At 73.3% G+C, this 112206-nt stretch carries 100 protein-coding genes and 2 pseudogenes (1 of these 102 only partly in view); 45 read left to right on the forward strand and 57 right to left on the reverse strand.

Annotated features, from left to right (window positions below; all coding sequences use genetic code 11):
• Positions 1-176 (reverse strand): annotated as a pseudogene (locus tag ACH4N1_RS21595) (RNA polymerase sigma factor SigF); the annotation flags it as partial.
• Positions 177-373: 197 nt separating this feature from the next.
• On the opposite strand from ACH4N1_RS21595, the gene ACH4N1_RS21600 reads away from it, so the two are divergent.
• A complete protein-coding gene (locus ACH4N1_RS21600; protein WP_398099197.1) occupies positions 374-913 on the forward strand; it encodes an MOSC domain-containing protein in 540 nt (179 codons plus the stop codon).
• 178 nt (positions 914-1091) lie between these two features.
• Positions 1092-2210 carry a PP2C family protein-serine/threonine phosphatase gene (locus ACH4N1_RS21605; protein WP_398099199.1) on the forward strand — a complete coding sequence of 373 codons (1119 nt, stop codon included), beginning with the start codon at positions 1092-1094 and terminating at the stop codon, positions 2208-2210.
• 91 nt (positions 2211-2301) lie between these two features.
• On the opposite strand, the gene ACH4N1_RS21610 is transcribed toward ACH4N1_RS21605, so the two are convergent.
• The gene (locus ACH4N1_RS21610) at positions 2302-2871 is read right to left on the reverse strand and encodes a TIGR03086 family metal-binding protein (protein ID WP_398099201.1); all 570 of its coding nucleotides are present in this window, start codon (positions 2869-2871) and stop codon (positions 2302-2304) included.
• 277 nt (positions 2872-3148) lie between these two features.
• Between ACH4N1_RS21610 and ACH4N1_RS21615 the strand changes: the two genes are divergently transcribed.
• Positions 3149-4537, forward strand: a complete 1389-nt coding sequence (locus tag ACH4N1_RS21615; RefSeq protein ID WP_398099203.1) for a glycoside hydrolase family 43 protein — start codon at positions 3149-3151, stop codon at positions 4535-4537.
• Between the two features lie 116 nt (positions 4538-4653).
• Here the strand turns inward: ACH4N1_RS21615 and ACH4N1_RS21620 are convergent, their stop codons facing one another.
• A complete protein-coding gene (locus tag ACH4N1_RS21620) occupies positions 4654-5409 on the reverse strand; it encodes an esterase/lipase family protein (RefSeq protein WP_398099205.1) in 756 nt (251 codons plus the stop codon).
• 339 nt (positions 5410-5748) lie between these two features.
• Between ACH4N1_RS21620 and ACH4N1_RS21625 the strand changes: the two genes are divergently transcribed.
• The gene (locus ACH4N1_RS21625; protein WP_398099207.1) at positions 5749-6981 is read left to right on the forward strand and encodes an aminotransferase class V-fold PLP-dependent enzyme; all 1233 of its coding nucleotides are present in this window, start codon (positions 5749-5751) and stop codon (positions 6979-6981) included.
• 80 nt (positions 6982-7061) lie between these two features.
• On the opposite strand, the gene ACH4N1_RS21630 is transcribed toward ACH4N1_RS21625, so the two are convergent.
• The 3 genes from ACH4N1_RS21630 to ACH4N1_RS21640 all read right to left on the reverse strand — a co-directional run bounded on the left by ACH4N1_RS21630 (position 7062) and on the right by ACH4N1_RS21640 (position 11964).
• Positions 7062-7520 carry a hypothetical protein gene (locus ACH4N1_RS21630; RefSeq protein WP_398099209.1) on the reverse strand — a complete coding sequence of 153 codons (459 nt, stop codon included), beginning with the start codon at positions 7518-7520 and terminating at the stop codon, positions 7062-7064.
• Between the two features lie 364 nt (positions 7521-7884).
• A complete protein-coding gene (locus ACH4N1_RS21635) occupies positions 7885-10893 on the reverse strand; it encodes a family 16 glycoside hydrolase (protein ID WP_398099211.1) in 3009 nt (1002 codons plus the stop codon).
• Between the two features lie 267 nt (positions 10894-11160).
• Positions 11161-11964, reverse strand: coding sequence for an MBL fold metallo-hydrolase (locus ACH4N1_RS21640; RefSeq protein ID WP_398099213.1), 804 nt, complete (start codon positions 11962-11964; stop codon positions 11161-11163).
• A 48-nt stretch (positions 11965-12012) separates the two neighbouring features.
• Between ACH4N1_RS21640 and ACH4N1_RS21645 the strand changes: the two genes are divergently transcribed.
• Positions 12013-12414, forward strand: coding sequence for a MerR family transcriptional regulator (locus ACH4N1_RS21645; RefSeq protein WP_398099214.1), 402 nt, complete (start codon positions 12013-12015; stop codon positions 12412-12414).
• Here the strand turns inward: ACH4N1_RS21645 and ACH4N1_RS21650 are convergent, their stop codons facing one another.
• On the reverse strand, positions 12415-12753 hold the full coding sequence (locus ACH4N1_RS21650; RefSeq protein ID WP_398099216.1) for a trypco2 family protein: 339 nt from the start codon (positions 12751-12753) through the stop codon (positions 12415-12417). It lies immediately after the preceding gene.
• Between the two features lie 76 nt (positions 12754-12829).
• On the opposite strand from ACH4N1_RS21650, the gene ACH4N1_RS21655 reads away from it, so the two are divergent.
• From ACH4N1_RS21655 to ACH4N1_RS21680, 6 genes are all read left to right on the forward strand, one after another.
• A complete protein-coding gene (locus tag ACH4N1_RS21655; RefSeq protein ID WP_398099218.1) occupies positions 12830-14554 on the forward strand; it encodes a trypsin-like serine peptidase in 1725 nt (574 codons plus the stop codon).
• Positions 14551-16833, forward strand: coding sequence for a tetratricopeptide repeat protein (locus ACH4N1_RS21660; RefSeq protein ID WP_398099220.1), 2283 nt, complete (start codon positions 14551-14553; stop codon positions 16831-16833). Before ACH4N1_RS21655 ends, ACH4N1_RS21660 begins: the two co-directional genes overlap by 4 nt.
• Before the next feature lie 82 nt (positions 16834-16915).
• Positions 16916-18409, forward strand: coding sequence for a VWA domain-containing protein (locus ACH4N1_RS21665; RefSeq protein ID WP_398099222.1), 1494 nt, complete (start codon positions 16916-16918; stop codon positions 18407-18409).
• Positions 18406-19308: a hypothetical protein gene (locus tag ACH4N1_RS21670; RefSeq protein WP_398099224.1), complete on the forward strand. Its 903-nt coding sequence runs from the start codon at positions 18406-18408 to the stop codon at positions 19306-19308. Before ACH4N1_RS21665 ends, ACH4N1_RS21670 begins: the two co-directional genes overlap by 4 nt.
• A complete protein-coding gene (locus tag ACH4N1_RS21675) occupies positions 19305-20537 on the forward strand; it encodes an ABC transporter substrate-binding protein (protein WP_398099225.1) in 1233 nt (410 codons plus the stop codon). The genes ACH4N1_RS21670 and ACH4N1_RS21675 overlap by 4 nt, the downstream gene beginning before the upstream one ends.
• Before the next feature lie 59 nt (positions 20538-20596).
• Positions 20597-21043 carry a hypothetical protein gene (locus tag ACH4N1_RS21680; protein ID WP_398099227.1) on the forward strand — a complete coding sequence of 149 codons (447 nt, stop codon included), beginning with the start codon at positions 20597-20599 and terminating at the stop codon, positions 21041-21043.
• Between the two features lie 74 nt (positions 21044-21117).
• On the opposite strand, the gene ACH4N1_RS21685 is transcribed toward ACH4N1_RS21680, so the two are convergent.
• The 4 genes from ACH4N1_RS21685 to ACH4N1_RS21700 all read right to left on the reverse strand — a co-directional run bounded on the left by ACH4N1_RS21685 (position 21118) and on the right by ACH4N1_RS21700 (position 26042).
• On the reverse strand, positions 21118-22560 hold the full coding sequence (locus ACH4N1_RS21685; protein ID WP_398099229.1) for a GH1 family beta-glucosidase: 1443 nt from the start codon (positions 22558-22560) through the stop codon (positions 21118-21120).
• Between the two features lie 148 nt (positions 22561-22708).
• Positions 22709-23632, reverse strand: a complete 924-nt coding sequence (locus tag ACH4N1_RS21690) for a carbohydrate ABC transporter permease (protein ID WP_398099231.1) — start codon at positions 23630-23632, stop codon at positions 22709-22711.
• 12 nt (positions 23633-23644) lie between these two features.
• Complete coding sequence (locus ACH4N1_RS21695; RefSeq protein WP_398099233.1) at positions 23645-24637, reverse strand: carbohydrate ABC transporter permease; 993 nt, start codon at positions 24635-24637, stop codon at positions 23645-23647.
• A 94-nt stretch (positions 24638-24731) separates the two neighbouring features.
• A complete protein-coding gene (locus ACH4N1_RS21700; RefSeq protein WP_398099235.1) occupies positions 24732-26042 on the reverse strand; it encodes an ABC transporter substrate-binding protein in 1311 nt (436 codons plus the stop codon).
• 310 nt (positions 26043-26352) lie between these two features.
• Here ACH4N1_RS21700 and ACH4N1_RS21705 point away from each other — a divergent pair, with 310 nt between their 5' ends.
• A complete protein-coding gene (locus tag ACH4N1_RS21705; RefSeq protein ID WP_398099237.1) occupies positions 26353-27366 on the forward strand; it encodes a LacI family DNA-binding transcriptional regulator in 1014 nt (337 codons plus the stop codon).
• Between the two features lie 180 nt (positions 27367-27546).
• On the forward strand, positions 27547-27717 hold the full coding sequence (locus tag ACH4N1_RS21710) for a DUF5670 family protein (RefSeq protein WP_030933194.1): 171 nt from the start codon (positions 27547-27549) through the stop codon (positions 27715-27717).
• A 153-nt stretch (positions 27718-27870) separates the two neighbouring features.
• Here ACH4N1_RS21710 and ACH4N1_RS21715 read toward each other — a convergent pair whose 3' ends face one another.
• Entirely contained in the window at positions 27871-28356 is a 486-nt protein-coding gene (locus tag ACH4N1_RS21715; protein WP_398099239.1) for an ATP-binding protein, read from the reverse strand.
• Positions 28357-28523: 167 nt separating this feature from the next.
• Here ACH4N1_RS21715 and ACH4N1_RS21720 point away from each other — a divergent pair, with 167 nt between their 5' ends.
• Positions 28524-28895 carry an STAS domain-containing protein gene (locus ACH4N1_RS21720; protein WP_398099240.1) on the forward strand — a complete coding sequence of 124 codons (372 nt, stop codon included), beginning with the start codon at positions 28524-28526 and terminating at the stop codon, positions 28893-28895.
• Between the two features lie 334 nt (positions 28896-29229).
• Here ACH4N1_RS21720 and ACH4N1_RS21725 read toward each other — a convergent pair whose 3' ends face one another.
• The gene (locus ACH4N1_RS21725; protein ID WP_398099242.1) at positions 29230-29979 is read right to left on the reverse strand and encodes an SDR family NAD(P)-dependent oxidoreductase; all 750 of its coding nucleotides are present in this window, start codon (positions 29977-29979) and stop codon (positions 29230-29232) included.
• Between the two features lie 439 nt (positions 29980-30418).
• Between ACH4N1_RS21725 and msrA the strand changes: the two genes are divergently transcribed.
• The 3 genes from msrA to ACH4N1_RS21740 all read left to right on the forward strand — a co-directional run bounded on the left by msrA (position 30419) and on the right by ACH4N1_RS21740 (position 33524).
• The gene (gene msrA, locus ACH4N1_RS21730; protein WP_398099243.1) at positions 30419-30931 is read left to right on the forward strand and encodes a peptide-methionine (S)-S-oxide reductase MsrA; all 513 of its coding nucleotides are present in this window, start codon (positions 30419-30421) and stop codon (positions 30929-30931) included.
• Positions 30932-31127: 196 nt separating this feature from the next.
• On the forward strand, positions 31128-31889 hold the full coding sequence (locus ACH4N1_RS21735; protein ID WP_398099244.1) for a ZIP family metal transporter: 762 nt from the start codon (positions 31128-31130) through the stop codon (positions 31887-31889).
• Positions 31890-32636: 747 nt separating this feature from the next.
• Positions 32637-33524 (forward strand): SDR family oxidoreductase, encoded by an 888-nt coding sequence (locus ACH4N1_RS21740; RefSeq protein WP_398099246.1) that lies wholly within the window; start codon positions 32637-32639, stop codon positions 33522-33524.
• 156 nt (positions 33525-33680) lie between these two features.
• Here ACH4N1_RS21740 and ACH4N1_RS21745 read toward each other — a convergent pair whose 3' ends face one another.
• From ACH4N1_RS21745 to ACH4N1_RS21765, 5 genes are all read right to left on the reverse strand, one after another.
• Positions 33681-34340 (reverse strand): fasciclin domain-containing protein, encoded by a 660-nt coding sequence (locus ACH4N1_RS21745; protein WP_398099563.1) that lies wholly within the window; start codon positions 34338-34340, stop codon positions 33681-33683.
• 79 nt (positions 34341-34419) lie between these two features.
• Positions 34420-36000, reverse strand: a complete 1581-nt coding sequence (locus ACH4N1_RS21750; protein WP_398099565.1) for a sulfite oxidase — start codon at positions 35998-36000, stop codon at positions 34420-34422.
• Positions 36001-36268: 268 nt separating this feature from the next.
• Positions 36269-37483 (reverse strand): MFS transporter, encoded by a 1215-nt coding sequence (locus tag ACH4N1_RS21755; protein ID WP_398099247.1) that lies wholly within the window; start codon positions 37481-37483, stop codon positions 36269-36271.
• 234 nt (positions 37484-37717) lie between these two features.
• Positions 37718-38440: a VOC family protein gene (locus ACH4N1_RS21760; RefSeq protein ID WP_398099249.1), complete on the reverse strand. Its 723-nt coding sequence runs from the start codon at positions 38438-38440 to the stop codon at positions 37718-37720.
• Between the two features lie 212 nt (positions 38441-38652).
• Entirely contained in the window at positions 38653-39270 is a 618-nt protein-coding gene (locus ACH4N1_RS21765) for a TOPRIM nucleotidyl transferase/hydrolase domain-containing protein (RefSeq protein WP_398099251.1), read from the reverse strand.
• Positions 39271-39690: 420 nt separating this feature from the next.
• Between ACH4N1_RS21765 and ACH4N1_RS21770 the strand changes: the two genes are divergently transcribed.
• The gene (locus ACH4N1_RS21770; protein ID WP_398099252.1) at positions 39691-40107 is read left to right on the forward strand and encodes an SseB family protein; all 417 of its coding nucleotides are present in this window, start codon (positions 39691-39693) and stop codon (positions 40105-40107) included.
• 120 nt (positions 40108-40227) lie between these two features.
• Here ACH4N1_RS21770 and ACH4N1_RS21775 read toward each other — a convergent pair whose 3' ends face one another.
• Positions 40228-41247, reverse strand: a complete 1020-nt coding sequence (locus ACH4N1_RS21775) for an aldo/keto reductase (protein ID WP_398099254.1) — start codon at positions 41245-41247, stop codon at positions 40228-40230.
• Positions 41248-41416: 169 nt separating this feature from the next.
• On the opposite strand from ACH4N1_RS21775, the gene ACH4N1_RS21780 reads away from it, so the two are divergent.
• Complete coding sequence (locus ACH4N1_RS21780) at positions 41417-42007, forward strand: TetR/AcrR family transcriptional regulator (protein WP_398099256.1); 591 nt, start codon at positions 41417-41419, stop codon at positions 42005-42007.
• Positions 42008-42280: 273 nt separating this feature from the next.
• Here ACH4N1_RS21780 and ACH4N1_RS21785 read toward each other — a convergent pair whose 3' ends face one another.
• Both ACH4N1_RS21785 and ACH4N1_RS21790 read right to left on the reverse strand, forming a co-directional pair.
• Positions 42281-43327, reverse strand: coding sequence for an SPFH domain-containing protein (locus ACH4N1_RS21785; RefSeq protein WP_366058592.1), 1047 nt, complete (start codon positions 43325-43327; stop codon positions 42281-42283).
• A gap of 3 nt (positions 43328-43330) precedes the next feature.
• A complete protein-coding gene (locus ACH4N1_RS21790; RefSeq protein ID WP_398099258.1) occupies positions 43331-43762 on the reverse strand; it encodes an NfeD family protein in 432 nt (143 codons plus the stop codon).
• Between the two features lie 225 nt (positions 43763-43987).
• On the opposite strand from ACH4N1_RS21790, the gene ACH4N1_RS21795 reads away from it, so the two are divergent.
• The gene (locus ACH4N1_RS21795; protein WP_398099260.1) at positions 43988-47116 is read left to right on the forward strand and encodes an ATP-binding protein; all 3129 of its coding nucleotides are present in this window, start codon (positions 43988-43990) and stop codon (positions 47114-47116) included.
• On the opposite strand, the gene ACH4N1_RS21800 is transcribed toward ACH4N1_RS21795, so the two are convergent.
• From ACH4N1_RS21800 to ACH4N1_RS21810, 3 genes are all read right to left on the reverse strand, one after another.
• The gene (locus ACH4N1_RS21800) at positions 47097-47924 is read right to left on the reverse strand and encodes an ABC transporter permease (RefSeq protein ID WP_398099262.1); all 828 of its coding nucleotides are present in this window, start codon (positions 47922-47924) and stop codon (positions 47097-47099) included. The genes ACH4N1_RS21795 and ACH4N1_RS21800 overlap by 20 nt on opposite strands.
• The gene (locus ACH4N1_RS21805; RefSeq protein WP_398099263.1) at positions 47921-48916 is read right to left on the reverse strand and encodes an ATP-binding cassette domain-containing protein; all 996 of its coding nucleotides are present in this window, start codon (positions 48914-48916) and stop codon (positions 47921-47923) included. Before ACH4N1_RS21805 ends, ACH4N1_RS21800 begins: the two co-directional genes overlap by 4 nt.
• A 338-nt stretch (positions 48917-49254) precedes the next feature.
• Positions 49255-49731 (reverse strand): SRPBCC family protein, encoded by a 477-nt coding sequence (locus ACH4N1_RS21810; RefSeq protein WP_398099265.1) that lies wholly within the window; start codon positions 49729-49731, stop codon positions 49255-49257.
• A 268-nt stretch (positions 49732-49999) separates the two neighbouring features.
• Between ACH4N1_RS21810 and ACH4N1_RS21815 the strand changes: the two genes are divergently transcribed.
• Positions 50000-50536: a GNAT family N-acetyltransferase gene (locus ACH4N1_RS21815; protein WP_398099267.1), complete on the forward strand. Its 537-nt coding sequence runs from the start codon at positions 50000-50002 to the stop codon at positions 50534-50536.
• Positions 50537-50839: 303 nt separating this feature from the next.
• Positions 50840-51607: a hypothetical protein gene (locus ACH4N1_RS21820; protein WP_398099269.1), complete on the forward strand. Its 768-nt coding sequence runs from the start codon at positions 50840-50842 to the stop codon at positions 51605-51607.
• Positions 51608-51883: 276 nt separating this feature from the next.
• Here ACH4N1_RS21820 and ACH4N1_RS21825 read toward each other — a convergent pair whose 3' ends face one another.
• Positions 51884-52108 (reverse strand): cold-shock protein, encoded by a 225-nt coding sequence (locus ACH4N1_RS21825; protein WP_398099271.1) that lies wholly within the window; start codon positions 52106-52108, stop codon positions 51884-51886.
• 604 nt (positions 52109-52712) lie between these two features.
• The gene (locus ACH4N1_RS21830) at positions 52713-53114 is read right to left on the reverse strand and encodes a hypothetical protein (protein WP_398099273.1); all 402 of its coding nucleotides are present in this window, start codon (positions 53112-53114) and stop codon (positions 52713-52715) included.
• Positions 53115-53335: 221 nt separating this feature from the next.
• Between ACH4N1_RS21830 and ACH4N1_RS21835 the strand changes: the two genes are divergently transcribed.
• Positions 53336-53863, forward strand: a complete 528-nt coding sequence (locus ACH4N1_RS21835) for a DUF5959 family protein (RefSeq protein WP_398099275.1) — start codon at positions 53336-53338, stop codon at positions 53861-53863.
• A gap of 207 nt (positions 53864-54070) precedes the next feature.
• Here ACH4N1_RS21835 and ACH4N1_RS21840 read toward each other — a convergent pair whose 3' ends face one another.
• Complete coding sequence (locus tag ACH4N1_RS21840) at positions 54071-54721, reverse strand: hypothetical protein (protein WP_398099277.1); 651 nt, start codon at positions 54719-54721, stop codon at positions 54071-54073.
• 89 nt (positions 54722-54810) lie between these two features.
• Between ACH4N1_RS21840 and ACH4N1_RS21845 the strand changes: the two genes are divergently transcribed.
• Both ACH4N1_RS21845 and ACH4N1_RS21850 read left to right on the forward strand, forming a co-directional pair.
• Positions 54811-55005 (forward strand): hypothetical protein, encoded by a 195-nt coding sequence (locus tag ACH4N1_RS21845; protein ID WP_398099279.1) that lies wholly within the window; start codon positions 54811-54813, stop codon positions 55003-55005.
• Positions 55006-55259: 254 nt separating this feature from the next.
• A complete protein-coding gene (locus ACH4N1_RS21850) occupies positions 55260-55682 on the forward strand; it encodes a hypothetical protein (RefSeq protein WP_398099280.1) in 423 nt (140 codons plus the stop codon).
• 141 nt (positions 55683-55823) lie between these two features.
• On the opposite strand, the gene ACH4N1_RS21855 is transcribed toward ACH4N1_RS21850, so the two are convergent.
• The 8 genes from ACH4N1_RS21855 to ACH4N1_RS21890 form a co-directional block, all read right to left on the reverse strand.
• Entirely contained in the window at positions 55824-56135 is a 312-nt protein-coding gene (locus ACH4N1_RS21855; RefSeq protein ID WP_366058607.1) for an NIPSNAP family protein, read from the reverse strand.
• 18 nt (positions 56136-56153) lie between these two features.
• The gene (locus ACH4N1_RS21860) at positions 56154-56948 is read right to left on the reverse strand and encodes a hypothetical protein (RefSeq protein WP_398099282.1); all 795 of its coding nucleotides are present in this window, start codon (positions 56946-56948) and stop codon (positions 56154-56156) included.
• A 55-nt stretch (positions 56949-57003) separates the two neighbouring features.
• A complete protein-coding gene (locus tag ACH4N1_RS21865; protein WP_398099283.1) occupies positions 57004-57414 on the reverse strand; it encodes a hypothetical protein in 411 nt (136 codons plus the stop codon).
• An 89-nt stretch (positions 57415-57503) separates the two neighbouring features.
• The gene (locus ACH4N1_RS21870; protein ID WP_398099285.1) at positions 57504-59330 is read right to left on the reverse strand and encodes a hypothetical protein; all 1827 of its coding nucleotides are present in this window, start codon (positions 59328-59330) and stop codon (positions 57504-57506) included.
• 404 nt (positions 59331-59734) lie between these two features.
• Entirely contained in the window at positions 59735-60832 is a 1098-nt protein-coding gene (locus ACH4N1_RS21875; RefSeq protein ID WP_398099286.1) for a glutamate--cysteine ligase, read from the reverse strand.
• Positions 60833-61248: 416 nt separating this feature from the next.
• Entirely contained in the window at positions 61249-63780 is a 2532-nt protein-coding gene (locus ACH4N1_RS21880) for an alpha/beta fold hydrolase (RefSeq protein ID WP_398099288.1), read from the reverse strand.
• Positions 63777-65561: an N-acetylglutaminylglutamine amidotransferase gene (locus ACH4N1_RS21885; protein WP_398099290.1), complete on the reverse strand. Its 1785-nt coding sequence runs from the start codon at positions 65559-65561 to the stop codon at positions 63777-63779. The genes ACH4N1_RS21880 and ACH4N1_RS21885 overlap by 4 nt, the downstream gene beginning before the upstream one ends.
• A gap of 229 nt (positions 65562-65790) precedes the next feature.
• Positions 65791-66984 carry a glutamate--cysteine ligase gene (locus tag ACH4N1_RS21890; RefSeq protein WP_398099292.1) on the reverse strand — a complete coding sequence of 398 codons (1194 nt, stop codon included), beginning with the start codon at positions 66982-66984 and terminating at the stop codon, positions 65791-65793.
• Positions 66985-67138: 154 nt separating this feature from the next.
• On the opposite strand from ACH4N1_RS21890, the pseudogene ACH4N1_RS21895 reads away from it, so the two are divergent.
• Positions 67139-67252: pseudogene (locus tag ACH4N1_RS21895) on the forward strand (IS5/IS1182 family transposase); the annotation flags it as partial.
• A gap of 121 nt (positions 67253-67373) precedes the next feature.
• Here the strand turns inward: ACH4N1_RS21895 and ACH4N1_RS21900 are convergent.
• A complete protein-coding gene (locus tag ACH4N1_RS21900) occupies positions 67374-68315 on the reverse strand; it encodes a PhzF family phenazine biosynthesis isomerase (RefSeq protein ID WP_398099294.1) in 942 nt (313 codons plus the stop codon).
• An 85-nt stretch (positions 68316-68400) separates the two neighbouring features.
• Between ACH4N1_RS21900 and ACH4N1_RS21905 the strand changes: the two genes are divergently transcribed.
• A complete protein-coding gene (locus ACH4N1_RS21905; RefSeq protein WP_398099296.1) occupies positions 68401-69288 on the forward strand; it encodes a LysR family transcriptional regulator in 888 nt (295 codons plus the stop codon).
• Between the two features lie 177 nt (positions 69289-69465).
• Here the strand turns inward: ACH4N1_RS21905 and ACH4N1_RS21910 are convergent, their stop codons facing one another.
• Entirely contained in the window at positions 69466-70011 is a 546-nt protein-coding gene (locus tag ACH4N1_RS21910; protein WP_398099298.1) for a DUF1360 domain-containing protein, read from the reverse strand.
• Positions 70012-70544: 533 nt separating this feature from the next.
• Here ACH4N1_RS21910 and ACH4N1_RS21915 point away from each other — a divergent pair.
• On the forward strand, positions 70545-70805 hold the full coding sequence (locus ACH4N1_RS21915) for a hypothetical protein (protein WP_398099300.1): 261 nt from the start codon (positions 70545-70547) through the stop codon (positions 70803-70805).
• A gap of 2 nt (positions 70806-70807) precedes the next feature.
• Positions 70808-70987, forward strand: a complete 180-nt coding sequence (locus ACH4N1_RS21920) for a DUF6480 family protein (protein WP_366058630.1) — start codon at positions 70808-70810, stop codon at positions 70985-70987.
• 216 nt (positions 70988-71203) lie between these two features.
• Here ACH4N1_RS21920 and ACH4N1_RS21925 read toward each other — a convergent pair whose 3' ends face one another.
• Complete coding sequence (locus ACH4N1_RS21925; protein ID WP_398099302.1) at positions 71204-73261, reverse strand: glycosyltransferase family 4 protein; 2058 nt, start codon at positions 73259-73261, stop codon at positions 71204-71206.
• A 407-nt stretch (positions 73262-73668) separates the two neighbouring features.
• Here ACH4N1_RS21925 and ACH4N1_RS21930 point away from each other — a divergent pair, with 407 nt between their 5' ends.
• Positions 73669-75006 (forward strand): glycosyltransferase, encoded by a 1338-nt coding sequence (locus ACH4N1_RS21930; protein WP_398099303.1) that lies wholly within the window; start codon positions 73669-73671, stop codon positions 75004-75006.
• A 15-nt stretch (positions 75007-75021) separates the two neighbouring features.
• Here ACH4N1_RS21930 and ACH4N1_RS21935 read toward each other — a convergent pair whose 3' ends face one another.
• The 5 genes from ACH4N1_RS21935 to ACH4N1_RS21955 all read right to left on the reverse strand — a co-directional run bounded on the left by ACH4N1_RS21935 (position 75022) and on the right by ACH4N1_RS21955 (position 79729).
• Positions 75022-75795 (reverse strand): YqjF family protein, encoded by a 774-nt coding sequence (locus tag ACH4N1_RS21935; RefSeq protein ID WP_398099305.1) that lies wholly within the window; start codon positions 75793-75795, stop codon positions 75022-75024.
• 291 nt (positions 75796-76086) lie between these two features.
• On the reverse strand, positions 76087-76752 hold the full coding sequence (locus ACH4N1_RS21940) for an SDR family NAD(P)-dependent oxidoreductase (RefSeq protein ID WP_398099307.1): 666 nt from the start codon (positions 76750-76752) through the stop codon (positions 76087-76089).
• 465 nt (positions 76753-77217) lie between these two features.
• A complete protein-coding gene (locus ACH4N1_RS21945; RefSeq protein WP_398099309.1) occupies positions 77218-78459 on the reverse strand; it encodes an NAD(P)/FAD-dependent oxidoreductase in 1242 nt (413 codons plus the stop codon).
• 370 nt (positions 78460-78829) lie between these two features.
• Entirely contained in the window at positions 78830-79093 is a 264-nt protein-coding gene (locus ACH4N1_RS21950) for a hypothetical protein (protein WP_398099311.1), read from the reverse strand.
• 138 nt (positions 79094-79231) lie between these two features.
• Positions 79232-79729 (reverse strand): PaaI family thioesterase, encoded by a 498-nt coding sequence (locus tag ACH4N1_RS21955; protein WP_398099312.1) that lies wholly within the window; start codon positions 79727-79729, stop codon positions 79232-79234.
• Positions 79730-79822: 93 nt separating this feature from the next.
• Between ACH4N1_RS21955 and ACH4N1_RS21960 the strand changes: the two genes are divergently transcribed.
• On the forward strand, positions 79823-80290 hold the full coding sequence (locus ACH4N1_RS21960; RefSeq protein WP_398099314.1) for a winged helix-turn-helix transcriptional regulator: 468 nt from the start codon (positions 79823-79825) through the stop codon (positions 80288-80290).
• Between the two features lie 270 nt (positions 80291-80560).
• Here ACH4N1_RS21960 and ACH4N1_RS21965 read toward each other — a convergent pair whose 3' ends face one another.
• Both ACH4N1_RS21965 and ACH4N1_RS21970 read right to left on the reverse strand, forming a co-directional pair.
• Positions 80561-80824, reverse strand: a complete 264-nt coding sequence (locus ACH4N1_RS21965; RefSeq protein ID WP_398099316.1) for a hypothetical protein — start codon at positions 80822-80824, stop codon at positions 80561-80563.
• A gap of 147 nt (positions 80825-80971) precedes the next feature.
• A complete protein-coding gene (locus tag ACH4N1_RS21970; protein WP_398099318.1) occupies positions 80972-81559 on the reverse strand; it encodes a rhomboid family intramembrane serine protease in 588 nt (195 codons plus the stop codon).
• A 332-nt stretch (positions 81560-81891) separates the two neighbouring features.
• Here ACH4N1_RS21970 and ACH4N1_RS21975 point away from each other — a divergent pair, with 332 nt between their 5' ends.
• The gene (locus tag ACH4N1_RS21975; RefSeq protein ID WP_398099320.1) at positions 81892-83310 is read left to right on the forward strand and encodes a DEAD/DEAH box helicase; all 1419 of its coding nucleotides are present in this window, start codon (positions 81892-81894) and stop codon (positions 83308-83310) included.
• A 55-nt stretch (positions 83311-83365) separates the two neighbouring features.
• Here ACH4N1_RS21975 and ACH4N1_RS21980 read toward each other — a convergent pair whose 3' ends face one another.
• Positions 83366-83704, reverse strand: coding sequence for a MerR family transcriptional regulator (locus ACH4N1_RS21980; RefSeq protein ID WP_366058641.1), 339 nt, complete (start codon positions 83702-83704; stop codon positions 83366-83368).
• A gap of 560 nt (positions 83705-84264) precedes the next feature.
• Between ACH4N1_RS21980 and ACH4N1_RS21985 the strand changes: the two genes are divergently transcribed.
• Positions 84265-85218 carry a Rieske 2Fe-2S domain-containing protein gene (locus ACH4N1_RS21985; RefSeq protein WP_398099322.1) on the forward strand — a complete coding sequence of 318 codons (954 nt, stop codon included), beginning with the start codon at positions 84265-84267 and terminating at the stop codon, positions 85216-85218.
• 119 nt (positions 85219-85337) lie between these two features.
• Here ACH4N1_RS21985 and ACH4N1_RS21990 read toward each other — a convergent pair whose 3' ends face one another.
• Positions 85338-85709: a hypothetical protein gene (locus tag ACH4N1_RS21990; protein ID WP_398099323.1), complete on the reverse strand. Its 372-nt coding sequence runs from the start codon at positions 85707-85709 to the stop codon at positions 85338-85340.
• The gene (gene ctaD / locus ACH4N1_RS21995) at positions 85706-87418 is read right to left on the reverse strand and encodes a cytochrome c oxidase subunit I (protein ID WP_398099325.1); all 1713 of its coding nucleotides are present in this window, start codon (positions 87416-87418) and stop codon (positions 85706-85708) included. Before ctaD ends, ACH4N1_RS21990 begins: the two co-directional genes overlap by 4 nt.
• A gap of 364 nt (positions 87419-87782) precedes the next feature.
• Here ctaD and ACH4N1_RS22000 point away from each other — a divergent pair, with 364 nt between their 5' ends.
• Positions 87783-88847, forward strand: a complete 1065-nt coding sequence (locus ACH4N1_RS22000; RefSeq protein WP_398099326.1) for an ABC transporter permease — start codon at positions 87783-87785, stop codon at positions 88845-88847.
• Between the two features lie 56 nt (positions 88848-88903).
• Here the strand turns inward: ACH4N1_RS22000 and ACH4N1_RS22005 are convergent, their stop codons facing one another.
• From ACH4N1_RS22005 to ACH4N1_RS22020, 4 genes are all read right to left on the reverse strand, one after another.
• Positions 88904-89344: an OsmC family protein gene (locus ACH4N1_RS22005; RefSeq protein WP_398099327.1), complete on the reverse strand. Its 441-nt coding sequence runs from the start codon at positions 89342-89344 to the stop codon at positions 88904-88906.
• Positions 89345-89570: 226 nt separating this feature from the next.
• Complete coding sequence (locus ACH4N1_RS22010; protein ID WP_398099328.1) at positions 89571-90194, reverse strand: hypothetical protein; 624 nt, start codon at positions 90192-90194, stop codon at positions 89571-89573.
• A 224-nt stretch (positions 90195-90418) separates the two neighbouring features.
• Positions 90419-91300 (reverse strand): YegS/Rv2252/BmrU family lipid kinase, encoded by an 882-nt coding sequence (locus ACH4N1_RS22015; protein ID WP_398099330.1) that lies wholly within the window; start codon positions 91298-91300, stop codon positions 90419-90421.
• A gap of 91 nt (positions 91301-91391) precedes the next feature.
• On the reverse strand, positions 91392-92990 hold the full coding sequence (locus tag ACH4N1_RS22020; protein WP_398099331.1) for an FAD-binding oxidoreductase: 1599 nt from the start codon (positions 92988-92990) through the stop codon (positions 91392-91394).
• Between the two features lie 74 nt (positions 92991-93064).
• Between ACH4N1_RS22020 and ACH4N1_RS22025 the strand changes: the two genes are divergently transcribed.
• Together ACH4N1_RS22025 and ACH4N1_RS22030 are read left to right on the forward strand one after the other, a co-directional pair.
• A complete protein-coding gene (locus tag ACH4N1_RS22025) occupies positions 93065-93664 on the forward strand; it encodes a TetR/AcrR family transcriptional regulator (protein ID WP_398099332.1) in 600 nt (199 codons plus the stop codon).
• Positions 93661-95247 (forward strand): glycerol-3-phosphate dehydrogenase/oxidase, encoded by a 1587-nt coding sequence (locus tag ACH4N1_RS22030; protein WP_398099334.1) that lies wholly within the window; start codon positions 93661-93663, stop codon positions 95245-95247. Before ACH4N1_RS22025 ends, ACH4N1_RS22030 begins: the two co-directional genes overlap by 4 nt.
• Before the next feature lie 82 nt (positions 95248-95329).
• Here ACH4N1_RS22030 and ACH4N1_RS22035 read toward each other — a convergent pair whose 3' ends face one another.
• Positions 95330-98158: an ATP-binding protein gene (locus tag ACH4N1_RS22035; RefSeq protein ID WP_398099335.1), complete on the reverse strand. Its 2829-nt coding sequence runs from the start codon at positions 98156-98158 to the stop codon at positions 95330-95332.
• Positions 98159-98294: 136 nt separating this feature from the next.
• On the opposite strand from ACH4N1_RS22035, the gene ACH4N1_RS22040 reads away from it, so the two are divergent.
• The 3 genes from ACH4N1_RS22040 to ACH4N1_RS22050 all read left to right on the forward strand — a co-directional run bounded on the left by ACH4N1_RS22040 (position 98295) and on the right by ACH4N1_RS22050 (position 100058).
• Entirely contained in the window at positions 98295-98867 is a 573-nt protein-coding gene (locus ACH4N1_RS22040) for a pyridoxamine 5'-phosphate oxidase family protein (protein WP_398099337.1), read from the forward strand.
• A gap of 124 nt (positions 98868-98991) precedes the next feature.
• Positions 98992-99468: an iron chaperone gene (locus ACH4N1_RS22045; RefSeq protein WP_398099339.1), complete on the forward strand. Its 477-nt coding sequence runs from the start codon at positions 98992-98994 to the stop codon at positions 99466-99468.
• Positions 99469-99524: 56 nt separating this feature from the next.
• On the forward strand, positions 99525-100058 hold the full coding sequence (locus ACH4N1_RS22050) for a GNAT family N-acetyltransferase (protein ID WP_398099341.1): 534 nt from the start codon (positions 99525-99527) through the stop codon (positions 100056-100058).
• Between the two features lie 33 nt (positions 100059-100091).
• Here ACH4N1_RS22050 and ACH4N1_RS22055 read toward each other — a convergent pair whose 3' ends face one another.
• Positions 100092-102077 carry a SpoIIE family protein phosphatase gene (locus ACH4N1_RS22055; protein WP_398099567.1) on the reverse strand — a complete coding sequence of 662 codons (1986 nt, stop codon included), beginning with the start codon at positions 102075-102077 and terminating at the stop codon, positions 100092-100094.
• A gap of 339 nt (positions 102078-102416) precedes the next feature.
• On the opposite strand from ACH4N1_RS22055, the gene ACH4N1_RS22060 reads away from it, so the two are divergent.
• The 4 genes from ACH4N1_RS22060 (at position 102417) to ACH4N1_RS22075 (ending at position 109146) form a co-directional block, all read left to right on the forward strand.
• A complete protein-coding gene (locus ACH4N1_RS22060; RefSeq protein ID WP_398099343.1) occupies positions 102417-103271 on the forward strand; it encodes an MIP/aquaporin family protein in 855 nt (284 codons plus the stop codon).
• A 24-nt stretch (positions 103272-103295) separates the two neighbouring features.
• A complete protein-coding gene (gene glpK, locus ACH4N1_RS22065) occupies positions 103296-104813 on the forward strand; it encodes a glycerol kinase GlpK (protein WP_366058663.1) in 1518 nt (505 codons plus the stop codon).
• 344 nt (positions 104814-105157) lie between these two features.
• Positions 105158-108427 (forward strand): LamG-like jellyroll fold domain-containing protein, encoded by a 3270-nt coding sequence (locus tag ACH4N1_RS22070; RefSeq protein WP_398099344.1) that lies wholly within the window; start codon positions 105158-105160, stop codon positions 108425-108427.
• A gap of 245 nt (positions 108428-108672) precedes the next feature.
• Positions 108673-109146, forward strand: coding sequence for an NUDIX hydrolase (locus tag ACH4N1_RS22075; protein WP_398099346.1), 474 nt, complete (start codon positions 108673-108675; stop codon positions 109144-109146).
• A gap of 82 nt (positions 109147-109228) precedes the next feature.
• On the opposite strand, the gene ACH4N1_RS22080 is transcribed toward ACH4N1_RS22075, so the two are convergent.
• Positions 109229-109963 carry a D-Ala-D-Ala carboxypeptidase family metallohydrolase gene (locus ACH4N1_RS22080; RefSeq protein ID WP_398099348.1) on the reverse strand — a complete coding sequence of 245 codons (735 nt, stop codon included), beginning with the start codon at positions 109961-109963 and terminating at the stop codon, positions 109229-109231.
• A gap of 68 nt (positions 109964-110031) precedes the next feature.
• Between ACH4N1_RS22080 and ACH4N1_RS22085 the strand changes: the two genes are divergently transcribed.
• Positions 110032-110259, forward strand: coding sequence for a hypothetical protein (locus ACH4N1_RS22085; protein WP_398099349.1), 228 nt, complete (start codon positions 110032-110034; stop codon positions 110257-110259).
• A 38-nt stretch (positions 110260-110297) separates the two neighbouring features.
• Here the strand turns inward: ACH4N1_RS22085 and ACH4N1_RS22090 are convergent, their stop codons facing one another.
• Positions 110298-110807 carry an SRPBCC family protein gene (locus ACH4N1_RS22090; protein ID WP_398099351.1) on the reverse strand — a complete coding sequence of 170 codons (510 nt, stop codon included), beginning with the start codon at positions 110805-110807 and terminating at the stop codon, positions 110298-110300.
• A gap of 101 nt (positions 110808-110908) precedes the next feature.
• On the opposite strand from ACH4N1_RS22090, the gene ACH4N1_RS22095 reads away from it, so the two are divergent.
• Positions 110909-111667, forward strand: coding sequence for a hypothetical protein (locus tag ACH4N1_RS22095; protein WP_398099352.1), 759 nt, complete (start codon positions 110909-110911; stop codon positions 111665-111667).
• A gap of 36 nt (positions 111668-111703) precedes the next feature.
• On the opposite strand, the gene ACH4N1_RS22100 is transcribed toward ACH4N1_RS22095, so the two are convergent.
• Positions 111704-112206: the 3' portion of an expansin EXLX1 family cellulose-binding protein gene (locus ACH4N1_RS22100; protein ID WP_398099354.1), read on the reverse strand. Its footprint extends 460 nt past the window's final position; 503 of the gene's 963 nt are visible here — the last part of the coding sequence; its start codon lies beyond the right edge, outside the window; its stop codon occupies positions 111704-111706.

The raw sequence follows: 112206 nt of genomic DNA on the forward strand, positions 1-112206 counted from the left end.
GCGTACTGGTACTCGGGCGTGCCCTCCTCCAGCACCGCCAGCCGCCCGAAGAACACCTTCGACAACTCCCGCGCGTCCCGCGGCGCCACCTTGGAAGGATCGGCGATCTCCGGAACGTCCACCGTCCCAGCGGCCTGCACGGTCGTCGTCATCATGTGCCCCTCCCAATCGGTCAACCAAGACACCACCGGTCCGTCGTCGCCGGCCCGTCTTCCCCGCAAGCACCCGCCTACCCCCGACTCCCACGACCATTCCCCGAAATTTTCACGGGACGGTCCACGGAGCCTGCCGCGACGGACCGGGCCACTGCGCCCCGGGCGTCCGACGGTTAGGGTCGTAGCCGGTCACGGTCGTCGAGGAGGGGGCTCCGGGGATGTACGGAACGGTCACGGCGGTCAGCAGCAACGGCGAGTACGCGTTCACCAAGCCGAACCGGGACAGCGTCACCCTGCTCGCCGGGCTCGGCGTGGAGGGTGACGTGCACGCGGGCGTGACCGTCAAGCATCGGTCGCGGATCGCGCAGGACCCCACGCAGCCCAACCTGCGCCAGGTCCACCTCCTCCACGAGGAGCTCTTCGCCGAGGTGGGCGCGGCGGGTTTCACGGTGGCACCCGGTGACCTCGGCGAGAACATCACCACCCGTGGCATCGATCTGCTCGGCCTGCCGGTCGGCACGCTGCTGCGCATCGGCGAGGCCGTGCTGGAGGTGACGGGGCTGCGCAATCCCTGCCTGCAGATCGACACCTTCGAGGAAGGGCTGCTCAAGCAGGTCGTCGGCCGTGACGAAGCCGGGAGGGTCGTGCGCAAGGCAGGCATCATGAGCGTCGTGAGGGAGGGCGGCGTGGTGCGTCCGGGCGACGTGATCACGGTGGAGCTCCCCGCCGGGCCGCACCGGCCCCTGGAGCGGGTCTGACCGGAGGTCTGCGCGACGACGGGCCGTGAGGTGCCCCGGCCACCTCGCATCGGCCGCACGCGACGACCAGTCCTCGACCGCGGTCAGCGTGTGCGGCCGGGTGCGCGGGAACGGCGGACGAGCGGCGGGCGGGCGACGAACCGACACCTGCCCGTTTTGTACCGATATGATCGAATTCATGATCAGATCAGTACGGTCCAGACGCCGTCACCGTCCTCCCCGCGGCGCGCAACGCCAGGCCGTACTGCTGTCCCCGGTCCTCGTCACCGTCCTGATCACCGCCCTGGCGTTCTCCACCCCCCGGGAGATCGCCTTCAGCCGTCTCCTGCCCGCGGCACCCGCGCTCGCGGCCGCGGTGTGGCCGGTTCTCCCGACGGTCCTGCTGGGGACGGCGTGCCTGCTGATCATGATCGGCCTCAGCTTCGTCCACTCCGACCTGGGGACGCCGTACACGGTTGCCGCGATCGCCGCCGTCACCCTCGCCGCCGCCTACGCGAGTCATCTGCGACTCCAGCGGGAGGAGACGCTCTTCCAGGTCCGGCTCGTCGCCGACGCGGCGCAGAAAGTGCTGCTGCGCCCGCTGCCGCACCGCCTCCACGACATCGAGATCGAGTCGCTGTACCGGGCGGCCCAGGAGCAGGCCCGGATCGGGGGCGACTTCTACGAGGTCGCCGACACTCCGTACGGGGTCCGCCTGCTCATCGGCGACGTGCGCGGCAAGGGCCTGTCGGCGGTGGGGGCGGCCGCGGCGGTGATCAACTGCTTCCGGGAGAACGCGCACGACCAGCCCGACCTGAGGGGCCTGGTCCGCCGCCTGCAGATCACCATGTCCCGCTACAGCGCCGCGATCCCCGCCGATGACGAGCCGGAGCACTTCGCCACCGCCCTGATCGCCGAGATCCCGGACGGCGGCGGGCGCGTCAGGATCCTCAACTGCGGGCATCCACCGCCGGTGTTCGTGCGCAGCGGACGGATCGACGTCCTCGATCCCACCCGTCCCTCCACGCCCCTCAATCTCTCGGGGCTCCTCGGGGACCACTATCACGTCGACACCGTGGCCTTCTCCCCCGGCGATCAGATGCTGCTCTACACCGACGGCGTCACGGAAACCCGCGACCGCGCCGGCGAGTTCTTCCCGCTGCCGGACTGGGTGCGCCGGCACGACGCGGCCCCGCCCCGTGAGCTGCTGGACGAACTGCACGCGGACCTGCTCCGCTACGCCGGCGGCAGACTCGACGACGACGTGGCGGCCCTCGCCGTACGCTGTCGCCCGCACGCCGCGCCCCCCGCGCGCTGACACGCGGTCCGGGCACGGGGCGCGCCCACCGGGCGGGTGAACGACCCGGACGCGGGCGGGACGTGAGCCGCAGACCGACCGGATGCCGCTCTCACGGCCGCCAGGGCACCGGCCGGCCCAGGAACGCGGCGAGCCGGTCGACGGCCGGAGCCGTCTGCGCGACGGGCTGCGGCTCGGCGAAGCGACCCGTCCGCGACGGGGAGGGGAGCCGGTCCCGAGCGAACGCCAGGGACTCCTCCGCCAGGTCGTCGGGCAGCCGGGCCGGGATCCCGGTGGCCCGGGCGAGGTCCCATCCGTGAGCGAGCAGGTCGTACAGGCGGATCTGCAGGCGCTCCGCGCCCGTGGCGCTCCCCAGGGGACCGCGGAAATCGCGCTCGAGCACTCCGGTCCCGGCGAAGGCGGCCCGCAGGGCGGCACTGGAGGCCCGGTAGGCCGCCACGGGGTCGTCACCGAGAGGGTCCGCCGCCGGCTCGGGCATCGGGCCGCCCTCGATCATGGCGGCGAACACCAGGTCCATGCCGACGAGGTGGCGGACCACATCGCGCACGTTCCATTCGGTGCACGGCGTCGGCGCCTCCCACTGCTCGGGGCGGATCCCGGCGATCAGGTCGCCGACGGAGACGCACGCACGCGCAAGGCGGTCCACGGAAACGGTGGTCATCCGCGCAGACTACGGCGTCGACGGCCCGTCCACCCACGGGTTTCGCCCGTTTCCGCCCAGGGGCTTCGTGGCGCTCCTCGGAGGCTTCCGCGTGGGGCGCGAGCGCACGGGAAGCACCGATGACGACCGAGGTGATTGACGCGCGAGGAGTGACGCCCTACCTTCTGACCGGCTTCCCGAACTACGTTCGACATATCGGCCAGATCTTCCGCCCCGCTCCACCCCTCCGCCTCCCTTGACGTCGTCCTGAGGGCCCCGCACACCCCTTGGAGAACGCATGACCCCCCACCCCCACCCCTCCCGCCGTCATGTCCTCGGCATGGCCGCCGCGACGCCCCTCGCCGTGACCGGCGCGCTGGCCCTCGGAGCCGGCACCGCCCGCGCGGCCGACTCGGCGTACGTCATGTCCTACTTCACCGAGTCGACCACCCTGGGCGAGGGCACCGACTACGGCCTCCATCTCGCCGTCAGCACGGACGCCCTGAACTGGATGCCGCTCAACCAGAACAACCCGGTGGTCACGCCCACCGAGGGCGCGCTCGGGCTGCGCGACCCGTTCGTCCTGCGCAAGCAGGACGGCACCTTCGTGGTCCTCGCCACCGATCTGAAGGGCACGGACTGGAACTACGTCAGCCAGTACATCCACGTCTGGTACTCCACCGACCTGCGCACCTTCACCGGCTACCACCGGCTGAGGCTGCACGACATGAACACGCACTCCTGGGCGCCCGAGGCCTTCTGGGACGCGGGACGCGGCCAGTACGCGGTGATCTACTCCGCGGTCGACTCCAGCGGCCACAACGTCATCATGGTCAACCACACGACCGACTTCCTCACCGCCTCCGCCCCGCAGGTCTTCTTCGACCCCGGCTACGACGTCATCGACGGTGACATGGCCGTCGGCGTGAACGGGGTCAACCACCTCTACTTCAAGAAGAACCAGACGCTCGTCGGAGCGCGGTCCACCTCCCTCGCCCCGGGCAGCTTCACGGAGTTCACCACCGGCGTCGCTCACGGCGGCACCGAGGCCCCGACCCTCGTCAAGTCCCTGACGTCGAACACCTGGTTCCTGTACGGAGACACCTACACCCCCAACGGGGTCTTCTACGTCTGGCAGTCCACCGACCTCTCGTCGGGCACCTGGACGGCGCTCGACCAGCGGACCTACACGCAGCCGCTCAACTCAAAGCACTGCGGCATCACGGCGATCACGGCCGCCCAGTACGACAACCTCGTCGCCACGTGGGGCGCGCCCACCTGGAACCGCCTCAAGTCCTACAACCACCCGGCTCGTTACGTCCGCCACGCGAACTACGTGGGCCGCATCGACGAGTACCCCGTCGACCCACCCGCCGACTCCCAGTGGAGACTCGTCCCCGGCCTCGCCGACAGCGCGGGGGTCTCCTTCCAGTCGGTCAACCACCCGACCCGCTACCTGCGCCACTACGCCTACCAGCTCCGACTGGACGTCCCCGACGGCACGTCGGCGTTCGCGGCGGACGCCACCTTCTACCGCACGGCGGGCCTGGCGGACGCGAGTTGGGCGTCGTTCCGGTCGTACAACCACCCGACCCGCTACATCCGCCACGCGAACTACGTGCTGCGCATCGACCCGCCCGCCACGGCCACGGACCGGCAGGACGCGACCTTCCGGGTCGGTCACTGACCCGCAAGGACACCCGCGAACGCCTCGTCCCCGGCGGGTGCCGGGGACGAGGCGCGTCGAGCGCGGTCCGCTTCACGGGCGGCCGTCGACGGCCGGGGTCCCGATCGCGCGACGCGTCAGGACGCGACGAAGCGGGCGATCTGACCGAGCACGACCGTGTCCGCGAGGAACCCGATGTGGGTCTGGCAGAGCACGTTGTTGTTGGTCGCACCGTCCAGCCGGGTGCTGGTGTACGGCAGGATGATGCCGTCGCACGCCGAGTACCAGGTGGCGTACCTGGTGGTGCCCGGCGTCTCGTCGCCCGAGCTGATCTGGGAGATGAACGAGGAGCCCGGGTACATCTGCTGGCACGTCGTGTAGATCAGGCAGGCACCGGCGTACGTGGTCCCGTGGTTGGCGCCGGCGATCGAGGCGAGGTGGCTGACGCTGGTGTTGCCGCCCAGCACCTTCAGGTAGTACTGGCTGACCAGGCCGCCCATCGAGTGGTTGACGATCGCGACCTTGCTCGCTCCGGTCCGCGCCTTCACGTTGTCGACGAAGGTGGCGAGGCCCTGGGCGTTGGTGATGTTGTTGCCGTAGGAGTTGTACTCGTAGGCGAACAGGTCGGAGCTGTCCCAGCCGTTGAGCCGGAAGACGCTCATGGCCGTGACCCAGTTGGACGCGTCGCCGGTGTATCCGTGCACGAAGACGACGGGCGTGCTGGTCGACAGCACTCCGGCGGCCGTGTCCGGCGACTGCGCCGCGGCGGCGGTGCGGGCCGTCGTGGTCGCGGAGTCGGCGGCGCCGGCCGTCGACGCCGAGGAGAACAGGGTGAGTGCGGCCGTGGCGGCGGCGAGAACGCCGAGAAGCCGACGTGGGGAACGACGACGCATGAGGGTCTCCTGACAGGGGTGCGGGGTTGCGGGTGCCTGACCCGACCAGAGTCATGGGGCGGGACGCGGGCGCCATCGGCTGAATCACCAGTGGCCCGGTGAGCGCCCGCGAGGTCGCCGACCGGCCTCGGGGCTCAGGGCTCAGGGCTCAGGGCTCAGGGCTCAGGGCTCAGCAATGACAACGGCAACATCGCCGACACGGAGATCCCGCCGGCCGTCGCCCTCCTGCGCGAAACCCTGCGATCACCTTCTCCCCCACCGCCGGACGACAGCGAGGCGTGGGTATCGTGACGCGCGTCCCGGCCGTACGGCCGTCCGGCCGCCGACGTCAGGATTCACATGACCGAGACCCGCGCACCCGCCCCGCCCCGTCCCCTGCTGCTGGCCGACGGCCGGGACGCCGCATCGGCCTGGACCCTCGACCCCGGGATGCGGCACCTCAACCACGGCTCGTTCGGGGCGGTCCCCCGCGTGGCGCAGGAGCGGCAGAGCGCGCTGCGGGACGAGATGGAGCGGGCCCCGGTCGTCTGGTTCCCGCGGCTGCCCGGCCGGATCGCCGCCGCCCGGACCGCGCTCGCCGACCACCTGCGGGTATCGGCGCGGGACCTGGCGGTCGTACCCAACGCGAGCGCCGGCGCGAGCGTCGTGTACGCCGCCCTCGCCGCGCGTCCGGGCGGCGACATCGTGGTCACCGACCACGGCTACGGCGCCGTCACCATGGGCGCCGCGCGGCTCGCCCGGCGCTGGGGCGGACGCGTGCGCACCGCCCGCGTACCGCTCGACGCCGACGCCGGGCAGGCGTGCGCGGCGGTGCTGTCCGAGGTGGACGAACGGGTCGCGCTCATCGTCCTGGACCAGATCACCTCCGCCACGGCACGGCTGTTGCCGGCCGGCCGTGTCGGCGAGGAGGCGGCCCGGCGCGGCATCCCGCTGCTCGTGGACGGCGCGCACGCCCCCGGCCTGCTCGCCGCGCCCCTGGAGGACCTGGTCTGCGACGCCTGGGTCGGCAACCTCCACAAGTGGGGGTGCGCGCCGCGGGGCACCGCCGCTCTCGTGGCCCGCGGTCCGCTGCGCGAGGAACTGCGTCCGCTGATCGACTCCTGGAGCGCCGCCGAACCCTTCCCGGACCGTTTCGACCAGCAGGGCACGCTCGACGCGACCGGCTGCCTCGCGGCTCCGGCGGCACTGGACTTCATCGAGGGCACCTGGGGCTGGGACGCCGCCCGCGGGTACATGGACGAACTGGCGGAGTACGGCGCCCGGGTGGTGGCGGACGCGTTCGAGGCGTCGGGCGGCCCGGCGGGGCCGGTCGACGTCGGGATGCCCGTCCCGGGGATGCGTCTGGTACGGCTGCCGGAGGGGTTGGGAACCAGCCGGGTCGAGGCCGACGCCCTGCGCGACCGGGCGACCGCGGAGCTGGGCGTCGAGGCCGCCTTCACCAGCTTCGGGGGAACCGGTTACCTGCGCCTGTCCGCCCATGTCTACAACACGCCGGGCGACTACGAGTACTTCGCCGACGCCTGTGTGCCCGTCGTCGAGAAGTGGGCGCAGGAGGCCCGCGGCCGACGCTGACTCCCGCCGTCGGACGGACGGCGAGGCGGCGGGGGCGGGAGGCCGGTGGGCGCCGGATGCGGCGGGGGCGGGCCGGGCGGTCAGGGGCGGCCGCGACGCCCTCGCGGGGTCTCACCGGTCCGCTCCGGCGTGTCGTCCTCGCCCGGCTCTCGCAGTCCGTCGGCGTCGACCGCGCTCCGCGGGGTTTCCCGCAACGCCGCGTCGCGGGCGGTCGGGGATGCGGCTCCGGCGGCGAGTTCCGCCTGGACGACGTCGTCGAGGTCCGGGCCGTAGACGGCGTTCGGAGCGGCGGCGGCGAGCAGCCGTTCGAGGCGTTCCCACTCCGCCAGCTCCGCCCGGCCGCGCCCGTCGTCGGTCACCGGCTCGTGCCGGGCCTCCTGGCGTGCGAGGAACCGGGCGTCCTCGAGGGCCTGCGCGACGTCCGCCGCGGTCATCCCCTCCGCACGCCGGCGTACCGAGCGCCGCCCGATGCGGGCCCGGTCGGTCATCTCGCGGAACGCGGCCGCGCGAGCGGCGAGGGGACGGCGGGGAGCGGTCATCGGGGCCTCGTATTCGTGGAGCGGGAGGAAGGCGGCCACCGCCGGGCCGCGGTACGACGGCCCGCCTTGCGGCAGGCCTGCATTCTCGCGTGGCCGGAGCCGGGAATCCACCGACCGGACGAGGCGGCCGAAGTCCCCTGCGGTGACGGCGCGGCCCGAGCGTCGGCTTCCGCGGCCGGAGCAGATCACGATGCCCCGCGCGCGGCCGGCACCGGGCGGCCCGGACGGCGTCGCACCGACCGGCGCACCCGGTGCGACCGCGTGTTCTCCCTCCCCCCGGTCCCGCGGTCGGCGGCGGTTCCCGCCGCCGACTACGGTGCGCCGGGGGCCGGCGTCGGACCGGGCCAAGTCGAACCAGGCCAGGTCAGGTCAGGGGCTGGATGTGGATGTTGCGGAACCGGACCTTGTTTCCGTGGTCCTGCAAGCGGATCGCCCCTGCCGCGGCGGTCTCCGGCCGGCCCGAGGCGGTGGGGCCGTCGAGGGTGATGTCGTCGTGGACCTTCGTGCCGTTCCACACCACCGTCACCCGGGCGTCGGCGGTCTTGCGGCCTTCGGCGTCGTGGCGGGCGGCGCGGAAGACGATGTCGTACGTCTGCCAGGTCTCCGGCGCGGTCGCCGCGTTGACGTCGGGTGGTTTCCTCAGGTAGATCGCCCCGGCCTCGTCGGTGTCCGGGGAGGTGTCACCGAAGGAGTCGAGGATCTGCAGTTCGTACCGGTCCTGGAGGAAGACGCCGCTGTTGCCGCGGTCCTGCCCGGTCACGTCCGGGGGCAGGAGCGGGACGCGGAACTCGAGGTGCAGGGCGAAGTCCTGGTAGGCGTCCTTGGTCCGGAGGTCGCCGCAGCACACCTCCATCGACGCCTCCCCGGCGAGCGGCCAGGCGGTCGGCCGCCCGTCCGTGTGCTGCCATCGGTCCTGCGAGGCGGCGGTGCCGTCGAAGAGGGTGACGGTGGCGCCCTGGGGGTGCACGGTGATGAGGTCGAGGTTGACGTGTCCGGTGTCGCCGGGGTCGTACCGGTAGGAGACGGTGTTGGGTCCGGCTCTCAGGGTCAGGCGTTCGGTCCGGGTGGACCAGGTGTCCCAGTCCCCGGTGGGGGCGAGCGGCGTCTGCCGCACCTTCTCCCCGTTGGCGTACAGCGAGAGGGACTTGGTGCCCTGGAAGGGGTTCGGGCCGTTGGAGTAGCGCAGGTTCACGTCGTAGGTGCCGGCCTTCGGGACCGTGACGTCGAACGTCGTGGCCGCCTTGCCCTCGGTGGCGTAGCGGTCGACGAAGCCGCTGCCGGAGTAGCCGGCGTGGTCGGTGTTGATCCCCGCCCGGCCGGTGAGCCGGGCCTCCTCGGCCTCGTAGAGGGTGGCGGGCGGCGGCTGCGCGCCGGGCATCGCGTTGAGCGTGTACCAGGCCTCGGTGCTCCACAGCGTCTCGCCGGAGGCGGAGGCGAAGGGACGCGGGGAGCGCACGTGCACCACGTGACCGGGCTTCAGACCGTCCAGCAGCAGCCGGACGGTGCGGCCGTCGCGTGAGAGCGTCGCCGAGCGTACGGCGAGCCGCCGTTCGGCGATCTTCGGTCCGCCGTAGTCGGCCGTCGGCGTGTAGCGCCACTGTTCGGCCCGGTAGTGGCCGGCGAGGTTCTCGGCGGTCTCGGCGGACAGCGGCTGGGTGTACGTCAGGTCGAATCCGCCCGGTACGGCCCGCATGGTCCGGATGTCGAAGGTGTTGCCGCCGTTGGGGGTCAGTTTCTGCAGGCCGAACCTGAGCTTGCCCTCCTGGCCCCAGTTGCCGTCGGCGCCCAGGCCGCCGGCGTAGACCGCTCCGTCGGGGCCCGTGGTGATGCGGTTGACCCCGGCCTCCAGGCCCTGCGTGTAGCGGAAGACGGCTCCCTGGTAGGCGCCCTTGACCTTCTCCAGGTAGGCCCGCTGCAGGCCTCCGTAGGTGACGTCGCCGATGAGCATCTGCCCGGCGAACGGTCCCTTCGTCAGGTACAGCGGAGTGGAAGGGGAGTTGGCGATCTCGTTCTGCGGCAGCCACAGCACCGGCTGGGTGACGGGGGCGTCCTCGAAGGGGCCGGAGGGCTCGGTGTAGTGGTTGAAGAAGCGGTCCTGCCTGATCTGGACCAGCTTCGACGAGGGCAGCCATCCGCCCTGGTTGTCGGTGGCGAACAGACCGCCGTCCGGGCCCCATCCGATCCCGTTGGGGGTGCGCAGACCGCCCGCGACGGGGCTGATCCGGCCCGTCCTCGCGTTCACCTCGTACGTGGTTCCGCGGCCGGGCGCCGGCTGCGGTGTGGTGGTCGCGCCGCCGAGGTCGATGGCGACGGAGAGGTTCACGTAGAAGTGGCCGTCGCGGTACAGCAGGCCGAACGCGAACTCGTGGAAGTTGCCCCCGTACGGCCAGGTGGCGACCGTACGGTACTCGTCGGTCACCTCGTCGCCGTCGCGGTCGACCAGCCGGGTCAGTTCGTGCTTCTGCGAGACGTACAGCGCGCCCTCGGCGTACTTGATGCCCATGGGTTCGCGCAGTCCGCTCGCCACCTTCTTCACGGTGACCTTGTCGCGGCTGGTCGCGCCGGTGACGTGGTCGAGCAGGTACACCTCTCCGGCGGTGTTGCCGCTGCCGCCCCACGTGCTGATGGCGAGACGCCCGTCGGGCAGCCAGTCCATGCCGCTGACCTGCGGCTGGAAACCCTCGGGGCGCAGGTCGGTGAGCGTGAGGTCCGGCCGTACGGAGGTGAGCGGCAGGCCGTCGCCCGGGGAGTCGCCGCTCGCCTCGCACTCCTTGCGTCCCGGTGCCGTCACGCGGACGACACCGGCGTCGGTGCTCAGCGCCTCGGGCGGGACGACGGTGAAGTCGTCGGCGCCCGGCGGTTTCCAGGCGAGCCGCAGCTCCTGCCCGCCGTCCCGCTCGAAGTGGTCGATCCGCAGGGGGTGCGGCCCCGCGGTGAGGTGGACGGTGCCGTCCTCGGGTTCGGCGCCGTGGAGTCCGTCGTGGTCGATCACGGTGGCGTCGTCGAGGGCCAGCCGTGAGCCGTCGTCGCTGGTGAGGCGGAACGTGTACGACCCCTCGCGCGGGGCGACCAGGTAGCCGGTGGCCTCCGTGACGAAGTGGTCGTCGAACCCGCCGAAGTCGGCGGTCGTGGACCAGTCGATCGTCGGCATGAGCTTGTCGTGGTTGGGGGTCTGCCCCGGTTTGAGGGTGCAGATCTTGTCCAGCGGGGTCTGCACGTCGTACACGCGGAGCGTGACTCCGGGCTCCTGTTGCGGGATGTCGGCGGGTGCGGCGGCGGCGGTCGGGGCGCCCAGGGCGCCGCCGGCGAGGACGGTCGACGTCAGCAGCGGAACGAGGAGTCTTCGGGCCCGGGGGAACAGGCGTTGGCGCATTGGTCCTCCTGAACTGGGGACCGGACCGTGCCGGATGTCGCTCCGGTCTACCGCGGTAGGGGCTGCGGGTTCCGCCGCAAAGCTAAGGGACTTCTGCTTGTCATGTCCATACTTTGTCATCGATGCGGTCAAAGTCCTCCGCTCCGGCGGCACCGCGCCCGGCGTCCGCCCGCAGGGCGGCCGGACGAGTGCGGCTCCGCGGGTGCGGAGCCGCACAACTCGCCCTGCGAGGAGGCTGATTGATTGGCCATCAGATCAGCTTCGGCGTCACCCGCTCTGGTAGCGGGCCAGCTCCCAGGGGTCGTGGGCGGAGAAGACCTCGACCCGGTCTCCGTGGTCACGGACCAGTTCGCGCAGTCGGGCCTGGGTCCCGAGTCGCAGGTCCCGGTGCACCTGCGAGCCCGTCTGGACGAGGTCCAGCAGCGGGTGGGATTCCTTCAGGTCCTCCATCTCTCGGTGGTAGTAGTAGGCGTCGCCGCAGTGCAGGAGCCATCGGTCGCCGTCGAGGACGGCTACTCCCGTGTGTCCGGCGGTGTGACCGCCGAGGGGCACGAGCCGGATCTGCGGCGGCAGCCCCCTCGGCCGCAGTGCGGTGAAGCCGAACCACTGCTCGCCGGGCTCGTCGTCGTAGGTGACCCAGCGCGGCCCGTGGGCCCAGTGGGCGGGCCGGTAGCGGAAGCTGGGCGCCTCGGCGCGCGCCGCGGCGAGTTCACCGGCGAGCACGTGGACCTGGGCGTGGGGGAAGTCGGGAAGGCCGCCGCTGTGGTCCACGTCCAGGTGGGTCACGACGATGTGGCGCACGTCGGACGGTGCGTGGCCCAGCCGGGCGACCTGCCGGACGGCCGTCTCCTCCGCGTCGAGGAGGGGCCGGGCCATCTCGACCCAGTCGGCCCCGAGGGTGCCGTCCGGGTCACGGACGTCATCGAGTCCCAGTCCCGTCTCCACCAGGACCAGGCCGTCGGCGTCGGTCTCCAGCAGCAGGCAGTGGTTCACGGCGGGGGCGGGCGGGGGGCCGTCGTAGGTGGCCTCGACGGTGCGCACGGAACCGCAGTTGAGGTGATGGATCTTCATGAGGACTAGGCTGCGACTTGAACCGCGATTCAAGTCAAGGAGGAGCCGGTGACCGATTCGCTGCTGGACATCGCCGAGGTCGCGGGGCGGACCGGGCTGGCGCCCTCGGCGTTGCGGTTCTACGAGAAGAAGGGCCTGATCGCCGCCGCGGGACGCAACGGCCTGCGCCGCACCTACCATCCGGACGTGCTGGAGCACCTGGCGCTGATCATGTGTGCGCGCGGCGCCGGCTTCTCGGTGGCCGAGATCGGCCGGTTCCTCGTGGCCCGGCCGTCCGACGCGGATCTGCGCACGGGCATGGCGGCCAGGGCCAGCGACCTCGACGAGCAGATCGGCCGGCTCACGCGACTGCGTGACAGCCTGCGGCACGCGGCCGTCTGCGACCACGAACCGATCGTCGACTGCCCCGAATTCAAGCGGGCCGTCGGCGACGTGCCCCCGCCGAGGTAGTCAGCGGGCGCTTCCGTCGTTCCGCTCCGGGGCGGCCCGGCCCCCGTCGCGGCTGACCGAGACCCGTCCTCCCGTGCTGGTCTCGGGCTTCAGCTCGACCTGCACCTGATGGGTCGTCTGACGGTCCACCGAGCCCCCGAGTTCGGCCGTCACCACACCGATGCGCACTCCGCCGCGACCCGTTCCGGACTGGTGGACCTGCACGGTGAACGTCAGGCTCACCTTCTCCACGGTGAACCCCAGGGCCCGCCCCTGTGCCTCGTCGCGGGCCCGCTCCAGTTCGCCCCGGATCTGGCGGATCACCTCGGTCAGCCCCACGAATCCCGGCCCGTCCGTCAACTCGCCACCCCCATAAGCTCGTTGATCTCACGTCGCCCCAGTATGCGACAGGACCAAGCGCTCGTATAGTCGTGGTATGACGGCCGACGGGGGTGTCGATGATGGTTCGTCACTCGAAACGCCTTGCTGGGCGGTGCGCATCCGGCGGGCGGACGGGAGGATCGCGGGCGCCGGCATCCTGCTGAGCCCGGACCGGGTCCTCACCTGTGCGCACGTGGTCGAGGACAGGAGTGCGCGGTACACCGCGGAGTTCGTCGGAGCGGCGCCCGGCCGCGCCGTGCCCTCGGTGACGGCGTGGGTCGACGGGGACGCGTACGTGCCGAACACCCGGGACGCCGACGGGGATCCCAGCGGTGACGTGGCACTGCTGCGGCTCGAGCGTCCGCGGCCCGCCGGCGAGACGACACCGCTGTACCGGCTCTCCGCGCCCGACCGCGCGGTGCAGATGTACGGCTTCCCCCACGACCACAACGGCGGCATCTGGTTCCGGGCCAGCATCGTCGGTGGTTGCGGCCGCGACGGGCAGGTCCAGCTGAGTCCGACGAGCCCCGGCGAGTTCGCCAGTCCGGGATGCAGCGGCTCGGGCGTGATGGACACCCTGACCGGAAAGGTCATCGGGATGCTCCTCAGCGGGATCGGCGACCGGCACGGGAACCTGTTCTCCTTCATGAGCCCGGCCGAGACCATCGTCCGGCACCTGCCCCAGACCGACCGGTGGACCCGGGGAAGGACGGCCGTCGACGACCGGCTCAGGTCCACGCGCGAGGACGCGGCGGAGGCCCTGCTCGACGAGCCGTTCGCCCAGCGCCTCGCCGACTGGCTCCAGAACGACGGACAGCAGGTGAAGATCAGCCTCGTGCCGGCCGACGACGCGGTGCGGTCCGCCACCCTGCGCCGCGCCATCACCCTGGCCGACCGGGAGTTGCGCACCGCCGCCTCCGTGAACCGGGCCTCCCTCGACCCGCCCGGCACCGTCCCCTCGGCCGGCGGTCACGACCTGGCGGTGGACGCGGCGGGGCTCACCTCGGACCGGATCGGGGAGCGGATCGCCGAGCGCATGGGGCTCTGGCAGCATCCGGCCGATCCGGTGGCCGAGCGCATCAGGGCCGCGGACGTCACCCTCACCCTGGTCGTCGTCGGAGTCGACGAGGCAGCCGACCCGCCGGCCCTCCTGGACCTCCTGGAGACCCTGCGGGCCAAGGGCAGCCGTCTGCTGCTGGTCTTCCGCACCGCCGACGCGACCTACCACCGGGCCCGGCACGAACTGGTCGTCGAGCCGCGACGGGAACGCCTCGCGCGTCTCGTCGAGCGGCTGGAACAGATCACCGGCCCCCTGGCGCGGACCCTGCGCCGGCGCACGGCGGCCGTACGGGGCGAGGGCGTCCGGCCCGCCGACGCGGACCTGGTGAGAGCCCACGCCGCACTGGCGGCGCTCAGGCGCGCGCGGGACGGCGACGCCGGGCCGCACCAGGACCTGGCCCGCTACGAGCGGCTCGCCGACCGGGTGGCCGCACGGATGACCACGGCCATCGGCACCCTCGACCGGCTCCGCGAGCGACGGGCGGAACTGGACGGCAGGCTGCGCGGCTACCACGTCCTGCACCTGGACTCCGTACGGGGCGAGGAGGAGGACCTGGCCCTGGACGCCCTCCGGCTCCGCGCGCACGAGCTGCTGCAGGCCAGGCCGTGCGACGTGCGGGCCGCCGAGGCCGCCGTGGAGGCCTACACCCGCCACGTCGACCGCGGGGCGTCCGGCGGACCGGAGCGGCGACAGGGACAGGGAGGTGCCTCCGCGTCATGACGTCCCCACCGGCGCCGTGCCCGAGACCCGACTGCGCGGGCGGCGTCATCATGGTGACCGGCTTCTGCGACACCTGCCACCGCCGGTCGCCCGGCCGGGCCCGGGTGGCCCCGGCGCGGCCCGCCGCCCCCGAGGCGCCCGCGCGCCGGCCGGCCGGTCCGGCCGCCGACGCGCTCGACAACGACGGCCTGCTGATCCTGCCGTACGTCCCCTCCCCGGACCCGTCCGAGGCCGCGCCCACCACCGCCAGCCCGCCCACCGGGGGCCGGCGCTGCGGCGTCGACAACTGCGCCGGCACCATCGGCGTCACCTACGCCGGCGGCCCCGCCCTCACCCGCGGCTACTGCCCCCAGTGCGGACGGGAGTACTCCTTCGAACCGAGGCTGAAGCCCGGCGACCGGGTCGGCGGCCACTACCGGGTGCTCGGCTATCTCGACGTGGGCGGCATCGGCTGGGTCTACCTGGCGGAGGACACCAGGGTGCCGGACCTGCACGTCGTCCTCAAGGGGCTGATCAACACCGGGGACGCCGTCGCCCGGCGGTCGGCCGTCGAGGAGCGCCGCTCGCTCACCACGCTCCACCACCGGGACATCGTGCGCATCGTGACGTACGTGCAGCACCAGGAGCCCGGCGAGACGGAGCCCACCGGTTACCTCGTGATGGAGTACGTGGGCGGCCGCTCGCTCGACTGGATCCGGCGCGCCCCCGAGGAGGAACTGGCGCACCTGTTCGGCGGCTCCTTCGGCATCGGCCACGTCATCACCTACGGCTGCAAGATCCTCGGCGCCCTGGAGTACCTGCACGCCCAAGGGCTGCTGTACTGCGACATGAAGCCCGACAACGTCATCCACTACGGGCGCGACATCAAGGTCATCGACCTCGGCGCGATCCGGCGGACCGACGACCGCACCTCCAGCCTCGTCTACACGTCGGGGTACGCGCCGGCGAAGCCGGAGCGCGACGAGCGCGGCTTCCACATCGACACCGACCTGTACACCGTCGGCAAGACGCTGGAGACCCTCGCCGCCCGCGCCGAGCCGGCCGCCGGGCTGGCCGCCCGTTCGTTCGACGCGCTGATCAGACGCGCCACCCACGCCGAGTGGGCGGCCCGGTTCGGCTCCGCCGCCGAGATGTCCCGCCAGTTGTGGGAGGTGCTGCGCGAGCACCAGGCGCTCAGCGGGCACGAGCCGTACCCGGAGCGCTCCACCCGGTTCGAGCCGACGGCGGCGGTCTTCGGCGCGGCGCTCGGCACGGTCCCCGCACTGGACCACTGGACCGGGCGCTCCGGCCCCGGGGTGCCGCAACTGCCGTTCGGCGCGCCGGATCCCGCGGACACCGCGCGGGCCCTGCCCGTGCCGATCCCCGATCCGCACGACGCGGCCGCGGTGCTGCTCGGCGGTCTGGTGTCCGGCAGCCCGGAGCGCATCGCGGAACGGGCCGAACGGGACCCGGCGCTCGACACGGTGGAGACCTCGCTGTGGCTGTGCCGCGCCTATCTCGACGCCGGGGACACGGGCCGGGCGGGGCAGTGGCTCGACAGGGCCGACCGGCAGAGCGGCGCCTACGACTGGCGGATCTACTGGCACCGGGGCCTGCGCTGGCTGACGGGTGGTCAGGTCCAGCGGGCGGAGGGCGAGTTCGCCGCCGTCTACGCCTCGCTGCCCGGCGAGTCGGCGCCGAAACTGGCCCTCGGTTTCTGCGCGGAGCACCTCTCGGCCGCGGAAGGGCAGACCGAGGCCTACTACGAGGCCGTGTGGCGCCGGGACCGTACGCAGGGCAGCGCGGCGTTCGGGCTCGCCCGGCTCCATCTGCGCCGCGGGGACCGGGCCCGGGCCGTCGCGGTCCTCGACGAGGTGCCGACCACCTCACGGCACTACGACGCCGCGCGCGTCGCCGCGATCCGGGTGCTCACCGGCCGGCTGGACTCCTCCGGGCCCACGGTGGAGCAGTTGGGCGACGCGGACCGGCGGCTGGCCCGGCTCGAGGAGCACCTGTCCGGCAGCGGGACATGGGACCGGCTGCTCGCCGAGATCCGCGGCAGCGCCTTCGCCTGCCGGCCGCCCGACGGCTGGGGGCCACGCTTCCCGGCCGGTGACCGGTTCGGTCCGGTGGACACGCCGCGGGCGCTGAGCGCGCTGTTCTCCCGTTCGCTGAGGAGACTCGCGGACCAGGCGGGTGACGCCGCCGAGCGCGGCGACCTGCTCGACCGGGCGTACGCGGTCCTGCCGCCGGCCGTCGGCCTGCGGGAAGTGCTGCGCGGATGGCGGCGGACGCCGTGAAGGGACAAGACCCGCGGGCGGCACGCCGACGGGTCCGGAGCGGGCCGACGGCCCGCCGACGAGGGCGAGGAGCACGGACACCGTGAACACAGGGGCATCCGCGAACAGAGACCCGGCCGGCGCGGGGGCGGCCGGCGCGGGGGCGGCGAGGAGCACCTCGGCCGGCCTCGACATCAGTCAGTGGAAGTACCTGTCCGGCCAAGCGCGCGAACCGCAGATGCACGCCATCGTGACCGTCCGGGCGGACGGCACCGGGAACGGCGGCGCCGCGGGTCCCGTGCTGGCACAGGTGCTGGCCGTGGACTGCTCCGGTTCGATGGCCTACCCGCAGGAGAAGCTGCGCGCGGCCCACCAGGCCGCCGTGGCGGCGCTGCGGCTGCTCCCCGACGGCACCCCCTTCGCCGTGGTCCGGGGCACCCAGTCGGCGAGCATGGTGTACCCGCCGACGGAGACCATGGCACGGGCGGACGCCCGGCACCGTGCGGAGGCGGAGCGGGCCGTGCACCGCCTGGTCGCGGGCGGCGGCACCTGCATCGGCAGCTGGCTCGACCTGTCGCGCCGGCTGCTGACGGAGGCGGACGCGCCCATCGGGCACGTCCTGCTGCTGACCGACGGCAAGAACCAGCACGACGACCTGATGCCGCTGGCGGACGTCCTGGAGGCCTGCGCGGGGCGCTTCGTGTGCGACGCCTGGGGCATCGGCGACGGCTGGGACGGCCGGGAGCTGCTGCGCATCACCAGCCGTCTGCACGGCCGGGCCTCCTCCGTGCAGGACGAGGCGGCGCTCGCGCGCGAGTACGAGCAGGTGATGCACCGGCTGCTCGCCAAGCGGCTTCCCGAGCTGGTGATCTCGGTGACCCCCATGGCCGGGGCCGGGGTGCGCTACCTCAAGCAGGTCTTCCCCACCGAGGTCGAACTCGATCCCGTCGGCACGGACGGCGACGGGACGCGGCGGTTCGTCACGCGGGCGTGGGGCGACGAGACCCGCCGCTACCAGCTGTGCCTGTCCGCCGACCCCACCGGGCGGCCCCGCGGGGAGGACCTCCAGCTCGCGGTGGTGTCCCTCGACGTTCCCGGTGGTGAGGGGGTGGAACTGACGCCGCCCCGGCCGTGCCTGGTGCACTGGACCGACGACGCGGCGCTGTCCGGGCACAGCGACATCCACGTCGAGCACTTCGAGCAGCACCAGCGGCTCGGCGAGGCCGTCGCGGCCGCCACCGACGCCCACCGCGACGGTGAGCGCGACGCGGCACAGCACCACCTGGGCAGGGCCGTGCAGCTCGCCCACGCCATCGGCGCCGACCAGTCGCTCGGCCGGCTGGAACGGCTCGTGGAGATCGACGACCCCGCGGCGGGGCGGGTCCGGCTGCGTCCCGGCGTGGCGGCCGTCGACTTCGAGCACCTGATCACCGCCAGCAGTCACAGCACGTACGGCCCCGCGTCGGGCACCGCCGACCCGGTGGTCGCCGGCGGGCCGGGAGCGGCGACGCTGCGGTGCCCGGCCTGCGAGGGGGAGGTGCCCGCGGCGGCACGTTTCTGCCCGCTGTGCGGGCACGGCCTCCGGGGGCGGCCGTGAGCACCACCGGGCGGGACCTGACCCGCAGGCTCCGGTTGCTGCTGGCCCTCGGGGCCGTCACCACCGTCGCCCTGTTCGCCGCCTACCGGGGCGTGCACGACGACACGGTGCCGCTGGCGTCGTCGAGCACCCCGGGGATCCTGGCCGTGGACACCGCGAGGACCGCGCTGCAACGGGCGCACGCGGCCGTCGACGGGCGCGCGGCGGGTGACACGACCGGTGAGTTCCACACGCAGATGTCGGTCGCCCATCAGAGCATCGCCGTCGCGGCCTCGGAGAACGTCACCGGCCCGGCGGACCGGCACACCCTGCAGACCGTCACCGGACTGATCACCGTCTACTCGGCCTGGGTGGAGCGGGCCGGCAAGGAGACGGACCCGTCGCTGCGGGCGGCCTACCTGCACTACGCCGAACAAGGGCGGAACGACATCGTCGACCGCCTCGACGAACTGCGCGCCGAACAGGTGCGGGTCGCCCGGGAACAGGCCTCCTTCCCCTGGCCGTTGCGGCTGGGCTGGGGGGCGGTCCTGGTGCTGTGCCTCGTCCTGTGCGCGGCTCTGGTGGAGGCGCAGCGGTTCGCGCGGCTCCGCTTCCGCAGCGCGGTGCACCCGCCCCTGCTCGCCGCCACGGTGCTGTGCGCGAGCGGGGTGGCGGTCCTCGGCTGGTTCACCGTACGGGCGCACGCGGCGATGCGCGACTCCCTCGCGGAGCTGGACACGACCCGGTCCGCGGACGAGATCCCCGAGGCCGGTGCGGACGTGGGGCGGTACCTGGCGGATGCCGGTCTCTGGGCGTCCCTGTCCGCATGGATCCTGGTGGGAGGGGCGTTGCTGATGGCGCTGATATGGGTGGGGCTGTGGCCGCGCGTCGCCGAGTACCGGTTCAGGGTGCCGCGATGAGACGCCTCCGGCCCCGGACGCTCGGCATCGTCTGCGTCTGTCTGGTCCTGCTCGCGGCCGGGGTGGTCACGGGGGTGCGGTGGGCACGCGGCTGGACGGGGTCGGTGACCGTGCTCGCCAACTGGAGCGGCGACGAGAAGGACCAGTTCGAGCGCGCCATGCGGCGGTTCGAGGACGAGTACCGCATCGACGTCGTCTACCAGGGCAGTTCCGCGCTGAGCCAGGTGCTGGCCGCCGACCTGGCTGCCGGGACCCAGCCCGACGTGGCCGTGCTGCCCGGTCCGGGCGAGCTGATGGCCTACGCGGCCGAGGGCCGGCTGGAGCCGCTGGACGGCCTGTTCGAGGCCGGTTCCTACGACCGTGTGTGGATGCCGAAGGTGGCGGGCGAGGACGGCCGGGAACGCACCTACTGGCTGCCGGTCAAGACCGGCCTCAAGAGCATGGTCTGGCACGCGGGCGGCCTGTCGGCGGACCGGATCGCCCGGATCGCCGCCGACCCGGGCGGCTGGTGCCTCGCCATGGGGTCCGGCGCGACCTCCGGCTGGCCGGGCACCGACTGGGTGGAGGACGTCCTGCTCCAGCAGTCCGGCCCGCGGGTCTACGAGCAGTGGGCGACCGGCGGCATCGCCTGGACGGACCCCCGGGTGCGCAGGGCCTGGCGGACGTGGGGCGACATGGTGGGCGCGGGCGACAGGACCCGCGTCGACCGGGTGCTCCAGGACGACTTCGCCCAGGACTGCCCGCGGCAGCGCCTGGAGCACCAGGGGTCGTTCCGGGACACCCACTGGAAGCGTGTCGAGGGCGACTTCGTCCACTCCGCCGAGGTGATCCCCGGCGCGGGCGGTGACGCGGGCCGGTGGGAGGTCTCCGGCGACCTCGCGGCCATGCTGAACGCGACCGACGAGGCCCGGCAGCTGATCCGCTTCCTGGCCGACCCCGGCACCGCGCTGCCCGACTTCTCGGCCAACCGGAAGGCCGCGGCGCCGGACGGCCGGCAGGATCCCCTGAAGCGGAAGGTCGGCTCGATCCTGCGCGGCTCCGACCGCCGTCTGTGCTGGGACGCCTCCGACACCATGCCCCCCGCCCTGCGCGACGCCTTCCACCAGGCGGTCCTGCGCTTCCTCGCCGCACCCGACCGGCTGGAGGACCAGCTGCGGGCCCTGCAGGCCCTGAACGGCGGACCACGCCCGACACTGCCGGTGTGCGGCACCGACCCGGCGACGACCTGACCGACCTGACGGCGCTGTGGCACGATTTCCCCTCAGCCACACCGTTTTGGGGGGACATCATGCGCACTCGCGCCTCGATCATCGTCGCCGCGGGGCTTCTCGCCCTCACGGCCTGCTCGTCCGGCAAGGACGACGGCGCGTCCGCGAGCGACTCCGGTCCGGCCGACGCCGAGCAGACCGTCGCCGTGCCGCAGGAGCACGAGGGGGACGACCTGGAGGCCGCCGCGGCCGTCTACACCTCGGCCTACTTCGCGGCCGACACCGACACGGCGTACGGCATGCTCTCCGCACGCTGCCGCGAAAAGATCGGCGCGGACGCGTACGCCGCCGTCGTGAAGCGGGCGAAGGCCGACCACGGGCCGGACCACCCGGCGACCGACGTGCAGGCCGAGGTGTCCGGCAAGCTCGGCCGCGTCAGCTACAAGGTCCAGGGCCTGCCCGAGTTCGACCAGCGGTCGCAGCCGTGGGCGCTGGAGGACGGCGGCTGGAAGTACGACGCCTGCTGACGTCCTGCCGCGCGCGCTTCCCGCCGCACGGCGGTCGGCCCCGTTCCCGTGCGACGGGGCCGACCGGGGCGGGGTCAGGCGCCGGGGAGCACGCCGGTGCGGGCGACCCCGGAGTACCAGCGGGCGCTGGCCTTGGGGATGCGGGTGCCGGTCGGATAGTCGACGTAGACGGCGCCGAAACGCTTGCTGTAGCCGTATCCCCACTCGAAGTTGTCCAGCAGCGACCAGAGGAAGTAGCCGCGCACGTCCGCGCCGTCCGCGATGGCCTGGTGCACGGCGGCCAGGTGGCCGCGCAGGTAGGAGATGCGGGCGGGGTCGTTGACGTTGCCGGAGGGGTCGGCGTAGTCGTCGAACGCGGCGCCGTTCTCGGTGATGACCAGCGGCAGGCCGGGGAAGTCCGCGGCCAGCCGGCCCAGCAGGTCGTACAGGCCGCTCGGGTCGACGGCCCAGCCCATGGCGGTGGTCTCGCCCGGGGGCTGGTGGAAGGCGACCTCGTCGGCGGCCGGCCACGGGCTGTGGGCGCTCCTGCCGTGCCCGTCCGAGGTGTGGGTGCCGCTGCCGTCGGCCCGGGAGACGAGGGTGGGCGTGTAGTAGTTGACGCCGAGGAAGTCCAGCGGCTGCCGGATCTGCCGCAGGTCGCCGTCGCGGACGAAGGACCAGTCGGTCAGCGTCGCGGTGTCCTTGAGCAGGTCCTCCGGGTAGGCGCCCCGCAGCATCGGTCCGGTGAAGACCCGGTTGGCCAGGGCGTCGATACGGCGGACCGCGTCGGTGTCGGCGTCGTCGCCGGTGAGCGGGCGGACGTGGTGGATGTTGAGCGTGACCGAGCACTGGGCGTCGGCGGGGACGCGGTCGCGCAGTGCCTGGACGGCCAGGCCGTGGGCCAGGTTGAGGTGGTGGGCGGCGCGCAGGGCGTCGACCGGATCGGTGCGGCCGGGGGCGTGGACGCCGGAACCGTAGCCGAGGAAGGCGCTGCACCAGGGTTCGTTGAGCGTGGTCCAGGTCTTCACCCGGTCCCCGAGTGCGTCGGCGGCCAGGGCCGCGTACTCGGCGAACCGTTCGGCGGTGGCGCGCTCCGGCCAGCCGCCGGCGTCCTCCAGCTCCTGCGGCAGGTCCCAGTGGTAGAGGGTGGCGACGGGCTGGATGCCCTTGTCGAGCAGCTCGTCGACGAGACGCCGGTAGAAGTCCAGGCCCTTCTGCTCGGCGGGACCGCGGCCGGTGGGCTGGATCCGGGGCCAGGCGAGGGAGAAGCGGTAGGCGCCGATGCCGAGGTCGGCCATCAGGGCCACGTCCTCGCGCCAGCGGTGGTAGTGGTCGGTGGCGATGTCACCGGTGTCGCCGTTGCGGACCCGGCCCGGGGTGCGGGCGTAGGTGTCCCAGATGGACGGCTTGCGGCCGTCCTCCGCGGCGGCCCCCTCGATCTGGTAGGAGGCGGTCGCGGAACCCCAGAGGAAGCCCTCGGGGAAGGTGCGGGGGGCCTGCGGGCCGGGGGCGGTGTGCTGTTGTGCTGCGGTGACCACGTAGGTCCTTTCCGGGTGGGTGAGCGGGTGGGTGAGTGAGTGGGTGGCGTGGAGGGGCGTACGGGGTCCGGGTGCGGGGCGGGACCGGTGGCCGGCCGCCGGGCCGGTGCGCCGCCGGGCCGGTGCGCCGCCGGGCCGGTGCGCCGGGTCAGCCCTTGACGGCGCCCGCCATGATGCCGCTGACGATCTGACGGCCGAAGACGACGAACATCGCCAGCAGCGGCAGCGTGCCGAGCAGTGCGCCCGCCATGATCAGGGACTGGTCCCGGATGTATCCGGCACTGAGCTGGGTGAGGGCCACGGGGACCGTCGGATTGGTCATGTCGAGCACCACGAAGGGCCAGAAGAAGTCGTTCCAGGCGTGCACGAACGTGATCATGAACAGGACGGCCATCGCGGGGCGCGCCACGGGCAGCACGATGCTCCAGAAGATCCGCAGGGAGTGCGCGCCGTCCACGCGGGCGGCCTCGACCAGCTCGTCCGGCAGCGCCTCCGACAGGTACTGCCGCATGAAGAAGACGCCGACCGCGCTCACCAGGGTGGGGAAGATGACGGCGGGCAGTTCCTGCGACCAGCCCAGCTCGGACATCATCATGAACAGCGGCACGACACCGAGTTGCGGCGGCACCAGCATGGTGCCGATCACCAGCATGAGCAGCACGTTGCGGCCCTTGAACCGCAGCTTGGCGAAGGCGAAGCCGGCCAGCGTCGCGAACATGACGGTGGACAGCGCGATGACGCCGGCCACGATCAGGCTGTTGACCATGGCCTTGCCCATCGCCGCCTCGTCCCAGGCGCGGGCGAGGTTGCCGAAGAGGTTCGGGCCGGGCAGGAACGGCGGCGGCGTCTGGCTGACGCGGGTGTTGTCGGTCGAGGCGGCCACCATGGTCCAGTACAGCGGGAAGATCGACACGACGGCCATGATCGCGAGCAGGACGTAGGCGAGCGGGCCCGCGTGGTGCTGGCGGCCGGCGCGCGGGCCCAGCAGCCGGCGGCCGCCGCGGACGGCGGGCCTCTTCGGGGCGGTCCGGGCCGGAGCGTCCGCCCGGACCGGGAGGCTTTCTGTGGTCATGGGGACTCCTGGTCAGGACGTGCGGGAGCGCAGGCGCTTGATCAGGCGCTGCGTGACGAGGACGAGGACGAGCAGCAGGAACATCGCCCAGGCGACGGTGGCCGAGCGGCCCATCTGGTAGTTCTTCCAGCCCTCCTCGTACAGCAGCAGGCCCAGCGTCTGGTACTGGTTGTCCGCACCGCCCGTCACGCCGTTGGGTCCCTGGCCGAAGATCAGCGGTTCGCCGAACAGCTGCGTCGCGCCGATGGTGGAGAGCACGATGGTGAAGACGATGGTGGAGCGGATCCCGGGCACGGTGACGTTGGTGAACTGCCGCCAGCGGGAGGCCCCGTCGATGGCGGCGGCCTCGTAGCGGTCGGCCGGGATGGCCTGCATGGCGGCCAGGTACAGCAGCGCGTTGTATCCGGTCCAGCGCCAGATGACGATGGTGGAGATCGCGGCCTGGGCGGGCCACTTGTCGGCCTCCCAGTCGACCGGGTCCAGGCCGACCAGACCGAGCGTCCAGTTGATCATGCCGAAGTCGCGTTCGAACAGCATGGTGAACACGAGGGCGGCGGCGCCGACCGAGGTGGCGTAGGGGACGAGCGAGGCGATGCGGAAGAAGAGCGAGCCGCGCATCCTGTAGTTGAGCAGGTGGGCCAGGCCGAGCGCCATCAGCAGCTGCGGCACGGTGGAGATGACGCCGATGGTGAAGGTGTTCGCCAGGGCGTTCCAGAACCGGGAGTCGTTCCAGAGGTCGACGTAGTTGTCGAACCCCACCCACTCCATGACGTCGAGGGTGGCCAGTTCCACCCGGTGCAGGGAGATCCAGGACGTGTAGACGAGGGGGTAGAAGCTGAAGGCGGCGAACACGACGAAGAACGGGGCGACGAACGCGTACGGTGCGCCCTTGACGTCCAGCCGGTGCAGCAGCGCGCCGCGTCGCCGGCCCGCGCCGTCGCCGTCCGGCCGGGACGGTCCTCGACGCCCCTCGCCGGCCTGGGCCTTGGTGATGGAGGTGGCCACCGGGGTTCCTTTCTGAGAGCGGGGGTGTGAGCCGGCCGCCCGGGCCCGCGGGCGAGGTGCGCGCGGACCCGGCCGGCCGGCCGAGGGCGACGGGTCAGCCGACCGCCTTCTCGATGCGCTCCGCGGTGGTCTTCCAGGCCTCGTCGCGCGAGGTGCCCTGCTGCTCGATGAGGGTCAGGCCCTGCGAGAAGGTGTCCTTGATCGTGCCGTCCTTGCGGCCGAGGACCTGCTTGTCGGGGATCTCCCGGGCGGCCGCGCCGAAGATCTGGCCGATCGGGGCGTTGTTGAAGTACTCGGAGGTGACGTTCTGCACCTCGGGCATCTCCAGCGCCTTCTGCGAGGACGGGACGCTGCCCTGCTTCTCGAAGATGTGCGCCTGCTGTTCGGGCGCGGTCAGCCAGGCGACGAGCTTCTTGGCCTCCTCCTGCACCGGGCTCTGCTCGACCACCCCGAGGAAGGAACCGCCCCAGTTGGCGCCCTTGGGTGCCTTGGCGACGTCCCACTTGCCCTTGTTGGCGGCGCCCGCCTTCTCGCCGATGTGGCCGAGCATCCAGGCCGGGCAGACGGCCGTGGCGAAGGTGCCGTTGGCCAGGCCGGGGTCCCAACCGGGCTGGAACTGACGGAGCTTGGCGGTCAGGCCGGCCTCCGCGGCGTCGGCGGCGAGGTTCCAGGCCTCCTTGACGGCGGGGTTCTTGTCGTAGATCAGGTCGCCCTTGGCGTCGTAGTACTGCTCGGAGTAGCCGTAGACCATGGCGTTGAACAGGCCGCTCGCCGCGTCCATGTACGCCACCTCGTCACCCTTGAAGTCCTTCTTGAAGGTGCGCCCGACCTCGACGTACTTCTTCCAGTCCCCCTGCCAGAGCTTGGCGACCTCCTCGCGGTCGGTGGGCAGGCCGGCCTTCTCGAAGTAGTCCTTGCGGTAACAGACGGCCATGGGGCCGATGTCGGTGCCGAGTCCGAGCACCTTGCCGTCCGCGGTGGTGATCTGGGACTGCTTCCACGGCAGGAAGTGGTCGGTGCCGGTCACGTCGGAGAAGTCCGCGAACTTGTCGGCCTGGGTGTCGACGATCTCCTTGGCCCGGCCGATCTCGATGCCCTGGATGTCCTTCAGTCCCTTGCCCCCGGCCAGCCGGGTCTGCAGGGCGGTGTAGTACGTCTGCTCGTCACCGGCCACCTCGGCCTTGATGTCGACGTTCGGGTTCTCCTTCTCGTACTGCTCGAGCAGGCCCGTCTCCTTGAAGCCCATCACCCCGTACATGCCCATGGTGATGGTGACCTTGCCGTCCTTCCTGCCGCCACCCGTCGCCGAGTCGCCACCGCCTCCACAGCCGACGACGAGGGCGAGCGCACCGGCGGCCGCGACGACCGCCGCCGCTCGCGTGCGCGGGCTTCTGTGAGTGCTCATGGATGTCCTCCTGGCGACGGCGCTGACGCACCGGAGTGGCGGTATAGGCAGGGCTACGGCGTTACAGTGAGTGATGGGAACGTGCCCACTACACAGTGGGAACGTGCCCACCGGCGGTTGGAAGACTCGCGGCAGCGAACGGCCGTGTCAATGGCCTGAAAACAATTCGTTGCCGAACCGGACGTCCGACGTTCGTTTCCCGACCCGGCTCCCGACCCGGCGAGGACGCTGCCGCCACCGTGGCGTCTGCCACAATTGCCGCTGGTCACGTCCGCGGCGCTACCGCCGCGGTAGCCGCCCGGAGGAGCACATGACAGGGAACCGCCAGCCCACGATCAAAACCGTCGCCGCCCGCGCCGGGGTGGGACGGACCACGGTGTCCCGTGTCATCAACGGCTCGGAACTCGTCAGCGCGGACGCCCGGGAGCGGGTCCTGGCGGCGATCGAGGAACTGAACTACATCCCCAACTCCGTGGCCCGGGGCCTGGTCACCAGCCGCACCGACTCGGTGGCGCTGGTGATCCCCGAGTCCGAGAGCCGGCTCGGATCGGAGCCGTTCTTCGCCGCCCTGATCCGCGGCGTGAGTGCCGCGCTCGCCGAGACCGGGACCCAGTTGCAGCTCACGCTAGTCCGCGACCAGCTCGAGCGGGACCAGCTCACCACGTCGGTGGCGACCCGCCGGGTCGACGGCGTCCTGCTGGTCTCGGTCCACGCGCGCGACCGGCTGCCCGGCATCCTGGAGGAGATGGGGCTGCCCACGGTGCTGGCCGGCCGCAGGGACGAGCGGGAGCGGCTGAGCTACGTCGAATCCGACAACGCCGGAGGCGCCGCGGCGGCCGTCCGGCACCTGCTGGACCGGGGCCGGCGCCGCATCGCCACCATCACCGGGTCGCTCGACATGGACGTCGGCCGCAGCAGGCTGGCCGGCTGGCGCGACGCCCACCGCGAGGCGGGGGTGCGAGCCGACGAATCCCTGGTCGAGGGCGGCGACTTCACCGAGGAGGGCGGGCGCCGGGCGATGCGTTCGCTTCTTGAACGCGCGCCGGACCTGGACGCCGTGTTCGCCGCGTCGGACCTCATGGCCGTCGGCGCCCTGGCCGAACTGCGCCGCCAGGAACGGCAGGTGCCGCGCGACGTCGCCGTCGTCGGGTTCGAGGACTCCGTGCTCGCCCGCCACACCGCCCCGCCGCTGACCACGGTGCGACAGCCGGTGGAGGAAGTGGGCCGGACGATGGCCCGGATCCTGACCGACATCACCCGGCACGGCGCCGAACGGCAGCAGTTGACGCTGCCGACCGAGTTGGTGGTGCGCGAGTCGTCGTGAGGGGCGTCGCGCTCCGCCGGGCGCGCGGCAGGGGCCTCCGGAAGACCTCGCGTTCCCGGACGAGGTGAGCTTCGGTGAAGAAAGTGAGGGGGGTGCCCGCAAGCGCGGTGAAGAAACCAGGTGATCCGGCCGTATGTTCTTCCGTTAGCCGGGCACCAGGAGCGGCGGAGGTTGATAACGATGGTTCCCCTGCTTCTTGTTCTCCTGCTGGCCCTGATCCTCTTCGGCGCGGGCTTCGCGCTGAAGGCACTGTGGTGGATCGCCGTCATCGTGCTGGTCGTCTGGCTGCTCGGCTTCGTCATGCGCAGCGCGGACACGGGCGGCCGCAAGGGCCGCTGGTACCGCTGGTGACCCGCTAGACAGCGGCAAGGACTGTGGGCCCCGGGTGTTCCCGGGGCCCACAGTCCTTGCACCGAACGGGAGCGGCGGTGAGGGCCTCTCGTCGGGATCATGCCAGGCTCGCGGGGTCCGGTGCCTGATCCGGTCCGATCCCGACGAAAGACCCTAGACCGGCCCGCGGGCGGCGACACCGCTGTCAGCCGCGTCGGCCAGAGCGATGCGGGCCGTGATCCGTTTGCCGACCGGCTCCTGGTGGACCGAGAGATCCTCGGTCACCGCCTTGACGATCTCCAGGCCGTGCTGGCCGATCCTCGCCGGATCCGTGGCCCGCGCGGCGGGGACCGTGGGATCGCTGTCCCACACGGTCACCTCCACGCTGTCGGCGACGATCCGCAGTTCCATCAGGACGGGGCCGGGGGCGTACTTGCGGGCGTTGGTGACCAGCTCGCTGACCACCAACTGGGTCAGGTCCGTCGCGCGGGCGGACACGGCGAGCCGATGACCGTCGCGGGCCTGTTCGAGGAAGGCGGTGGCGTGGTGGCGGGCCTCGGCGATGCAGCCGTCGTCCCCGCCCAGGGCGAAGCCGGCACGCAACGGACGGTCACCGGGCGCCCCGCAGTCGCCGTCCTCGGCCTCGGATTCCACCAGCATCGCCTCACTCCCCGTCCACCGAGCGCGGATGTCCCACCAGGTGACTACGTCTGCCCCGGATGCACCGTCCGGAACAGCCGATCGCGTGCACCCGGCCCGGGCGGTGAGGCAGAATCGTCCACGCATGGTCCTGACCCGGAGCAAGCGTAAACGCAGTCGAGGAGACAGTGACCGACATCCCGAAAGCAGACCGGCCGGACGGGCTCGTCATCGAGCAGAGCGTGGTCGACGGCGTACGCGTCGTGGTCGTGCGCGGCGAGATCGACCACGACGTCAAGCACGTGCTCAGCGAGGCCCTGCTGCCGCGGCGCGGGGCGGTGCCGCCGTCACGGGTCGTGGTGGACCTCAGCGGTGTCACCTTCATGGACTCCAGCGGCATCAACTCCCTCGTCGTCGCCCACCGAGCCGTCAGCGCCACCGCGGGGTGGCTGCGCATCGCCGGTGCGCAGGCGCAGGTCCTGCACGTCCTGCACATCGTGGGGATCGACGAGATCATCCCCTGCCACGCCACCGTCGAGCAGGCTCTGGAAAACCCCTGATCCGTCCGCCCCGGCACACCGTCGGCGAGTACGTCGGCGGCGGCGACCGGGGCATCGCCGTACTCGCCGCCGCTCGTCGGCCGCCGCCATGAACCGGCCGCGGCCCCGGCCCCGGCCGACGAGCGGGCGCAGGCGCCACGCGAGTCCGGCGGGAGGCTCCGGTCCTCGGCGCCCCCTCCGCGGTGATCGCGGGGCGGGTGCTCACGCCCGGCGGCCGTCACGCTCCTCGCGGACCGGTCCTGGCCGCAGGCGCAGGGGCGTGCCGTGGCGCAGGGTCGTGCCGTGGCGCGCGGGGGATCCCCTCACGGGGCGGACAGCCCGGAAGGGGCCGGTTTCAGTCGGCAGCGGGCAGGTCGGTGGACGGCCCGGCGGTGGCGCCGCCGTCCAGGACGAACTCGACACCGGTCGAATAGGTGGCGCCGGTGGCGATGAAGAGCACCATGCGGGCGACTTCCCCGGGCTCACCGAACCGCGGGAGCGGCTGCGCGGCCGTGAAGGAGTCGTCGAAGTCGGCCGTCATCCCGGTGCGCACGGCCCCCGGATGGACCGAGCAGACACGGATCCCGTCCGCGGCGAGTTCCAGCGCCGCGGTCTTGGTCAGGCCCCGCAGCCCCCACTTACTGGCCACGTACGCCCCGATGCCCGTGTACCCGGTCAGGCCGGCGATGGAGGAGATGTTCACGATCACCCCTCCCCCGGCCCGGCGCAGGGAGGGCGCCGTCGTCCGCATGCCCAGCCAGGCGCCCTGGAGGTTGACGTCGACGACCCTGCGGAAGGACTCGGGGGACTGCTCCTCGATGGTGCCCCACTCCAGGATCCCGGCGTTGTTGACCAGTACCGACACGGGGCCCGCTTCGCGTTCGGTCCGCGTGACGACGGTCTGCCAGTCGTCCCCGTCGCTGACGTCCAGGTGCGCGTAGCGGGAGGGAGGGCCGAGCTCCGCGGCCAGTTCCTCCCCCTCGGCGTCGGCGACGTCGGCCACGACCACAGCCGCGCCTTCGGCGGCGAACAGCCGAGCCGTCGCGGCGCCGATCCCTCGGGCTCCCCCGGTGACGATCGCCACCCGTGCGTCCAGCGCTCCCATCATGGCCTCCTGAACCGATCCGGCGTCGGGGTCTCGGACACGGGCCGCCCGGGGACGCTCGACGTCCGGAGTGGGCCGACCCCGGTCGGTTCTCCTCCACTCCAGTGTGGCCAGTCGGCATTCCGGGCGCACACCGGGAACCCGTCACGGGCCCCGGCGCCGTCCGGCCCCGGCCGTCGGACCGATGTGCTCTCCGCCTCGTGGACGGCCCGGGCCGCGCCGACGCGTCGGCCTGACCCGGCTAGGAAAACGCGGGGAGCGCGGGGAACCAGGGGCAACGGGGGGAACGCCACCCGCACCGTCACTTGCTTGACTGGTGACGATTGAAGATGAGACCATTGGTCGACTGCCCGATCCGCCGAAGTTCGTCGACGTACGGGTTACCGGTCCGACCGCACGTGGGCACCTCGCTCACGAACGAAGGAAGGGAGATCCCGTCATGAGTGACGACCAGCAGAAGGCGTGGCTGGCCGGCGGTTGCTTCTGGGGCATGCAGGAGCTGATCCGCAAGCTTCCCGGCGTCCTCAGCACGCGGGTCGGTTACAGCGGCGGCGGCACGCCGCATCCGACCTACCGCGATCACGGCAGCCACGCCGAGTCGATCGAGATCGTCTTCGATCCCGCCGCCACCGACTACCGCACCATCCTCGAGTACTTCTTCCAGATCCACGACCCGACCACGAAGAACCGGCAGGGCAACGACATCGGCGCCAGCTACCGTTCGGCCATCTTCTACCTGGACGACGAGCAGCGGCGCATCGCCGAGGAGACGATCGCCGACGTCGACATGTCGGGCCTGTGGCCGGGCCCGGTCGTGACCGAGGTGGTCCCGGCCGACGAGTTCTGGGAAGCCGAACCCGAGCACCAGGACTACCTGGAGCGCTACCCGGAGGGCTACACCTGCCACTTCCCCCGCCCGAACTGGCGCCTGCCCAGGCGCGACGCGGTCTGAACCCGTTCCGTCAGGCGGCCCAGGCCGCCCCGTCCGATGAGGCGGGGCGGCCTCGTGGGTCCGCGGGCCGGACCGTGTCACCACGGGCGCGCCGACCGGCTGCGGAGAGACGGCCGCCGAAGGCCACGCCCGTGCTTCCGGTCACATCACCGCGCGTTCAGGGGACGGTGACGCCCGCGCCGGGTACCCGGAGATCATGACGGAAGTGGCACTGGCGGGTCTGTGGGGTCTGGTGGCGGGTTCGGCGTTGCTGCTCGGGGCGGTGGTGGGGTTCGGCCTGCGGGTACCGCAGAAGGTGATCGCCACGGTCATGGCCTTCGGCGCGGGAGTGCTGCTGTCGGCCGTCAGTTTCGAACTGCTCTCGGAGGCGTACGACGAGGCGGGGCTCGCCCCTGCCGTGGCCGGCACCCTGGCGGGTGCCGCCGCCTACACCGCGGGCAACGCGTGGCTGGCCGGCCGGGGTGCCCGGCACCGCAAACGCTCCGGTGACCGGCAGGCGCACGCCCAGCCCACGGAGGCTCAGCAGAGCGGTTCGGGCCTGGCGCTCGCCCTCGGCGCGCTGCTCGACGGCATCCCGGAGTCCGCGGTCATCGGGGTGGGCCTGCTCGACGGCGGATCGGTCAGTCTGGTGACCGTCGCCGCGGTCTTCATCAGCAACGTCCCCGAAGGGCTGTCCAGTTCGGCGGGCATGAAGAAGGCCGGGCGCGGCAAGGCCTACGTCTTCGGGGTGTGGGGCGCGATCGCGGCCGCGAGCACCGTCTCGTCCGTCCTCGGCTACACGGTGGTCGGCCACTTCTCCGCGACGGTGATCGCCGCCGTGACCGCGGTGGCCGCCGGGGCGATCCTCGCGATGATCGCCGACACGATGATTCCCGAGGCCTTCGAGGACGCCCACCTGGCCATCGGGCTGATCACCGTGAGCGGCTTCCTCGTCTCCTTCGCCCTCTCCCACGCCTGACCGCCGCCAGTGCCGCGGCAGGCGACGTCTGCCCGTCGAGGAGCGGCGTCCGGTGCGTGCTCTGGGGGTGCCCCCGGCCGAAGGCTGGGGGGGGTGCCGGCCGAAGGCTGGGGGGGTGCCGGCCGAAGGCTGGGGGGTGCCGGCCGGAAGTCCTCGTACGGGACGTACTCGGGCTTTCGGCCGGTGCGGCGAGCGGGCGTGCCGGGCGTCGCGACGGGGAGAACGCCGCCTGTCGCGGCACTGGCGGCCGACCGGCCCGTCGGGCGTCACGTGCCCCCGGCGGACCGTTCGCCCCGTCGGGGATTTCGCGGAGGGAGGGTCGGCGGAGTCCTGTGTGGGCGGACCGTGCCCCGCGACCGGTCCGCCGACCAGGTGGCCGACGACCTCCGGCCCCGAGCCGGGGTCGCGTCCGGCCGGGAGGCGTGTCCGCTGAGCCGTACGGCTGGATCGAGGGGCAGCGGGGGGTGCGAGCAGGCTGTGCGGGTGCGCTCCACCGGCCGGGCGGTCAGGCTGGGACCGGGCCGTCAACGGCGCTTCCTGCCGGACCGGAAGGGACTCTCACATGGGCAAGCCGCGACCGACCGGGGCGACCACGAGGACGACGGCGGGCCGCCGGGGTGCGGCGGCGGGCGGTGGTCGTCGGCCCCGTGGCCGTGCGAACCCGACGGTTCCGGCGGGCCCGGCGGGCCCGGCGGACCCGCACTGCGGTCCGCCGTCGGTCTCGCGCCGCGCCGAGGGGGTCGCCGCGTGACGAGGAACGTGAGCCCGCTGCGTGGCCGTACGGCGGTGGTGACGGGAGCGGCACGGGGGCTGGGAGAGGCGATCGCCGTGCGGCTGGCCGACCGCGGGGTCCGGGTGGCGCTGCTGGGCCGCGAGGAGGACACGCTGGCCAGGGTCCGGGAACGGCTGCCGACCGGGTCGCTGTGCTGGGAGGTGGACGTCACCGACGACGACCGTATGGCGGAGGTGGCCGCCGAGGTGAGGGAACGCCTGGGGGCGCCGTCCGTGGTGGTCGCGAACGCCGGCCTGGCGGAGGGAGGGCCCTTCGCGGAGTCGGACCCCGCGATCTGGCGCCGGGTGGTGGAGGTGAACCTGGTCGGCAGTGCCGTCACCGCCCGTGCCCATCTGCCGGCGCTGTTCGACACCTGCGGCTACTTCCTCCAGGTGGCGTCGCTCGCCTCCATCGGAGCCGCGCCGATGATGAGCGCCTACTGCGCCTCCAAGGCGGGCGTCGAGTCGTTCTGCCACTCCCTGCGCGCCGAAGTCGCCCACCGGCGGGTGGGCGTGGGCATCGCCTACATCAACTGGACCGACACCGACATGATCCGCGACGTCGACGCGCACGCGGTGCTGCGGGAACTGCGCGGCCACATGCCCCCGCCGGCCCGCAGGGTGTATCCCGCGCCCTTCGTGGCGGAACGGCTGGTCCGCGCGGTCGAGCGGCGCCGTCCCACCGTCTACGTGCCGTCCTGGCTGCGGGCCGCGCAACTCGTCCGGGCGGCCATGCCGCCGGTGGTCACCATGCTCTCCCGCAGGGAACTGCCCCGGCTGGCCGCCGCGCATCCCTTCGAGGCCACGGGCCTCCTGGGAGCGGGCGGCCGGGCCGACTCCCCGACACCGAAACCCTCTGCCTGACAACGGATCGGCGGGTCGGCGGGTCGGTGGACCGGCGGGACGAGCGGCGGGGTGGCCGGGGACCCCGCCCCGGCCACCCCTGTCCGCGTCGTCGAGCGGCCCGGTGCGGGCCGAGGACGCGGGCCGTCGTCCCCGGCCCGCGTCCCCGGCCCGCCGTCAGCTGCTGGGCATCAGGACGGTGTCGATGATGTACACGTTGGCGTTGGCGGTCTTGACGTTGCCGCAGACCACCTTGGCGGAGTCGTTGACCGTGTACGACTCCTCGGAGCCGGAGGTGGTCAGCTTCGACTTCTCCAGCGTGTCGAAGGAGCCGTTCTCCAGGTCCGCCGGGGCCAGCTTCTGGCCGACGACGTGGTAGGTGAGGATCTTCGTCAGCGTGGCCTTGTCGTTGAGGACCTTGTCCAGGTCGGCCTTCGGGATCTTGGCGAAGGCGTCGTCGGTCGGGGCGAACACGGTGATGTTCTGGGCGTTGTTGAGGGTGTCGACGAGGCCGGCCTTCTTCACCGCGGTCACCAGGGTGGACAGGGCGGGGTTGTTGGACGCGGCGGTGGCCACCGGGTCCTTGGCCATGCCGTCGAAGGAGCCGGCGCCGTCCTTCGGCACCGAGGCACAGGCCGGCCCGAACGGCTCGTCCATGGCGGAGGTGTTCGTCGAACCGTCCATGCCGTCGTCGGACGCCGTCGCCGGGGCCGCCGCCTTGCTGGAGGAGTCCGAGGAGGCGGAGTCGCCACCGTCGTCGGAGCAGGCGGTCAGGGCCAAGGGCAGTACGGCGGCGGCGGCGACGGTCATGGCGATACGACGGACACGGGTGTTCATCATGGTTCTCTCCTGAGGGATGGATGCAGCGAACGCTGCGTTCATAGGGGGAAAAGTGGCTTGTGTGGTCATGCGGGGGTCACTCGACGGTGACCACCACGGAGTGCCGGCCGCTGGCACCGTCGGGGATGGTGCGGGTGCGGATGTCGGTCTGCACGGCACCGGTACGGTCGGTGGCGCGCACCGTGAGGGTGTGGCCGCCCTTGGTGGCCTGCCAGGGGAAGGACCACTGGCGCCAGGTGTCGCGCGAGCCCTCGGCCGCCAGCCGCGCCTCCTGCCAGGGCCCGTCGTCGACGCGCACCTCGACCTTGTCGATGCCGCGGTGCTGGGCCCAGGCGACCCCGGCGACCATGACGGTGCCGGCCCGGGGGCGGGCGAACGGTTTCGGGGTGTCGATCCGGGACTGGGTCTTGACCGGTGCCCGGCGGGCCCACTTCCGCTTGACCCAGTAGGTGTCGTAGGCGTCGAACGTGGTCAGTTCGATGTCCTCGATCCACTTGCAGGCGGAGACGTAGCCGTACAGGCCGGGCACCACCATGCGGACCGGGAAGCCGTGGGCGAAGGGCAGCGGCTCGCCGTTCATCCCGACGGCGAGGAGGGCGTCCCGGCCGTCCATCACGTCCTCCACCGGTGTTCCGAGGGTCATGCCGTCGACGGAACGCGCCACCAGCTGGTCGGCGGGTCCGCCCTGCGAGGGAGGCCGGACGCCGCACTCGGCGAGGAGATCGGCGAGACGTACGCCGATCCAGCGGGCGTTGCCGGCGTACGGGCCGCCGACCTCGTTGGACACGCAGGTGAGCGTGATGTCGCGCTCGATCAGCTCGCGCCGCAGCAGGTCGTCGAAGGTGAGCGTGACCGGCCTGGTGACCCCCTTGCCGTGGAGGCGCAGCCGCCAGGACGTGGCGTCCACCTTGGGCACCACCAGAGCGGTGTCCACCCGGTAGAAGTCCTTGTTCGGCGTGACGAAGGGGGTGATCCCCGGGATCCTCGACCGGGTGCCGGGGGGAAGCGGCGGAGCGGCCGATCCGGGGGACGGCAGGACGACGTCCTCGCGGGAGGCGACCGCGTCGCGGCCGCTCGATCCGTTCAGGACGCGGCCGAGGGCGCCCGCTCCGGCCGAGGCGACGGCTGCGGCGGAGGCGGCGATCACGAAGCCGCGGCGGTCCCAGCCCGGGCCCTCGCAGGCGTCGCGCTCCGGTGAGGTCCCGTCCGGCAGGTCCGGCGCGGCATCGCGTGGCCCCAGTCGGCCGGCGAGGAAGTACAGCAGCGCCGCTCCGACGACCGCGCCCGCCGCGGAGGGCAGCGCGTCGGTGAAACCGTCGGAGTCGGGCCGGCCGAGTGCCGCGGCCGCTCCCGCCACCCCGAAGAGAAGAACTCCCCCGGCACCGAAAAGCCGATATCGCAGGGCGAGAACGCCCAGCGCTGTGGCGCAGAGGGCCAATACCGCGAGAATTCCGAGCTGGAGCACCAATTTGTCGTCGGTGCCGAAATTACGGATCGCCCAGTCCTTCACCGCGGCGGGCGTACGGTCGATCGCGGCGCCGCCCACGGCGACGACCGGACCGGCCTGCGGACGCACCCACGCCGAGACCAGCTCGGCCACGGCCAGCGCCGTGCCGCCCGCCAGTACGCCGCTGAGCGCACCGAGCGCCGTCCGCATCGGCGAGCGGGGTTTCCGCGGTTTCTTCTCGTCGTCCGTCACGTGGGGAATCCGGCCCCGACGGCCTCGCGGATTGGTCGCTCATCCGATCGAGGGAATTTATTTTTCGGACCAATCCGCGGCTGTTCGGGCAACGGATAAAAGGATCGCGTGCACGACGTCGTCGCGCCGGGCACCGGCCTTCCTCACGTGTGCGCGGATCCCCCCGGAACGGCGGGCCGCCGCCCGGCACCGCGTGCCGGAGGACCGCCCGCGAGGGGCGTCGACGTCAGGGGTGCGCCGCGGGGTCGGGGGTGCGCGGGGTCGCGGTGGAGCGGGTGCCGACGGCGGGGGCGAGGGCGATGGCCACGGCGGTGAGGACGAGGACGACGATCATGGCGGTGCGCAGGCCGTAGTGGTCACCGAGGAAACCGAGGCCGGGCGGGCCGACGAGGAACGCGACGTAACCGATCATGGCGACGAGGCTGACGCGGGCCGCCGCGTCCGGGCCGGAGTCACCGGCCGCCGAGAGCGCGACGGGGAAGCCGAGGGAGGCTCCCATGCCCCAGAGCAGCACGGCGGCGCCCGCCAGGAGGGCGGAGTCGGCGAAGGCGACGACGGCGATCCCGAGGGTCGCCGAGACGGCGCTGGCCCGCACGACGGGCGCGCGGCCGACGCGGTCGATGAGGAAGCCGCCGCCGAAGCGGCCGATCGTCATGGCGGCGGCGAACCCCGTGTAGACGGCGGACCCCAGGGCGGGGTCCACTCCGTGACCGTCGACCATGAGGAGGGGCAGCCAGTCGTTCGCGGCCCCCTCGGCCAGAGCCATGGCCAGGATGACACCGCCGATGAGGAGCAGCCGCCGGTCCTTCAGGACCTGCGCCCGGGTCGACGCGGTACCGCTGTCGGACCGCCGGTCCTGGTCCCGGGTCTTTCCCACCCCGGCGGGGACGGCGCGGAGGGCGTGGACGAGCATGCCGGACGTGACGGCGACGACGGCGGCCAGGTGCCACTGCACCGGAACGGCGGCCGCGGTGCACAGGATGCCGCACGCGGCCCCCACGACGGTGCCCAGGCTGAAGAAGCCGTGGAGCGTGGGCAGCACCGTGCGCCCCGCCAGCCGTTCGACTTCGGCACCGTCGACGTTGACCGCGACCTCTCCCCCGCCCATGCCGGCGCCGAAGAGGAACAGACCGGCGGTGACGACGGGAGCGGAGGTGAGCATCGCCCCGGCGCCGACGACCGCCATGCTGAGGATGACCAGCAGCGTCCCCGCGCCCATCACGGGCCGGGTGCCGAACCTGGCCACCAGCGCTCCGGAACCGAGGATGCCGATCATGGAGCCGACGGAGAGCCCGAACAGGATGATTCCCATCTGCGCGGTCGACGCACCGAGCAGGTCCCTGATGTCGGGCGTCCGCGTCACCCAGGAGGAGATCGACAGACCGGGTACGAGGAACAGGAGAAACAGCGCCGTTCTGCGACGGCGCGTGGCCAGGTCCATGAATGAAGGGTTCTTTTCGCGCGGGTGTGACGGATGTGACGGATGTGGCAGGGTGAAGACCCCCCGCCCCGAGTCCGTTCGAACGTACACGCAGGTGACGGGCCGCGGAAGACGATCATCCGTCGGTGCCGCGATGTCACGGGCGGCGGGGCCGTCCGGTCCCGGGTGCGGATCCGCTCACCGTGCCGGCCTGTTCGGAGAACGACCACGGCCGACGCCTTCCGGGCGTCCTCGTCATCGAGGGGGCAGCACGCAGAACTCATGGCCGTCCGGGTCGGCCATCACCACCCGATCGGTCCGGCCCTGGCCGATGTCGATGCGCTTCGCCCCGAGGGAGACGAGTCGGTCGACCTCCGCCCGCTGGTCGCCGTCGGCGGGTGGTGCGATGTCGAAGTGGAGCCGGTTCTTCCCGGTCTTCGTCCTCAGCGGCGGGCCGCCCCACGTGACCTTGGGACCGCCGTGCGGGGAGCGGATCGCGGTCTCCTCGTCCTGGTCCCAGACCAGCGGCCAGCCCAGCGCCCGGCTCCAGAAGTAGCCGACCTCCTGCGAACCGTCGCAGGCGAGCGCCCCGATGAATCCGCAGTCCGCGAGGAAGTCGTTGCCCGGCCCGATGACACAGAACTCGTTGCCCTCGGGGTCGGCGAGCACCACGTGCCCCTCCTCCGGGCGTTGACCGATGTCGATGTGCCGGGCGCCGAGTCCGACCGCCCTCGCCACGGTCTGCCGCTGGTCGTCGAGGGAGGTGCTCGTCAGGTCGAAGTGCATCTGGTTCGGGCTCGTCTTCCGCTCCCGGGTCGGCAGGAACCGCATCCGGAACCCGGTGTCGTCGCCGGGCAGGAGCTGGATGCCGTCAGGGGAGTCGTCGGTCCTCTCCCAGCCCAGGAAGTCGCCCCAGAAGCGGGCGAGGCGGGTCGGGTCGTTCGCGTCGAAGGTGAGCGCGTGCAGGTGAGAGGTCATTGCTCGGGTTCTCCGGTCGGTCGGCCCGCGGTCCCACGGCCCGCTCCGCCGGGGCAGGGCGGTGGGACAGCGGGAAGGCTGCTGTCATCAGGTCGTGGCGGGACGCTGCCGACCCTGCCCAGGCGGCGTCGTCCGGTCAACTCCTTTGTGACGGAGTCCGATCGCCGTCGCGCCGGCAGCTCTCCCCGTCGCTCGCGTCACGGGGCCGCCGGTCACAGGCTCCCGAGGAGGTCGTCGAGCGGGGCCGGTACCCGGTCGGGGGCGAGGGCCTCGACCAGGAGGCGGCCGTAGCGGATCTTGCGGCCCTTCTTCGTGCCGAGGAAGCGCCGCAACTGCTGCTGGCGGGGCCGGCCGTGCTGGGCGGGCTGGTGCAGGAAGGTCTGCCAGGCGCGGAAGTCGCCCTCGGCCCGGACGACCTCCTCGGCCTTCGCCGGCCCCAGCGCGCGGACGAGTTCGTCCTCCAGGTCCGTCACGCACACGAAGAAATCCCGGCGCGGCGCCCCCGCCCGCTCCAGGCCCCGGTCGTAGAAGGGCTGTTCACGTTCGTCGCAGAGTCCGGCCAGGCGCAGTCCGAGGCCGGGCGGGCCGAGGACGTCGGCGTAGCGGGCAACGCTCATCGCCCCTCCCATGGACACGACGCACACCCCTTCGACGGCCAGGTCCCGGCCGCGCCGTGCGGCCAGCGCCTCGACGGCGGCGAGATCGCTCGGACCTTCGAGGAGCACCGCGGCCCGTATCCCCAGGCGCACCGCCAGATCCCTCGCCGGCCCGCCCGGACCGCCGGCCGCCCAGGCACTCACCTCGTCCCGGAACGCCCCCATGTCGGCCATGGAGCGAGTCTGCACCACCGTCGGTGTCCCGGCACGGCATTAATATCCGGCGACCTCGGCGGGGAGGGGGGCGGATGGTCCGTGCGCCCGTGCCGGCGGCGCGGACACGTCGGCGGCGGTGATGCCGCGTCGGGCGCCCGTGGGGGCGTCGGCGCCGTGGCGGCGGATCGTCCGCGCCGGGGCCCGGAGCACGAGCGGCCCTGCCGTCCGGGTGATCCACGGCGCCGTCGGGGAGGCCGGACCGCCGACCGGCGCCCCGCGGCCCGTACCGGGGGCGGGAGGGAAGGGGGGACGCGAGAGCGTCCGCGCCCGGGGGCCCGCATGGCCCGACCTGCGCCGGGTACCGGGAAGGTGAAGCCACGCGCCGTCCGGCGCACCCCGCACCGGGCGGTCCGGCCGGGGCCACGATGGGGTGAAGCCATGCGCGACGACAGCATCCCCGAGGAACTGCTCGTGGCGGCCGCCCAGGAGGCGCTGCGCGACCTCAACCGCACGCCCGACGACCGGACGGTGCTGGACACCCTCGTCGCCTGCGACATCCTGGTTCCGGAGCCGGACGAGTTCGTCGCCCGTCATTCCCCGCAGGACGGCAGGCTGACCCTCCCGGTGATCGACGACCCGCCGCGGCCGCACACGGTTCCCGTCTTCACGTCCGTGGAGCGCATGCTCCACGCGCTGCCCGAGGTGCACATCGGGCATCAGGTGCAGCTCGGTCTGCTGGCGGCCAACTGGCCCACCGACGAGGAGTTGGCGCTCGCCATCGACCTCGGCCACCCCGACGGCCTGGTCTTCGCCGGCCGGGACGTCCACACCCTGCTCGTGCCGCCCCGGAGGTGACCGGCCCCTCCCCCGTTCGCCGTCGGGTGGGTGATCCCGCCCGACCCTCACGATCGCGTGATCGCGTGATCGCCCGGGGCCGACGGGCCGAGGCGGACCGTGGCCACCGCCCCCGGGCGGTCAGCGGCGCCGCAGGGACGGGTCGAACAGCGCCGGCGGGGTGTCGTGCTTCTCGTGTGCGGCCAGGTCGGTGCCGGGGGCCACGACGGCGTCGATCGCGTCGAGCACGTCGGCGGAGAGCACGGTGTCGGCGGCGGCGAGCTGCGCGTGCAGGTGGTCCAGCGTGCGGGGACCGATGAGCGCGCCGGTCACGGCGGGATGCGCGGTCACGAATCCGAGGGCGAGCTGGATCATGGTCAGGCCGGCCTCGTCGGCGACCTCGGCCAGCTGCTCGACGGCGTCGAGCCTGGCCCGGTTGGCGGGGAGGGCGGTGTCGAAGCGCTGGGGCATGAACGTCGAGCGGCTGGTGGTGATGTCGCGGCCCGCGCGGACGGCGCCGGACAGCCAGCCCGAGGCCAGCGGGCTCCACACGAGGACGCCGAGGCCGTACTGCTCGGTCACGGGAAGCACGTGGGTCTCGACCCCCCGCTGGAGGACGGAGTAGCTGGGCTGTTCGGTGACGTAACGGCCGAGGTGGTGTTCGCGGGCGGCCCACTGCGCCTGGACGATGCGGTGGGCGGGGAAGGTCGAGGAGCCGAAGTAGCGGATCTTGCCCGCGCGTTGGAGGTCGGTCAGGGCCGACAGGGTCTCCTCGTCACTGGTGCTGGGGTCCCACCGGTGGATCTGGTAGAGATCGACGTGGTCGACGCCGAGGCGGCGCAGGCTGTCGTCGAGCGCGCTGACCAGCCAACGGCGGGAACCGCCCCGGTGGTTGCGCTCGTCGCCCATCGGCATGCCGGCCTTGGTGGCCAGGACGATGTCGTCGCGGCGGCCGGCGACGGCCTTGCCGATCATCTCCTCCGACTCGCCGCCGCTGTACACGTCGGCGGTGTCGATGAGGTTGATGCCGGCCTCGAGGGCGGCGTCGACGATGGCGGTGACCTCGTCCTGGGTGGTGCGTCCGAGCGCGCCGAAGTTCATCGCGCCGAGCGCGAGGGAGCTGACCTGTACACCGGTTCGGCCCAGGGTGCGGTACTGCATGACCGTTTCTCCTCCATGGCGGGTGAAGCGTGGTGGAAGTGCGGGTGCGGGTGCGTGGCTTGGTGGCCGGTCCGTGCTCTGGCATCATGAGCAAACGGAACCTCGTTCCGGAAAAGACGATACGGAACGACGTTCCGTTTTGCAAGGTGAGCAGGGGACGGAGCCGCACGTGGGCGACAGCGAAGAGCGCGGGAAACAGGCGGCGGAGCCCAAGCGGAAGGACGCCCGGCGCAACAAGGAGAGCCTTCTCGACGCAGCCGCCGCCGCCTTCGTCACCTCGGGCGTGGACGCGCCGGTCCGCGACATCGCGGCCCGGGCCGGTGTCGGGGTGGGCACGATCTACCGCCACTTCCCGACGCGGGCGGACCTCATCGTCGCCGTCTACCGGCACCAGGTCGAAGCCTGCGCCGAGGCCGGTCCGGCGCTGCTGGCGACGAGCCCGGCCCCGTACGTCGCCCTGGGGCGATGGATCAGCCTCTTCGTCGACTTCCTGGTCACCAAGCACGGCCTCGCCGCCGTGCTCCAGTCCGACGAGGCGGGCTTCGAGACGCTGCACACCCACTTCCTCGACCGCCTCGTGCCCGTGTGCGCCCAACTGCTCGAGGCCGCGGCCGCCGCCGGGGAGATCCGCTCCGACTTGGAGGCCTACGCGCTGATGCGGGGCGTCGGCAACCTCTGCATCGGCGCGGAGAACGACCCCCGCTACGACGCCCGCCGGCTGGTCGAGGTCCTCATCGCGGGACTACGCCCACCGAACTGACCCCGGCCGCCGGACCGACCGGGGCGCGCACCGGCGCAGGTCACGGGTCCCGCGTCGACGGCCGTCGGGGCGTCCGGGATCCGGGCCGGCCCGTCGACCGGAGCGGTCGTCGTCTCGGCAAAAGCGACGGGAACCACCGCCGCGGAGCCGGCGCGGCAACGGCCCACCCATGGCCGCCCCGGCAACAGTCACCGCCCGCCCACGGCCGCCCCGGCAACAGCCAAGCCACCGCCTCCCCGTGCGGCCGCCCCGGCAACGGCGACCGGACGCCGGTCACCCGTTTCCGGGGCTCAGGTCGTCGGGGAGGGCGCGGGGAGCGGTGCCGTCGGCCCTGGCCGCGTCGGCGAGGGCCTCGGCAGCCGCCTCCGCGGCCTGCGCGGCGTCGCTGGCCGCCTGGGCCGCTCCGCCGTCCGAGCGCTTCTCGCGCGTGGCCGGCGACTGGGGCAGGACCTCGCTGAACGCCCGTGACACGTCGCTGAGCGCGGAGGTGATCTCGCTGGGGATCACCCAGAAGTTGTTGCCCGGACCCTGTGCGAGGTGGGGCAGCGTCTGGAGGTACTGGTAGGCGAGCAGCTTGGGGTCGGGGTCGTTGCGGTGCACGGCCTGGAACACCTCGTCGATGGCCCGGGACTGCCCTTCGGCCTGGAGGATCGCGGCCGTGCGGTTGCCCTCCGCGCGCAGGACGGCGGCCTGCTTGTCACCCTCGGCGGTGAGGATCTGCGACTGCCGCTGCCCTTCGGCACCGAGGATCGCGGCCCGCTTGTCCCGCTCGGCCCGCATCTGCTTCTGCATGGCGTCCTTGATGGACTGGGGAGGATCGATGGCTTTGATCTCCACCCGGTTGACCCTGAGACCCCATTTGCCGGTGGCCTCGTCCAGCACACCGCGGAGCTGGCTGTTGATGGTGTCGCGGGAGGTGAGGGTCTTCTCCAGGTCCATGGACCCCACCACGTTGCGCAGGGTGGTGACGGTGAGCTGCTCCACCGCCTGGAGGAAGTTGGCGATCTCGTAGAAGGCCGCGCGTGGATCGGTGACCTGGAAGTACAGCACGGTGTCGATCTCGACGACCAGGTTGTCCTCGGTGATCACCGGCTGCGGTTTGAAGGAGACGACCTGTTCCCGCAGGTCGATGACCGGATACACGCGGTCGACGAAGGGGATCACGAGGCTGAGGCCGGGTTTCAGCGTCCGGTGGTAACGGCCCAGTCGTTCGACGTTGCGGGCGCGCGCCTGGGGCACTATGCGCACCGCCCGCACCACGGTGAGGACCGCCAGCAGGGCAACGATCAGGCCGGCGATGAGGAACGCCGAAGCTTCCATGGTTCACTCCCGGGGGTAGACGAGTGCGGTGGAGCCGCTGATCTCCATGACGTCCACGGCCGTTCCAGGGGGAATCACCAACGTCTCGTCATAGGCGCGCGCCGTCCACTCCTCGCCCTCGATCCGGACCCTGCCACCGGCTCCGGTCACCTCGGAGACGACGTAGGCGGACTTCCCGATCAGTGCGTCGACGCCGAACCGCTCCGTCTGGGGCTGCAGCACGTGTCGCAGCGCGACCGGGCGCAGGAACACCACGCTGAGCGTGGCGACGACGGTGAACACGAGGAGCTGGAGGGGCGCGGGCAGCCCCAGGGCAGCGGTGCCGGCCGTGATCAGCGCGGCACCGCCGAGCATGCCCAGTGCGGCGGTGAGCGTGAAGATCTCCGCCAGGGCGAAGAATCCCGCGATGATCACCCAGATCAGCCACGGCTCCACAGGGCCCCCTTCCGAGGACGCGAGCGCGTGAAGGGGGCACACCGTCCGTGGTCACCGGTACGGCCTGTCCGTCCCCCGGAAAGGTACGCGTAAGGAGTGCTCACACACCTCACAGCTGACCGGGCGGCTGTTTCACGCTCTCCTTGTGGAGAGACCCCTACCCATCCCGGCTCCGGAAAATCGGCTCTGCCGCGGGCGATCGGCGGGCTTGGTTAATCTGCACGGGTGACCACCGACCTGACCCTGCTGCCGCGTGTCGCCCATCTCGGGAAGGAGGTCACCGCGCCCCGGCTCCGTGGTCTCCTCGCGCTGCTCGCGGGCGACCTGCGCGCCGGCTGCGGCACCGAGCGGCTCGTCGCGGGGCTGTGGCCGGACCGGCTGCCGGAGCGGCCGGGCAAGGCACTTCAGGTCCTGGTGTCCAGGGCGCGGGCGCAGCTGGGCGCCGACGTCATCGCCGGCACGCCGACCGGGTACCGGCTCGCCCTCGCCGCGGACCGGGTCGACAGTTCCGCCCTGCTGCTGCACGCCGCCGCGAGCGCGGAGCGGGCCAGGGGCGGCGACCACGCGGGATCGCTGGCCGCGGCGGAGGCGGGGCTCGCGCTGTGGGACGGCAGCCCAGACGGGGCGGGCGACGCCGACGACCCGGTGGCCGCGCTGCGCACCGCGCGCCGGCCCGTCCGGGGCGCGCTCGTCCGCGCGCGGGCCCTCGCGCTGGCCCGGCTGGGGCGGCACGCGGAGGCGGCCGGGCCGCTGGCCGAGGCCGCCGCGGAGCGTCCGCGCGACGAGGAGGTGCTCGCCGAGCTGCTGCGGGGCGAGGCGGCCACGGCGGGGCCGTCCGCCGCGCTGACCCGGTACGAGACCTACCGCCGTCGGCTGCGCGACGAGCTGGGTACGGACCCGGGGCCCGGACTCAAGGCGGTGCAGCGGGAGTTGCTGGACGGGGAGGCGCCGGCGGTCCGGTACGGCGTGCCGCACGAACCGAACCCGCTGCTGGGCCGGGACGAGGACGTCGCGGCGGTGCGGCGGCTGCTGCGTGCCTCGCGCGCGGTGACCGTCGTCGGCCCCGGGGGCCTGGGCAAGACCCGGCTCGCGCACGCCGTCGGCCGCCGGGCCGAGCAGCGCGTGGTGTACTGCGTGCCGCTCGCCGGTGTCACCGCGGACGAGGACGTCGCGGCGGAGGTGGCCTCGGTGCTCGGCGCGGGCGAGGGGCGGCACGGCGCCGTGGGCGGCCACGCCTCGGCCGACCCGGTGGCCGGCGTCCTCGCCGTGCTCGGCTCCGGGCCCGCTCTGGTGGTGCTGGACAACTGCGAGCAGGTCGTCCGGGGCGTCGCCGACCTCGTACGGGCCCTCGTGTCGTCGTCGAAGGACCTGCGGGTGCTCGCCACCAGCCGGGCCCCGCTGGGCCTCACCTCGGAGGCGGTGTACGTGCTGCCGGAGCTGGGTCCCGGCACCTCGGCCGAGCTGTTCACGCAGCGGGCGCGGGCCGCCCGGCCCGGCGTGGAGCTGCCGCCGTACGCGGTGGCCGAGCTGTGCCGCCACCTCGACGGGCTGCCGCTCGCCGTGGAGCTGGCCGCCGCACGGGTACGGGTGCTGTCGGTGCCGGAGATCGCCCGCCGCCTCGGCGACCGGTTCGCGCTGCTGCGGGGCGGGGTCCGGGACGTGCCGGAGCGCCACCGCACGCTGCACGCGGTCGTGGAGTGGAGCTGGAACCTGCTCGCCCCGGACGCCCGGGCGGCACTGCGGACGCTGTCCGTCTTCCCCGGCGGCTTCTCGGGGGACGCGGCCGAACGGGTGCTGGGCGAGGACGCGCTGTCGCTGCTGGAGCAGTTGGCCGACCAGTCGCTGCTCACCGTCGCCGACACCCCGGCCGGTGTGCGGTTCCGGATGCTGGAGACCGTACGGGAGTTCAGCGCGGCCCGGTGCGCGGAGGCGGGCGGGGAAGAGGAGGCCGTCGGCCGGTTCCTCGCCTGGGCGCGGGACTTCGGGGTCACGTACCACGACTGGTTCTTCGGCCCGGAACCGCGGGTCGCCGGGGAGCTGATCAGGGCCGAGCAGGACAACCTCGTGCTGGCCCTGCGACACGCCCTGGCCCGTGGGGACGGCCCCACCCTCGCCGCGCTCACCGCCGTCCTCGCCGCATTGTGGTCCACCGACTCCAATTTCCCGCGCCTCGCGGCCCTCGCCGCGGACACCGGCCCGCCGCTGTCGCACTACCGCCCCGAGCCCGAGTTCATAGAAGTCGCCCGCGCAGCCGCGGTGTTGGGCACGACGGCCCTGTTCGTGGGCCACGGGCCGGCCGCCGTACGCCAGCTCGTCACGCTCCGCCGGCTGCCCGCCGCCCCGCCGGACACGCTGCCGCGCGCCATCGCGGTGGTGCTGGGCGCGGTCCCGGGGATGCTGCCTCCCGACTACGCCGTGCTGCGGGATCTCTGCGACAGCGAGCAGCCGCTGGTCGCCGGCGTCGCCGAGTGCATCGCCACCTACGTCTGGGAGTACGAGCACGACATCGACCGCGCGCTCGCCTCGGCCCGCCGGACACTCACCGCGCTGGCTCCGGTCGACAGTCCGTCCATGCGGCTCATGGGACATTCCCGCCTGAGCGAGCTGTGTCTGCGGACGGGGCGGGGCGAGGAGGCCTACGAGCACCTCAGGGCGACGCTCGAGGTGGTGCCGCGACTCGGCGACGGGAACGACTACCTCTTCATCCGCAACGGCCTCGTCCTGGCCTGCCTGCAGCGCGGCGACCCCGACGAGGCCGAGGACTGGCTGCGGCAGGCGGAGAGCCACGGCGCCCCGCAGCAGGACTCCTTCCACCGGCCCGATCTCGGCGGGCGCGCCGAGATCGCCCTCGCCCGGGGGCTGACCGAGGTCGGGCTCGGCCTGTGGCGCGACGCCCTGGAGCGGATGCTCGAGGCGGGCTCGACGCGCGGCGACGACCCCTGGCTGGACCCGTCGGCGCTGCAGATCCAGTCGGCGGCGGTGACGGCCCACGCGCACGCCGGCCGTCCCGAACTGGTCGCGGAGCCGGTCGACCGGCTCCGGCAGGCGTTGCGGACCCGGCTCCGCTGCCCGGCCGGCCCGCCCATGGAGCTGCTGTTGTACGGGACGGTTCTGCACGCGCTCGGCATGGCGGGGATCGCGTCCGGCGACCCCTCGGCCGTACGGATGATCGCGCTCGCCGAACGGCTGCGGGTGGCGCGCGAGTTCCAGCCGACGATGTCGCGGGACCGCGCCCGGCGGGCGGCCGAGAACGCCGACCGGGCGGCGTACGCCGACGCGGTGTCGGAGTACGCCGCCCTGGAGCGGGACGAGCTGCGGGAGGCAGCCCGCGCGCTCATTTCGGGTCGCGGTTGAACGACGCCGTCGACCAGCGGTGGCCGAGCGCGGTCAGGCCCAGGCACCAGGCGATCGCGATCCACCCGTTGTCGCCGATCTCGGTGCCGAGCAGCAGGCCGCGCAGCGTCTCGATGGCGGGGGTGAACGGCTGGTACTCGGCGATCGGCTGGAACCAGCCCGGCATCGTGTCGGCGGGGATGAAGGCGCTCGAGATGAGCGGGAGGAGGATCAGGGGCTGCGCGCTGTTGGCGGCCGCCTCGGCGTTCGGGGCGGCCATGCCCATGCCGACCGCGATCCAGGTGAGCGCCGTGGCGAACAGCGCGAGCAGTCCGAACGCGGCCAGCCACTCCAGGGCCGTGGCGTCCGTGGACCGGAAGCCGATGGCCACCGCGACCGCACCGACGAGGACCACGCTGGCGAGCGACTGCAGCACGCTGCCGACGACGTGCCCGATGATCACGGAGCCGCGGTGGATCGCCATCGTGCGGAAACGGGCCATGAGACCCTCGCTCATGTCGGTGGCGACGGACACCGCGGCCCCGATGACGGTGCCGCCGATGGTCATCATGAGGATGCCCGGGACGATGTAGGCGATGTAGTCGGAGCGGTCGGCGCCGCCGCCCCCGATGCCCGTGCTCATCACGTCGCCGAAGATGTAGACGAAGAGCAGCAGCAGCATGATCGGCGTGAGCAGCAGGTTCAGGGTGAGGGACGGGTAGCGGCGCGCGTGCAGGAGGTTGCGGCGCAGCATCGTGGCCGAGTCGCGGACGGCGAGGGAGAGCCGGGCGGGACGGGCGGGACGGACGGGAGTCAGGGGGGAACTCATCGGACGGTCTCCTCGGGCTGGTCGGTGCCGCCGGTCAGGGCGAAGAACACGTCGTCGAGATCGGGGGTGTGCACGGTCAGCTCGTCGGCCTCGATGCCGGCGGCGTCCAGCCGGTCGAGGACGGCGCGCAGTTCGCGCTGGCTGCCGTCGCTGGGAATCCGGAGGGACAGCGCCTCGTCGTCGGAGGCCGCCCCGCCCGGGTGGAGCCGTGGGCCGGGGAGGGTCGCCCCGCCCAGGGCGACGGCGGCGGACCGGTACGCGACCGGGTCGGTGAACCGCAGCCGCACGTGGCCGCCGGGGACGAGCCGCTTCAGTTCGTCGGCGCTCCCCTCCGCGGCGATCCTGCCGTCGTGGAGCACCGCGATGCGGTCGGCGAGTTCGTCGGCCTCCTCCAGGTACTGGGTGGTGAGGAAGACGGTGACGCCGCCGGAGACCAGCTCGCGGATGATCCCCCACATGGTGTGGCGGCTGCGGGGGTCGAGGCCGGTGGTGGGCTCGTCGAGGAAGATGACGCGCGGGTCGCCGACCAGCGTCATGGCGATGTCCAGGCGGCGCTTCATGCCGCCGGAGTAGGTGGAGACGGGCTTCCCGGCGGCCTCGGCGAGGTCGAAGCGCTCCAGCAGTTCGGCGGCGGTACGACGGCCCTCACCACGGGGAAGGTGGTGCAGGTCCGCCATGAGGAGCATGTTCTCCGCGCCGGTGATCAGGCCGTCGACGGCGGAGAACTGCCCCGTGACGCCGATCTCGGCACGCACCGCCTGCGGGTCGGCGGCCAGGTCGTGGGTGCCGACGCGCAGGTCGCCGGCGTCGGCGGTGACGAGGGTGGAGAGGATCTTGACGGCGGTCGTCTTGCCGGCTCCGTTGGGACCGAGGAGAGCGAAGACCGTGCCCTGCGGGACGGCCAGGTCGATGCCGTCGAGGACCACCTTCTCCCCGTAGGACTTGCGCAGCCCCTTCGCCGCGATGGCGAGTGCGGTCGGTGTCGTTGTCATGCCCCGCAGCTTGGTGCGGGGCGGATTCAGTTCGCTCTCAACACGGTTTCAACGCTCTGAAACCGGGGGGGGCGGAACGGTCCGCGCCGACGTCCGCGGTGGCTTCCCCCTCGCCCGGATCCAGGGGTGGAAGCGTCCCTACCTCCCCCGGATACCACGGGCAGGGGTGCGGGTACGGGTCGAGGCGTCTTCCCGCATCCCGCATCCCGCCCCTCGACGATCGCCGCGGCCGGCCCGGCGGCCCGTGTTCCCTGTGCGACACGTGCTGCCCGTACGGCCTGTGCTGCCTGTGCTGCCTGTTCGGCAGCTGCCGCGGACGGAGCGGCGGGGCCGTCGTGTCAGAGCGAGGAGCCGGCGTCGCCCGGCTTGACGCGGCCGCGCCAGGCTCCGGACTCGCTCCCACGCTCCTCGACATACTGCTTGAAGCGCTTCATGTCGCCCTTGACGCGCCGGTCGATCGTGCCGAGCACATCGGCGGCCTTCTCCGCCATCCCGCTCGGCTCGACGTCCATCACGAGCTCCACCCGGGTGTGCGTGTCGTCCAGGCGCTCGAACCGGACCGTGCCCTTCTGGTGGGTGTCGCCGCTGGTGGTGCGCCAGGTGATGCGTTCGTCCGCGAGCTGGTCGACGATCTCGGTGTCGAACTCGCGCCGGGTACCGCCGATCTTGGTCGTCCAGTGGTTGTGGCGGTCGTCCAGCTGCCTGACCTCCTCCACGCCCTCCATGAACCGGGGGAACTGCTCGAACTGCGTCCACTGGTTGTAGGCGGTACGGACGGGGACGTCCACCTCGACCGTTTCCTTGACCCTGCTCATCTGCGCGCTCCCTTCTCACCGGCGATGCCGGGGCCGTCGGCCACCGGGCGGTCGCCCACCGGACGATCGGCCCGACCGGTGGTCGGGCCCGTGGCGACGAGTACCCGGGGTCCCGCCGGATACGACTGCGTCGTCCGTTCTCCGGATCACGTCCTCACGTCGAGAGGGTCGGGGAGGTCGAGGAGGCCGTCCAGAGGGTCGAGGAGGTCGAGGGGGCGGACGGATCACCCCGGCGCGGGACACCCTCCCGATGCGTAATACTCTCCATATGACGTCAGGCATTACACCGCGGAGCGGACCGGTCACCGTACGGCGAGCCGTCGCGAAGGACGCCAAGCGGCTCACGCGGCTCGTGCGTGGCTCGCGGGCCTACGAGGGGCGGTACGCGGCCATGGTCGCGGACCACCGGGTCGGGCCCGGCTACATCGAGGCCCACCGCGTTTTCGTGGCCGTCGCCGATGACGAGCACGAGAGCCGCGTCCTCGGTTTCTACTCACTGCTCCTCGCCCCGCAGGAACTCGACCTGCTGTTCGTCGCCGACGAGGCGCAGGGCCGCGGCATCGGACGGCTGCTCGTCGCCCACCTGCGGGCCGAGGCGCGCGCCGCCGGGCTCGACCGCGTCCGGGTGGTGGCGCATCCGCCGGCCGAGGGCTTCTACCGGAGCATGGGCGCGGTGCGCACCGGGACCGCGCCCGCGAACCCGCCCGCGGTGGGATGGGAGCGCCCCGAGTACGACTTCCTCATCGCGCCGGCGCCGCCGATACCGCCGACGCCACCCACGGCTTCGGCACCCCCTCGGGTCTGAGACAACGCCGCCGGCCGGGGCCTTGCGGATGCCCGGCAGGCGGGGAGCCGTCCACCGGAACTCCACGGGAGCACGCCCACGACCAGACGGGCTGTCGTCCGGCGCCGCTGACGTCAGCCGCTGATGTCAGCCTCTGATGTCACTCGTCGATGTGTCAGTCCGGGCCCAACGTTCCTCGCGTCGCTGCCTGCTCCCCATGGACCCCGGTCCCCGAGCGGCCGGTGCAGGGCCTCGCCTCACCGGGTAGCGTGGGGATCTTCGGCCGGCGGAAGCCGTACGGAGTCCCCGAAGGCCGGGTACATCTTGCATCTCGCCGACCGTCCCGCACGCCGCCGCCTCAGCGTCGCCCTGGAGAACCTCTCCGTCACCTTCCACGGCATGACCGTACATCCGGACGAGCACAACTGCGAATGCCACTGGGGCAGTTCGGAGGAGCTCGCCCTTCTGAAGACGCCGGGTGTGCAACTGGAGCCGGACCTCCTGCGCCGGACCTGGCAGGCCTCCGACTGGACCGATCACGCGGCCGTGCTGCGCCGCATCCTGCCGCAGTTCGCCGCGGCCCTGGTGGCCGGTCGCGCGCAAGCCCTGTTCGGACTGGAAGAGGCCGGAGACTCCTTCGCCCGCGGCCGCTGGCAGCAATGGCCCGACGAACAGGCCGCTTCGGTAAGCGAGTTCCTGCACGCTTGGTTGGCGGAGAGCCTCACCGGTCCGGATGCGGTCGTCCCGGCGCACCAGGTTTTCGCGATGTGTGCCGAGGCGTCCGGAACGCTCGGCCCCTGGCTTGCCGACTGGGAGGAGCAGACCGGCCACCTCAGCGACCGACGTCTTGCCGAGGCGGCCGCAGAGTGGGAGTACGAGCTTCTCGGAGAGAGCCTGCCGTGGAGTGTCGGCTGGTACGAGCACGACGAGGAGGAGATGCGCGCCGAACTGGTGGCCTGGCTCCTCGGCCACGCTGCGACGCGGCTCCGGGAGTCGGACGCACCGGAGGATCTGCGGCACCGAATACGGCTGCTCGGACTCACCGGCGAGGACCGCTGGACGGATCCGCACTGGCCCGGCCACCGTTACTGACGGCCGGCGGACGCGAAGGCTTCCACGGCCGCACGCCCCGTTCCGGCGCGACCTCGCGGCCGACCGTGCACCCGACGGCGCGTGAAGCGTCGAAGGCCCGGGCGATGACGGGTCGGGAGCCTTCGAACCGATGCCCCGACAGGATGCGAACCTGCGACATCCGCTTGAGAAGTTCGATCAACGGAGCGGCACTGCATACCGGGGCAGCGGGTGCGAGGGCAGGGCGGGCTGCCGGAGACCGTGGGCGTTCGCCGTCGTTGGTGTCAGGTGTGGATGTCAGGCCGGCCGGGGCACGATGCTCACCGCACGGTAGTCATACCCGTCTTGCTTGAAGCCGGGGGCCTCCCACGTGAGGTCAACCCGTTGTCCGGGCGACAGCGTGCGGAAGCCGGTCGCCCGGATGTCGGCGTAGTGGCCGAAGCAGCCGCCGGGGGTGTCGGGGGAGTCGAGAACGCCCCACCCCTCCTCGTCGTCCCACTCGCGGACAGTCGCAGTCACCATGGACGGAACCCTACGGCTTTCTTCGCGTCGGCGGGCTTGGCACCTCACTCAGCTTGGAATGCTGCGACTCATTGAGGCCGGGGCAGTCGCCGAGACGGGCGAACGGCCGGGATGCCGTCCCGTCGGGCCTGGCTGCTTTCACCATGATTCCCCGCCGTCCTCCGCTCGACCTGGTGCGGTTGTGGTGCGGATCGCCGAAGGGACGGTGTCCGGAGACCTCTGTGACTTCATCCTTCGCCGACGGCGGTGCCATCGCTCCGACAGCTCCCCGGTGGCGATCGAAACGACGGCCATCGCGGCGCACGTCGGCCAGCTCCTGAGGTCGTGGATGAGCAGCCCGGTGAGGCGGAACCCCACTGTTGTCAGGGCCCACCAGACAACGGACCGGGCTGCCGCCTCGATCCGTCCGCTTCTGCCGTTCACGGGTCAAAGGTAGCTGTCCGGTGGGGGCCGACCGGTGTGCGTCTGGACAGTCCTCTGATCCGCAGCTCTCCGCAGAGAGCGGTCATCGGAGGTCGTCCAGGCTGCCGGGAGGACCGTGAGGGCCGGTGTCGGGCACTGACGGCTGCGGGGATCGCCGTACTCCGTTGCCGTACAGCGACGGCTACCAGTCCCGCCAGTCATCCGTGATCTCGGCGCGGTCGATGCCTCGCCTTGCCGCCAGCGCCGGGACGTCGACGCCGTGCTCCGTCAGGGTCTGATCGATGTAGAGGCACAGTTCTTCACGCTCCTGGGTCTCGTAACCGGCGCCGCCGTGTTTCTCGTTGATCTCGTTCAGCGCCAGCACGACGCTTCTGATCGCATCGAAGACCTGCTCGTCGTCCCGGTCCCGGAGAGCCTCCACCTCCGACTCGAACGCGTGCAGTGCCTCGTCGGTGGCCGCCAGCAGCGACTCGGGGAAGAGCTCGGACAGGAAGGCATCGCTCGGGGCGCGCGTCCCGGCCGTGAGTTGCCTCGCCTCTTCGGCCACGCGCGCACGCCAACGTGCTGAAGGTCTGATCGCCATGCCCGGACTGTAGGCCCAGCCTCTGACATCCCCGTCGCCGTGCACGGTTTCCCCCTGTGCCGACGGGGTGTTGGGCTACGAGGGCTTCCGGCCGGCACACCGAGAGCACGCACCGGACACCGGTCCTCGACTGGCAGACGTGGCCTGCCGCGGCACTAGCCTGTCGCGTGCTGGGTCGCTCCGAAGCCGGGGAGACGGACGGGCGCCGAGAACGGGGGAACATGAGCGGGCAAGGAGCCGTAGACCTGATCCACCTCGCCGACGACGAGGGGAACAGCGTCGTCGTACAGGTGACCGGACGGTACATGCCGGGGGTGCTGACGGGCCATGACACGCTGATCGCGAACGTCCTGGTGACGACCGGGTTCGTCAGTGGGCGACTGAAAGTCTGGCTCTCGCCCGGCGACCTGGCCGAATGGGAAACAGCTCTCGACTCGTCAGCGGCGGGGCAGGACACCAGCTGGATGGGAGGTCGCGCGCCCGAGATCAGAATCCGACTCGACGGAGAGCGCGGGTGCCCCGACGTCATCGTCGACGACGTACCGGGTTCCATGGCGACGGTGACCGTGCCCGTGGCCCTCGGGGAGGGCTGGGTGGACGATCAGCGTCGCCGTTTGGACGAGGTTCGCCGACGCTGGCCCCGCGAGGTGGTGGAACCCTCCTTCGGTGTCTACCAGTGGAGTCCGGACCGAAAGCGGCATCCACGGAATCCTGGTTCTGGTCCGCCTTCGCCGGCTTCGCGCTCATGACCGCTGTCCACGCCGTGAAGGGTGTCCGCCTGGTCCGCGCCCGCCGCCGTCCCACGGCCTGATCCGGAATCCGGCACTGTGCCCGTGGGCGTCGCGCGCGGATGCGGGCCGGCCTGCCGAAGCGGAGAAAGCCCGGTTCTTCTGAAACGAGACCGGCGACGAGTCGGGGAGCGTTCTCCGGTGCTTTCGGCCGCCTGTGTCCTCGGCTCATCCTCCCAGCCCCCACTCGTCGAGGCCGGAGTAGATCAACGCAGTGCGAGCCGCGGGGAAGGACAGGCAGTCGGCCTCCCCCGAATAGACCGCCACCAGCGAGTCGGTTCCTCGCCACCAGGTGTCTGCCAGCCCTTTCACCTCTCGCACCGGCTCGTAGCCGTCCAGCGCGATGCCGTCGACGTCGTCGCCGGTGACCTTGGTGATCTGCTTCGCGCACAGGGACGCACGGTGGGTGAGTGCGAGCGACTCCACCCACCCTTCGACGGTGGCGTGCAGGGGTGTCCACCGATGTGAGTGGATGCCGAACTCGTCGGCGGGCCCGATCATGAACGAGTAGGGGACTGCACTCCGCTGGTCCCCTGCCTCGAACGACCACCCTCCAGAGGGCGATCCTTCCGGCGCGTCAGGGTGGAAGTACTTGGGGCCCCCGTCGTACTGCGGTCCGGGCGGCAGGACCAGGCCGCCCCATCGCTGCTGGAAGGCGACCATACGGTCGATCACCGCCGCCGGTACGTCCCGCTCGAGCCACCACCGCCTGTGGTCCTCGATCGGCCTGGTTCCGACCTTGATGCCGTGCAAACCGACGAAGGACCGGGCCGTCCGCGTCAGCCCGTCAGGAAGGTCGTCGGAGAGGTGGAGATTCATCGAGCGGACGCTACCCGGTACGGCCGGCGAGTACGGCAGAAGCGACAGCCCGGAGCCCGGCCGAACCGTAGAGTCCCCAGAGGGGGAACATGGCTGAGCACGGCTGGTACGACGACAGTGACCACCACGAAGCAGTCCAGCGGGCCGAACGAGCGACACGGTTCGGCTGGTCCGCGATCGCCTGGACCACGGGAGCGCTCGGCTGTGCGCTGATCGCCCTCACCGGTCTTTGCGCGGTCGCGGTCGTCGCGTGCCTTTCCGCCGTGGTGACGAGCCATTACTGAGGAGCCACCGGGCACGGGTGCGGTCACTGATCGTCCGGGCGGTCCCTGAGGGACGGGGACACCGTGCGGACTCCGGTGGCACGCGTGCGGCACGGCCTCGCACACGCCGAAGGGCCTGCCCGGGAGGAAAGCACTCCCCGCGGGAGCTGCGGTTGGCCTCCAGGGGGTGACCGTCGTCGGGGCGGGGTGCCCTGTCAGTGCCGTCCCCTACGCTCTGGTCTTGATCAAGCAGTGCGGATGGGGAGGGGATGCGGATGGGCGGAAACGCATGGAGTCGCACGGGCCCGTATCAGCCGGATCCGGCGGCCGCGTTCCGGCAGGCCCAGGAGGACGAGCTGGCGCGGGACGACCACGGTTTCGAGGGCCGGTCCGTCGAGGAACTGTGGCGCGATCCGGAGTGGCAGGAGTACGTCTTCACCGGCGGCACGGGCACCGTGCTGGACTTCCCTCTCATGATCGAGGCCTCGGACACCGACGACGGTCCGTTCATGCGACCGCTGACCGACGCCGAGGTGCGTGCGTGGGCCCCTCACGGCCGGCCCACCTACGAGGAGTGGGACGCCGCTCTCGATTCCGAGCGGTTGGCCTTCCCGGGCCGCGCCCAGGGGAACTGCACCGTGCTCTACCGCGACGGCAGGCCCGCGCACATCGGCTACTGGGGGGTCACCGCCGACTAGGGAAGCCGGTACCGCTGCGCGATGTGGCCCCTGTGCCTGTCCCGGGACCACGGCGACGGGGTCCCGGGCATCTCGTGCAAGGTGCCCCCGGCAGGACGCGATCCTGCGTCACGGCTGCGACGGCCGTGTCCTCGCCCTCGTCTACGACACGCCGTCCAGCGGCCGCAGGAAGCGGCGTTCGTACCGCCTGATGCAGCCGGTGCTGCGCGCCAGTTCGAACGCGGCCCGGCACTCCGGGTCCGACATGCTGTCCGTGCGGTACTGCTCGTACGCGGCGAGGCTGGGGAAGGAGAAGAGGGCGTAGGCGATGTCGCTGTCTCCCTCGCTCGGCAGGAAGTAGCCGTGGTGCGTCCCGCCGAAACGGTTGACGAGCCCGACCCACCGGCGGCCGTACTCCTCGAAGTCGTCGAGCTTGTCGGCGTCGATCTCGTACTTCAGATGAATCGTGATCATGGCTGCATCATGGCGTGTTCAGGACGGCTCAGGTGCCGGGCACTGCGTGGACGGCGGGCAGAACCACGCGCGCGCCGTGTCGAGCAGTTCGCGTTCGTCCTCGGCTCCGTCGTCCTGCGCGCCGTAGGCGATGAGGGCGTAGCGCTCTCCGTCGACGGCCTCGAAGCGGTGGTCGATGACGTGGTAGGCGGAGCCGGCGGCGGGTTCACCGCTGAGTTCGTCCGCGGTGTACTCGTGCTCGGCCGCCTCGTTCCCGGACGGGTCCGGCACGTACTGGACGTGGATCTCCCGGTACCCGTCGAGTTTGCTCGCCGTCCCCTGGGCCTCGACCACCGAGGCGTGCGGGGAGTCCTCCATGAGCTGGAAGATCTGGACCCTGCGGATGCCGTCGGGGGCGCGGTACTCGACGATGTCGATGCCGTACTGCGACGGGGTGCTGTCGCGGGACCATCCCTCGGGCAGGGCGATGCGGAAGCCCTCGGGGTCGTCCAGGGCCTCGTAGCCCGACGGCGGCGACGGCGCTGCCGTGACGCCCGGGCCGGCCGTCGCCTCCTCCCCCTCCTCCCCCGTGGCGCCGCCGTCGGTCGCGCCCGGATCGACGGGCGCCTCCTGGGCCGGCGGACGGTAGGGTTCCGGCTCGTCCTTCCAGACCAGGGCCCACGTGCCGAAGGCGACCCCGCACACGGCGAGGACGACCGCCGTGCGCTGGAGGGCGCTCCGCTGGCGCGGCAGGTCGAGGTACTGCTCGACGTGGAAGAGGCGTTCACGTCGTGATCCGCCCCACTCCTGCCGCTCGGTGTCGAACACTCTCATCGCTGCTGTCCTCCCTGCCGCGGTGGCGGGTCCGTCGTCGGGTGGGGCCGGCTCGTCAGCCGAGCAGTTGGGCGACACCCTGGACGACGGCGGTGGCCGAGGCGACCGCGCCGACGGCGGCGCCCTGGGACCCGAGCCAGCTCCGTACTCCGCCCAGCAGCCGGGTGAGCCGGCCGGTGTCGGCGGTGCCGGTCCCGGCGATCTCGGCCTCGGCCTCGGCGAGTTCGCCGTCGAGCGTCGCGTCCTCGGCGCTGCGGTCCGCCACCGGCGGCAGTGCGCCGCGCAAGTCACGGATGACGGCGAGGAGTTCGGCGTGCCGGGGGTCCGCTCCCGCGCCGGTGGTGTTGTACGACGTCGCCGTGCCGTGGCTGCCGGTGGCGACCGATCCTCCGGTCATCGAGCCGATGCTCACGCTGCCGCCGCTGCTCGGCGGCTGCTCCGGACCGCTGTGTCCGCTGCTCGACATGGGGGTGTCCCCTTTCTCAGGGCGTGTGGTGCGCTTTTCAGGGCGTGTTCCGGGGCGTGGGGGCGGGCCGGCGGGGCCGTGTGCGCGTCTCAGGGGGTGTGGCCGGCGCGGGTCGCCGACGGCGGTGTGCCGGTGTGGTGGGCGGCGCTGCCGTGGCTGCCGGTGGCCACCGCGCCGCCGGACATGTCCTTGATGAAGACGCTGCCGCCGCTGAGCTGGTAGACGTGCTGCTCGAACTCCTCGGTGCGGTAGCCGTGGGTTTTGAGGGCCTCGCGGACTCCGTTGACGATGCGTTCCTGGATCGTCTTCACGTAGCGGGTGCTGTCCATCCGCTGGAAGGCCGACAGCCGGTCGGTGCTCACCAGTTCGCGCAGGGAGACGCGCGGCACGTCCGGGAGTGTCCCGCTGTCCTTCCAGCCCGTCGTGACGGCGTTGTTCAGGGTGGCGAGTCCGCCGATGCCGGTGTCGACCCCGATCGCCGGCGCCTGTCGCAGGGCGCGCAGGGCGGCGCGGATCCAGGTCTCGGGAAGCTTGTCCACGAAGGTGTCGACGGAGCGGAAGTCCGTGCGGACGGGGCTGAGGACGAAGGGGAGCACTTCGAGCATGAGCATGCGGCCCTGGGTGTGCACGCGGACGAGGACGGTGACGACGACCTGTTCGTGCCAGGCGCCGACACGGACGCGCAGGAACACGCGCCGCCCCTCGCCCCCTTCGTCGACGGCTTCGCGGAGATGGGCGGCGACCTGGGCGGGGTCGTAGACGGACAGGCCCCGGCCGGTGCCGTGCGGGAGGGCGGCCGGGTCGGGGGCGCCGCCGACCTCCAGTTCCTCGTCGCGCGCCACGCCTCCCGGCAGGTAGACGAACCGCTCGACCTCCAGGTCGCGGAGCCGGTCGCGGCCGCTCAGGGCGGCGGACTCGCGCAGCCGGGTCAGCTGCGGTTCGATCATGGAGAGCGCGGAATCGGCGGTCAGGGGGCCGCTGACCTGGTGGGGCACCACCGTGCCGTCGGTGCTGTCGGGAACGGCGTCCGCGGTGTCGGCCCCGTCGGCCCCCGGGGCGCGCTTGCGCAGTTCCATCGCGAACGACCAGGGGGTTCCCTGGACCCCGAGGCCGACGAACGGGCTGTCGTCGCCGTACAGCGTGAGCGCGGCCTCCTGCTCCCGGCGGACGTCGTCGCGCACCATCTCGTACAGGTGCCCGGCGGGCAGTTCCGGCTGGGCGGCGGTGGGGAAGGTCCAGCGGGCCAGCCGAAGGCACAGGGCCTTGCGCTGCCAGGTCTGGTACCACCAGGCGATGAGCGCCATCGCGAGGGGGAACAGGAGCGGGTACGGCGTCTGGACGTCGCCGCCGAGTACGCCGCGGACGTACCAGAACCAGTAGAAGAGGGCGAACGCCCCGGCTCCCAGGGAGACCAGGGAACCGGCGCCGTCGGCGGCCTTGGCGACCGGGTCGGGTAACCCCGCGGAACGGGCGGCGCTGCCGCCGCCGCTGGCGGTCCGGGCGAACCACAGTGCCAGGCAGACCATCGCGTACAGCACGGACCAGGGCAGCGGCATCCCGCCGGTGAGCCGGTCGTCGCCTTCGAAGAACGCGGCGATCACGTCGTCGAAGTCGACGTCGGCGCCGTCCCCCCAGCGGTCGGAGAGGCTGTCCCAGAACATGATCACGTCGGACAGGAAGAAGCCCGCCCAGGCTCCGAGCATCAGCAGTGCGGCGCGCGCCTCCTGCCGGGTCACCCGCAGGGCGTGGGACAGCACGGGCAGGACGTCGACCCCGTTGGGCGCGGCGACCGGCCGCTCACGGTGATCGAGCAGTTCCTCGATGACGCGTCGGCGGAAGCCCGCGTCCTGGTAGACACCGGCGCACAGCAGGCGGGTGGCCTCCGTACGGCTGTAGCGGTGTTCCGGAAGGCTCACGCCAGACACGTCGCTCCCCCTGATGGTCCGTCAATTCCCTGTCGTAGCATGCCGCCGGGCGGCTCCGGGCACGTCGGCCCGCATCGGCCCCACCGGTCGCTCCGGCCGCCTCGGCACACGGCCGCCACTCCCTGCGGGCGAGGCCTGACGGGGTGCCGAGCATGGCCGCCGGTCACTCCCGTGTCGAGGGTCGCGACGGCAAAAGTACTGCCGCCGTGATGCGACGGGGCAGGTTTCCCCCTCAGCTGCTCGATGGAGTGAAAGACGGCGAACCAGCTGGACGGAACACACGGCGTCGGTATAGGGCAACTCGCGTGTGAGACCGGCTCAGGGGGTTCCGGTGACGGGCCGAACCGACGGGGGCCGGCCCTGTCGGTGGCGAAGCCGCAGACCCGCCCCAGCGCTCACGGCGCGGTGCTCTCACCGGTGAGCAGGTCGACGACCGCGCGTACACCGCCCTGTGCGAGGGCGGCCCGTTGCCGGTCGGCGCCGGTCCCGTCCTGGAGGAGGCGGTGGAGGAGGGACGTGACCTGCCGGGTGTCGCCGGCGGCGTCGAGCGCGGGGGCGATGTGCCGCAGCAGCCCGCACAGCACGTCGCCGGCGCGGCGCCGGTCGCCGTTCGGGTCGACCAGGGTGTCGTCGAGCCCGTGCCGGGCGGCGTGCCACATGGCGGCCTGCAGCAGTTCCGGCGCCCGGTCCGACGGCGGTTCCTGGTCGGCGGCCGCCTCGGCCAGGGCCGTCTCCACCAGAGCCCGGACGATCCCGGCGAGCATGACGGCGTCGTCGGCGTGGAGCTGGACGTCCGGACAGCGCACCTCGACCGTGGGATAGCGCTCCGAGAGACGGGCCTGCCAGTACACCTGCCCGGTGTCCGAGATCAGGCCGCTCTCCACCATGCGCTGCAACCGGCGGTCGTAGTCCGCCGCGTCGCGGAAGGAGGGGGTGACGCCGGTGACCGGCCAGCGGCTGAAGATCACCGTGCGCCAGCTGGCGAACCCGGTGTCGTGGCCGTCCCACAGCGGGGAGTTGGCCGACATCGCCGTCAGCACCGGCAGCCAGACCCGGATCCGGTTGAGCACCTGCACGCCCGCCTCCCGGCTGGGCACGGCGACGTGCACGTGCATGCCGTTGACCAGCTGTTCCGCCACCAGCTGAGGCGCCTGCACCATCATGGCGCGGTAACGCGCCTCGTCGGTGACGCCCACGGGCCCGGCGTCCCGCAGCGGCGGCGTCCCCACGGCCACCATCCGGCAGCCGTGCTCCTCGGCGGCCGCGCCGACCGCGTGCCGCAGGCGCAGCAGGTGCCCGCCGACCTCCTCCAGCGTGTCGCACACCGGGGTCCCCACCTCGACCTGGACCTGGAGCAGTTCGGACTGGACCTCCTTGCCGCCCGTGAGAGCGGCCAGGTCCGCCGCCGCACGCACCTTCTCCGAGTACGGCACCGGAAGGCCCGCGGCGGGGTCGACCAGCAGGTATTCCTCTTCCACGCCGATCGTCGTCATCGACCGCCCTCTGTTCCCCTGAGGTCACTGCCGTGGCCGGGTTCGCGACGCGCCCACGCCCGTCCGGCGGTGTCGATCGCCGGGGAACGAGACGCGGATCCGGGCCGCCCGCGAGTGCCGCGACCGCTTCCACACTAACCCGGCACCTGTGCCGACGAGAGCTCGAGCGAGGTGAGCACATCGCTCCCGCGGCGGGCTTCGCGGGCCGGGCCCGGTCCCGGGGACGGGTCGCCGTCCGGACCGTTGTGAGGCCGGGCCCGCCCGGTGGCAGCGGGGCCGCCGGCCCGCCGGAGCCGTCCGAGGGGCTCCGGCAGCGGCGTCACCGGCGAGGGGCCGGGGCCGGACACGGTCCCTTCCGGTGCGGAGGCGAGCCGGCGGTGCACGGCCGGCGCACCCCGGGGCGCCCGACGGCGGGGTCACCCCGCGAGGTGGCGCTCGATCCAGTCGGCCGCGGCCCGGCGGTAGATCCGCCGGCTGTCCGCGCGCAGGAAGTCGTGGCCCTCGTTGCGCAGGGTGAGCAGTTCGGCCGTCACGCCGCGTTCGCGGGCCGCGCGCACGAACTGTTCGGATTCGCCGGGCGGCACGTTGGTGTCGTGTTCGCCGTGCACGGCGAGGACCGGCACCCGCAGCGCGTCGATCCCGGTCATCGGGGACAGCGCGCGGAGCAGTTCGCGGTCGTGTTCCGGGTGGCCGTACTTGTGCGCCGCCGATTCCGCGATCCACGGCTCGGTACCGGCGTAGAAGGTCGCGAAGTCGGACATCCCGCAGGCCGCGACGCCGGTGCGGAAGAGGTCCGGGTGCCGCACCAGGGAGGCCATCACCAGGTAGCCGCCGTACGAGCGTCCCATCACGGCCAGCCGCCGGGGGTCGGCGAGACGGGCCACCACGGCGTGGGCGGCGCAGTCGGCCACGTCCTGGATCGCGGCGAAGCGTCCGGTGCCGAGGTCGGCGTCGACGAACGACCGGCCGTGGCCCGAGGAGCCGCGCACGTCGGGAGCGAAGACGTCCAGGCCCCGGCCCAGCAGCTCGTGGTAGAGCGGATTGAACACCGGCCTCTCCTGCTCCTCCGGTCCGCCGTGGAGGTGGATCACGCAGGGCGCCGGTTCCCCCGGCCCCCGGCCCGGCGCGCGGTAGTACCAGCCGCTCAGCGGCAGTCCGTCGCGCGCCGTCAGCCGCACCGGTACGGGACGTACGGGGGGACGGCCGGGCGGGACGGCGTCCTCGTCCCGGGACGACCACGGGGTGCGCAGCGCGGTGCCGTCGGAGAGCCACCACACGCCGGGGCGCCGCTGTGATCCGGACAGTGCCAGCACCGGTCCCGCCCGGTTCTCGGCCGGCGCGATGCGGGTCACCACTTCGTGCGGCAGCGGCACCGCCCGCGGCGGGCCCGCCAGGGCGTCCCCGGTGCCCCCGGCCGGGGCGAGGGCGAGGATCTCCAGCTCGCTCGCGCCGCGCGCGTTCCAGGCCAGGGCCGCGGTGTGCCCGTCACGGCCGAAGGCCAGCAGTTCCAGTCCGCGGTCCGCGCGCTCGGCGGCGACGACCGGTGCCCGCCCCTCCCCCTCGGGAGAGAGGCGGACGGCGAACAGCGCGGCGAACTCGCGTGCCGCGTCGCTGCGCAGCCACAGCGTCCTGCCGTCCGGCGAGAAACGACCGACCCACGGATCACCGTCGGCGACCGGCAGCGCGTAGGTGGTCCGCAGGTCGGCGGTGCGGACCACGAGGGCTTCGCGCCGGCCGCGCGGGCCGCGCCGTAGCAGTGCCAGCCGCCCGTCCCGGCTGATGTCGCAGACGCGCAGCGTGGCGGCGGCGCGCTCGACCGCCAGCAGGACGGGGGCCGTCACCCCCTCGGGGTCGACGAGGTAGGCGGCCAGTCCCCCGCCGGCCGTCCCGTCCGGGCCGCCCGCGCCGTGCGGGCCGGGGGCTCCCGCGCCACGGCCCGTCGCGACGTCGCCGAGCCGGGCGTCCGTGCGCGCCGACACGGCGGGTACGGCGTCCGGGGCGCGGGAGGGGACGGTCCGGGAAGTCTCGTGCCGCGGCGGCACGGAGGGCACGTCCTGCCGCAGCGGCCCCCGGGCGCCCTCGTCCCTTTCCCCGGGGTGGGCGGCGGGACCGGCCTCCGAGGGGTGCGGGCTGCCCAGCAGGACGGCCCGGCCGTCCCGGGAGGCCCAGCCGGCGGCCCGCGGGGCGGTGTACGTGCCGGGATCGGCGAGGCCCTCGTGAGCGGGTCCCTCCTCCGGGTCGCCCGCGCGCCGCGCGGCGACCGGCTCGGCGACGGTGACGGCCAGCGCCGTGCCGTCGTGCTGCCAGCAGCCGAGGTGCGCCGAACTGCCCGGCTCGGCGCCGGCGAGGACGCGCCGCCCGGTTCCGTCGGGGCGTACGCACAGCACGCGGGTGTGTTCGCCCCCTCCGGGGGCCGTGGTGTAGGCGATCCAGCGGCCGTCCGGCGACCAGGCCACTTCCTTCACCGGGTGGGGGTCGGAGTCGAGCAGGTGCACCTCGTGTCCGTCGACCGGTCCCGTCCACAGTTGCGGCACGCCGCCCCGGTCGCAGATGAACGCGACGAACCTGCCGCTCGGGTCGACCGAGGGGTACCAGCAGCCGTGGGACGTCAGCCACCGGGGGGTGTCCCGCGGCCCGGCGGTGTCGGGCAGGGGCACGGACACCGGACTCGTGGAGGCCGGTACGGGGCCCGTGGGGGCCGGTACCGGGTCGGTGGAGGCCGGTACCGGGCCGGTGGAGGCCGGTACCGGGCCGGCGCCGGCCGGGCCGGTGCGGCCACCGGTCGTCGCGGTGCCCGCCCGGGACGCCGGGCCGTCGTGGCGGGACAGCCGCGGCATCGCCCCGGCGGGATCCGTGCCGTCGGGGGTGCCGGGGGGCGGGCTCCCGTGCGGGTGCGGCCGGGCTCCCGTCATCGGGGTCGGGGGATGCGGACCCGGTGCGCCGGTCATGTGATTCCGTGCGTCTGCAGCCATGTCTCCAGCAGGGCCACCTGCCACAGCGCGTTCGCCCCACGCCTGGTCCGGTGATCGTCGGGAGCCGACAGGAGCCTGTTCAGGTACGCGTCCTGGAAGACGCCCCGTGACCTGGCCGCGGGGGCGGCCAGCGCCTCGCGGACCCGCTCCAGGACGGGGCCCGCCATGTGCTTGACCGCCGGGACAGGGAAGTAGCCCTTGGGCCGGTCGACGACCTCCGCGGGCAGGACCTCGCGGCCGGCGGCCTTGAGGACCCCCTTGCCGCCGTCGGCGAGTTTCAGCTCCGGCGGGCAGGCGGCGGCGAGCTCCACCAGTTCGTGGTCGAGGAAGGGGACCCTGGCCTCCAGCCCCCAGTCCATGGTCATGTTGTCGACCCGCTTGACCGGGTCGTCGACCAGCATCACGTGGGTGTCGAGCCGCAGCGCCGCGTCGAGGGCGGTCTCGGCGCCCGGCTCCGCCATGTGCTCCACCACGAAGCGGTGGGACACGTCGTGATCGGGCAGCAGATGCGGCTGGAGGACGCCGGCGAGGTCGGCGTGCGACCGGTCGAAGTACGTGTCGGCGTACCTCTCGGGTTCACGCTGCCTCGGGACCGCCGCCAGGTCCGGGTACCAGTGGTAGCCGGCGAAGACCTCGTCCGCGCCCTGACCGCTCTGGACGACCTTCACCTCCTTCGCCACCTGCTCCGACAGCAGATGGAAGGCCACCACGTCGTGGCTGGTCATCGGCTCGCTCATCGCCTCGATCGCCGCGTCCAGCGCGGTCGACACGCGGTCCGAGGGCACCATCAGCTGGTGGTGGTCCGTCCCGAAGTGCCGGGCGACCAGGTCCGAGTACGGGAACTCGTCGCCCTCCTCGCCGCCCTCCGACTCGAAGCCCACACTGAACGTCGCGAGGTCGCGCTGTCCCTCGTCGGCGAGCAGCGCCACGATCAGGCTGGAGTCGAGGCCGCCCGACAGGAGGACGCCCACGGGCACGTCGGCGACCATCCGGCGCCGTACCGCGGTGCGCAGCGCGTCGAGCACCGCGTCCCGCCAGTCGTCCGGGCCCAGGTGCGCGTACTCGTCCCGCCGGGTGTACGACGGCTGCCAGTAGCGGATGTCGCGGTGGCGGCCGTCGGGCTCCACGACGCGCACGGTGGCCGGGGGCAGCTTGCGCACGCCCGCCAGGACGGTGCGGGGTGCGGCGACCGTGGCGTGCCAGCTCATGTACTGGTGCAGCGCGACGGGGTCGAGCGAGGTGTCGACGCCGCCCCCGGCGAGGAGCGCCGGCAGCGAGGACGCGAAGCGCAGCCGCCCCGGGGTCTCGGTGAGGTAGAGCGGCTTGATGCCCAGCCGGTCACGTACCAGGACGACCCGTCCGGTGGCCTGTTCGACGATGACGAAGGCGAACATGCCGTACAGGCGGTCGACGCAGGCGGTGCCCCACTGCTGGTACGCCTTGAGCACCACCTCGGTGTCGGAGCCGGAGAAGAAGCGGTGACCGAGACCGCGCAGTTCGTCACGCAGTTCCCGGTAGTTGTAGATGCAGCCGTTGAAGACACCGGCGATCCGCGCCGCGGGGTCGGTCATCGGCTGGGCCCCGCACTCCGACAGGTCGATGATCTTCAACCGGCGGTGGCCCAGGGCGACAGGGCCCTGCGACCACAGCCCCCTGCCGTCCGGTCCCCTGGCGGCGAGCCGGTCGGTCATGCGCTCGACCGCCGCCAGGTCGGGTCGTCCGCCGTCGAAGCGGACCTCTCCGCTGAGGCCGCACATCAGATCCCACCCCCTCGCCGGGCGCCGTCGGCCCGGCGTGACGTGGTCGCCGGCGGGTCACCGGGCGAGCACGAGCACGTGGACGAGCCGGTTCGGTGCGGGGCGGTACTGCTGCTGGGCATGGTGAGCTGCTCTCCTCTGCTTGTCTTGTCGGCTCTGCTTGTCCTGTCGGCTCTGCTTGTCCTGTCGGCGCGGCCGCGGGTTGTTCCGTCGGCGGGGCCGCGGGGTGTCAGCCGTGCAGGGTCGCCTGCCGGCCCGGTGCCGGACCCCCTGCCGGGGCGGCACCGGTCGCCGCGACGGGCCGGTGTGCGGCCGCCGGTGCGGGCCGCTGCCTGCGCCCGCCGCGGGTCTCCTCGACGAGGGTCTCGACGCCGGCGAGGAGGCCTTCCTCCTCGACGACCCCGCGCAGCCGGTGCGCGGCGCTTCCGTGGGCCAGGGCTTCCTCCATGAGGGCGCACACGGTGTCCCAGTCGCCGGCGGCCTCCAGGGCCGGGCGCAGTCGCCGGAGCATGCCGCGCAGGACGGCGGGGGCGGGCGCGGGGAGGCCGGTGGCGGGGTCGACCAGGGGGCCTTCCAGAGCGCTCCGGGCCGCCCGCCAGTTCGCGGCCCGCAGCCCTTCGTGCCGTCCGTCGCAGTCCTGGGCGCCGGGCTGTTCCAGCCGGGCGCGCGCGTCCTCGACCAGGGCACGGAACAGCCCGGCCACGAGGACGACCGTCTCGGCACGCGGGCAGGCGTCGCAGATGCGCAGCTCCAGCGTCCGCTGGTGATCGGACGGCCGTACGTCGTAGTAGACCATCCCCGGATCGCTGATCACGCCGGAGCGGACGAGGCCCGAGACGGCGGCGTCGTAGTCCTCGGCCCGGGCGAAGCAGCCGGCCGGTCCCGCGGTGGGCCACCGCTGCCACAGCATCGTGCGCCAGCCGGCGTATCCGGTGTCGGCCCCGAGCCAGAAGGGCGAGCTGGCGGACAGGGCGAGCAGCGGGGGCAGCCAGGGCGAGACGGCGCACATGATCCGTACGGCCGTGTCGCGATCGGGTACGTCGACGTGGACCTGTGCGCTGCAGACCAGGTGCTCGTCGGCGACCTGCCGGTACTCGTCGGCCATGTGCCGGTAGCGGGGGTCGGCGGTCGTGTCGCCGGAGGTCACCCGCGCGAGCGGCACGGTCCCGGCCGCCACGACGGCCAGTCCGAGGGGGGAGGCCGCCGCGTCGAGCCGCAGTCGTGCCTTGACGATGTCGGCGTGCAGGGAGTCCAGCGAGGAGTGCACCCGGCTGTTCCATTCGACGGCCGACTGCTGCAGTTCCGCGGTGACATCGGGTCTGCGGCGGAGCCGGCCCAGGACCTCACCCGCGCGCGGCACGAGCAGCCCGCTCTCGATGTCCACGACATGGAATTCTTCCTCTACCCCTATGCGAACGGCCACGGCTCTCCCTTTTCCACCGGACGATCGGCCGCCCGGTCGAAGACCCGCGGCGATCAGTGCCCACGCCGAGTTCCCGGCACACGGGCCGCTTAGTCCTCACCGGTGCACTCGTGCCGCGATCCGGAAGACGGGGGACGTATCGCTGTGGCCTCCTCGCGGTGCCCGGGCCGGTCCGGGCAGGCCGCGGACGCGACCCCTGGCCGTTTTGGCCGATCGCGCTTGTTCCTCACGTGCCGTCCGCAGCCACCTGCGGCGCCGGGGCATCCGTTACGCGGGGCACCCGATCATGCCCGGCGAACCGGTCGACCGGCATCGACGGCTCGACCCGGGGCCGCACCACATCAGTGATCACTCTGCGGACAGACGCAGCCGATCGACTGGCCGACCGCTCAAAGAGACACCCCCTGGTCCATCGGAACGGCCTGCCCCGTGACGCGTGTGTGGGGGTTCCTGGGGTCGACGTCGATCAGCAGGTCGCTGGGGCGGCCCATGTCCTCTCCCTGCCGGATGCTGATCCTGGTGGGACGGGTGACGAGGCCGAGCGTGCGGAGGTACCCGCCGAACGCCGCGGCCGCCGCTCCGGTCGCCGGGTCCTCCACGACGCCACCGACCGGGAACGGGTTGCGGACGTGGAAGCGCTCCGGTGTCTCGCGCCACACGAGCATCACGGTGGTCCAGCCGTGACGCCGCATCACGTCGGCGAGGCCGTCGAAGTCGTAGGCGAGGGACGCCAGGCGTTCCCGGGAGGCGGCGGCCAGCACCAGGTGGTCGTTGCCGCCGAACGCCACGTGCGGCGGCAGTTCGGGGTCCAGGTCGCCGGCGTCCCAGCCCAGGGCTTTCAGCGTCTCGTCCAGTTCGGTGCTCCGGGCGGGGCGGGAGCGGGTCGCGACGCTGGTGAGCGTGGCCAGCACGGCGCCTTCGTCCTCCGTGACGGCCACGGGGATCTCGCCCGCCGCCGTGTCGAGGAGGATCTCGCCGGGGCCCGTCCGCTCGGCGAGGGCGACGGCCAGGGCGAGGGTCGCGTGCCCGCAGAAGGCCACCTCGGCGAGCGGGCTGAAGTAGCGGACACCGAACCGCCGGGACGCCTCGTCCCGGCCGGTACCGCTGGTGACGAAGGCGGTCTCGGAGTAGCCGACCCGGGCGGCGACGGCGAGCATCGTCGCGTCGTCGAGCCCGCGGGCGTCGAGCACGACACCGGCGGGGTTGCCTCCCGCCGGATCACGGGTGAAGGCCGCGTACCGCAGGACCTCCGCGGGCGGCCGGACGTGGTCGGCGGGGCTGGTCGCGGTGGTGTCGCCGGTTCGGGTGGTCTCGCTGGTTTCGCTGGTCATGTCGTCCACGCTCCCATCCCGGCACCGATCGAGTCCAACGATGGATGTCGATGCAGCCCATCGGCAACTCACATATCCTGGAGGCGTGGACACCCGCTTGCTGCACACCTTCACCGCCCTCGCCCGGACGGGCAGTTTCACGGCCGCCGCCGCCGAGTTGCACCTCGCCCAGTCGACGGTCACCGTGCACATCCGCGCCCTGGAGCGGGAACTCGGCGTCCGGCTGTTCGACCGCCTGCCCACGGGCGCGCTGCTCACCGGGACCGGCCGACGCCTGCTGGAGAGGGCCGAGGACGTGCTCGACGCCGTCGCGCGGCTGCGGGCGGACGGTGCCGGCGACGGGGCCGCGGGGGGACGCGTGGTCGTCGGCACCCCCGAGTCGCTGTGCACGACGCGGCTGCCGGGCGTGGTCGCCGCCCTGCGCACGAGCCACCCCGAGGTGGACGTCCAGCTGTACGCGGGCGGCACCGCGCGGTGTGTCGAGGGACTGCGGTCCGGACGCCTGGACCTGGCCCTGCTGCTGGAGGAGGAAGCCGACTTCCCCGATGTGACCACCGAACCGATCGCCCGCGAGCCCCTCGCTCTCGTCTGCGCGCCCGGCCACCCGCTCGCCGCGCGGGCCGACGCGCCGACATGGGAGGAACTCTCCGGCGAGGACGTCTTCCTGCTGGAAGAGGGCTGTTCCTACAGCGACGGGCTGGAGCGCCGGCTGCTCGCCGTGCCCGGCGCCCGGCCGCGCCTGACCCGCTTCGGGAGTGTGGACGCGGCGCGTTCCTGCGTGACCGCCGGGCTGGGAGTGACCCTGCTGCCCCTGACGACCGTGCGGGACCACCTGCGCGACGGACGGCTGCTGCGCCTCGGCGGACCGCGGTTCGCCGATGCTCCGGTGCGGCTGGCCCGCCACCGCAGACGGTGGACGTCACCGGCGGCCGAGACGTTCGTCCGGGAACTGGTACGGCACCTGCCCGGCTGACGGGCCGGGAACACCGCGCCGTTCACGACGCGTGCCCCCCACGGCACTCCTGACCGGGCCGCCGGTGCGGCCGGTGCGGCCGGTGCGGCCGGTGCGGCCGGTGCGGCCGGTGCGGCCGGTGCGGCCGGTGCGGCCGGTGCGGCCGGTGGCGAAGGTGTCGTGGGGTGCGGCGGCGGGCTACTCGCCGCCGGTGACCTTGTCCGTCAAGGCGCCGTAGGCCAGTTGCAGCGCGTCCGCCCCGGCCAGTGCGGTGAGCGCCCCCATGGCCGTCCGCGTGCCGCGCGGCCAGAGCAGCTGGCCCGCGGTCAGGGTCGAGGCCACCCAGACGCTCATGCAGAACGGGCAGGTCACCAGTTCGCCGACGGCGTCCCTGCCGTCGTCGGCGCGTGCTTCCTCGTGCAGTTCGGCCGGGCCCTGCGGACCGACGTACCGCGTGAAGGGGGCCCTGAGCGGGCTGGTCACCGACGCCTTGCTCAGCAGCCGGCTGAGCCGGAAGGTGGCCACCGCGGTCAGGATCACGTCCCAGGGTTCCGGCCGGTCGGGCAGGGGGCGACGCCGCAGCCGTACCGCCGTCGCCCAGACCGCCGTGTACGCCCCGAATCCCGCCATGGCCGTGAGATAGCCGCCCAGCGGCCGCTCGTGCCCGGCCGAGTAGTCGCGTCGCGTGCCCCGGAGGAATCGCTCCAGGCGTCCGGTGAAACGGCTGCCGACTGTTGTGCCCATGGTTCGCGCCCGTTCCTGTCCCGCTGCGTCAGCGGGTCGGTTCCGTCACCCTCGTCCGTGTGCGCTCGCCGTTCCGGTTCCGACTCGCCCGAGGGGCCGGGCCCGAGAACGCGGACGCCGGGCGGTCGCCGTACGGCTGCCGGCCCCCGGGTCCCCGCCAGGGCATCCGGCAAACGGGGACGGAGAGAGGGTTCAGGGAGGGGGACGCCCGGGACAGGGGCTGGGCGGAGGCGGGCTCTCGTTCCGGCTCGGGGTTCGGAACGAGAGCCCTTGTCCCCTGCACGAACCACTTCGCCGGGAGTCCCGGGAACGGATGCACCCCGGCCGGATTCACCCGGTCGGCGGTACGACGGCGTCGGACGGGCCGAGCCCGGCCCTCTTGCCGTCCGGGGGTTCCGCGCGCCCCGCGGCCCGGTGGGCAGACGCATCCGAGTGCCGTCCTCGGATAGAACTGGTCGTGAACCTCATCCCGATATGCGGCTTTTGTCGCAACCGGACGGGATGCGACTCTTCCCACCGCCCGAGGAGAATTCATGATCGTCAAGAAGCTGCACGAGGCCGGCGTCACGAGCGAGCACGCCTACCTGGCGGCCACCGCCTCGATCGGCCTGTCCCTCGTGTCCTGGCTCACCTCCAGCAGGAACGAGAGCCTGGAGCGCGCCGACCGCTGGGGCATCTTCGTCGGCGAGTGGGCTCCCACGTTCTTCGGTCTGGGGCTCGCCCTGGCGAACTACGAGGACCGGGAGGCGACCCGCGCCGACGGGCCCCTCTCCGGTTCCCTCCACGAGGTGTGACCATGAGCGAGCCACTGCCTCCTCCCGGCGAGACCCCTCCCGTGGAGGGATCGACCGCCGAGGCGCACTGCGAACGACCGGACGGCGGCATCTGGGAGCACCCGCGCATCTGGCTGTTCCTGATCACGGCCGGCTGCCTGCTCGTCGCCGCGTTCTTCCTGGTGCGCGTCATCACTTTGTGAGCCGGCCCCGGCACCGGGACGGCCCGCCCGTACCACCGGGCGGGCCGTCCCGTCGGGGCCCCGCGGCATCCGGGCGCGGCACGCTCTCTCCCCCCGGCGCCGCCCCGCGTCACCCGGCGCACTCCCCGGCGCCGCCCCGCGTGCTCCCCCACACCGCCCCGCGTCACCCGGCGAGGTGGCCTCGTCGGGCGCGGCGCACTCACCCGGTGGCGGCCGTCACGCGTCGGCGGAGCCGCGCGGCGTCGCCCGGTACTCGGCGGCCAGGGCCTCCGCCATGTCCGCCACCGAGTAGCGGGTCGTCACCGTCTCCCGGGCGGCGCGCGCCAGGTGGGCGCGCCGGTCCTCGGGCAGGGACGCCAGCCGGTGCAGGCCGCGGGCCAGGCCGGAGGCGGACGAGGTGTCGAGCAGGATGCCGTTGACGCCGTCGCGCAGATAGTGGGCCACTCCCCCGCGGAGCGGGCCCGCGGCCGGCAGTCCGGCCTCCATCGCCTCCAGTACGGCGATCCCGAACTCCTCCTTGGCGCTCGGGCACACGTACCAGGTCGGCACGCCGTTGCCGCCGTCGGCCAGGGCCCGCTCCAGGCGTCTCACCTCGTTGTTCGGCATCGCGGGGAGCATCGCGAGGCGCCGTGTCGCGGCCACCTGCCCGGCCGGCAGAGCGCTGAGCGTGTCGCGCATCCGCTGTTCGGCCGGGGTGGGGCGGTCCGTGCCTCCTCCGACGAGGACCAGCGTGGTCGTACGCCACAACTCCGTCGTGAGCCAGGTGCGCACGAGCAGGTCCTGCTGTTTGACGGGGTGGAGCCGTCCCACGCACAGCAGCAGCGGCAGGCTCCGGTCGGCCGGCGCGAGCGCGTCCGGCCGGCCGCCGTCGGCGAACAGGTCGTCCAGCATCCGCCGCCGCAGCGACGCCTCGTCGGCCGCCGGTACGTACGGGGCGATTCCCTCGGGCGGTGCGGGCGGTCCCGTGGGGCCGTACCGGTCGCCGAGAACGGGGAAGTGCCGCAGCAGGTCACTGGTGCCGGGGCGGCCGGGGATGCCGATCACGGTGTCGGCCCGGTCCACCAGGCGGTCGGCGCAGAAGACGCGGTGCAGATCGCCGCGCAGCAGTTCCGCGCGCTCGGGGTCCCGGGGTCCGGTCCGGGCGTACTTCCGTACCAGGTTGCGGTGGGGGTCGGGGGTCGCGGTGAAGAACAGGCGTCCTCCCGTCCGGGCGGTCGCCTGCGCGAGGGCGAGGCTGCCGTCGTCGGCGTACCGCACGTGCACGACGTCGACGGGGCGGGGCAGGGCGCCCAGCAGGCGGGCGGCCCACCAGGCGAGCGCGGCGCGGTGCTCGGGCCAGGCGTCCGGCTGGGGCGGCCCGGGCGCGTCGACGGGCAGGCGCAGCACCCAGTGGCCGGGGTCGCGCTCCCGCAGCAGACGGGGGTCGCGGGCCAGGCCGTCGAGGCCCGCGGTCACCACCGTCACCACGCCGGCGATGCCGTCGCTGAGGGCGAGCCGGGCCCCGAGTCCGCCCAGCAGGACGGACATGCCGCCGCTCAGTCCCTGTCCCGGCGTGTCCAGGTCGCCCTGGAGCATGGTCTGCGCGACGACGATGCCGGGGGCCTGCCAGCTGTCCTCGGTGAGGGTGCCGGGAGGGTCGAGGAGCAGTCGCTCGTAGGCGTCCGTCGCGGTGTCGGCGACGGGCAGGTGGACGGTGCCGTCGGGGAGCCGGTGCAGGTAGCGCCAGAGGGCGTGGCGGGCGCCCCGGTCGGCGGGCCCGGCGAGTGCCGCGGCCTCGGCCGCGGACAGGGGGCGCAGGTCCGCCGTTTCGGCGCAGTCCAGCAGGAACGCGGTGCGCGCGGCGACGGGCGCGCCGCGCAGCAGCATGTGGCGCAGCGTCTCCTCGGCGTACCGCGCGCCGTGGCGGCGCACGGTGTCGGGCCACATCTCGGCCAGGACCGCGCCGAGCCTCGGCCCGCCGTGGGCGTGGGCGAGCAGGGCCTCGGGGGTGAGCGGAACGGCGAGGCGGCAGGCCCGTCGCAGGGAGGCGACGGCCGTGTCCTCGCGGCTGAGCGCGGGCGCCGGGCCGTGCGGGACGGGGCGCGGACCGAGCCCGTACTCGGCCTCCAGCAGCATCGCCAGCTCACCGCCGGGGGGCCGGGCCGCGGCGCCGCCCGGCCCGTCCGCGCGCGTGCCGCGGAAGAAGACGGCCCGCGCGGCGGCGAGCAGGTCTGGATCCTCATGGGACGGCGTTGCCTCCGTGGTGTCCCACGGCGGCGCTGAGGAGGCGGACACTCTGGTCTCCTTCGTGCGGAACGGACGACGTTGCGAGTTCCCCCGGGAGGCTTCACCCGGATGCACCCGCTCCCGTCGCGCGCTCCGGCGGGCGGCCCTGGCGCGCCTTGGCCACGTCCTGCCGTTCCTTGCCGTGACCTGCCGTGACCTGCCGTTCCTCACCGTGGCCTGCCGTGTCCTGCGCCGGCGCGACCTGCCCGCGCCGTACCGTGGGGCGCCGTACCGTGCCGCCCCGTCCCGCCCGTCCCATCCCGCGCCGCGCCGCGCCGTGCCGCCCCGTCCCATCCCGTGCCGCGCCGCCCCGTCCCATCCCGTGCCGCCCCGTCCCGCCCCGTCCCATACCGCGCCGCCCCGTACCGCCGAGGGCCCGCCGCATCCGTGGCACCGCGCCGTCGCGAAGGAGGGGTATGCCGCGCATTGTGATCATCAGCCCGCCGTTCTTCTCCCACGCCCGCCCCCTGTCCGTCCTGGCGGCCGCCCTGCGGGAGCGGGGGGCGGACGTGCACTTCGCGTGCTCGGAGGCGTTCGAGGATCTCGCGGTCCGCGCCGGTGCGCGTTTCGTGCCGCTGACCGTGACGCGCAACGCGAACACGGGGGTGGCGGAGGCCACGGAGCAGGAGGCCGCGGAGGCGGCCCGGCTGGGCGAGTTCCTCGACGCCACCCGGCACGGCGCGGTTCCCGCCCTGATGACGCAGGCCCGCCACCGCCGGGCCGACATGCTGGCCGACCCGGAGGGCGTGCTCGCGGAGCTGCGTGCCCTCGACGAGCGGTTGCGCCCCGACTGGTACGTGGTGGATCAGCTCGGTTACGCGGTGACTCTCGGCCTGCACTGTCTGGGGGTGCGGTACGCGACGTTCTGCCCGGGGCATCCGACCTACGTCCTCGCGGGTCCCGACAGCTACTTCGGCGTGCCCTACGACTGGCCCGCCGCCCTGCGGCCCGACCCGCGGCGACTGGCCGACCTGACGGCCGCGGCCCGCGAGAACGACGACGCGTTCACGGCGTTGTTCGAGGCGTTCGCCCGGACCGAGGCGCCCGCCGCCCCCACCCCGGGCCGCGCCTTCGCGCTGACGTCGCCCGACGCGGTCCTGTACTCCTACCCGGAACTGCCCTGGCTGCCCGTGCCGCCGGCGGGCCCGGAGCATGTGTACGCGGGACACATGGTCGGCGCCGTGGAGCCGTTGGACGACGACTGGTCCCGGCGGCTGCGACGGCTGCGCGAACGGGCCGACCGGGTCGTCCTCGTCGCGCTCGGCACCTTCCTGAGCGCCCGCGACGACGTTCTGCGGGCCGTCGTGTCCGGGGTGGTGGACGGCACCGACAGCACGGCCGTCGTCGTGGCGGCGGGCCGGCGGACGGCCGCCCTCGCGGATCTGGCCGGCGACCGCGTCGTCGTGGCGCCGTCCGTCCCGCAGCAGTCCCTGCTCGCCCACGTGGACGCGATGGTCCACCACGGAGGCAACAACTCGTTCACCGAGTGCCTGCGGTTCGGGGTCCCCGCGCTGGTCCTTCCGTTCTCCAGCGATCAGTTCGCCGTCGCGCGCGACGCGGAACGCGCCGGTGTCGGGGTCGTACGGGACCCGAACACCCTGTCCCCCCGGGACGTGCCGGCGGTGCTGCACTTCCTGACCACGACCGTCCGCGACCGCATGGGGCGGTGGGTGCGGCAGGCCGGTGAGCGCGGCCCGGACCACGCGGCTGCCCGGCTCCTGGCCGTCATGGGCGAGCCGGCCCCCGCACGCTGAGGCGGCCGGCGCCCCTCACCTCGCGCGGCCCGGCGGCGGCAGCGGCACGGGCGTGCCGAACCGCACCGGAACACCGGGCGCGTACAGGACGCTGTCGGGTTCCGCGCGCAGCGGAGCGACCCCCGCCGCGGCGAGGAGGGACGCGTCCCAGTCGAGGAGGTCGCAGCGCCGGAAGGTCCACACCGGGTGGACGTTGGGCAGGTAGTACGTCCTCGTCGGCCCGCGTTCGTGCAGCCCCCAGCGGTGGGTCAGGAACTCGTCCAGCGGCCGGGGCCCGACCGCGTCGTCCGACACCTGGACCCGGACCCGGCCGCTCGGACGCTCGTGCACCCGGCCCCGGGTGCGGTACACCAGACGTCGCCCGTGCCACTGCCGGGACACGCGCGCCCATCGGTAGGGCAGCCCGAAGCCCGCCCGCGCGGCGAGGACCGGCAGCAGCCGGTCGCAGTCGAGCGAGCGGAAGACGACACCGCGCCGGCCGAGCGCGTCACGGCTGTACAGGCGCACGTTGACCTCGTTGAACGTGCCCAGGTACGGCAGCGGCGGGCCGTTGCCGAAAGCGAGGTCCTCCATGCGGAAGAACACCAGGCCCGCGTAGGCGCGGCCGCGGTACAGGTCCGGGACCGTACCTTGCGGCAGGAGGCGGGCGACGTCGAAGGGGTCGACCTCCCAGTGCAGGAACACCAGGTCGCGCCAGAACTGCCGGAACAGCACACGGCGCAGGCGGCGAGGGGCGAGTGGGGTCAGCGACTCGACGCCGCCGGTGTACCGTTCGCCGCGATCGCTCATCACGCATTCCCTCCGGCAGGTGACGGTCCGCGGGCGCCGCGACGCCGCCCGGCGTCCGGCCCGCCCTGTGGATCATTCGGCCGAAGGCCCCGGGACGGTTGCACCGGCGAGGCGGGCACCCGTTCCCGGCGCGGACTGCGCGGGCCGCGGGACGGGGGGCGCGGGGCGGGGTGTGCGAGGCGAGGTGTGCGGGGTGAGGGCCGACGTGTCGAGCCGCACCGGCCGCGGACCCGCGTGGCTCGGGACGGTTCGAGGGGGGACGTCCCGGGCCGCGCTCCCGGTACGCCGCCGTCACCGGGTGGACGGCACACGGGACGCCGTCAGGGCGTCGACGATCATGTCCACCGCCTCGTCGACCGTACGCCCCGGCGGCAGGACGGGCGCGCGGCCGACCACGGCGCGTTCCGCGAACCCCGACTCCACGTGCGGCAGCCGGATGTCCAGGACCGCCGTACCGGTGCGCCGGCGCTCACGGCGGACCGACGTCAGCCAGGCCGCCAGTGCCGCCTTGGAAGCGGTGTAGTCGGCCATGCCGGCCGGTGCGGCGTCCACGACGACGCCGGTCACCGCGGCGAGGGTGCCGCCCGGCGGTACGACGGTGAGCGCCGCGCGGAGGAAGGCGACGGGAGCGAGGGCGTTGACCGTCAGCAGGTGCTCGGCGACCGTGTCGCCGACCGCCTCGGCCGGACCGAACCCCGCGGCCCCGACGCACACCACCACCGTGTCCAGACCGCCGAGCGCGCCGACCGCCCAGGGGATCGTGCGGGCACAGCCGTCCAGGTCGTAGGCGTCGAAGCGACGGGCCGGCGCACCGCCGCAGGCGGCGGAGACCCGCGCCAGGGAGGCCGGGTCACGGCCCGCCACGGCGACCCGCGCGCCGAGTCCGTGCAGCCGCTCGGCGAGGGCGGCGCCGATGACGCCGGTGGCGCCGGGTACGAGGACACGATCACCGTTCACCTCCACCGGCCACCTCCTTGTCCCGGTACGCGTGGACGGACGACGGGCGCCGACTCCCGCGGGTCACCGCCCCGGTCCGGCAGTGCCGCCGCTCACGACGGAGCCGGGGCTCCGTCCCGTCCGCTTTCGTCACCACTTCCGAGGACGGGGGGCGAGCGGTTGCAGCGTCTTCGTGGTGGCATCCGCGACGCGCCACCGCGCGGCGGAACTCGGCGACCGGGTCCGCCACGTGCGCGCCGGGACCTACCGGGAGGGGCCGCGCGAGGCGGTCGGCGACGGTCCGGTGGCCGTGCACCACCCGGCGTCGCACGCCGGGCTGCGGGCGGATCCCGCGGCGGCGGGGCGGGGCGGGCCGACGCCGGAGACCCGGCAAACGGACGCCCGGCCGACGCAGCGGAGCCGACGGCCGGACGGCCGGCCGACGCCACGGAACCGACCGCCGCAGACGCCGCGGCGGGGGTCCGGTCACCGCCGCAGGTCCCGCAGCACCTCGCGGGCGGCCCGCGCCCCGGACGCCAGGGCTCCCTGCACGGACCCGGTGGCGCGGTGGTCGCCGCACACGTAACGGCCCGGCGCCACACGCGTGGTGCGGGTCAGCGGCCGGGGCGGGATCATCGCGGGCAGCGCGTCCTCGATCGTCCGGACGGTCAGCAGGTCCCAGCCGTCCGTACCGGTGCCGTACGCCTCGCCGAGCGCCGCCCGTACGGCACGCTCCCCGCCCTCCTGGTCCCGGCCCAGGACCGAGGTGGCGACGAGGGCGTGGCCGGGCGGGGCGTAGGCGGGCACGGCGTCGCTGAGGACGCAGGTGTTGAGGAAGCGGCGCCGGGTGTCCACGAGGAGTGTCGGCTCGCCGAGCGGGGACCGCGGGGCGACGTGGTAGTACGTCGTCACCACCCGGTAGTCGGGGAGGCCGACCCCGGGGAGCAGGTCGCCGACGGGTCCGGGGCCGGTGGCGACCACGACGGCCCGTGCGGCGATCTCCCGGCCGCCCGCCGTCAGCGCGCCGTCGTCCGTGAGCCGTTCCACCGGGGTCTCCAGGTGGACCGTGCCGCGCGGCAGGGCGGCCGCCAGGGCTCGCGGTACGGCTCCGACACCCCCGGTGGGCAGGCACAGGGTGCCGCGCAGCATGCTCCGCCACACGAGGTGGAACACCCGGGCGGAGGTCTCCAGCCCGTCCTCCAGGAAGACCCCCGACAGGAACGGGCGGAAGAACCTCTCGACGAACGCGTCGGAGATCCCTGCGTCCGCGAGCGCCGTGCGGGTGGTGGTGTCCGCGAGCCGTTTGAGCCGGCGGGGCGGAGCCAGCATGTCGCGGGCGGACAACAGGCCGAGGGCGGCCAGGTCGCGCGGCCCGGCGAGGCGGCCCGGCAGCAGGTCGGGCAGCGTGCGCGGGCGGCGGGTGGGGTCGCTGAAGCGGAGCCGGCCGGAGGGGCTGTGGATCAGGACGCCGGGGGTGAAGGGCCGCAGCCTCAGGTCCCTCAGGACCAGCCTGCGCCGGACCTGGGGGTAGGACGTGTTGAAGACCTGGAACCCGCGGTCGACGACGAAGCCCTCCACCCGGTCGGAGCGCATCCTTCCGCCGACCTCGTCGCCGGCCTCCACGACCCGTACGGCGACGCCGGCCGCCAGCAGGTCCCCGGCGCAGGCGAGCCCGGCGAGTCCGGCTCCGACCACCAGCACGTCCGTCGCGTCCCGGGCTGCGGACACAAGACCACCTCTCCCACGTCTCGGCGCGGCCGGTGCCGCATCCGTCTGTGTTCCAGGGGTTCCCCGTCCGCGGATGCGACACCGCACCGTCCGCGCGAACGCCGCCCGTCCGGGCTCGTGGCACGCGAGGCCGGCCGTCGGCCACCCGGACGCCCGGACACCGAGTGACCGCAGCCGACCGTCGGCACCGGACCCCGGCCGCCCGGATGCGCAGCTCGGCGGAGGCGTGCTCCGGCCGGACAGGACACCGGATCGCGTCGGCCGCCGCGGAGCCCGCCCGTCCCGCCGTCGGACACGTCCTGCGCCACGGACACGTCCTGCGCCACCCGGACGCCCCGTCGGGCCACCGGCCCTCGAGCACGGCCCGGGTTCACCCCCGCTCCGCCCGCTCCGCCCGCTCCGCCCGCTCGGTCGCCTCCAGCCGGTCCAGCGCCTCGCGCGTCGACTTCTCGGAGCGGATCAGCTTCCAGGTCTCGACGCCGCAGTCCACCACCGCGGCCACACCCCCGAGGAACACGAGGACGCGCAGCGGGAGCCACCAGCGCTCCCGTACCACGGCGAAGCCCGTCATGGCCGCACCCGTCAGCAGAGACCTGCCGGCCCGTCGCAACCACAGCTCGATCCCGTCCCCCATGGCGTGCCCTCCCCCTCGCGCCCCGGTGGGCGGCCGGCAAGAAGGATACGAGGCACGGGTGACCGGTTCGGCGCGGCCCGGGACCGGGCGCCGGGACCGCCGCCCGGAGCCCCGCGAGGGACCATGGACCGCGGTCGCCTACGACGCCGGAGGCACCGGGAAGATCATGCAGCTGCTGGTGGCGTGGGCGAGCAGCCGTCCCGTTCCGTCGACCAACTGCGCTTGCGCCAGGGCTGTTCGGCGGCCCTGGCTGACAACCGTGCCGATGGCGCGCACCGTTCCGGTGTCCACGGTGATCCGCCTCAGGAACTTCACGGTGAGGTCGAGCGAGGTGTAGGCCATGCCCTGCGGAAGGGTGGACTGCACGGCGCAGCCGGCCGCCGAGTCGAGCAGGGTGGCGAAGACGCCGCCGTGCACGCTGCCGATCGGGTTGTAGTGCTCCTCCCCCGGGGTGAGCGAGAAGACCGCCCTGCCGGGCTCCACCTCGTCCAGGGTGAAGTCCACGGTGCGGCTGACGGGCGGCCCCGGGAGCCGCCCCGCCAGCAGTTCGCGCAGGAAGTCGATGCCGGCCATGCGCCCGGCGGCTTCCGCGAGGACCGCGGGGTCGTCCCATTGATACGTGCGCATGCGTCCCACGAGCCGAGGCCTTCCCGTCTGGCTTTTGCAAGTGAAGCTAGCCCTCGGTCCACCTGACTGTCAATGACGAAGTCAGCCCTCTACCATGGCGGAATGGAGTGGCTTGAGGCGAGCACGGAGAACTGCCCCGTCCAGCGCACGCTCGACGTGGTGGGGGAGAAATGGACGTTGCTGATCCTGCGGGACGCCGTCAACGGGGTCCGCCGCTTCGACGACTTCCACCGTCACATCGGCCTGTCGGAGGCCGTCCTCAGCGACCGCCTCCGGAAGCTGATCTCGGCCGGCGTGCTGAAGACCGTGCCCTACCGGGAGCCGGGCAACCGCTCCCGCAACGAGTACCGCCTGACCCGCAAGGGCTGGGACCTGTGGCCCGTCCTCATGGCGCTCGGTCAGTGGGGCGAGACCTACGCCCTGGGCACCGAGGGACCCGTGCTGGACGTCCGCCACACCGGCTGCGACGCCCCGGTCCGCGTCGTCGTCGAGTGCTCCGCGGACCACGCGGCCCTCACCCCCGGCGAGGTCACCGCCCGGCTGGGGCCGGGGGCCCGCCCCCGCTCCTGACAAGGGGCCGCCCGCCTTCCGGGCCCGACGGGGAACGCCCCGCCGCCGCAGGGGGCGGAGTCGGCAGGGTGGCCCGAACCGGCCGGCGCCGCCGATCCCCTCGCGGCAGGAGCCGACGGGGCCGGCAGCCGTGGCGGCCGTTCGACGACCGGCGGAACCCATGACGGCCGTTCGACGGCGGCGCGGCTCGCCCGCGCGGTGGCGGAGCCCGCCGCCCCGAGCGGGAGAACGGGACGGCCGGCCCGCCGTGCGAAACGCGAACCGCCCCGCTCAGGCGCTCGCCTGCCGGCGTGCGGCCATCCTCCGTGGTGCGGCATGGTGCACCGCCCCACCGGCATCGGCCGGCCCCCGGTGCAGCAGCCACAGGGACGTCATGGACAACAGGCCGGCGAAGACGACCAGGAAGAACACCGACACCCACATCTGCCGGCTCCCCGGGTCCTCCCACCCCGCCCAGGCGGCCGAGGCGGCCCACAGCAGGGCTCCCCCCGCGTAGACGGGGCGGATGCGCCGCAACTGCCGAGCGGCACGCACGGATTCAGCGTGATCGTTCTCCGGTGTCATGGCGGCCCAGTACCCCGAAACGCCGCTCCTACCGTCCCGGCACCACCCGGAATCCCGGCGGACGGCCCGCGCCCGCCCTCAGGCTCTCGGGCTCTCAGGGCGAGGCCGGGCGACGGCTCATCCCTGGCGGCCGGGAGTCCGCCGGAACGCCACCGCCGCGACGACGCCGCCGATCAGGCCGAAGAGATGCCCCTGCCAGCTGACCCCGGTCGCCGTCGGCAGCACGCCCCAGAGGATCGAGCCGTAGACGGCACCGACGAGGAGCCCCACCAGCACGTCCCCCATGCGGCGGTCGACGAAGCCGCGGACGACCAGATAGCCGAAGAGGCCGAAGACGACGCCGGAGGCGCCCGCGGTCGTGGAGTACGCCGGTGCCGTGAGCCAGACGCCCAGGCCGCTCACCAGCGTGATCAGCGCGGTGACGGCGAGGAAGCGACGGATGCCGGACAGGGCGGCGAGGAAGCCCATCACCAGCAACGGCAGACTGTTGGCGGCGAGATGGCCGAAGCCGAAGTGCAGGAAGGCGGCGGGCACGACGTCGCGCAACTCGCCGAACTCCCGCGGCGAGATGCCGTAGGAGTCGAGGGCGTGGCCGCTGACCGCGTCGATGATCTCCAGCACCCACAGCAGGGCGACCCACCCCGCGACCAGCACCGCTGCGTCCCGGGCGCGGGCCCGCCGCGACGGCGGTGCGGGCCGCGTCACGTCGTACGCTCCGGCCGGTCCGTTGCGCGATCCGGCACCGAAGTCCGATCCGTACACCACAGCAGCCCCCTCCGATGCCTTCCCGTCCGTCAATTGTGCCCGACCCGGTCGCCTCCTGATCCGCGATCACCATGGGGAGGAGGGCCGGTCGTGTGCGCGGTGCGGGGCCCGCGGGCGTCCGCGGAGTCCCGGTGTCCGGTACCGGCCGACCGATCCGTGGGCGCGCGGGCGGGCGCTGGTAAAATGGGTGAACGCTTTCGACGCCGCCGGGGTCCGTACCAACGGGTACGGACCCCGGCGCGTTGCGGGCGTCACACCGAGGAAGGTTCCCCATGAACGCGAAGCCGCCGGCCCCTGGACTCCCGCACACCGGCAAGCACCGGCCGGCGACGGCGCCGCAGGACGAACTCCCGACGTCCCCGGCCGTCTCCCCCGGCCTGCCGCCGGCCGCGTCCTTCGGCGCGCTCGGCCTCCCGCCGGAACTGCTGACGACGATGACCGGCCTCGGCGTGACGGAGCCCTTCCCGATCCAGGCGGCGACCCTGCCCGACGCGCTGGCCGGCCGCGACGTCCTCGGCCGGGCGCGGACCGGCTCCGGCAAGACGCTGGCGTTCGGCCTCGCCCTCCTCGTCCGCACGGCAGGCCGGCGGGCGGAACCGAAGCGGCCCCGGGGGCTGGTCCTGGTGCCGACCCGGGAGCTCGCCCAGCAGGTGGGCGAGGCACTGGAGCCGTACGCACGGGTGCTGGACGTGCGGCTGGCGACGGTGGTCGGAGGCCTGTCGATCAACCGGCAGACGGCGCTGCTGCGGGCCGGCGCCGATGTCGTCGTCGCGACGCCGGGGCGGCTGACCGATCTGCTGTCGCGCCGGGACTGCTTCCTGAACCACGTGCGGGTCACGGTGCTGGACGAGGCGGACCAGATGTGCGACCTGGGGTTCCTGCCCCAGGTCTCCGACATCCTCGAGCAGATTCCCGCCGACGGGCAGCGGCTGCTGTTCTCGGCCACGCTCGACCGGGGCGTCGACCAGCTGGTGCGGGACCATCTGCACGAGCCGGTCCTCGCGTCGGTCGACCGTTCGGCCGGCTCCGTCGCCACGATGGAGCACCATGTCCTGAACATCCACGCCGCCGACAAGTACGCGACCGCGACCGAGATCGCCGCGCGGGACGGCCGGGTGCTGATGTTCCTGGACACCAAGGCCGCCGTGGACCAGTTCACCCGGCACCTGCGGGCGAGCGGGGTGCGGGCGTCCGCCCTGCACAGCGGGAAGTCGCAGCCCCAACGCACCCACACGCTGGCCCAGTTCAAGAAGGGCGAGGTCACCGTGCTGGTGGCCACCAATGTCGCCGCGCGCGGCATCCACATCGACGCGCTCGACCTCGTCGTCAACGTGGACCCGCCGGCCGACGCCAAGGACTACCTGCACCGGGGCGGGCGTACGGCGCGGGCCGGGGAGTCCGGCAGGGTGGTCACGCTGGTCACGCCCAACGAGCGGCGTGAGGTGAACCGGATGATGTCCGAGGCCGGGATCAGGCCGACGGTCACCCAGGTCCGCTCCGGTGAGGCGGCGCTGACCGCGATCACCGGGGCGAGGCGTCCACCGGCCGGGACGAAGGGCGGCGGCGGCAACGCTCCCTTCCGCGGGCTGGGCACCCGTCCGGCCGGCGCCGCCAAGGAGTCCCGCAGGACCGCCGAGGCCCGCAGGACGGCGGAGGCCCGTGCGGCGGCCCGGGTGCGCAGGGGCCGCTGACGGGAGGCGGACCGGCCCGTCGTCCGTGCCGCGGGCCGGGGGCTGTTGCCGTGGGTCAGGCCGAGGTCCTGCGCCGGTCGGCCTGTTCGCGCAGTTCCTCGTTGATGCGCCTGGCTTCTTCGAGCTGGTCCTCGAGGATGATGATCCGGCAGGCGGCCTCGATGGGGGTGCCGGCGTCGACGAGTTCCCGCGCGCGTGCCGCGATGCGCAGCTGGTACCGGGAGTAGCGACGGTGCCCGCCGCCGGAGCGCAGGGGCGCGATCAGGCGGTTGTCGCCCAGGGTGCGGAGGAAGGCGGGGGTGGTGCCGAGCATGTCGGCGGCCCGGCCGATGGTGTAGGCGGGGTAGTCGTCGTCGTCGAGCGGGTCGAGGGTGCGGGGATCGGCAGGGGGCATAGACCTCTTCTTTCCAAGGACGCGTCGGGGGGCCCTGGACGCTCATCTGCGTCCAGGGCCCCGAGGTTTCAACACCATCTACCGGCTGACCTGCACCGGCTTCCTTGTTCCGCCTGCCCGCCGCGTGGGCGGGTCTGCGGGGATCGCGAATGCGTGACCGTGGACCACCTTCCGATCTAGGGTCTGCGGTACCCGGGCGGTACTCCGTCCTCACCCGGGCGATCCTGATGGCGTCTGCTCCTCACCTCATTCGGTTGCGCGATGTTTCCATGTGCGGTTACTGCACGGCAGCTCGTCCTGCCGCTTGGTTCGGCTTCCTGACTACGAGCACAACGCTAGCTCCCGCATCAGGGAATGTCTACTGCCGTCACGACAGATTTTCTTCCGCTCGAAGAGATCTTCTTCTGTCGCGGCAGGGATTCTTTCGACGGCTGCCGGACACGGTGTCCCCATCCGGCGGCGGCCCTGCGGACCGCGGGTCCCAGCGGCCCGTCCGACAGCGGGGCCGGCGCTTTCCGCCCGCCGTTTGCGACGCCCGCGCTCCGGGGACCCGGCTGCGCATGAACACAACGCCACGACTCCGCCGTCCGAAGCAGAGCAGACTGCTGTGGCTCCTGGACCGTCTGGAGCGCAGTCCCCGAGCCGATCCCCTGATCGACACCCTCGGCAACGGAGTGCGCGCCCTGCCGCTCGGACGCGGACGGGACGTGCTGCACGGCCGTTGGCTGGGGCACCCGGTCCATCCGGCGATGGTGCAGGTGCCGATCGGGAGCTGGCTGTCCGCGGCCGTCCTCGACGCCCTTCCCGGCCGTTCCCGCGAGGCGGGCCTGCTGGTGGGCGTCGGCCTGGCCGCCGCCGCGCCCGCGGCGCTGGCGGGTGCGGTGGACTGGGCGGAACTGCACCGGGAGCAGACCCGCGTGGGACTCGTGCACGCGGCGGCGAACCTCGCCGCCGTCGGCCTCTACGCGGCCTCCCTCACCTGTCGCCTCCGGGGCCGGCCGGCCGCCGGCCGGACCTACGGCTTCCTCGGCCTGACGGCGGTCGGGCTCGGAGGCGTGCTGGGCGGACACCTGGCCTACCGGCAGGCGTCCGGCGCCAACCACGCGGAAGAGGTCCCGCACGTCGTGCGCGAGGGCTGGCACCGGATCGGCGCCGTGGACGAGTTCCCGGTCGAGCAGCCCGTACGGCGTGTCGTGGACGACGTGCCGGTCGTGGTGGTCCGCCGGTCCGGCGGGGACGTCCACGCGCTGGCCGAACGGTGCAGCCACCTCGCGGGTCCGCTGTCCGAGGGCACCGTGTCCGACGGATGTGTGCGGTGCCCGTGGCACGGCAGCGTCTTCCGGCTCTCCGACGGATGGAACGTGCACGGCCCGGCCACCGCGCCCCAGCCCGCCTTCGACACCCGGATCCTCGACGGCCACGTCGAGATCCGCCTGCCCCGGCACGACCGGCCGAGGCGCCGGCACGCGAGCGGCGCCGGCGCGACCGCCGTTCTCCGCCGGCACCACGACTGACGTCCACCCGCGCGCGGTGCCCCGGCCGCCCTGACGGCCACTGCCGGGTTCCGTCCCTCCGAGCAGCACACCCGTGGTCTTGCGCGTGGACCGGGCTGAGCCTGGTCCACGCGCAAGGCCTAACGGGCGAGCAGAACGACTGTCGTGCTCACCGCGGCGGCGCAGGCGAGGACGGCCGACGCGAACGCGGCGTGGTGCTTGAGCAGGTCGTGGCGGAGGGCGGCGTAGCGGGCCTCGTACTGCTGCCGCAGCTCGGCGGACCGGCGGACCGTGTCCCGCAGCATCCGGCGGGTGAGGTCGGTGCGCTGCCGGACGTAGTGGCGGGTCAGGTCGTCGGCCTGGCCCGTGGTCAGCCAGGGCAGCCGGGCGCAGAGGTCTTCGGCGTCGCGGTGCGCCTGGTCGTGGTGGGCGCGGGCGAGGAGGTAGCCCTCGGCCTGGTCGGCCAGGGCGCTGTCCCGCCCGTCGGGTGCGGGGTGCCCACCGGCTGTCACCGCGGTTCGCCCTTGTGGCCCTCGGCGTCGACGGCGTCCCGCTGACCGGCGTTGACCTCCTGTTCCATCTGCGCGAGTTCGGGGTGGTGCAGGTCGAAGGCGGGGGATTCGGAGCGGATGCGCGGCAGGGTGACGAAGTTGTGGCGCGGCGGCGGGCAGGAGGTGGCCCATTCCAGCGAGCGGCCGTAGCCCCAGGGGTCGTCGACCTCGACCCGCTGCCCTTTCCGGGTGGTCCTCCAGACGTTGTAGAGGAACGGGAGCGTGGACAGGCCGAGCAGGAACGCGCCGATGGAGGAGAGGGTGTTGAGGGCGGTGAACCCGTCCGCGGAGAGGTAGTCGGCGTACCGCCGGGGCATGCCTTCGGCGCCGAGCCAGTGCTGGACCAGGAACGTCATGTGGAATCCGACGAACAGGGTCCAGAAGTGGATCTTCTCCAGCCGGGGTTCCAGCATCTTGCCGGTCATCTTCGGCCACCAGAAGCTGAAGCCGCCGAACATCGCGAAGACGATCGTGCCGAACAGGACGTAGTGGAAGTGGGCGACCACGAAGTAGCTGTCGGTGACGTGGAAGTCCATCGGCGGGGAGGCGAGCAGGACGCCGGTCAGGCCGCCGAAGAGGAAGGTGACCAGGAAGCCGGCCGCCCACAGCATCGGTGGTTCGAAGGAGATCGAGCCGTTCCACATGGTGCCGATCCAGTTGAAGAACTTCACCCCGGTCGGCACCGCGATCAGGAAGCTCATGAAGGAGAAGAACGGCAGCAGGACGGCCTGCGTGGCGAACATGTGGTGCGCCCAGACGCTCACGGACAGGCCGGTGATGGCGATGGTGGCGCCGACCAGACCCATGTAGCCGAAGATCGGCTTGCGGGAGAACACCGGGAGGATCTCGGTGACCACCCCGAAGAACGGCAGGGCGAGGATGTACACCTCGGGGTGGCCGAAGAACCAGAACAGGTGCTGCCACAGGATCGGCCCGCCGTTCTGCGGGTCGAAGATGTGCGCGCCGAACTTGCGGTCCGCCTCCAGGGCGAGCAGGGCCGCGGCCAGGACGGGGAAGGCGAGCAGGACCAGTACGGAGGTGAGCAGCACGTTCCAGGTGAAGATCGGCATCCGGAACATGGTCATGCCCGGTGCGCGCATGCAGAGGATCGTGGTGATGAAGTTGACCGAGCCGAGGATCGTGCCGAAGCCGCCGAGCGTGAGCCCCATGATCCACAGGTCGCCGCCCACCTGGGGGCTGCGCTCGATGCCGCTGAGGGGCGTGTAGGCGGTCCAGCCGAAGTCGGCGGCGCCGTCGGGAACCATCAGGCTGCTCATCGCGATCAGGCCGCCGAAGAGGAACAGCCAGTACGCGAACATGTTGAGCCGCGGGAAGGCGACGTCCGGGGCGCCGATCTGCAAGGGCATGATGGCGTTCGCGAACCCGGCGAACGTCGGTGTGGCGAACAGCAGCAGCATGACCGTGCCGTGCATGGTGAACGCCTGGTTGTACTGCTCGTTCGACAGCATCTGCAGGCCGGGCCTGGCCAGTTCCGCCCTGATCGCCAGGGCCAGTGCTCCGCCGATCAGGAAGAAGCAGAACGACGTGATCAGGTAGAGGTGGCCGATCTTCTTGTGATCGGTCGTGGTCAGCCAGCTGACGATCACTCGGCCCCGGCCGTGGCGTGCCACCGCCGGCACGGGAGCAACAGGTTCGGTCTGGGTCGCCATCGATTCCCTCGGTCGGCAGTGGGGGTCCCGGTGGACGAAGGGGCACCGGGAGTCCTGCCCGCTCGCCGAGCCGGGCGCTCGGGTGCGGCAGTGTGCGACCAGCCCAGCGGCGACCACGCCCGCCGTGGAGGCGCCACGCCCGGTGGTGTCCTCTTTTCAGCCGGACGGCGGACGACACAGCAGTGCCGTGCCGGTGGACGACACACCCGTACCGTGCCGGTGGACGTCACGTTCCGCGCCCGATCCGGCGGGGGCGACGACCCGCCTTCCGCCGGCGGACGGGGCCGGCGCGGGGAGCGTCCGGGGTCCCGCGCATCGACCGGTTCCCGGGACACGGGCGGCTAACGTGACCCGCATGCCCGAAATGCCACAAGATGCTCGCGGTGAGCCGGCTCCGCCGCCGCGGGGTTGGGCCAGGTTCAAGGAGTCCCCGCTCCTGCCCGCGGCCGTGCTCGTGCTGATCCTGACGGCGGCCGCGGCCCTGTTCGCCGGTTCCTACACCTACTCCATGGCCGACCCGACCCCGCGCTCGATCCCCACCGCGCTGGTCGGCTCCCCCCAGCAGCCCGAGGGCCGGCGCTTCCTCGACGGCATGGAGAAGGCCCTCAACACGGCGGTGAAGATCACCCCCTACGACACGGCGGCCGAGGCCCGGACTGCGGTGGAGGAGCAGCGGGTCTTCGCGATCGTCGACGTGCGCAGGGGGGAGCGGGCCGTCGTGCTGGATCTCTCCGCGGCGTCCGGCGCGTCGGTCGCGGAGGTACTGGCCGAGGCGGCGCCCGCGGTGGGCCGGCGAACGGGCGTCGCCGTCACGGTCCGGGACGTCAACCCCCTCCAGGAGGGAGACCCGCGAGGACTGGCGATCTTCTACGTCTCCCTCGCGGCGGTGATCATCGGGTTCGTCGGCGCGATCCAGCTCAGCGTGCACGCACGGGCCCTCACACCGATCGAGCGCATCGTCTGCACCGCTCTGTACGCGCTGCTGGGCGGGTTCGCGATCGCCGCGACGGTGGACTGGCTGCTGGGGGCGCTCGATCTGCCGTTCGTCGAGTCGTGGCTGATCCTGGCGCTCACGCTGTTCACGAGCGGCATGGTCTTCACGATGTTCAACACCCTCGTGGGCCGCTGGGCGATGCTGCCGACCTGGGGGCTGATGGTCCTGCTGGGCAATCCTTCATCGGGCGGCGCGGTGTCGTGGCCGCTGCTGCCCTCCCCACTGGGCCTGATCGGCCGGTGGCTCCCGCCCGGTGCGTCCGTGAACGCCCAGCACACGGCGGTGTACTTCGCGGGGCACCAGCACGCTTTCCCCTTCCTGGTGCTGGCAGGATGGGCCGCGGTGTCCTGCGGGGTCTTCTGGACCTGGCGCCACCGGCACCCGGGAGGCCGCGAGACCCGGCCGGAGGGCGGTGCCGACGCCGGGGCCGCGTGACCTCCGCGACGGCCCCGGCGGGCCGGCGGCGTCCGCAGCCCGGGGAACCCGTCCCGTCAGGCGTCCTCGACCGTGACCGTGACGGGCGTCCCGGCCTCCACGGTCCGGCTGACCGTGCAGAGCTTGTCGTGGGAGACCTTGACCGCCCGGGGGAGGATCGCGCGGGCACGGCCGCCGGCCTCGTCGTCCGGGAAGGCGACGGAGAAGCTGACGGAGAGGTCGGTCAGCCGGTTGCCGAGCTCGTCGCCGACCTTGTCGCCGGTCACGGTGACCGTGAACCGGGTCGGCTCGCTGTGACGGGCGGTGGCCACGTCGACGTCGACGGCCGTGCAGCCCCCGAGCGCGGCGAGCAGCAGCTCGACCGGTGTGAAGTCGGTTTCGCCGTCCTCCGCGGAACCGGTGCCGAAACTGATCGTGCCGCCGCGCGGGTTGGTGGCGGTGAAGTGTCCGGTACCGGTCCGTTCGACGGTGACGGAACGCAGGGTGTTCTCGGTCATGCGACGGACAGTAGCGGGCGCGCGCGCCGGAGGCGATCGCCGGGGGCGCGGCCGAGGCGCCCGGACCCGTTTCTCCGTGTTCTCGGTGCTCTCCGTGTTCTCGGTGCTCTCCGTGCTCTCCGTGCTCTCCGCGGCGGACCTCCGCGGCCGGCACCTGGTTCGGCTGCCGGGCGTTCCCCTCCGCCGACGGGGGAATCGTTTCCCTCGCGCGGCGCGTCCCGGGGGCTCAGTACCGCTGGGCCTTGGCGATCTCCGCCGTCAGTTGCGGCTCGGAGGGCTTGCGGCTGACGGCGAGGGGCTGTGCCCGCTCACCCGGCGCGAGGTCCTCGGCGCCGACGTAACGGGTTTCGACGACCTTCCCGTCAGGATCGCGGAAGTCGACCTGGACGGCGTACGAGGCGGTGTCGCCGGACCGGTTGGTGATGTTCACGACGACGGCGAGCAGCCCGCCGGTCTGCGCCCGCGGCTTGCCGGTGAGGGAGACGTCGGCGGTGGCGTTGCCCCGGCCGTCGACGCCCTTCAGTTCCTTCTCGGCGGCGGCGCCGGCGCGGGCCGCCTCGGCGGAGACCGACGCCTCGAACTCCGAGGCACGGGCCGAGGCGGAGGACGCGGCGGCGGAGACCGACGCCTTCGCGGACTCCGCGAGCGACCGCAGGGCGGACGGCGCCGAGCCGGTGAAGGAGGCGGTGGCCGGTGCCGAGGGCCGCACGCTCGCGGACGAGGTCGTGTCACCGCCGTCGTCCGCACCGCACGCGGCGAGCGTCGCCGTGCCGAGGAGGGGAGCGAGCGCCATCGCGACGGCCGCCAGGGGCGCCCGTCGTGACGCCGTCCGGGTCCGGTGCGTGTCCATCCGTGCGGTCCTCCCGCGTCTCACCTCGCGTGGCCTCACGACGGGGCGGCCGAACCCGGTGCGCCGAACCGGCCCCCGGCGGTGCCCGCGGCGCCCGTCCCGTGAGGTGGGGCCCGTGGCCCCTCACCGATCATCCGGGCGGCGCGGCGGCCCAGCCACTCGGGACGGCCGGGCGGGCGGCCGACCGGCACCGGTGACGGAGCCACCCCGGAGCGGGGCAGGGCTCAGTGCAGTACCCGCAGCGCGCCGGGGAGGACCGTGGCGGTGACCGGGAGTTCGGCCTCGACCTCGCCGTCGGCGCCGTAGGGGACGCCGCGGTCGGCTTCGACGCGGACCCGGGTGCCGCGCAGGACGTGCACCTCGGGGCGGCGGACGTGGGTGCCGGTCTTCAGTTCGTTCATCAGGGCGAAGAACAGGCGCCGGGGGGCGTGCCGGATCAGCACGACGTCCAGCAGGCCGTCGTCGATCCTGGCGTCGGGGGCGATGACGCGGCCCGAGCCGTAGAAGCCGGAGTTGGCCGCGACGACGGTGTAGCCGTGGTGGGCGTGCTCGACGCCGTCGACGGTGACGCGGTACCGGGCGGGGCGCCAGCCGGCCACCGCGCGCAGGCCTCCGGCGTAGTAGGCGGCGGCGCCCCTGAGCAGTCCGGCGTGGTTGGCGTGGCGGTTGGCGAGCGCGTCGACCCCGGCGTAGACGCTGCCGAGGACGACGGTGCGGTCGTGGACCGCGGAGCGCACCTCGATGGTGTCGACGGGGCACGGTTCGGCCTGCAGCAGGACACGGGCCAGGGCGTCCGCCCCGGTGGGCAGCCTCAGGGCCCGGGCGAAGTCGTTGCCGCGCCCCGCCGGTATCAGGCCCAGGACGGCGTCGGTGCCGCTGAGGGCTCCGCCGATGGCGCCGGTGATGCCGTCGCCGCCGACGGCCAGCACGATCCGCCCGCGTTCCCCGGCGGTCCGGGCGAGTTCCTGGGCGTGTCGCAGGCTCCGGCTGTGGGCGGTCTCCAGGTCGGCGCCCGCGTCCCGCAGCAGCCGGGCCACCCCGAGGAGGGCCGCCGCGCCCGTGGCGGCGCCTGCGGTGGGGTTGACGACGGCCGTGAACTGTCGCATCGGGTGGGCCTCCGGGCGGTCGGCGGATGGACGCGTGGGCGGATGGACGGACGGGTGGATCGGCCGGCGGTGGAGCGGGTGCCGGGTCGGTTCAGTCTGCGGGAAGCAGGACGCCCGGGTTGAGGACTCCGGCCGGGTCGAGGCGTCGTTTGACGGCTCGCAGGGCGTCGACGGCCAGGTCGCCGGCCTCGCGCACGTACCAGTCGCGGTGGTCGGTGCCCACCCCGTGGTGGTGGGTGATGGTGCCGCCGGCGGCGAGGATCGCGTCGTTGGCCGCGTGCTTGGCGCGGGTCCAGTGGGCGAGGGGGTTCTCGCCCTGGGCGCCGACGACGGTGAAGTAGAGGGAGGCGCCGTTCTCGTAGACGTGCGAGACGTGGCACATGACCAGGGGCGGGGTGCCCGCCGCGGTGAGGGTCTCGGTCAGGGCCTCGCGGACGCCGGCGTACAGCTCCGGCAGGCGGGACCAGAACGCGGCGGTCTCCAGCGTCTCGGCGAAGGCGCCCGCGTCGAGCAGCGCGTCCCTGAGGTAGGGGGCGGAGTAGCGGCCGTGCGCCCAGCGGCGGCCGGGCTCCTCCCCCAGCGGCTGTCCGCCGGCCTCGCGCAGCACCGCGGCCGCCGCGGCGCGGCGATGGGCGGTGTCCTCGTCGGTGCCCTCGAAGCCGACGACGGCCAGGCAGCCGGCGTTCCCGTCCGGGGCGCCGGAGCCGATGGCGTCGGGCTGGGCCAGGCCGACGAGGGTCTCCGTCTCGTCGGACAGGCGCAGCACCGTCGGCCGGGGCCCGTCCTGGGCCAGCCGGCGCAGGGCGTCGGTGCCCTGCCGGAAGTCCGGGAAGCGCCAGCCGTCGTAGACGCGGGAGCGCGGGACGGGACGGACGCGGACGGTGACCGAGGTGATCACGCCGAACGCGCCCTCCGAGCCGAGCAGGAGCTGGCGCAGGTCGGGGCCCGCGGCGGAGCGCGGGGCGCGGCCGGTCTCGACGGTGCCCTCGGGGGTGGCGAGGGTGAGGCCGAGGACCATGTCGTCGAAGCGGCCGTGGCCGGCGGAGGCCTGTCCGCTGGAGCGGGTGGCGGCGAACCCGCCGATGGTGGCCCACTCGTAGGACTGGGGGAAGTGGCCGAGGGTGAAGCCGTGTCCGGCGAGCAGCGCCTCGGCGTGCGGGGCGCGCAGGCCGGCCTGGAGGGTGGCGGTCCGCGAGACGGGGTCGACGGCCAGGAGGCCGTTCATGCGGCGCAGGTCGAGGGAGACGAAGGCGCCGCGCCGGACGGGGGCGAGCCCGCCGACGACCGAGGTGCCGCCGCCGAAGGGCACGGCCGCCAGCCCGTGGGCGGCGCAGGCCCGCAGGACGGCGAGGACCTCGTCGTGTCCGGCGGGGAGGACCACGGCCGCGGGGAGGTCGTCGACCTCGCCGGCGCGGATGCGCAGCAGGTCGGGGGTGGACTTGCCGCGGGTGTGCCGGATGCGGGCCTCGGCGTCGGTGCGGACGTGCTCGGGGTGTCCCCCGACGGCGGCCAGCAGGGCGTCGTGCGCCTCGGCGTCGAGGGGTGCGGCGGGGACCGGGATCCGGTCGAGCGGCACCGGGGCGGTGGCGCGCGGCTCGACGCCGAGCAGGTCGTGCAGCAGCCCGAGCACCGTGTCGGGCAGCACCGTCGCCGCGGCGGGATCGCCCCAGCCGCTCCACAGCATGTCCATCGGTGTCGTCCTCCAGGTCGGCGGTGCGGGAGGCCGTCTCGTCGCGGTCCCCGTGAGGCGTTACACTGTGACACATGACGCCTATTCGTCACAACCAGTCGGACGGGGACGCGGTGCTCGACGCGGTGCGCGACTGCGTCCTGGCCGTCGGAGTCCGCCGTACGACGCTCACCGACGTGGCCCGCCGGGCGGGGGTCTCCCGCATGACCCTCTACCGGCGCTGGCCCGACGTCCGCTCGCTGGTCGGCGACCTCATGACCCGCGAATGGGTCGGGGTCGCCACCGGCGCCATGCCCGAGCGGCGCCCGGGCACCGACGCCCGCACCCTCCTCGTCGACGGCCTGGTGGCGGGGGTGACCGCCTTCCGCGCCCATCCGCTGTTCCGCAAGATCGTCGACGTGGACCCCGAACTCCTCCTCCCCTACGTCCTCGACCGGCGCGGGGCGAGCCAGGAGGCCCTGCTGGAACTGCTCGCCGCCGGAGTGCGCGAGGGCCACGCGGACGGCTCGGTGCGGCCCGGCCATCCGGGGCGGCAGGCCCGCTCCCTGCTGCTCGTCGTCCAGTCGTTCACGCTGTCCCTGCGGACCATGACCGACGAGGGCGACCCGGACCTCGACTCCGCGGCCTTCCTCGGGGAGTTGCGGACCCTCCTGGAGAGGACCCTCACGCCATGAGCCGCACCAGCAGCACCGCCCCGCCCCGCGGCGCCTCCTCGCTGTCGGCCGCCCGCCGCGCGCGGGAGCTCGCCGAGGCCGTGGGCGGGCCGACGGTGGACGTCCTGGTCGTCGGCCTGGGCGCGACGGGTGCCGGAGCCGCCCTCGACGCGGCCGCCCGGGGCCTGACGGTCGCCGCCGTCGACGCCCACGACCTCGCCTTCGGCACCTCCCGCTGGAGTTCGAAGCTCATCCACGGCGGCCTGCGCTACCTCGCCTCCGCGCAGTTCGACGTCGCCCACGAGAGCGCGGTGGAGCGCGGCCTGCTCATGGAGCGCACCGCGCCGCACCTGGTGCACGCCGAACCCTTCGTCCTGCCGCTCACCCCGCTGGTCACGCGCGGCCAGGCGGCCCTGGCCTGGGCGGGCTTCCGCGCCGGGGACGCCCTGCGGCTCGCCGCCCGCACCGCACGGGCCACGCTGCCGGCGCCCCGCCGCCTCTCGGCGACGGAGGCCCGTCACCTCGCCCCGGCCGTACGCCCCGAAGGACTCCGCGGCGGTCTGCTGTCCTGGGACGGCAAGGTCACCGACGACGCCCGCCTGGTCACCGCCCTCGCCCGGACGGCCGCCGCCCACGGCGCCCGCGTCCTCACCCGGGTACGGGCACTGCGGCTCACCGGCCGCGGAGCCGTGGTCCGCGACGAACTGACCGGCGAGGAGGGCGAGATCCGGGCCCGCACGGTCGTCAACGCCTCCGGCGTCTGGGCCGGCCGGCTGGTCGAGGGCATCCGGATACGGCCGTCCCGGGGCACCCACCTCGTCCTGCGCTCCGAGCGCCTCGGCGCCCTCCCGGCAGGACTGCACGTCCCGGTGCCGGGCGAGACGAACCGCTTCGTCCTGGTCCTCCCCCAGGGCGACGGCCGCGTCTACGTCGGGCTCACGGACGAACCCGTCGACGGCGACCTGCCCGACGTGCCGGCCGCCCCGGAGTCGGACATCGGCTTCCTCCTCGACGTCCTCGGCTGCGTGCTCGACACCCCCGTGCACCGTCGCGACGTGGTCGGCGCCTTCGCCGGGCTGCGCCCGCTGCTGGACTCGGTGGACACCGGCCGCACCGCGGACATCTCCCGGCGGCACGCGGTCGTCGACGGGGGCGACGGCGTCGTCACGGTGGTCGGCGGCAAGCTCACCACCTACCGGAGGATGGCCCAGGACGCCGTCGACGCCGCCGTCGCCTCGGGCCGCCTCACCGCCGCCCCCTGCCGCACGGCCCGCCTCCCCCTCGTCGGCGCGGCGCCCCCGCGGACGCTGCGCGCCCTCGCCGCACCCCGGCGCCTCGTCCGGCGCTACGGCACGGAGGCCCCGGCCGTCCAGGCCCTCGCCGCCGCCCACCCGCACCTCGCCGAGCCCGTCCTCGCGGGCCATCCCGTCACCGGCGCGGAACTGGTGTGGGCACTGCGTCACGAAGGCGCCCTCGACGAGGCCGACCTCCTCGACCGCCGCACCCGCGTCGGCCTGGTGCCGGAGGACCGCGACCGGGCTCTGCCCGCCGTACGCCGCCTGCTGGACGAGACCCGGGACCGGCCGCGCCCGGGTCTGTCGTGACCCTCGCCGACCAGGACGGCGGGGCCTGACACCAGGACGGCGGGGCCTGACACCAGGACGGCGGGGCCTGACGTGCGGGGCCTCAGCCGTCCGTGAGGCCGAGGCCGGCGAGGGCGCGCCTGCCGTTCTCCCGGTGGCCGGGGCCGGCCAGCAGCAGCGTCCGTGCCGACTGGTAGGGGCAGCCCGCCGCCTCGAAGGCCGCCGCGGCGGCGAGCTGACGTGCCGGGTCGCCGTCCAGCAGCGCCTGGGCCCGGTCCAGTTGGGCGGTGGCGACCGGGTTGCCGGCGACCGTGCCGCGGGCGGCGGCGACCCGGTCACGGGCGTCCGGGTGGCCGGCGAGCACCGAGGCCTCCGCCCGCAGGGCGACGTACCAGTGCAGCCAGATCCAGGAGACCCACTTCCACACCTGGTCCGGCTCCGGTGCGACGCGCTCCAGGGCCCGGTCCGGCTCGCCGTGGTGGAGCAGGACCATCGCGTCGAAGACCGCGCCGTAGCCGTGGCGGTGCTCCGACCCGGTGCCCGCCCGGTCGACGATCCCGAGCCAGGCCGCCCGGGCGTCGTGGTCGCCCCGCAGGCCGTGGACCATGGCGACCGACGCGGCGGCCGGGCCGAGCGAGAACGACCGTTGCCGGCCGCTGCGCCGCCACGCGTCGAGGAACCCCGCACTGCCGGTGAGCACGTCGTCGGCGCGGCCCGCGAACGCGTCCGCGATCAGGAGCCAGGACGTGGCGTGGTGGCCCACCTCGGCGAACAGCGGGTGGGCGGCGAGTCGCCCGCCCCACCGGCGGGCCTGCGGCAGGTCCCCCACGCCGAGGGCGGTTCCGGCGGCCATGGCGAGGGCGTCCATCCGCTCGTGGGTGGCGGCGGGGGTGGGCGGCACCGGCTCCAGGACGGCGATCCGGCGCCGGGCGGCAGCCGCGGCGCCGAAGGAGTCACCGGCCCAGGTCAGGGCGCCGGACAGGGCGTCGAGCGCGGCGGACTCGGCCACCGGATCACCCGCCCGCCGGGCGAGTTCCACGGCCCGCTCGGCGCGCCCGACGGTCTCGTGCGCGGTGTTGTCGGTGTCCCCCTGGACCGCGCCGAAGGCATCCGCGAGCACCGCCGCCTCGGCCAGCGCCAGCGCCGCCCCGGTCACCGGGTCGGCGTTGTCCTCGGCTTCGCTCTCGGCTTCGCTCTCGGCTTCGCAGGACAGTTCCCGTGCCGTCCCCAGCATGGCCCTCGCCTCGGCGGCGGTGGGGACCCGGGTGAACTCGCTCGAGAAGCGGTACGCGACGGTGGCGGCCGTCGCCAGGTCGCGGCCGGCACCCGGGCGGTCACCGGCCCGCCGGGCGGCCTCCGCGGCGCCGCGGTGCAGGCGGAGCATGTCGTCGCCGAGCCTGCGGCAGCCGGCCACCGCGGCGGCCTCCCGCAGTGCCTCGGCACAGGCCGCGTCATCGGCGAGCGCGGCCGCCAGTTCGTAGCACTGCTGGGCCTCGCCGAGCAGGTGGTGGGCGAAGGTCAGCCCGCCCATGGCCAGGGCGAGACGGTGGGCGTCCGCACGCTGCTCCGGCCGGTCGGCGGCCCAGGCGAGGGCGGCTCTGACGTCCTCGGCCAGGGCGTCGAACCGGGCGCGCCGGCCGGCGCCCTCGCCCTCCGCCGCGGTGAGAGCGGCCGCGCCGGCCAGGCACCGGGCCAGGTGACGGGCGCGGACCTCGGTCAGCTCGCCGGCGTCGGCGAGCCGCTCCGTGCCGTACTGGCGGACGGTCTCCAGCGCCTGGTACCGGGTGCCGGTCGCGGCGGGCGTCGCGGTGAGCAGGCTCTGGTCCGCGAGCCTGCCGAGTCCGTCGGCCACCGCGGCCGGGTCCAGCGGGGCGAAGGCCGCCACCGCGGCGGCCGCGTCGGCGGTGAACGCCGTCGCGAACACCGAGACACGGCGCAGCAGTGCACGGTCCCGCGGCTCCAGCAGGTCGTGGCTCCAGTCCAGCGCCGCCCGCACCGACCGGTGCCGGTCGTCCGCGCGGGGCCCGCCCGCGAGGATCCGCAGCTGGTCGGAGAGGCCGGCCGTGAGTCCGTCCAGTCCGAGCGTGGGCCAACGCGCCGCGGCCAGTTCGATGGCGAGCGCCATGCCGTCGAGCCGTTCGCACAGGCCCGCGATCCGCTCGCGCACGGCGGGGTCCGGGGGCCGGCCGACCGCCGACGCCCGTTCCATGAACAGGGTCACGGCATCCGACTCGTCCCCGTCGGCCCAGGACAGCGGCGGGACCGGGAAGACCCGTTCGAACGGCACCGTCATCCGGGCCCGGCTCGTCGCCAGCACCCGTAACCGGGGGCAGGCGACCAGCAGACGTTCCAGGAACGGCGCCACCCCGTCGCGTACCTGCTCGCAGTTGTCGAGCACCAGCAGCGCCTGACGGTCCGCCAGTGCCGCAAGGACCGCCTCGTCGATGCCCCGGCCGGGCTGCTCGCCGATCCCGACGGCCGCCGCGACCGCCGCCCCGACCCGGCCCGCGTCGACGACCGGGGCCAGGTCGACGAACCACACCCCGTCGGCGAAGTCACCGGCCGTCTCCGCCGCCACCGCGAGCGCGAGCCGGGTCTTGCCCACGCCGCCCGGACCGACCGCGGTCACCTGCCGGCAGGACTTCACCGCCTCGGCCAGCTCGGCCCGCTCCCGGATCCGGCCCACGAACGCCGTCAGCGGCACGGGGAGGGCGGGGGCCGGCCGCGGCCGGCCGGCACGGGCGAGTTCGGCGGCACGCCCGGCGAGCGCCCGCCGGTCGGGCACCCCCAGCTTGCGCAGCAGCGCGGAGACGTGTGACTCGACCGTCCGGACGGAGATGAACAGGCGGGCGGAGATCTCCGCGTTGCTGAGGTGCTCCCCGAGCAGCGCGAGCACTTCGCCCTCCCGGGCCGAGATCACTGAGGTGGACACGGGGTCATTATCCGTGGTGCTCTCCGTGGCCGGCACGGAGGCGGGGACCACCCCGGCGGGGAGAGGGTGTGACCACGGCGATCGAGCCCGGCAGGTCAGGCCGGGCGGATCAGGGCCCGCGACCCCGGGAGTGACCATGACCGGCTCGACCACCCGCACTTCGAGGACCGGCGCGCACCCCACCGGCCCGGACGGCGGCGTCCTCGGCCGGGACCGGGACGGCACGGATGTCGGCACGGGTGCCGGCACGGATGCCGGTCCGCGCTCCCGCGCCCGGCGTCGCCGTGACACCGGGCGCCGGCTCACCCACGACGTCGACGTCTGGGTGGCCACGGCCTCGGCGGACGGCGTGCCGTACCTGGTGCCGCTGTCCTTCGAGTGGGACGGCGAGACACTGCTGCTCGCCACCACGGCCGGCGGTCCGACCGGCCGGAACCTGGCCGCCGCCGGGACCGTTCGCCTGGGGCTGGGCCCCACCCGGGACGTGTCGGTGATCGACGGTGACGTCGAGGTGCTGGACATCGACGCCCTGCCGCGGGAGCGGGGTGACCGGTTCGCCGCCCGCACCGGCTTCGACCCGCGCGTCCCGGACCCGGCCGGCACGCCGTACCGCTGGTTCCGTGTCACCCCGCGCCGCGTCCAGGCCTGGCGCGAGGCGGACGAACTGACGGGACGTGAGCTGATGCGCGACGGCAGGTGGCTGGGCTAGGGCCTCTCGTTCGGATCAGGCCGGGCTCGCGGGGTCCGGCCTGATCCGAACGAAAGACCCTGGGCCCGAAGAGTTCACGACAGACCGCACTTCACAGATCGCACCCACCCGGAAAGGCACCACCATGACCAGCACGCACAAGCCCGCTCCGAAGTCCGGCACGCCCGCGCAGGGCTTCGAGGGGTTCTCCGCCGAGGAGCGCGAGGCGATGAAGGACCACGCCCGGGAGCTGAAGACGGCCGTGCGCCGCGGCCCGCGCTCGGCCAAGGCGGACGGGGAGAGCGACGTCCGCGCGAAGATCGCCGGGATGGAGGACGCCGACCGGGTCCTCGCCGAGCGGCTCCACGAGATCGTCCGGGCCACCGCGCCGCACCTCACGCCGAAGCTGTGGTACGGCATGCCCGCGTACGCCCGTGACGGCAAGGTCGTCTGCTTCTTCCAGAGCGCGCAGAAGTTCAAGACCAGGTACGCCACGCTCGGCTTCAGCGACCAGGCCCACCTCGACGACGGCACCCTGTGGCCCACCTCCTACGCCCTGACGGCACTGACCGCGGACACGGAGGCGCGGATCGTCGCGCTCGTCGGGAAGGCGGCCGGCTGAGACCGCCCGCGCCCCCTGATTACCGGTACGGGCCTCGGCTTCGGCAGGATGGCCCCATGACCGAGATCCGCACCCCCCGCCTCCTCCTCCGCCGCTGGCACGACGACGACCTGGTCCCCATGGCCGAGATCAACGCGGACCCGCAGGTGATGCGGTGGGTCGGCGACGGCTCGGTGCTCGACCTGGACGGCACGGCGGAGGCCATCGAGCGGTGGGAGGAGGAGTGGGACGAGGAGGGCTTCGGCCTCTTCGCGGTCGAGTTGCTGGCCTCGGGCGAGCTGGCCGGCTTCACGGGGCTGTACGTGCCCGGGTCCCTGCCGGAGGTGGCCTCCGAGGTGGCGATCGGCTGGCGGCTCGGTACACCGTTCTGGGGCCAGGGGTACGCGTCCGAGGCCGCGCAGGCCACGCTGGAGTTCGCGCTCCAGGACCGGGGCCTGGACCGGGTGGTCGGCATCTGCCGGGTGGGGGACGAGGCCTCGGAGAACGTCATCCGCAAGCTCGGGATGGTGCCGGAGCGGGTGACGACCCATCCGGTCCACGACGTCCCGCTGGCCGTGCACGCCATCGACCTCACGGAGTACCAGGGCTGAACGCGCGGGCGGCGGACCGCGGGGCCCTGCCGGTCACTGCGGGCGGGCCATGAGGACGGCGACGTCGTCCTGCGCGGGGTGCGGCAGCATCCGTGCGAGGACGTCGTCGCAGAGTTCCGCCAGTGAGCGTGCGGGCGCCCGCAGGGCGCGGGCGAGCCGGTCCAGGCCCTGGTCGAAGTCCCGGCCGCGGGCCTCGACGAGACCGTCGGTGTACAGGACCAGCAGGCCACCCGGCGGCAGCGGGACCTCCTCCGTGCGGAACTCGTACCCTCCGGTTCCCAGCGGGGTGCCCGGCGGGCCGTCGAGGAAGGTGACCGATCCGTCCGGTGCGGTGACGGCCGGCGGCGGGTGGCCGGCCCGGGCGACCAGGCACCCGCCGGACGCGGGATCGTGGACGGCGTAGACGCAGGTCGCCATCTCGTCCTCGCCCATGTCGGCCACGACGGCGTCCAGTGAGCGGAGCATGCGGGCCGGAGGGATGTCGTGGCGGGCGAGGGTGCGCACCGCCGTGCGGAGCTGGCCCATGACCGCCGCCGCGTGGATGCCGTGGCCCATGACGTCGCCGATGACCAGTCCGGTCCTGCCGTCGGGGAGCGCGATGACGTCGAACCAGTCGCCGCCGACGTCGTGTTCGCTGGCCGGCAGGTACCGGCCGGTGAGTTCGAGGCCGGGGACGACGGGCAGCGCGCTGTTGGTCAGGCTGCGCCGCAGGGTGAGGGCCGCCGCGCGCTGCCGGGTGTACATCAGGGCGTTGTCGATGTTCAGGGCGGCGCGCGCGGCCAGTTCGTCGATGAGCACGCAGTCCTGCTCGTCGAAGGGTTCGCGGGTGCGGAGCCGGGTCACGACGACCGCGCCGAGCACCTTGCCGCGGGCGACCAGGGGGACCATCCGCGCGGAGCCGAGGCTCATCAGGTACGCGCGCAGGTGGTCGGAGCGGGGGTCGGTGACGAGGGCCGGGACGTCGGAGCGGTAGAGGTTCGTGGCACGCCCCTCGGTGATGACCCTCTCGTACAGCGAGCCGTGCGGGATCCGGGACGTCATGCCCGGCAGGAGCTTCGCCGTGGGGGCGGAGGGGTCGGGGAAGTGGGCGGCCATGCGCCGGACCACGCCGTGGGTGGAGGCGGCGGACTCGTCGGGCCGCAGGACCTCTTCGAGGAGCTGCACGTCGGCGGAGTCGGCGAGCTGGGGCACCAGCATCTGCACGATCTCCTCGGCGGTCTGCCGCAGGTCCAGGGTGGTGCCGATGCGGGTGCCCGCCTCCGCCAGCAGGGCGAAACGGCGTCTGGCACGCTCGGCGTCGGCCTCGGCGCGCTGGCTCTCCGTGATGTCGATGAGGGAGGCGATCAGGCCGAGGGTCCGGCCGGCGCCGTCGACGAGGGGGGCGTAGGAGCAGGACCAGGTCCGGTCGTGGTCGGGGTCGGAGGCGGTGCGTCCGGTGCGGCGGACGTCGACGACGGCGGTGCCCCGGTCCAGGACCTGCCGCATCGTCGATTCCAGGGCGGCGGCGTTGACGTCGGGCACCACCTCGGACAGGCGTTTGCCCAGGTGCTCGGCGGCGGAGAGGCCGTTCATCCGGGCGAGCGCGTCGTTGACCCGCAGGAAGCGCAGGTCGGTGCCGAGGGTGGCCAGGCCGATGGGCGACTGGCGGAAGAGGCTCTCCAGGGCGGCCAGTGAGTCCCGCATGCGCAGGACCTGGGAGGTCTCCACGGCGATGAGCAGGGCGCCGGGCCGTCCGAGCGCGTCGGCGGCCGGGACGATCCACATCTCCATCGTCACCTGGTGGCCGTCGCGGTGGCGCACCCACAGGGTGCCGACGACGGTCTCCCCGGCGTGCACCCGGCGGGTCAGCTGGTCGGCGAGTTCGCCGTTGCCCTCGGGGACGAGCAGGGCCGAGGCGGGCCGTCCGAGTACGTCCTCGGGCCGGTGGCCGAGCAGGTCCTGGGCGGCCAGCGACCACTCCACGACGCGTCCGTCGGCGTCCTCCCGCCAGAGCGCGATCGGCAGCAGTTCGCGCAGCACACCCGCGTACCCGACAGCCGTGGAGGGCTGTTCCGGTACCGGTCCCGCCGTCTGGTGAGCGTCCACCGCACGTCCTGACCCCCAGGCAACGTCTCGTACGAAAACACCCTATCCGGAAGAGTGGAGTCCACCAGGCGGCAGAGCCGTGGCGCCCGGACGGCCCGGACCGCCGGGATCACCCGGCGGCCGTCCGCGGCCACCCATGACCACGACCGCATACCGACTAGTTTGTCGCCTTATAGGACTGTTCGAGCGATTTCGTTCTTGTCGACTTATCCTGACGTCGGAAGGGCTCGGTAATCGAGAGCCGGTCCTTCGACCGGCGGGAAGCGAGCTTCCATGGCTGAGCGATTCAAAAGGTCGGGACTGATCGGCGAGTTGTCGGCCGAGTTCGCCGGCACGATGGTTCTCATCCTCTTCGGATGCGGAGTGGTGGCCCAGGTGGTCGCCGGCGGGGCCCTGACGACACCGCCGGGCGGCCTCGGCAACCACGACAGCATCGCCTGGGCGTGGGGCCTCGGCGTCACCCTCGGCGTGTACGTCGCGGGACGGATGAGCGGCGCCCACCTCAATCCCGCGGTGACCGTCGCCCTGGCGGCCTTCAAGGGGTTCCCGTGGAGCAAGGTCGCGCCCTACGCGCTGGCGCAGACCGCGGGCGCCTTCGTGGCGGCCCTGATCGTCCGGTGGAACTACACCGAGGCGCTGGCGAAGGCCGACCCCGGTCACACCATCAAGACACAGGGCGTCTTCTCCACGCTCCCCGCCAACGGCAACCCGAACCTGCCGGTCCACGAATGGGGCGCCTTCCGCGACCAGGTCATCGGCACCGCCATCCTGCTGCTGCTGATCCTGGCCGTCACGGACCTGCTCAACAACCCGCCCGGCGCGAACCTGGCCCCGTTCATCGTGGGCCTGATCGTCGTGGGCATCGGCATGGCGTGGGGAACCAACGCGGGATACGCGATCAACCCGGCGCGTGACTTCGGACCCCGGCTGGCCAGCTTCTTCACCGGCTACGGCGGAGCGTGGCGGGATCAGTACGGGAACCTCTACTTCTGGGTGCCGATCCTCGGTCCCCTGATCGGCGGTCTGCTCGGCGCCGGCCTGTACAAGGCGTTCGTCGGCCGGTTCCTGCCGACGGCGGAGCCGGAGCCTCCCGGCCGCGTCCCCGCCCCCGACGAATCCGAGCGCTGACCCCGGCAGCAAAGGCGGTACCCCATGGCTGACTTCGTGGGCGCGGTGGACCAAGGCACCACCAGCACCCGATTCATGATCTTCGACCACGACGGGAACGAGGTGGCGAAGCACCAGCTGGAGCACGCCCAGATCCTCCCGCGGTCGGGATGGGTCGAGCACGACCCCGTCGAGATCTGGGAACGCACCAACTCGGTGATACAGAACGCCCTGCGGCACGGGAACCTGTCCCCGGAGGACCTGGCCGCGATCGGCATCACCAACCAGCGGGAGACCACGGTGGTGTGGGATCCGCGCAGCGGGCGCCCCTATTACAACGCCATCGTCTGGCAGGACACCCGCACCGACTCCATCGCCGCGGCCCTGGAACGCTCGGGCAAGGGCGACGTCATCCGCCGCAAGGCGGGCCTGCCCCCGGCGACGTACTTCTCCGGCGGCAAGATCCAGTGGATCCTGGAGAACGTCGACGGGGTCCGCGAGGCGGCGGAACAGGGCCACGCCGTCTTCGGCAACACCGACAGCTGGGTCCTGTGGAACCTGACGGGCGGCCCGGACGGCGGAATCCACGCCACCGACGTGACCAACGCCAGCCGGACCATGCTGATGGACCTGGAGACGCTGGACTGGGACGACGAACTGCTGGGCTTCTTCGGGATCCCCCGGTCCATGCTGCCCGTCATCAACCCCTCCTCCCACCGCGAGGCGTACGGCGTCACGCGCACCTCCCGGCCGTTGCGCGCCGCCATCCCCATCACCGGGGTGCTCGGCGACCAGCAGGCGGCCACGGTGGGACAGGTCTGCTACGCCCCCGGCGAAGCCAAGAACACCTACGGCACCGGCAACTTCCTGGTCCTCAACACCGGCACCGAGCTGGTGCGTTCACAGCACGGGCTGCTCACCACGGTGGCGTACCGGTTCGGCGACGAACCGGCGGTCTACGCGCTGGAGGGCTCCATCGCGGTCACGGGGTCCGCGGTGCAGTGGCTGCGCGACCAGATGAAGATCATCAGCAGTGCCGACGAGAGCGAGACGCTGGCCCGTACCGTCGAGGACAACGGCGGCATGTACTTCGTCCCGGCGTTCTCCGGCCTGTTCGCACCGTACTGGCGTTCCGACGCCCGCGGCGCGATCGTGGGCCTGGCCCGCTACAACGACAACGGCCATCTGGCCCGGGCGACCCTGGAGTCGATCTGCTACCAGAGCCGTGACGTCGTCGAGGCCATGGAGCAGGACTCCGGGGTCCACCTCGACGTCCTCAAGGTCGACGGCGGCGTGACGGCCAACGACCTGTGCATGCAGATCCAGGCCGACGTCCTCGGGGTGCCGGTCAGTCGCCCGGTCGTCGCCGAGACGACCGCGCTCGGCGCCGCCTACGCGGCCGGCCTGGCGACCGGCTTCTGGCGCGACACCGACGAACTGCGCACCCACTGGCAGGAGTCCAAGCGCTGGCAGCCCCAGTGGTCCGACGAGCGACGGGCCGAGGGTTACGCCGGCTGGAAGAAGGCGGTGGAACGCACCCTCGACTGGGCCAAGGTCGAGTAGGCGCCTCCTGACAGGTCTCCCGAGAGCCCTCCCGAGCCGGGGCCGACAGCACGTGTCGGCCCCGGCTCCGCCGTGTCGCCGGCCGGGCGCGCCCGCGGTCGCGCCTGCGGTCGCGCCGTGCGAAAGGTCTGGACAACCCTCGAACATGCGTGTTGTCATTCCGCTTGCGCGCACGGTCCGCCATGTCCGAAGAGCCGCTGATCCCCTCCCCTGCTCGCGATCAAGTCCGTTGCTGAACAAGGCCGTTCGCGGGTGGACCGGCCGTGAGGACACCGTTCCCGAGTCGACGGCGCTCGACTCCCCCTCGATGCCCGCTCGATGCCCCCTGCGCGAGAAAGGTTTCGATGACCACACGACACGGCCGGCCGGCCACCGGACTGTGGGCGCTGCTGATCGCGGCAGTCCTCCTGGTGCTGCCCGTCGGCGGCCTGTTACCCACCGCCTCGGCCGCGGAACCGGTCGCCGGTACACCGGCGGCCTCCCCCGGCGGGGCCGCCGTCGAGGTGCACGGGCTGAAGGGCGAGTACTTCAGCATGTCGGCACCGGGAGCCCGCGACTTCGCCACCCTCGGCGGCACCCTGCTCGAACCGCAGATCAACTTCTCCGGCCTGACCGGCACCTTCGAGGAGCTGACCGGGAGGACCGAGCACACCACTGCCCGCTGGACCGGCCGCATCACGGCGCCGGCGACCGGCGACTACACCTTCCACGGCATCGGTGACAACGGCTTCCGGCTGTTCGTCGACGGCCGGCCGGTCATCGACCACTGGGAACCCGACTGGGACCGGGAACAGACGAGCGCGCCGGTCGGCCTGACCGCCGGTGAGCCGCACGACTTCCGCCTGGAGATGTTCCAGGACCTCGGCGGGTCGAACATGTTCCTGCGCTGGTCGACCCCGACGATGTCCAAGCAGCTCGTCCCCGAGTCGGCGTTCACCCCTCCGGCGGGATTCGAGGTCTACCCGGTCGACCTCTCCGTCGCCGAGGACGGGCGACACCTGCGGGCCCGCTTCGAGAACGAGGTCGGCGGCCTCCGGGACGCCAGGGACCACCTGAAGGTCGAGGCCGACACCACCGCGATGCCCGTCGCCTCGCTCGCCGTCTCCCCCGGTGACCGCACCACCCTGGACGTCACGCTCGCGGAACCGGTCCAGAAGGGCCAGCAGGTCCGCGTGACCTACGACGGCCGGGGCGGCCTGACGTCCGGCACCGAGACCGTCCCCCGGATCGTCCGCTCGGCGCGGAACGCCTCCGCGCACCGGCTCACCACCGCCTGGGGCGACGCCCTCGACGAGAAGAACCCGCTGCCGGAGTATCCCCGTCCGCAGCAGGTGCGCGCCAAGTGGAAGAACCTCAACGGCCCCTGGCAGTTCAGCGGTGCCGAGGCGGGCGAGCAGCCGGTGTTCGGCAAGGCCCTCGACGAGCGGATCGTCGTGCCGTTCCCGGTGGAGTCGCAGCTCTCCGGGCTGGAGCGGCACGAGGACCACATGTTCTACCGCAGGCTGGTCGACGTGCCGAAGAACTGGAAGGTCGGCAAGGGCAACCGGCTGAAGCTCAACTTCGGCGCCGTCGACCACCAGGCACGCGTCTGGGTCAACGGCAGGAAGGTCGCCGAACACACCGGCGGCTACACCGCGTTCGGCGCCGACGTCACCGACGCCCTCACGGACACCGGGCCGCAGGAGATCGTGGTCGCGGTCACCGACACCGGTGGCGCCGACCAGCCGACGGGCAAGCAGTCCACCGCCCCGGGCGGCATCTTCTACACCCAGTCGTCGGGCATCTGGCAGACGGTGTGGATGGAGCCGGTCGCCGGCACCTCCATCGACGACGTGGTCACGACCCCCGACATCGACACCGGCAGCCTCGCGGTGACCGTCGAGTCCGAGGGCGCCTCCACGAGGGCGCGCGTGGCGGCCGTCGCCCGTGACGAGCGCGGCAGGGTCGTCGGCCGGGTCAGTGGGCCGGCCAACAGGGAACTGCGTCTGCCCGTGGCGAAGCAGCACCTGTGGAGCCCGGACGACCCCTACCTCTACGATCTCGACGTCACCCTGACCGACGGCAGGTCGACCGACCGGGTGGGCAGCTACTTCGGCATGCGCGAGATCGGCGTCGCGGACGTCGGCGGCTACCGCAAGCTCGTGCTCAACGGAAAGCCCGTCTTCTCCCTCGCCACGCTCGACCAGGGCTTCTGGCCCGACGGGCTGTACACCGCGCCCAGCGACGAGGCCCTCGCCTTCGACCTGGAGGCGCACAAGCGGCTCGGCTTCAACGCGGTGCGCAAGCACATCAAGGTGGAGCCGGCGCGCTGGTTCTACCACGCGGACCGGCTGGGCCTGCTGGTCTGGCAGGACTTCGTCTCCGGGAACATCACCAGCCGGGCGGGGCAGAAGGCGTTCGTCGACCAGGGCAGGGAGATGATGCGCCAGCACCACGACGCGCCCTCCGTGATCGGCTGGATCGTCTTCAACGAGGGCTGGGGCGAGTGGGACCGCGAGGAGAGCGGCCGTCTCGCCGAGGCCGTGAAGGCCGCCGACCCGTCCCGGGTCGTCAACGCCCACAGCGGCGTCAACTGCTGCAATTCCAAGGGGGATTCCGGCAAGGGCGACATCATCGACCACCACGACTACAACAACACCGACCCGGCCTTCCCCGACCGGACGCGGGCCGCGATGGACGGCGAGCACGGCGGCTTCACCCTGCGCGTCCCGGGCCACCTGTGGCCGGGCACCCCCACGGTGATCTACAGCGGTGTCGCCGACAAGGAGGCGCTGACCCGCACGTACGTCGAGAACACCGAGCGGTACTACCTCGACCAGGCCGGGGCCGAACTGTCCGGCTCGGTGTACACGCAGATCACCGACCTCGAGAACGAGCTCAACGGCCTCTACACCTACGACCGCAGGGAGATCAAGGTCGACCCGGCCCGGGTCCGGGAGGTCAACCGCGAGGTGATCGCGGCCGGCGCCGCCGCGGGCGACCGGAAGGAGCTGAAGGGCGGCGGACGCTGGTCCCTCGACGAGGGCACGGGTACCACCGCGAAGGACGACGGCCCGAACGACAAGGGCCTGAAGCTCTCCGAGGGCACCACCTGGACACCCGGTGTCAGCGGCAGCGCACTGAAGTTCGGCGGCGAGGGACAGTACGCCGAGACCGACGGCCCGGTGCTGGACACCACGGGCAGCTACTCGGTGTCGGCCTGGGTCACCCTCGACGCGCTGCCGGGCAACTACGCCACCGCGGTCAGCCAGGACGGCCGGCGCCGGGCGAGCCCGTTCTACCTCCAGTACGGGCAGGGCGCCTTCGCCTTCAGCACCCCCGGCGAGAAGCGCGCCCGGCTGGCGATCACCCCCGAACGCGGCCGCTGGTACCACCTCGTCGGGGTACGGGACGGCGCGCGCGGCACGATCACGCTGTACGTCGACGGCACACCGGCGGCGACGGCCGACGCCGGTCCCGCCTACGTCGGCTCCGGCCCCCTCGCCGTCGGCCGCGCCCAGTGGAACGGCGCCGACACCGATTTCTGGAACGGAGCGGTCGACGAGGTCCACGCCTTCGACCGGGCCCTCACCGCGGAGGAGGTGAGCGCCCTGCACGGCCGGGAGAAGCCGTGACCGGCGGGTCCGGGCGGGCGGTGCCGGGATAGGGTCTGCCGGTCCGGGGCAGTCGGACCGGCAGAGACCCGGAGGCAGCTCCGGCCGAGCACAGGGAGCCTGTCCGCGATGGGTACCGCCGTCCACGTGCCGCAGACCAGGGACATGATCGGGGAGGAGCTGTCCGGCGACGAGGCGCTGGCCGCGTTGCGGCGCTACGGCGGCTTCTCCCTGCTCGTCAGCCCTCGCCGTATACCGTCGGGGCCGTGGACACGACACACCGGCCCGCCGCCCGCGTCATCTGCCTGGACGCCGCCTGTCGGGTGCTTCTCCTGCGCTGGCGCGATCCGTTCGACGGAAGCCTGCTGTGGGAGCCGCCCGGCGGCGGGATCGAGCCGGGCGAGACCCCGCTGGAGGCGGCGCGACGCGAACTGGCGGAGGAGACCGGGCTCGACCCGGCCGCGGTCGTCGACCGCTCGGTGCCCGTGGACCGGGACGTGTGGTGGAACGGCCGGCGGTACGTCGGGACGGAGCGCTTCTTCCTCGCGCGGTACGCCGAGGAGAGGCCGGCCGTCGTGGGGAGCGGTCTTCTTCCCGGCGAGCGGGCGGCCCTGGACACGCACCGCTGGGTCGCGTGGCCAAAGCTGCGCTCGCTGCCGGACCGGGTCGAGCCGCCACGGCTGCCGGCCGTGCTCGGCGCCCTGGTGCCGGACGGCCCGTGGGGGCGGTCGGAAGGCTGAGTGCGGGGCGGACCCGGGGCCGCCGCGCATGCCTCCCGACCGCGGACCGGGCGCGACCGGCGTGCCGTGGGGATGCGCCGGCTCAGATGCCGCAGGTGGGTGCGGACCAGTAGGGGGACGGGTCGAGGGCGACGTGGGTGTGGTCGTTGTGGTCGGGGTAGCCCGGGCCGAGGATCTCCGAGAAGCCGTGGGTCCTGGCCTGCTGGGCGAGCCGGCACAGGGTCGGCGATCCGGTGAGGTCGGCGGCGTCGCCGTAGAGGTGGCGGCTGGTGGACGAGCCGCCGGCCGCGTTGTTGCAGGCGTAGGAGCGGAAGCCGCTGGAGACGGTGAGCGGGACGTCGCCGAGGGCGTGCCGCATGGCCTCGAGCTTCCACATCGTCTTGAGGGCGTTCGCCTTCGCGGTGGCCGCGGAGACGGCGCCGCCGGACCAGTCGGAGTTGCACCTGTTGAGTTCGGCGTAGCTGAAGTGGACGGGGGTGCAGTCCGCGTCCTGGAGGGCGTAGAGCTTGCTGAAGGTCTGCGATCCCGCGACACCGTCCGCGGTCAGGCCGTACGCGGCCTGGAACTTCTTGACGGCGGCGGTGGTCCGCGCGCCGAACTGGCCGTCGTAGGAGAGCCGTTCGCCGGAGGTCACCCATCCCGCGACGCGGATCTGGAGCTGGGTGACGTCGCTTCCGGAGGATCCCTCGGACAGGGTGCGGCTCCAGGTGTAGCACTCGTCGGCGTGCGCGGTGCCCGAGGTGGCTCCCACCCCGATCACCGCACCCGCCATGATCATGACAAACGAGACAAGCAGACGTGACGCGCGTCTGAACATCCGGCCTCCCGACCGTCGACTCCGGCACCGACCGGCCGCCCCCGTCTCGACGGCGGCCCGTGCACAGAGTGGAGCACCGCGCTACGCGCGTCAACGGCGCCCGGGGCACGGCGGCTTCGGGAGCGCTGCCGAGACCATCGGCCACCCGGGTCGGCACCCCCACACTGGACTGCGACGTGCTCGGCGTCGCGAGCGGCGACCCGCGCATCATGATCTGCACGGCCGGGCCCGGCACCGAGGACGCCGCACGGCGGGAACTCCTGGCCGTCCTGGGCACCCGGTCCCCCACCGGGTGACGGGCCCGGCCGGGCGGGGGACGGCCCGCGCGGACGCGTCACACCCGGGAGGCCGCTTCGAGTTCCCTCTTGAGGTTGCGCAGGGTGGTCTCGATGTTGCGCACCTGGAAATCGGCGAACGTACGGCCCCCGGTCACCGCCTTGTCGAAGGCGTGGGCGACCGCGTCCGGCCACGCCCGGCGGTCGTCGGTCCAGGTCTCCGTCACTCGCGTCCCCTCGCCCACCGGCTCGAGGAGGTACTCCCACGTGGCGATCGGCCCGCGCAGACGGGGCCGCCTGATGCCGATGGCGTGGACGCGGAAGGCGAACCGGCGGCCGGGCTCGGCCGCCGTCACCGTGCAGCGCGTGACCCAGCGGAACCTCCCCCGCTTGTTGAGGCCCTCGAACGACGTCCCCGCCACGGCCGGCCCGACCGGCGTCCGCGGCGAGGTGCCGAGGTTCTCCGGGCTCCAGCGCCCCATGTCCGCCGGCCGGCTGACCGCGTCGTAGACCGCGGCGGGCGGGACGTCGACGACGATGTCACGGCTCACGGTGAGGATGCGGGCCACGGGGCCTCCTACGGGACGGGAACGCACGACCGGCACATGCGCTACTGGCGAGTAGCGTCGATCGTACGACGTGCCTCCCGGCGGCGTGCATGATGGGCGGGATGAACCACGACGCCCTTCCGGGCCCCTTCGGCGACGACCACCTCTTGGTGCACAGGGAGCCGGCCCCCGAGCGGTACGGACGCCTCGACGTGCGGTCCACCGATCTTCGTCCGGCCGAGTGGCTCACCGAACGGTGGCCGGGACACGGTGACTTCGGAACCGTGGCGGGCGTCGCCGCGCCCGGGTTCGCGGCCTACGCGCGGGTGCTGCATCCGGCGTCGCTGGACGAGCGGCCGGTGCGGTGGACGACGGTGGCCGCCGCCCTGGGGCGTGTCGTGGGGCCGGACACCGCCTGGCACGAGGTGATCGGCGCGGACCCCGACCACCGCGGCGCCTCCGGGTACGGCCTGCCCGGCGTCTGGGACGAGCATCCGGTGGAAGGGCCGACCCCGCCCGCCCTCGCCCTGTCCCTGGTCCCCCTCCTGGCCCGGCACACCCGGACCCCCGGCACCTGCTGGTTCGGCCTGTGGCACGGTTACGGCCGCTGGGACTTCGGCCGGTACCCCTCGTTCGAGACCCCCGGCCGGGACGAGGTGCTCCTGTCCGGCACCCTCGACGAGGCCGTCAGCCCGGTGGAACTGGACGAGTTCGCCGAACTGCCCGACCTGTGGTGGCCCGACGACCGTGCCTGGTGCCTGGGCGGCGACGTGGACCTGATGAGCACGTACGTCGGCGGGTCCCCCGAACTCGTCGCCGAACTGCTGGCCGCGCCCGGCCTGGAGGTCCACCGGGTCACGGCCGGTGACCGGGTGGCCTGACGGCCACCGCACGACGGACCTCAGTGCCGCCGGAACTCAGTGCCGCCGGAACTGGAGCCCGGTCGGCTGCAGGACGTCCGGGCGCACCGCGACGCCGTCGAGCCGGAGTTGTTCGCCGTAGATGTCGGTGATCCGCAGGGGGCCTCCGCAGCCGGTGCCCCGTTCGGAGAGGAAGTAGTTGAACTCGGCGCGGGGCAGCGGGTGCCAGGCGCCGTCGTCCCGGACCTCCAGCCGGGCCACCGGGTTGCGGTGGCCCACGACCTGGACGCCGCACCAGTACCGGGTGGAACCGGTCTTATACCGGACCGCGACGGTGTCGGGGGTGCTCGGGCTCACCAGGGTCCACGTGATCGGGATCTGCCCCGCCGAGAGAGCGCCGAGCTTCGCGAACGCCTGCTTGCTGAGGTCGAGTTGACCGGGTGCGCAGGGCAAGGGGCACTCGTTGGTGACCTTGACCGTGACGGAGGCGCCGTTCGCCGCGCGGACGCGGAGGTGGGCCCCGCACGCCCTGGACGTCTCGTAGTCGGCGTGGTTCATCG

This window comes from Streptomyces sp. NPDC017202 (genome assembly GCF_044331705.1).
In the GTDB taxonomy this organism is placed as follows: Bacteria; Actinomycetota; Actinomycetes; order Streptomycetales; family Streptomycetaceae; genus Streptomyces.

Bases quoted from the DNA above. Each gene is read 5' to 3' on its own strand.
- ACH4N1_RS22025 (WP_398099332.1), top strand. From the start codon at position 93,065: ATGACGCCTATTCGTCACAACCAGTCGGACGGGGACGCGGTGCTCGAC.
- ACH4N1_RS21675 (WP_398099225.1), top strand. From the start codon at position 19,305: ATGAGACGCCTCCGGCCCCGGACGCTCGGCATCGTCTGCGTCTGTCTG.
- ACH4N1_RS21770 (WP_398099252.1), top strand. From the start codon at position 39,691: ATGCGCGACGACAGCATCCCCGAGGAACTGCTCGTGGCGGCCGCCCAG.
- ACH4N1_RS21600 (WP_398099197.1), top strand. From the start codon at position 374: ATGTACGGAACGGTCACGGCGGTCAGCAGCAACGGCGAGTACGCGTTC.
- ACH4N1_RS21880 (WP_398099288.1), bottom strand. From the start codon at position 63,780: ATGACCGGCGCACCGGGTCCGCATCCCCCGACCCCGATGACGGGAGCC.
- ACH4N1_RS21840 (WP_398099277.1), bottom strand. From the start codon at position 54,721: ATGAATCTCCACCTCTCCGACGACCTTCCTGACGGGCTGACGCGGACG.
- ACH4N1_RS21630 (WP_398099209.1), bottom strand. From the start codon at position 7,520: ATGACCGCTCCCCGCCGTCCCCTCGCCGCTCGCGCGGCCGCGTTCCGC.
- ACH4N1_RS21715 (WP_398099239.1), bottom strand. From the start codon at position 28,356: ATGCTGGTGGAATCCGAGGCCGAGGACGGCGACTGCGGGGCGCCCGGT.
- ACH4N1_RS21830 (WP_398099273.1), bottom strand. From the start codon at position 53,114: ATGGCGATCAGACCTTCAGCACGTTGGCGTGCGCGCGTGGCCGAAGAG.
- ACH4N1_RS21910 (WP_398099298.1), bottom strand. From the start codon at position 70,011: ATGGGCACAACAGTCGGCAGCCGTTTCACCGGACGCCTGGAGCGATTC.
- ACH4N1_RS22050 (WP_398099341.1), top strand. From the start codon at position 99,525: ATGACCGAGATCCGCACCCCCCGCCTCCTCCTCCGCCGCTGGCACGAC.
- msrA (WP_398099243.1), top strand. From the start codon at position 30,419: ATGAGTGACGACCAGCAGAAGGCGTGGCTGGCCGGCGGTTGCTTCTGG.
- ACH4N1_RS21755 (WP_398099247.1), bottom strand. From the start codon at position 37,483: ATGGACCTGGCCACGCGCCGTCGCAGAACGGCGCTGTTTCTCCTGTTC.
- ACH4N1_RS21835 (WP_398099275.1), top strand. From the start codon at position 53,336: ATGAGCGGGCAAGGAGCCGTAGACCTGATCCACCTCGCCGACGACGAG.
- ACH4N1_RS21935 (WP_398099305.1), bottom strand. From the start codon at position 75,795: ATGAGCGATCGCGGCGAACGGTACACCGGCGGCGTCGAGTCGCTGACC.
- glpK (WP_366058663.1), top strand. From the start codon at position 103,296: ATGGCTGACTTCGTGGGCGCGGTGGACCAAGGCACCACCAGCACCCGA.
- ACH4N1_RS22095 (WP_398099352.1), top strand. From the start codon at position 110,909: ATGAACCACGACGCCCTTCCGGGCCCCTTCGGCGACGACCACCTCTTG.
- ACH4N1_RS21710 (WP_030933194.1), top strand. From the start codon at position 27,547: ATGGTTCCCCTGCTTCTTGTTCTCCTGCTGGCCCTGATCCTCTTCGGC.
- ACH4N1_RS22060 (WP_398099343.1), top strand. From the start codon at position 102,417: ATGGCTGAGCGATTCAAAAGGTCGGGACTGATCGGCGAGTTGTCGGCC.
- ACH4N1_RS22005 (WP_398099327.1), bottom strand. From the start codon at position 89,344: ATGACCGAGAACACCCTGCGTTCCGTCACCGTCGAACGGACCGGTACC.
- ACH4N1_RS21915 (WP_398099300.1), top strand. From the start codon at position 70,545: ATGATCGTCAAGAAGCTGCACGAGGCCGGCGTCACGAGCGAGCACGCC.
- ACH4N1_RS22030 (WP_398099334.1), top strand. From the start codon at position 93,661: ATGAGCCGCACCAGCAGCACCGCCCCGCCCCGCGGCGCCTCCTCGCTG.
- ACH4N1_RS22000 (WP_398099326.1), top strand. From the start codon at position 87,783: ATGCCACAAGATGCTCGCGGTGAGCCGGCTCCGCCGCCGCGGGGTTGG.
- ACH4N1_RS21860 (WP_398099282.1), bottom strand. From the start codon at position 56,948: ATGAGAGTGTTCGACACCGAGCGGCAGGAGTGGGGCGGATCACGACGT.
- ACH4N1_RS21750 (WP_398099565.1), bottom strand. From the start codon at position 36,000: ATGCGGACGGCGCTCGGTGCGCTCAGCGGCGTACTGGCGGGCGGCACG.
- ACH4N1_RS21960 (WP_398099314.1), top strand. From the start codon at position 79,823: ATGGAGTGGCTTGAGGCGAGCACGGAGAACTGCCCCGTCCAGCGCACG.
- ACH4N1_RS21800 (WP_398099262.1), bottom strand. From the start codon at position 47,924: ATGAGTTCCCCCCTGACTCCCGTCCGTCCCGCCCGTCCCGCCCGGCTC.
- ACH4N1_RS22010 (WP_398099328.1), bottom strand. From the start codon at position 90,194: ATGGACACGCACCGGACCCGGACGGCGTCACGACGGGCGCCCCTGGCG.
- ACH4N1_RS21605 (WP_398099199.1), top strand. From the start codon at position 1,092: ATGATCAGATCAGTACGGTCCAGACGCCGTCACCGTCCTCCCCGCGGC.
- ACH4N1_RS21825 (WP_398099271.1), bottom strand. From the start codon at position 52,108: ATGGTGACTGCGACTGTCCGCGAGTGGGACGACGAGGAGGGGTGGGGC.
- ACH4N1_RS22040 (WP_398099337.1), top strand. From the start codon at position 98,295: ATGACCGGCTCGACCACCCGCACTTCGAGGACCGGCGCGCACCCCACC.
- ACH4N1_RS21745 (WP_398099563.1), bottom strand. From the start codon at position 34,340: ATGAACACCCGTGTCCGTCGTATCGCCATGACCGTCGCCGCCGCCGCC.
- ACH4N1_RS21785 (WP_366058592.1), bottom strand. From the start codon at position 43,327: ATGGAAGCTTCGGCGTTCCTCATCGCCGGCCTGATCGTTGCCCTGCTG.
- ACH4N1_RS22070 (WP_398099344.1), top strand. From the start codon at position 105,158: ATGACCACACGACACGGCCGGCCGGCCACCGGACTGTGGGCGCTGCTG.
- ACH4N1_RS21690 (WP_398099231.1), bottom strand. From the start codon at position 23,632: ATGACCACAGAAAGCCTCCCGGTCCGGGCGGACGCTCCGGCCCGGACC.
- ACH4N1_RS21885 (WP_398099290.1), bottom strand. From the start codon at position 65,561: ATGTGCGGCCTCAGCGGAGAGGTCCGCTTCGACGGCGGACGACCCGAC.
- ACH4N1_RS21875 (WP_398099286.1), bottom strand. From the start codon at position 60,832: ATGACGACGATCGGCGTGGAAGAGGAATACCTGCTGGTCGACCCCGCC.
- ACH4N1_RS21705 (WP_398099237.1), top strand. From the start codon at position 26,353: ATGACAGGGAACCGCCAGCCCACGATCAAAACCGTCGCCGCCCGCGCC.
- ACH4N1_RS21845 (WP_398099279.1), top strand. From the start codon at position 54,811: ATGGCTGAGCACGGCTGGTACGACGACAGTGACCACCACGAAGCAGTC.
- ACH4N1_RS21980 (WP_366058641.1), bottom strand. From the start codon at position 83,704: ATGCCCCCTGCCGATCCCCGCACCCTCGACCCGCTCGACGACGACGAC.
- ACH4N1_RS21625 (WP_398099207.1), top strand. From the start codon at position 5,749: ATGACCGAGACCCGCGCACCCGCCCCGCCCCGTCCCCTGCTGCTGGCC.
- ACH4N1_RS21985 (WP_398099322.1), top strand. From the start codon at position 84,265: ATGAACACAACGCCACGACTCCGCCGTCCGAAGCAGAGCAGACTGCTG.
- ACH4N1_RS21725 (WP_398099242.1), bottom strand. From the start codon at position 29,979: ATGGGAGCGCTGGACGCACGGGTGGCGATCGTCACCGGGGGAGCCCGA.
- ACH4N1_RS21850 (WP_398099280.1), top strand. From the start codon at position 55,260: ATGGGCGGAAACGCATGGAGTCGCACGGGCCCGTATCAGCCGGATCCG.
- ctaD (WP_398099325.1), bottom strand. From the start codon at position 87,418: ATGGCGACCCAGACCGAACCTGTTGCTCCCGTGCCGGCGGTGGCACGC.
- ACH4N1_RS21900 (WP_398099294.1), bottom strand. From the start codon at position 68,315: ATGACCAGCGAAACCAGCGAGACCACCCGAACCGGCGACACCACCGCG.
- ACH4N1_RS21610 (WP_398099201.1), bottom strand. From the start codon at position 2,871: ATGACCACCGTTTCCGTGGACCGCCTTGCGCGTGCGTGCGTCTCCGTC.
- ACH4N1_RS21700 (WP_398099235.1), bottom strand. From the start codon at position 26,042: ATGAGCACTCACAGAAGCCCGCGCACGCGAGCGGCGGCGGTCGTCGCG.
- ACH4N1_RS21660 (WP_398099220.1), top strand. From the start codon at position 14,551: ATGACGTCCCCACCGGCGCCGTGCCCGAGACCCGACTGCGCGGGCGGC.
- ACH4N1_RS21855 (WP_366058607.1), bottom strand. From the start codon at position 56,135: ATGATCACGATTCATCTGAAGTACGAGATCGACGCCGACAAGCTCGAC.
- ACH4N1_RS21765 (WP_398099251.1), bottom strand. From the start codon at position 39,270: ATGGCCGACATGGGGGCGTTCCGGGACGAGGTGAGTGCCTGGGCGGCC.
- ACH4N1_RS22015 (WP_398099330.1), bottom strand. From the start codon at position 91,300: ATGCGACAGTTCACGGCCGTCGTCAACCCCACCGCAGGCGCCGCCACG.
- ACH4N1_RS22045 (WP_398099339.1), top strand. From the start codon at position 98,992: ATGACCAGCACGCACAAGCCCGCTCCGAAGTCCGGCACGCCCGCGCAG.
- ACH4N1_RS22080 (WP_398099348.1), bottom strand. From the start codon at position 109,963: ATGTTCAGACGCGCGTCACGTCTGCTTGTCTCGTTTGTCATGATCATG.
- ACH4N1_RS21620 (WP_398099205.1), bottom strand. From the start codon at position 5,409: ATGCGTCGTCGTTCCCCACGTCGGCTTCTCGGCGTTCTCGCCGCCGCC.
- ACH4N1_RS21635 (WP_398099211.1), bottom strand. From the start codon at position 10,893: ATGCGCCAACGCCTGTTCCCCCGGGCCCGAAGACTCCTCGTTCCGCTG.
- ACH4N1_RS21920 (WP_366058630.1), top strand. From the start codon at position 70,808: ATGAGCGAGCCACTGCCTCCTCCCGGCGAGACCCCTCCCGTGGAGGGA.
- ACH4N1_RS21680 (WP_398099227.1), top strand. From the start codon at position 20,597: ATGCGCACTCGCGCCTCGATCATCGTCGCCGCGGGGCTTCTCGCCCTC.
- ACH4N1_RS21615 (WP_398099203.1), top strand. From the start codon at position 3,149: ATGACCCCCCACCCCCACCCCTCCCGCCGTCATGTCCTCGGCATGGCC.
- ACH4N1_RS21930 (WP_398099303.1), top strand. From the start codon at position 73,669: ATGCCGCGCATTGTGATCATCAGCCCGCCGTTCTTCTCCCACGCCCGC.
- ACH4N1_RS21815 (WP_398099267.1), top strand. From the start codon at position 50,000: ATGACGTCAGGCATTACACCGCGGAGCGGACCGGTCACCGTACGGCGA.
- ACH4N1_RS21950 (WP_398099311.1), bottom strand. From the start codon at position 79,093: ATGGGGGACGGGATCGAGCTGTGGTTGCGACGGGCCGGCAGGTCTCTG.
- ACH4N1_RS22020 (WP_398099331.1), bottom strand. From the start codon at position 92,990: ATGGACATGCTGTGGAGCGGCTGGGGCGATCCCGCCGCGGCGACGGTG.
- ACH4N1_RS21805 (WP_398099263.1), bottom strand. From the start codon at position 48,916: ATGACAACGACACCGACCGCACTCGCCATCGCGGCGAAGGGGCTGCGC.
- ACH4N1_RS21810 (WP_398099265.1), bottom strand. From the start codon at position 49,731: ATGAGCAGGGTCAAGGAAACGGTCGAGGTGGACGTCCCCGTCCGTACC.
- ACH4N1_RS21655 (WP_398099218.1), top strand. From the start codon at position 12,830: ATGACGGCCGACGGGGGTGTCGATGATGGTTCGTCACTCGAAACGCCT.
- ACH4N1_RS21975 (WP_398099320.1), top strand. From the start codon at position 81,892: ATGAACGCGAAGCCGCCGGCCCCTGGACTCCCGCACACCGGCAAGCAC.
- ACH4N1_RS21640 (WP_398099213.1), bottom strand. From the start codon at position 11,964: ATGAAGATCCATCACCTCAACTGCGGTTCCGTGCGCACCGTCGAGGCC.
- ACH4N1_RS21865 (WP_398099283.1), bottom strand. From the start codon at position 57,414: ATGTCGAGCAGCGGACACAGCGGTCCGGAGCAGCCGCCGAGCAGCGGC.
- ACH4N1_RS21735 (WP_398099244.1), top strand. From the start codon at position 31,128: ATGACGGAAGTGGCACTGGCGGGTCTGTGGGGTCTGGTGGCGGGTTCG.
- ACH4N1_RS21760 (WP_398099249.1), bottom strand. From the start codon at position 38,440: ATGACCTCTCACCTGCACGCGCTCACCTTCGACGCGAACGACCCGACC.
- ACH4N1_RS21775 (WP_398099254.1), bottom strand. From the start codon at position 41,247: ATGCAGTACCGCACCCTGGGCCGAACCGGTGTACAGGTCAGCTCCCTC.